At 61.4% G+C, this 115,343-nt stretch carries 85 protein-coding genes and 1 pseudogene (2 of these 86 cut by a window edge); 45 read left to right on the top strand and 41 right to left on the bottom strand.

The annotated features are described in order from the left end of the window. Both H0921_RS11960 and H0921_RS11955 read left to right on the top strand, forming a co-directional pair. On the top strand, window positions 1-644 hold the 3' portion of the coding sequence (locus H0921_RS11960) for a cation:proton antiporter (RefSeq protein ID WP_194538330.1). It extends 787 nt beyond the left edge of the window; the window shows 644 of its 1,431 coding nt (coding positions 788-1,431); the start codon falls outside the window, past its left edge; the stop codon is at window positions 642-644. Between the two features lie 140 nt (window positions 645-784). Then, the gene (locus H0921_RS11955) at window positions 785-1,126 is read left to right on the top strand and encodes a hypothetical protein (RefSeq protein WP_194538328.1); all 342 of its coding nucleotides are present in this window, start codon (window positions 785-787) and stop codon (window positions 1,124-1,126) included. Window positions 1,127-1,414: 288 nt separating this feature from the next. On the opposite strand, the gene rho is transcribed toward H0921_RS11955, so the two are convergent. Next, window positions 1,415-2,968 (bottom strand): transcription termination factor Rho, encoded by a 1,554-nt coding sequence (rho, locus tag H0921_RS11950; protein ID WP_194538326.1) that lies wholly within the window; start codon window positions 2,966-2,968, stop codon window positions 1,415-1,417. Window positions 2,969-3,884: 916 nt separating this feature from the next. Between rho and H0921_RS11945 the strand changes: the two genes are divergently transcribed. The 6 genes and pseudogenes from H0921_RS11945 (at window position 3,885) to H0921_RS11925 (ending at window position 13,316) form a co-directional block, all read left to right on the top strand. Then, the gene (locus H0921_RS11945) at window positions 3,885-6,317 is read left to right on the top strand and encodes a PSD1 and planctomycete cytochrome C domain-containing protein (protein WP_315851890.1); all 2,433 of its coding nucleotides are present in this window, start codon (window positions 3,885-3,887) and stop codon (window positions 6,315-6,317) included. Window positions 6,318-6,481: 164 nt separating this feature from the next. Then, window positions 6,482-7,963 carry a DUF1501 domain-containing protein gene (locus H0921_RS11940; protein WP_194538323.1) on the top strand — a complete coding sequence of 494 codons (1,482 nt, stop codon included), beginning with the start codon at window positions 6,482-6,484 and terminating at the stop codon, window positions 7,961-7,963. 416 nt (window positions 7,964-8,379) lie between these two features. After that, window positions 8,380-10,230, top strand: coding sequence for a TIGR03960 family B12-binding radical SAM protein (locus H0921_RS11935; protein ID WP_194538322.1), 1,851 nt, complete (start codon window positions 8,380-8,382; stop codon window positions 10,228-10,230). Between the two features lie 407 nt (window positions 10,231-10,637). After that, window positions 10,638-11,171, top strand: coding sequence for a PAS domain-containing protein (locus tag H0921_RS11930; protein ID WP_194538320.1), 534 nt, complete (start codon window positions 10,638-10,640; stop codon window positions 11,169-11,171). Window positions 11,172-11,192: 21 nt separating this feature from the next. Beyond that, a pseudogene (locus H0921_RS17925) lies at window positions 11,193-11,300 on the top strand (PAS domain S-box protein); the annotation flags it as partial. After that, window positions 11,298-13,316, top strand: coding sequence for a hybrid sensor histidine kinase/response regulator (locus tag H0921_RS11925; RefSeq protein WP_228499525.1), 2,019 nt, complete (start codon window positions 11,298-11,300; stop codon window positions 13,314-13,316). The pseudogene H0921_RS17925 and the gene H0921_RS11925, both read left to right, overlap by 3 nt. A 68-nt stretch (window positions 13,317-13,384) precedes the next feature. On the opposite strand, the gene treS is transcribed toward H0921_RS11925, so the two are convergent. The 10 genes from treS to rpmF all read right to left on the bottom strand — a co-directional run bounded on the left by treS (window position 13,385) and on the right by rpmF (window position 25,742). Continuing rightward, the gene (gene treS, locus H0921_RS11920) at window positions 13,385-16,759 is read right to left on the bottom strand and encodes a maltose alpha-D-glucosyltransferase (RefSeq protein WP_315851889.1); all 3,375 of its coding nucleotides are present in this window, start codon (window positions 16,757-16,759) and stop codon (window positions 13,385-13,387) included. Window positions 16,760-16,995: 236 nt separating this feature from the next. Continuing rightward, window positions 16,996-17,850: a hypothetical protein gene (locus H0921_RS11915; RefSeq protein ID WP_194538315.1), complete on the bottom strand. Its 855-nt coding sequence runs from the start codon at window positions 17,848-17,850 to the stop codon at window positions 16,996-16,998. Between the two features lie 48 nt (window positions 17,851-17,898). Further along, window positions 17,899-19,023 carry a Gfo/Idh/MocA family protein gene (locus H0921_RS11910; RefSeq protein WP_194538314.1) on the bottom strand — a complete coding sequence of 375 codons (1,125 nt, stop codon included), beginning with the start codon at window positions 19,021-19,023 and terminating at the stop codon, window positions 17,899-17,901. A gap of 87 nt (window positions 19,024-19,110) precedes the next feature. Then, on the bottom strand, window positions 19,111-20,049 hold the full coding sequence (gene ispH / locus H0921_RS11905) for a 4-hydroxy-3-methylbut-2-enyl diphosphate reductase (protein ID WP_194538313.1): 939 nt from the start codon (window positions 20,047-20,049) through the stop codon (window positions 19,111-19,113). 346 nt (window positions 20,050-20,395) lie between these two features. Then, window positions 20,396-20,725 (bottom strand): DUF6370 family protein, encoded by a 330-nt coding sequence (locus H0921_RS11900; RefSeq protein ID WP_194538311.1) that lies wholly within the window; start codon window positions 20,723-20,725, stop codon window positions 20,396-20,398. Between the two features lie 363 nt (window positions 20,726-21,088). Then, a complete protein-coding gene (fabF, locus tag H0921_RS11895; RefSeq protein WP_194538369.1) occupies window positions 21,089-22,339 on the bottom strand; it encodes a beta-ketoacyl-ACP synthase II in 1,251 nt (416 codons plus the stop codon). 5 nt (window positions 22,340-22,344) lie between these two features. After that, a complete protein-coding gene (acpP, locus tag H0921_RS11890) occupies window positions 22,345-22,632 on the bottom strand; it encodes an acyl carrier protein (RefSeq protein WP_315851888.1) in 288 nt (95 codons plus the stop codon). A gap of 712 nt (window positions 22,633-23,344) precedes the next feature. Next, window positions 23,345-24,244, bottom strand: a complete 900-nt coding sequence (gene fabD / locus H0921_RS11885) for an ACP S-malonyltransferase (protein ID WP_194538308.1) — start codon at window positions 24,242-24,244, stop codon at window positions 23,345-23,347. 283 nt (window positions 24,245-24,527) lie between these two features. Continuing rightward, entirely contained in the window at window positions 24,528-25,541 is a 1,014-nt protein-coding gene (gene plsX / locus H0921_RS11880) for a phosphate acyltransferase PlsX (RefSeq protein ID WP_194538306.1), read from the bottom strand. A 3-nt stretch (window positions 25,542-25,544) separates the two neighbouring features. Continuing rightward, the gene (rpmF, locus tag H0921_RS11875; RefSeq protein ID WP_194538305.1) at window positions 25,545-25,742 is read right to left on the bottom strand and encodes a 50S ribosomal protein L32; all 198 of its coding nucleotides are present in this window, start codon (window positions 25,740-25,742) and stop codon (window positions 25,545-25,547) included. A gap of 405 nt (window positions 25,743-26,147) precedes the next feature. On the opposite strand from rpmF, the gene H0921_RS11870 reads away from it, so the two are divergent. The 4 genes from H0921_RS11870 (at window position 26,148) to H0921_RS11855 (ending at window position 30,337) form a co-directional block, all read left to right on the top strand. After that, on the top strand, window positions 26,148-26,708 hold the full coding sequence (locus H0921_RS11870) for an HIT family protein (protein ID WP_194538303.1): 561 nt from the start codon (window positions 26,148-26,150) through the stop codon (window positions 26,706-26,708). Window positions 26,709-26,728: 20 nt separating this feature from the next. Beyond that, window positions 26,729-27,952: a deoxyguanosinetriphosphate triphosphohydrolase gene (locus tag H0921_RS11865; protein WP_228499495.1), complete on the top strand. Its 1,224-nt coding sequence runs from the start codon at window positions 26,729-26,731 to the stop codon at window positions 27,950-27,952. A gap of 266 nt (window positions 27,953-28,218) precedes the next feature. Beyond that, complete coding sequence (locus H0921_RS11860) at window positions 28,219-29,469, top strand: PIN/TRAM domain-containing protein (protein WP_194538301.1); 1,251 nt, start codon at window positions 28,219-28,221, stop codon at window positions 29,467-29,469. A gap of 82 nt (window positions 29,470-29,551) precedes the next feature. After that, the gene (locus tag H0921_RS11855; protein WP_194538299.1) at window positions 29,552-30,337 is read left to right on the top strand and encodes a tetratricopeptide repeat protein; all 786 of its coding nucleotides are present in this window, start codon (window positions 29,552-29,554) and stop codon (window positions 30,335-30,337) included. Between the two features lie 184 nt (window positions 30,338-30,521). On the opposite strand, the gene H0921_RS11850 is transcribed toward H0921_RS11855, so the two are convergent. The 10 genes from H0921_RS11850 to dnaE form a co-directional block, all read right to left on the bottom strand. Then, window positions 30,522-31,073 carry a hypothetical protein gene (locus H0921_RS11850; RefSeq protein WP_194538295.1) on the bottom strand — a complete coding sequence of 184 codons (552 nt, stop codon included), beginning with the start codon at window positions 31,071-31,073 and terminating at the stop codon, window positions 30,522-30,524. Window positions 31,074-31,414: 341 nt separating this feature from the next. Beyond that, window positions 31,415-31,906: a hypothetical protein gene (locus H0921_RS11845; RefSeq protein ID WP_194538294.1), complete on the bottom strand. Its 492-nt coding sequence runs from the start codon at window positions 31,904-31,906 to the stop codon at window positions 31,415-31,417. 192 nt (window positions 31,907-32,098) lie between these two features. Next, the gene (locus H0921_RS11840; protein ID WP_194538293.1) at window positions 32,099-32,566 is read right to left on the bottom strand and encodes a TIGR03067 domain-containing protein; all 468 of its coding nucleotides are present in this window, start codon (window positions 32,564-32,566) and stop codon (window positions 32,099-32,101) included. Between the two features lie 392 nt (window positions 32,567-32,958). Next, window positions 32,959-33,135: a hypothetical protein gene (locus H0921_RS11835; protein ID WP_194538292.1), complete on the bottom strand. Its 177-nt coding sequence runs from the start codon at window positions 33,133-33,135 to the stop codon at window positions 32,959-32,961. 90 nt (window positions 33,136-33,225) lie between these two features. Next, window positions 33,226-34,287, bottom strand: coding sequence for a WD40 repeat domain-containing protein (locus H0921_RS11830; protein ID WP_194538291.1), 1,062 nt, complete (start codon window positions 34,285-34,287; stop codon window positions 33,226-33,228). A gap of 23 nt (window positions 34,288-34,310) precedes the next feature. After that, complete coding sequence (locus H0921_RS11825; RefSeq protein ID WP_194538290.1) at window positions 34,311-35,756, bottom strand: hypothetical protein; 1,446 nt, start codon at window positions 35,754-35,756, stop codon at window positions 34,311-34,313. Window positions 35,757-35,835: 79 nt separating this feature from the next. After that, window positions 35,836-36,330 (bottom strand): hypothetical protein, encoded by a 495-nt coding sequence (locus tag H0921_RS11820; protein WP_194538289.1) that lies wholly within the window; start codon window positions 36,328-36,330, stop codon window positions 35,836-35,838. A gap of 56 nt (window positions 36,331-36,386) precedes the next feature. Next, a complete protein-coding gene (locus tag H0921_RS11815) occupies window positions 36,387-36,941 on the bottom strand; it encodes a hypothetical protein (RefSeq protein WP_194538288.1) in 555 nt (184 codons plus the stop codon). Between the two features lie 53 nt (window positions 36,942-36,994). Further along, window positions 36,995-39,115, bottom strand: coding sequence for a putative Ig domain-containing protein (locus H0921_RS11810; protein ID WP_194538287.1), 2,121 nt, complete (start codon window positions 39,113-39,115; stop codon window positions 36,995-36,997). A 506-nt stretch (window positions 39,116-39,621) separates the two neighbouring features. After that, window positions 39,622-43,185: a DNA polymerase III subunit alpha gene (dnaE, locus tag H0921_RS11805; protein WP_194538286.1), complete on the bottom strand. Its 3,564-nt coding sequence runs from the start codon at window positions 43,183-43,185 to the stop codon at window positions 39,622-39,624. A gap of 432 nt (window positions 43,186-43,617) precedes the next feature. On the opposite strand from dnaE, the gene H0921_RS11800 reads away from it, so the two are divergent. The 5 genes from H0921_RS11800 (at window position 43,618) to H0921_RS11780 (ending at window position 51,014) form a co-directional block, all read left to right on the top strand. Next, entirely contained in the window at window positions 43,618-45,048 is a 1,431-nt protein-coding gene (locus tag H0921_RS11800; protein WP_194538285.1) for a YncE family protein, read from the top strand. Window positions 45,049-45,110: 62 nt separating this feature from the next. Next, window positions 45,111-46,835 carry a CRTAC1 family protein gene (locus tag H0921_RS11795; RefSeq protein ID WP_194538284.1) on the top strand — a complete coding sequence of 575 codons (1,725 nt, stop codon included), beginning with the start codon at window positions 45,111-45,113 and terminating at the stop codon, window positions 46,833-46,835. A 469-nt stretch (window positions 46,836-47,304) separates the two neighbouring features. Further along, complete coding sequence (locus tag H0921_RS11790) at window positions 47,305-47,997, top strand: RNA polymerase sigma factor (protein ID WP_315851887.1); 693 nt, start codon at window positions 47,305-47,307, stop codon at window positions 47,995-47,997. Between the two features lie 105 nt (window positions 47,998-48,102). Beyond that, window positions 48,103-49,017 carry an H-X9-DG-CTERM domain-containing protein gene (locus tag H0921_RS11785; protein ID WP_194538282.1) on the top strand — a complete coding sequence of 305 codons (915 nt, stop codon included), beginning with the start codon at window positions 48,103-48,105 and terminating at the stop codon, window positions 49,015-49,017. 413 nt (window positions 49,018-49,430) lie between these two features. Then, the gene (locus tag H0921_RS11780; protein WP_228499516.1) at window positions 49,431-51,014 is read left to right on the top strand and encodes an HD domain-containing phosphohydrolase; all 1,584 of its coding nucleotides are present in this window, start codon (window positions 49,431-49,433) and stop codon (window positions 51,012-51,014) included. Between the two features lie 143 nt (window positions 51,015-51,157). Here H0921_RS11780 and H0921_RS11775 read toward each other — a convergent pair whose 3' ends face one another. The 3 genes from H0921_RS11775 to H0921_RS11765 form a co-directional block, all read right to left on the bottom strand. After that, window positions 51,158-52,057, bottom strand: a complete 900-nt coding sequence (locus H0921_RS11775) for an HAD family hydrolase (protein ID WP_194538280.1) — start codon at window positions 52,055-52,057, stop codon at window positions 51,158-51,160. 140 nt (window positions 52,058-52,197) lie between these two features. After that, the gene (locus H0921_RS11770) at window positions 52,198-52,620 is read right to left on the bottom strand and encodes an ATP-binding protein (RefSeq protein ID WP_194538279.1); all 423 of its coding nucleotides are present in this window, start codon (window positions 52,618-52,620) and stop codon (window positions 52,198-52,200) included. Window positions 52,621-52,721: 101 nt separating this feature from the next. Further along, complete coding sequence (locus H0921_RS11765; protein WP_194538278.1) at window positions 52,722-53,087, bottom strand: STAS domain-containing protein; 366 nt, start codon at window positions 53,085-53,087, stop codon at window positions 52,722-52,724. A 434-nt stretch (window positions 53,088-53,521) separates the two neighbouring features. On the opposite strand from H0921_RS11765, the gene H0921_RS11760 reads away from it, so the two are divergent. Both H0921_RS11760 and H0921_RS11755 read left to right on the top strand, forming a co-directional pair. Beyond that, window positions 53,522-55,276 carry a S41 family peptidase gene (locus H0921_RS11760; RefSeq protein WP_194538277.1) on the top strand — a complete coding sequence of 585 codons (1,755 nt, stop codon included), beginning with the start codon at window positions 53,522-53,524 and terminating at the stop codon, window positions 55,274-55,276. 231 nt (window positions 55,277-55,507) lie between these two features. After that, window positions 55,508-56,380, top strand: coding sequence for a fumarylacetoacetate hydrolase family protein (locus H0921_RS11755; RefSeq protein WP_194538276.1), 873 nt, complete (start codon window positions 55,508-55,510; stop codon window positions 56,378-56,380). Between the two features lie 50 nt (window positions 56,381-56,430). On the opposite strand, the gene H0921_RS11750 is transcribed toward H0921_RS11755, so the two are convergent. After that, on the bottom strand, window positions 56,431-57,321 hold the full coding sequence (locus H0921_RS11750; protein ID WP_194538275.1) for a hypothetical protein: 891 nt from the start codon (window positions 57,319-57,321) through the stop codon (window positions 56,431-56,433). Window positions 57,322-57,749: 428 nt separating this feature from the next. Here H0921_RS11750 and nagB point away from each other — a divergent pair, with 428 nt between their 5' ends. Beyond that, window positions 57,750-59,630, top strand: a complete 1,881-nt coding sequence (nagB, locus tag H0921_RS11745; protein WP_194538274.1) for a glucosamine-6-phosphate deaminase — start codon at window positions 57,750-57,752, stop codon at window positions 59,628-59,630. A 212-nt stretch (window positions 59,631-59,842) separates the two neighbouring features. Here nagB and H0921_RS11740 read toward each other — a convergent pair whose 3' ends face one another. Further along, window positions 59,843-60,208 (bottom strand): hypothetical protein, encoded by a 366-nt coding sequence (locus H0921_RS11740; RefSeq protein WP_194538273.1) that lies wholly within the window; start codon window positions 60,206-60,208, stop codon window positions 59,843-59,845. A gap of 401 nt (window positions 60,209-60,609) precedes the next feature. Here H0921_RS11740 and H0921_RS11735 point away from each other — a divergent pair, with 401 nt between their 5' ends. The 4 genes from H0921_RS11735 (at window position 60,610) to H0921_RS11720 (ending at window position 63,478) form a co-directional block, all read left to right on the top strand. Next, a complete protein-coding gene (locus H0921_RS11735) occupies window positions 60,610-60,969 on the top strand; it encodes a hypothetical protein (protein WP_194538272.1) in 360 nt (119 codons plus the stop codon). A 247-nt stretch (window positions 60,970-61,216) separates the two neighbouring features. After that, entirely contained in the window at window positions 61,217-61,786 is a 570-nt protein-coding gene (locus tag H0921_RS11730; RefSeq protein ID WP_228499488.1) for a hypothetical protein, read from the top strand. 47 nt (window positions 61,787-61,833) lie between these two features. Beyond that, window positions 61,834-62,865, top strand: coding sequence for a tRNA preQ1(34) S-adenosylmethionine ribosyltransferase-isomerase QueA (gene queA, locus H0921_RS11725; RefSeq protein ID WP_194538271.1), 1,032 nt, complete (start codon window positions 61,834-61,836; stop codon window positions 62,863-62,865). Between the two features lie 202 nt (window positions 62,866-63,067). Continuing rightward, window positions 63,068-63,478, top strand: a complete 411-nt coding sequence (locus H0921_RS11720; protein ID WP_228499486.1) for a metallopeptidase family protein — start codon at window positions 63,068-63,070, stop codon at window positions 63,476-63,478. Between the two features lie 48 nt (window positions 63,479-63,526). On the opposite strand, the gene H0921_RS11715 is transcribed toward H0921_RS11720, so the two are convergent. Next, on the bottom strand, window positions 63,527-64,915 hold the full coding sequence (locus H0921_RS11715) for an aspartate aminotransferase family protein (protein ID WP_194538270.1): 1,389 nt from the start codon (window positions 64,913-64,915) through the stop codon (window positions 63,527-63,529). A 145-nt stretch (window positions 64,916-65,060) separates the two neighbouring features. Here H0921_RS11715 and H0921_RS11710 point away from each other — a divergent pair, with 145 nt between their 5' ends. The 3 genes from H0921_RS11710 to H0921_RS11700 all read left to right on the top strand — a co-directional run bounded on the left by H0921_RS11710 (window position 65,061) and on the right by H0921_RS11700 (window position 69,301). Continuing rightward, window positions 65,061-66,581, top strand: coding sequence for an amidohydrolase family protein (locus H0921_RS11710; RefSeq protein WP_194538269.1), 1,521 nt, complete (start codon window positions 65,061-65,063; stop codon window positions 66,579-66,581). Window positions 66,582-66,754: 173 nt separating this feature from the next. Continuing rightward, window positions 66,755-67,642, top strand: coding sequence for a DUF1559 domain-containing protein (locus H0921_RS11705; protein ID WP_194538268.1), 888 nt, complete (start codon window positions 66,755-66,757; stop codon window positions 67,640-67,642). 279 nt (window positions 67,643-67,921) lie between these two features. Next, complete coding sequence (locus H0921_RS11700; RefSeq protein ID WP_228499483.1) at window positions 67,922-69,301, top strand: sulfatase-like hydrolase/transferase; 1,380 nt, start codon at window positions 67,922-67,924, stop codon at window positions 69,299-69,301. A gap of 140 nt (window positions 69,302-69,441) precedes the next feature. On the opposite strand, the gene H0921_RS11695 is transcribed toward H0921_RS11700, so the two are convergent. Beyond that, entirely contained in the window at window positions 69,442-73,974 is a 4,533-nt protein-coding gene (locus H0921_RS11695; protein ID WP_194538267.1) for a PVC-type heme-binding CxxCH protein, read from the bottom strand. A gap of 392 nt (window positions 73,975-74,366) precedes the next feature. Beyond that, window positions 74,367-77,186: a hypothetical protein gene (locus H0921_RS11690; RefSeq protein WP_194538266.1), complete on the bottom strand. Its 2,820-nt coding sequence runs from the start codon at window positions 77,184-77,186 to the stop codon at window positions 74,367-74,369. Between the two features lie 428 nt (window positions 77,187-77,614). Between H0921_RS11690 and topA the strand changes: the two genes are divergently transcribed. Then, the gene (gene topA / locus H0921_RS11685) at window positions 77,615-80,533 is read left to right on the top strand and encodes a type I DNA topoisomerase (protein ID WP_194538265.1); all 2,919 of its coding nucleotides are present in this window, start codon (window positions 77,615-77,617) and stop codon (window positions 80,531-80,533) included. 90 nt (window positions 80,534-80,623) lie between these two features. Here topA and H0921_RS11680 read toward each other — a convergent pair whose 3' ends face one another. Then, window positions 80,624-81,697: a DUF1559 family PulG-like putative transporter gene (locus tag H0921_RS11680; protein ID WP_194538264.1), complete on the bottom strand. Its 1,074-nt coding sequence runs from the start codon at window positions 81,695-81,697 to the stop codon at window positions 80,624-80,626. 175 nt (window positions 81,698-81,872) lie between these two features. Here H0921_RS11680 and H0921_RS11675 point away from each other — a divergent pair, with 175 nt between their 5' ends. Further along, window positions 81,873-82,091, top strand: coding sequence for a hypothetical protein (locus H0921_RS11675; protein WP_194538263.1), 219 nt, complete (start codon window positions 81,873-81,875; stop codon window positions 82,089-82,091). A gap of 938 nt (window positions 82,092-83,029) precedes the next feature. Here the strand turns inward: H0921_RS11675 and carA are convergent. Continuing rightward, complete coding sequence (gene carA / locus H0921_RS11670) at window positions 83,030-84,136, bottom strand: glutamine-hydrolyzing carbamoyl-phosphate synthase small subunit (RefSeq protein WP_194538262.1); 1,107 nt, start codon at window positions 84,134-84,136, stop codon at window positions 83,030-83,032. Between the two features lie 363 nt (window positions 84,137-84,499). On the opposite strand from carA, the gene H0921_RS11665 reads away from it, so the two are divergent. From H0921_RS11665 to H0921_RS11655, 3 genes are read left to right on the top strand one after another with little or no spacing between them, the layout of a single operon-like run. Further along, entirely contained in the window at window positions 84,500-85,210 is a 711-nt protein-coding gene (locus H0921_RS11665; protein ID WP_194538261.1) for a Gfo/Idh/MocA family protein, read from the top strand. A 3-nt stretch (window positions 85,211-85,213) separates the two neighbouring features. Further along, complete coding sequence (locus H0921_RS11660; RefSeq protein ID WP_194538260.1) at window positions 85,214-86,014, top strand: hypothetical protein; 801 nt, start codon at window positions 85,214-85,216, stop codon at window positions 86,012-86,014. A gap of 18 nt (window positions 86,015-86,032) precedes the next feature. After that, window positions 86,033-87,994 carry a hypothetical protein gene (locus H0921_RS11655; RefSeq protein WP_194538259.1) on the top strand — a complete coding sequence of 654 codons (1,962 nt, stop codon included), beginning with the start codon at window positions 86,033-86,035 and terminating at the stop codon, window positions 87,992-87,994. A 248-nt stretch (window positions 87,995-88,242) separates the two neighbouring features. On the opposite strand, the gene H0921_RS11650 is transcribed toward H0921_RS11655, so the two are convergent. The 3 genes from H0921_RS11650 to H0921_RS11640 all read right to left on the bottom strand — a co-directional run bounded on the left by H0921_RS11650 (window position 88,243) and on the right by H0921_RS11640 (window position 90,827). Continuing rightward, window positions 88,243-89,232: a hypothetical protein gene (locus H0921_RS11650; protein ID WP_194538258.1), complete on the bottom strand. Its 990-nt coding sequence runs from the start codon at window positions 89,230-89,232 to the stop codon at window positions 88,243-88,245. 512 nt (window positions 89,233-89,744) lie between these two features. Continuing rightward, complete coding sequence (gene tpx, locus H0921_RS11645; protein ID WP_194538257.1) at window positions 89,745-90,260, bottom strand: thiol peroxidase; 516 nt, start codon at window positions 90,258-90,260, stop codon at window positions 89,745-89,747. A gap of 141 nt (window positions 90,261-90,401) precedes the next feature. Continuing rightward, window positions 90,402-90,827: a DUF309 domain-containing protein gene (locus tag H0921_RS11640; RefSeq protein ID WP_194538256.1), complete on the bottom strand. Its 426-nt coding sequence runs from the start codon at window positions 90,825-90,827 to the stop codon at window positions 90,402-90,404. A 296-nt stretch (window positions 90,828-91,123) separates the two neighbouring features. Between H0921_RS11640 and H0921_RS11635 the strand changes: the two genes are divergently transcribed. After that, window positions 91,124-92,167, top strand: a complete 1,044-nt coding sequence (locus H0921_RS11635) for a type II secretion system F family protein (protein ID WP_194538255.1) — start codon at window positions 91,124-91,126, stop codon at window positions 92,165-92,167. 237 nt (window positions 92,168-92,404) lie between these two features. On the opposite strand, the gene H0921_RS11630 is transcribed toward H0921_RS11635, so the two are convergent. Both H0921_RS11630 and H0921_RS11625 read right to left on the bottom strand, forming a co-directional pair. Further along, window positions 92,405-93,232, bottom strand: coding sequence for a sugar phosphate isomerase/epimerase family protein (locus H0921_RS11630; RefSeq protein WP_194538254.1), 828 nt, complete (start codon window positions 93,230-93,232; stop codon window positions 92,405-92,407). A 233-nt stretch (window positions 93,233-93,465) separates the two neighbouring features. Continuing rightward, entirely contained in the window at window positions 93,466-94,329 is an 864-nt protein-coding gene (locus H0921_RS11625; protein ID WP_194538253.1) for a branched-chain amino acid aminotransferase, read from the bottom strand. A gap of 352 nt (window positions 94,330-94,681) precedes the next feature. Here H0921_RS11625 and H0921_RS11620 point away from each other — a divergent pair, with 352 nt between their 5' ends. Further along, entirely contained in the window at window positions 94,682-95,041 is a 360-nt protein-coding gene (locus H0921_RS11620) for a 2Fe-2S iron-sulfur cluster-binding protein (protein ID WP_194538252.1), read from the top strand. Window positions 95,042-95,236: 195 nt separating this feature from the next. Here H0921_RS11620 and H0921_RS11615 read toward each other — a convergent pair whose 3' ends face one another. From H0921_RS11615 to H0921_RS11605, 3 genes are all read right to left on the bottom strand, one after another. After that, window positions 95,237-96,535, bottom strand: a complete 1,299-nt coding sequence (locus H0921_RS11615) for a serine/threonine-protein kinase (protein ID WP_194538251.1) — start codon at window positions 96,533-96,535, stop codon at window positions 95,237-95,239. Between the two features lie 84 nt (window positions 96,536-96,619). Then, on the bottom strand, window positions 96,620-97,024 hold the full coding sequence (locus H0921_RS11610) for a VanZ family protein (RefSeq protein ID WP_194538250.1): 405 nt from the start codon (window positions 97,022-97,024) through the stop codon (window positions 96,620-96,622). A gap of 103 nt (window positions 97,025-97,127) precedes the next feature. After that, window positions 97,128-98,798 carry a hypothetical protein gene (locus H0921_RS11605; protein WP_194538249.1) on the bottom strand — a complete coding sequence of 557 codons (1,671 nt, stop codon included), beginning with the start codon at window positions 98,796-98,798 and terminating at the stop codon, window positions 97,128-97,130. Between the two features lie 90 nt (window positions 98,799-98,888). Here H0921_RS11605 and H0921_RS11600 point away from each other — a divergent pair, with 90 nt between their 5' ends. Together H0921_RS11600 and mutS are read left to right on the top strand one after the other, a co-directional pair. Next, window positions 98,889-99,170 (top strand): hypothetical protein, encoded by a 282-nt coding sequence (locus tag H0921_RS11600; protein ID WP_194538248.1) that lies wholly within the window; start codon window positions 98,889-98,891, stop codon window positions 99,168-99,170. A gap of 155 nt (window positions 99,171-99,325) precedes the next feature. Further along, on the top strand, window positions 99,326-101,992 hold the full coding sequence (gene mutS / locus H0921_RS11595; RefSeq protein WP_228499480.1) for a DNA mismatch repair protein MutS: 2,667 nt from the start codon (window positions 99,326-99,328) through the stop codon (window positions 101,990-101,992). 529 nt (window positions 101,993-102,521) lie between these two features. Here mutS and H0921_RS11590 read toward each other — a convergent pair. Together H0921_RS11590 and H0921_RS11585 are read right to left on the bottom strand one after the other, a co-directional pair. Continuing rightward, on the bottom strand, window positions 102,522-103,823 hold the full coding sequence (locus H0921_RS11590) for a Gfo/Idh/MocA family protein (protein WP_194538247.1): 1,302 nt from the start codon (window positions 103,821-103,823) through the stop codon (window positions 102,522-102,524). A 76-nt stretch (window positions 103,824-103,899) separates the two neighbouring features. Next, window positions 103,900-104,994 (bottom strand): formylglycine-generating enzyme family protein, encoded by a 1,095-nt coding sequence (locus H0921_RS11585; protein ID WP_194538246.1) that lies wholly within the window; start codon window positions 104,992-104,994, stop codon window positions 103,900-103,902. 72 nt (window positions 104,995-105,066) lie between these two features. On the opposite strand from H0921_RS11585, the gene H0921_RS11580 reads away from it, so the two are divergent. From H0921_RS11580 to H0921_RS11535, 9 genes are all read left to right on the top strand, one after another. Then, entirely contained in the window at window positions 105,067-106,263 is a 1,197-nt protein-coding gene (locus tag H0921_RS11580) for an FAD:protein FMN transferase (RefSeq protein ID WP_228499478.1), read from the top strand. 275 nt (window positions 106,264-106,538) lie between these two features. Beyond that, the gene (locus tag H0921_RS11575) at window positions 106,539-107,762 is read left to right on the top strand and encodes a Gfo/Idh/MocA family protein (RefSeq protein WP_194538245.1); all 1,224 of its coding nucleotides are present in this window, start codon (window positions 106,539-106,541) and stop codon (window positions 107,760-107,762) included. Window positions 107,763-107,878: 116 nt separating this feature from the next. Further along, window positions 107,879-109,051: an endonuclease/exonuclease/phosphatase family protein gene (locus H0921_RS11570; protein ID WP_194538244.1), complete on the top strand. Its 1,173-nt coding sequence runs from the start codon at window positions 107,879-107,881 to the stop codon at window positions 109,049-109,051. A 281-nt stretch (window positions 109,052-109,332) separates the two neighbouring features. Then, window positions 109,333-109,644, top strand: a complete 312-nt coding sequence (locus tag H0921_RS11565) for a twin-arginine translocase TatA/TatE family subunit (RefSeq protein ID WP_194538243.1) — start codon at window positions 109,333-109,335, stop codon at window positions 109,642-109,644. Between the two features lie 239 nt (window positions 109,645-109,883). Next, window positions 109,884-110,927 carry a hypothetical protein gene (locus tag H0921_RS11560; RefSeq protein ID WP_194538242.1) on the top strand — a complete coding sequence of 348 codons (1,044 nt, stop codon included), beginning with the start codon at window positions 109,884-109,886 and terminating at the stop codon, window positions 110,925-110,927. Between the two features lie 110 nt (window positions 110,928-111,037). Next, window positions 111,038-111,625, top strand: coding sequence for a hypothetical protein (locus H0921_RS11555; RefSeq protein ID WP_194538241.1), 588 nt, complete (start codon window positions 111,038-111,040; stop codon window positions 111,623-111,625). A 556-nt stretch (window positions 111,626-112,181) separates the two neighbouring features. Beyond that, window positions 112,182-112,856 carry a hypothetical protein gene (locus tag H0921_RS11550; RefSeq protein ID WP_194538240.1) on the top strand — a complete coding sequence of 225 codons (675 nt, stop codon included), beginning with the start codon at window positions 112,182-112,184 and terminating at the stop codon, window positions 112,854-112,856. Between the two features lie 111 nt (window positions 112,857-112,967). Beyond that, window positions 112,968-114,170, top strand: a complete 1,203-nt coding sequence (locus tag H0921_RS11540) for a Trx7/PDZ domain-containing (seleno)protein (protein ID WP_390622565.1) — start codon at window positions 112,968-112,970, stop codon at window positions 114,168-114,170. 198 nt (window positions 114,171-114,368) lie between these two features. Next, window positions 114,369-115,343: the start of an SMP-30/gluconolactonase/LRE family protein gene (locus H0921_RS11535; protein ID WP_194538237.1), read on the top strand. Its footprint extends 2,154 nt past the window's final position; only the first 975 of its 3,129 coding nucleotides appear in the window; its start codon is at window positions 114,369-114,371; its stop codon lies beyond the right edge, outside the window.

Here is a 115,343-nt window from a genome sequence, read left to right as displayed (position 1 = left end):
TGAGTCTGCCAGTTTGGACCGTACTGCTGCTTCTACTGTTGCTGAGCGCTTACACTGCGAGTGGGATGGGCATCCATGCTTGGTTTGGGGCGTTTGCGCTGGGGGTGGCTTTGGCCGGCGTGCCCGGCTTCCCAGCGGAAGCCGCTGCCCGTTTGCGCACCCTGACGCAAGGCTTTTTCCTGCCGATCTTTTTCGCTTATGCGGGGCTGCGAACCGATGTTTTCGTGATGCTGGATGTCTGGAGTGGGCCGGTGTGCCTGGGAGTGTTGGCCGCCGCCGCCCTGGTCAAGTGGGTTCCCTGTACCTTGGCCGCTCGCTGGCAGGGCTTATCCTGGCGTGAAGCCGCCCTCATGGGGTCGCTGATGAATACCCGCGGCCTGATGGGACTGGTTGTCGCCAGCATGGGGCGGGATGTCGGGGCGCTCTCCCCCGGTCTCTTCGCACTCCTCGTGCTCATGGCGGAGATCATGACCCTTTTGACGACTCCGCTCGTGCTCCTGCTGGCTCGCGGCACGGAATGGGAAGCCCCCCTGCGGACGTCGGGTTGGCTCCGGCCTCAATCCGTTCCAGCCGCGGCCACGAGCGTCTCCGCCTCCGAGGCGATCACCTCCGTCTCCGAGGTTCCCCCAATGATGAAAAAATGATGAAGACAGCAACTCACCCGTTTCCACTGCCATCGGATCGGGTTAGATAACACGGCAGGTCAGAAATTGACCACCCCGGAGACGGTTAGGTTTCCGCCTCCGGTTTGTCTGCCCCCCCCCTGTCCAAGGAGTTTGCGGCTATGCGTAAGTTGTTTCTGGCGACGGCGAGCGTGTTTCTGATGGCGGGTCTGGCGTATGCGGTGGATGTCATCGTCCTCCGCTACAATGCCGAAACCAAGGAAGTGGTCGTCAAGGAAGGGGACAAGGAGGTGACCTACAAGATCGCCGAGAACGTCAAGGTGATCCTCAAGGACAAAGAAGGAAACACCAAGGAGGGGTCGTTCAAAATCCTGGAAGGCCGTTTGAAGCTGGCCGGCAAAGGAAAAGCGGGCGGCCCGAAGCTGGATGTCACGGTCAAGGATGGGACGATCACCGAAGTGACGCTCCCCGCCTTCGGCAAGAAGGGGAAGGGAGGAAACTAGGGGAGGCGCCTCGGATCAGGCCATCCTGAAACGCGCATAGGTTAGTCCCCCTTCGGCTCGGTGCCCTTTGCACCGGGCCATTTCTTTTTCCCGTCCTCCTCTCTCTGATCTGGGGCCGTTCTGATTTTTCCCGAACGATAGGACGGAGATGGACGATAGGGCCGGTCGGGTTGCGTTCCCTGAGCCGGCCGGAAGCGTCAACTACTACGGGGGACTGCGAGGAGACAGCGATTGCCACCGGAGCCAAGGTCAGTTCTCCGGCGACCGGTGGAGGCGGAAGCAGGCCGGTCAGCCGAGATTCATCGAGAGAAGGAACTCGGCGTTAGACTTGGTTTTCTTGGCCCGGTTGACAAGGAGTTCCATAGCCTCCACGGGGTGCATGTCAGCAAGGACGCGGCGGAGGATGCGGATTTTCTCCAGTTCGTCGGGGTGGAGGAGGAGTTCTTCCTTGCGGGTGCCGGACCGATTGACATCGATGGCGGGATAGACCCGTTTTTCCACGAGGCGGCGGTCCAGGTGCAACTCCATGTTTCCGGTTCCTTTGAACTCCTCGAAGATGACTTCATCCATGCGGGAGCCGGTGTCGATGAGGGCGGTGGCCAGAATGGTCAGGCTGCCGCCTTCTTCGATGTTGCGAGCGGCACCGAAGAAGCGTTTCGGCTTCTGCATGGCGTTGGAGTCCAGACCGCCGGAGAGGAGTTTGCCTCCGGGTCCGGCTTCCGTGTTGTGGGCACGGGCCAAGCGGGTGATCGAGTCGAGCAGGATGACGACGTCCTGCTTCATTTCCACCATGCGCTTGGCTTTTTCGAGGACGATTTCCGAGACGTGGATATGTTCTTCGGCGGGTTCGTCGAAGGTGCTGGCCACCACCTCCGCATTAGTGCCTTGCACCATGCGTTGCATTTCGGTGACTTCCTCCGGCCGCTCATCCACGAGCAGGACGAAGACGTAGCATTCGGGGTGATTTTTCAGGATGGCATTGGCCATCTTGGAGAGCAGGATGGTTTTGCCGGTGCGGGGCGGAGCCACGATCAGGCCGCGCTGTCCTTTGCCGATCGGGGTGATGAGGTCCACGATGCGCATGGACAGCTCGTCGGGCGTGGTTTCCAGCCGCAGGCGCTGGTTGGGGTGGAGGGGGGTGAGGTCCTCAAAGTTGGTGAGGGTGGCGATCTCATCGGGGTTGCGACCATTGACCCGCTCGATCTGCATGATGGCGAAGTTGTCCTGGTTTTCGATGGGCAGGCGGATCGGCCCTTCGACGACCAGGCCGGTGCGCAGGCTCATGCGGCGGATCTGCGAGGGGGAAACGTAGATGTCCTCCGGGCTGGCGAGGTAGTTGTGGGCTTGAGAGCGGAGGAAGCCATAGCCGTCCGGGAGGACTTCCAAGGTGCCGGAACCGCGGACGATCTCGCCTCGTTCGATCTGCCGGCGGACGATGGCGACGATGAGCTGCGCCCGGTTCATACCGGAGTGCTCGTGGATGCCCTCTTTTTCCGCCAGTTTGAACAGTTGGGGCATGGGCATGCGGTAGAGGTCATCCAGGCGGCAGGGCACTCCGGAAGGGGCGCGGACGGGCCGCTCCAGGGAACGGGGTTCCGCCGGAATGCGGGCGTCGCTGGTGGGGCGGGCCTCAGCCGCCGACTCCGTCCGTGCTTCGGTTGCCGGAGTGGCAGGCGCTCCCAAGGCAGCCGGGGTCGGAGGCGGCGGGGCCGGCGCTGGAGTGCTCCCCGCCGGGGCGGACTCGCCCGCAGCGGCCGTCTTCCGAACTAAACGCCGTGCAGCAGCAGCACGCAAAAGAGAGGGGCGCGGTGGCGTCCCTTCGACGCCTTTGGCGTCGGGCATGATCAGACTCCTCATTCAGGTTGGGGTACCAAAAGACCTATCATCCAGGGATTGGTTATGATGACGGACACCGGTCCATCATCACTCTGGACGGGGGACTTCTCCCTTCCCTTCCCCCACAGGGAGGCTCGGGGAACCGCCCCCGAGTCCGACGTTGCTTGTCACGCGATCTCTCTGTTCTCACGGTCTTGGGCTTCCGAGGAACCGCCCCGGAACGGCTACTTGTGTGACTCCTGCCTCACCGTCGTGAGTTGGGCGGACCTGCTCAGGCCAAACGGAACAGGGCCTTTTCCCATCACTCCTCGTCCTGCACGCCACTTTGCCACAACTGCGGTGGGGAAGTCAAGATGCGTTACTCCCACAGGGGGACAACGCCAGAATGTGTTTGTGGGCGACTTTCCTTGTTCCAATCTTATCCCTCATCTCGGCCTGCGTCAAGCACATTTTCCTGGAACCCTGGAAAAAACTCGTCTCCTTCTCCTCATGGCTTCTCTTTCCTTTTCACACACGCGGGTATTTTTCTCGCAACTCCTTTCCCTTCTCCTTTACCTTGACCCATCCTCAACCTTTCATTCCGCAAGCGAGGGGCTGGCCAGAATGTTCCGGCCTCATACCGCGCTAGAAGGCGCAGCGAGAGGCGGAGTGATTCCGCGGTTCGCGTTTTCCATTCCTCCGGCTTCCAGGAAGCAACGGCATCGGCTATATATACAGTATCCGCCGAACGGCAAAGGCTCTCGGATCCGGCACGGTTGCCTCAGAGCCGGCCATTTATGTTCCCCCCTAGTATCGCAATCAGCGTATCCTCGACACACTGGTAAGACCGCGACGGGATCATCGAAGTCGCGGATCGACTCAAAGCGAGGCAGCTATGACAGCCCGACGGCTTCCGGTCAATCGCAGGTTCAGGAATGGCGTTGTGCTTGCGGCGGTCAGTTGGCTCCTGGCGGCAGGAGGCGGTCTTGGCCGAGCCGGCGGTGATCCGCCTGCCTCTTCCGCATCCGCCGCGGGCCGGACTTCTGGAGGGGCGGCGGTGGATTACATCCGTGATGTCCGTCCCATTCTGTCAAATAACTGTTTTGCCTGTCATGGTCCCGACGACAAGACACGCAAGGGCGGGTTGCGGCTAGACCTGCGGGACGAAGCCGTTGCGGTGCTCAGTCCGGGCAAGCCTCAGGAGAGCGAGTTGTTACGGCGGGTGAGCAGCTCGGAGGGGGACGAGGTGATGCCGCCGGTCAAAACGGGCCGGCGCCTCAGCCCGCGCGAGATCGACATCTTGCGGCAGTGGATTGCTCAAGGCGCCCCTTACGCTCCGCATTGGGCCTATCGCAAGCCGGTCCTGCCGCCCCTTCCCGCTGTCCAAGCCCCGCCGCACTTCCCGATTCGCAATCCGATTGACGCCTTCATCCTGTATCGCCTCCAACAGGAAGGTTTGACTCCCCAGCCGGAGGCGGACCGCTATGCCTTGGCCCGCCGGGTGGCCCTGGACCTGACGGGTCTGCCGCCGAGTGTGGAGGAGGCGGAGGCCTTCGTGCGTGATCCGGCCCCGGATGCTTACGAGCGGTACGTCGATCGCTTGCTGGCCAAGCCGGCCTATGGCGAACACTGGGCACGCTTTTGGCTCGACCTGGCCCGCTACGCCGACAGCGCCGGTTACGCCGATGATCCGCCCCGCACCATCTGGAAATACCGCGATTATGTGATCGCCAGTTTCAACGCCAACAAGCCCTTCGACCGCTTCACCCTGGAACAACTGGCCGGCGACCTGCTTTTGGAAGAGGAAGGTTATGTTCCCAAAGGCCAGCCGCTGAATCTGGACGAGGCCTGGCGCTTGCCTCCGCCGGCCCTGGAGATGCTGGTGGCCACCGCCTTCCACCGCAACACGATGACGAACAACGAAGGGGGGACCAACGACGAAGAGTTCCGTAATGTCGCCGTGGTGGATCGCGTCAATACGACCTTCACCGTCTGGATGGCGACGTCCATCGGCTGCGCTCAATGCCACACGCACAAGTATGACCCCATCAGTCAAAAGGAATACTTCCAGGTTTTCGCCTTTTTCAACAACACCGCTGATGCCGACCGTTCTGACGAAAGTCCAGTTCTGCCGTTCTGGACTGAGGAGTTGCTCCAGAAGAAGCGGAGCCTCCAGGAGCAGATCCGCAAGCTGGAGGAGCAGTTGCGCGGGAAGAAGCCGGACGAACTTCCCGCCGAGCGGCAACGCTTGGAAGCGCTCAAGAAGCAAGCCAACGCAATCCGGCCGGTGACCACGGTGCCGATCCTCCAGGAGTTGCAGGGTTCCCGGCGGCGGACCACGCGCATCCAGCATCGAGGTAATTTTCAGGACCTCGGCGAAGCGGTCAGCGAAGGGACACCGGCAGTGTTTCATCCCTTCTCCCCGCAGTGGCCCAAAAACCGCCTCGGTTTCGCTCGCTGGCTCCTTAGCCCCGACAACCCCCTGACGGCCCGCGTCATCGCCAATCGGTTCTGGGAGCAGATCTTTGGCGTGGGGATTGTCCGCACCAGCGAGGAGTTCGGTATCCAGGGAGAATTGCCGGTACATCCGGAGTTGCTGGACTGGCTGGCCCTGGAGTTGCAAAAGGACTGGAACATCAAGCGCTTCCTGAAGCTGCTGGTGACCTCCAGCACCTATCGCCAGGCAGTTCGGGTGACGCCGGAGTTGTATGAACGGGACCCGGACAATCGCCTGCTCGCCCGTGGACCACGGGTGCGCCTGACCGCGGAGATGGTGCGGGATCAGGCCCTCTTTGCCGCAGGACTGCTCAGCTCCAAGATGTTCGGGCCGTCGGTCAAGCCGCCCCAGCCAAACCTGGGCGTTACCGCTGCCTTCGGAGGACGTATCGATTGGGAAACCAGCACGGGAGAGGATCGCTACCGCCGCGGGGTATACACCACCTGGAGGCGGAGCAATCCCTATCCGTCCATGGTGATGTTCGATGCTCCCAACCGGGAAGTTTGCACCGTGCGCCGGGGACAGACAAATACGCCGTTGCAGGCGCTGGTCACTATGAATGATCCGGTGTATGTCGAAGCGGCCCAAGCTCTGGCCCGTCGGACAATTCAGGAAGGTGGGATTACTCCCCAAGCGAAGGCGGTTTATGCTTTCCGCCGCTGCCTCATTCGCCCGCCCACGGATGCGGAAGTGCAACGCCTGGTGACGCTGTACCAGCAGGCCCGTGAGGGTTTTGCTAAAGACCCCTCCCGTGCTGCCCGGCTGGCCACCGACCCCTTGGGACCTCTGCCGCCGGGGATCGATCCGGTGGAAGCCGCTGCCTGGACCACCGTGGCCAACGTCCTGCTCAACCTCGACGAGATGTTCCTCAAGCGTTGACTTGGGACGCGTTGCCGGCACAGCATCGAGAGACAGTGCGGATCGTTCCCCTGAAGAGAATGGACTCAGAGATGTGTCAGAGCATGTGCTCAGATGTGCCCGGCGAGTTGGGAGGAGCCTGAATCCCAGCAGCAAGATCAATATCCCCTGAAGGAGAAGCGACGATGCATCCGCGATGGGAACGCTTGCAATGGGTGACGCGGCGCCACTTTCTCGGCCAGGGTTCGCTCGGATTGGGAGCTTTGGCCCTGGCGGAGATCAGCGGGAGTTGGGGAGCCGCGGCGGAAACCGCTCGCTCGGTGGGGAGCGGAGCGTCACTGCCAGCAGTGCAACCTCTCTCCCCCAAGCCGCCGCATTTCCCGGCGAAAGCGAAACGGGTCATCTACTTGCACATGTCCGGTGCGCCGCCGCATCTGGACCTGCTCGACTACAAGCCGGAGTTGGTCAAATACGACGGCAAGGACTGCCCGGAGGAGTTTATCCGCGGCAAGCGCTTCGCTTTCACTTCCGGGATTCCCAAGCTGCTGGGGACACGGCAAACCTTCCGGCGGGCGGGCCGGGCCGGCATCTGGATGTCCGATGCCATTCGGCCGATGCACGCGATCGCCGATGAAGTGACCGTCATCAATTCGATGACGACGGACGAGTTCAATCACGCTCCGGCGGAGCTATTGCTTTTCACCGGTTTCGCGCGTCAGGGTCGCCCCAGCTTCGGGTCGTGGGTCTGCTATGGGTTGGGGAGCGAGTCCCAGAATCTGCCGGGGTTCGTGGTCCTCATTTCCAGCGGGACGCAACCGAGCGGCGGGCAGGGCTGCTGGGGCAGCGGCTTTCTTCCCAGTGTCTTCCAGGGGGTGCAATGCCGGAGCAAGGGGGAGCCGGTGCTGTATCTCTCCGACCCGCCCGGCATGGACCGGCAGACGCGCCGCTTGGGCCTGGATGCCCTGCGGGACCTCAACGCCTTGCAGCACGAAGAGCTGGGGCATCCGGAAACGGCCACCCGCATTGCCCAGTATGAGCTGGCCTTTCGCATGCAAATGGCGGCGACCGAAGCGATGGATATTTCGCGCGAGCCGGCCAAAGTCCTGGAAGCCTACGGTGCGGTGCCGGGATCGGGCAGCTTCGCCAACAACTGCCTGCTGGCGCGACGCCTGGCAGAGCGGGGCGTGCGCTTCATCCAGCTTTTCGATTGGGGTTGGGACTTCCACGGTACCAATCCCAACGAAGAAATCCGCGACGGCTTGATCCGCAAGGGGACCGTCACCGCCAAAGCGGTGGCCGCCCTCATCCGCGACCTCAAAGCCCGCGGCATGCTCGACGAGACCCTCGTCATCTGGGGTGGCGAATTCGGGCGGACGCCGTTCCGCGAAGGCCGCACGTCCCAAAGCGCCTTGCTGGGGCGGGACCACTACCCCGATTGCTTCTCCCTGCTCCTCTGCGGCGGGGGGATCAAAGCCGGCTATGTCCACGGGGCCAGTGATGATTTGGGATTCCGTGTCGCCCGCGATAAGGTCCACGTCCACGATCTGCAAGCTACCCTGCTGCACTGCCTGGGTCTGGACCATACCCGCCTGACGTTCCGCTTCCAGGGGCGCGATTACCGTCTCACCGATGTCCACGGCCACGTCGTGCGGGAGATTCTGGCTTAGAACACCCCGTGGCCTCTGATGACCCGTATACCCGCCGCTGGCGAGAGGGGGCGGGATTTTCGCCCCTAGCCGGTCGGAGAGGCCGCCGCCATATTCAAGGAAGCCGCCGCCTCGGATGCCATCTCTTCGTCCTATTCGCGGATGCTGCCATTCGATACCCCCGTGCCCAGTCCTGCTCGTGACCCGTCCGTGAGTTCGGGATAGAGTCGGGCTGCCTCCGCTTGTGAGTTTGGAATGAAAGAGAGGTGGGAGGCGTCCCTGCCGCTGCAATCCCTGCATGGTGGGAATTGTTATAATCTTCTGGGGAGATGCGGGAGGCATGCTCGTGACGGCATAGGCTGTCCTCGTCCCGGTATCCTACAGTGAGCTGGGGCGTGCCTGGGAGGAAGAGTCGGAGAAAGGAGTGGCCCAAGGATATGATCAACACTGCCTTGCGTGATGCGCTAGCGGCGATCCTGACCCGTGTGCAGACCCCCGCCCAGTACATCGGCGGCGAGCGCAACATCGTGGTCAAGGATCACCGCCAGGTCCGCGGCAAACTCTGCTTGGCCTTCCCGGATGCCTACAGCATCGGCATGAGCCATCATGGCTTGCAGGTCCTTTATTCCATCATGAACAACGATCCGCAATGGGCCTGCGAGCGGGTCTTCACTCCCTGGGTGGACTTCGAGGCGGAGTTGCGGCGCCACCGGCTGCCTCTCTATTCGCTGGAGACGTTCACGCCGCTGCGGGAATTCGACCTCATCGGCTTCAGCCTCCAATACGAGGTTTGCTACACGAACATCCTGACGATGTTGGACCTGGGAGGCATCCCCCATTTCAGCGAGCAGCGGAGTGTTTGCGATCCGCTGATCATTGCCGGCGGACCCGGCGCGCAGAACCCGGAAGTCCTCGCTCCCTTCATCGACCTGTTCGTCATCGGCGATGGCGAGGAGTCGTTGCCCTGGGTGATGGACCAGTGGATGACGCTCAAGGAACAGGCCCTGCGGGACGGCGATCTTTCCCATGCCCGGCGCTTAGAGATGTTGGCCAGCCTGGCTGTCCAAGCTAATTGGGTCTATGTTCCCGCCTTCTACGAATTTGACTACCATGCGGACGGCACGATCGCCGCCTTCCACCGCCTCCGCTCCGATGTGCCGCTGGAGATCGTCAGCTTCGTCAATAGCCGCGATCTGGACGACATTCCCTTGCCCACTCGCCCGGTGGTACCTTTCGTCCAGACGCCCCACGACCGCATTGCCATCGAGATCATGCGAGGATGCCCTCACCAGTGCCGCTTCTGTCAATCGACGGTCATCAAGCGGCCCTTGCGGGTGCGCAGTGTCGAAACGATCGTCCAGGCCGCCTTGGAAAGCTATCGCAACACCGGCCTCAACGAGATCAGCCTCCTGTCGCTTTCCAGCAGCGATTATCCCTACTTCGAGGAACTGGTCCAGCGCATGCACGAGGTTTTCGCCCCCTTGGGCGTCAATGTGTCGCTCCCCAGTTTGCGGGTCAACCACCAACTGCGGCATGTGCCTCGGCTGATGAAAGGGTGGCGGCAGGCCGGCCTGACTCTGGCTCCCGAAGTGGCCCGCGATGACATGCGGGAACAAATCCGCAAGAAGATCAAGAACGAAGACCTGATCGAAGGCTGTCGGGCGGCCTTCCGCGAAGGCATCCAACACGTCAAGCTCTACTTCCTCTGCGGTTTGCCGGGGGAAAGGACGGTGGACCTGCACGGCATTGTCGAACTGGCGGAAACCATCAGTGCCATCGGCAAGGAAGTAACGGGCCGGTACAAGGAAGTGACGGCCAGCGTGTCGAACTTCGTTCCCAAACCGCATACGCCGTACCAATGGAACGGGATGCAATCCCGTGAGTATTTTCTCTGGGTCGGGGAGTATCTCCGCCGTCGCAAGCGCAATCGCTTTGTCACTATCAAGCAGCATGACATCGAAACCAGCCTGCTGGAAGGGATTCTCACACGGGGGGATCGCCGGATTGCTCCTGCCCTGTACAAGGCTTGGCAGCGGGGCGCCCGCTTCGATGGCTGGCGCGAATGCTTCCGCCCCCATCTCTGGCACCAGACCTTCGCCGACTTGGGGATCGATGTCGAATTCTACCGTTCGCGGCCCCGGCCTCTGACCGAACGGCTTCCCTGGGACCATATCCAGGTCAAAAAAGGGCGGGCTTACCTGCAAAAGGAACAGGAGCGGAGCGTGCTGCAATTGCAAGTGCTCGCCCAGGCTGTCGCTCCCAATTCCTCCCCTTCCTGCGGCGGCTGATCTCCCCTCGGCTGGCTCGTGCCGGAAAGCAGCGCCTGCCCAAAACCCGTGCGTTGGGCCGGGATCGCCTTCAGGGGCCGGTTTTCCCAGACCGGCTTTTCCAGACCGGTTTTCCTCCCCAAGGCGTCCCCTTTCCCTAAGTGGAATGGGTTCCGCAAGGTTTTCCCTTTAATCTTCTGGTCCCGCATGAAAATATGGCGGAGCGAAGACCAGCTCGCTGGGGATGTGCTATGCTTGTGCAGTGTCACGGATACGCCGTCCCTGGGGATGGCCGTGACGTCAGGCTAACGGCAAAAAGTCAAGCAATCCTGCCATGCCGCCCTGTTCCACGATTGGCGATGCCGTGGCATGTCATCGGGACAGTGGATCTGCTGGTGCGATGGGCTAACGTTGTTCAGGGAGGGGGGATGGATTCTGTCTGGATAGTGGCGGTCTGCGGAGTGTCCGCTTTCCTCCTCTTGCGGCAAGGTTTGCGGCGCGGGGGAAGCGAAGGCGACTTCCTGCGAGTCGCGGGTGGTGCGATCGGTGTGGTAGGGTTGTGGTGGCTGGCTGCGCGCCATCTTCGCGGCGATGGAAGATGGCTGGTGCACGCGGTGCTCTTCCTGATCGCGTTGGGGTTGTGCGGTGCCCTGGTCCGGCTGGGGTGGCGGGAGTGGCGCCGGCGCGTCCGCCAAGTGCAAACCGACGATCTGCGCCGCCTGCGGTTGTTAGCCCACTCTCTAGCCGCTTCATGCGATGGTGTCATGGTCGCAGAAGGCGGGCGCACGCCGGGAGCACCCCTGCGCATCGTCTACTCCAACCCTGCCTTTGATCGCTTGATGGGCTATGCGGAAAGTGAAGCGGTGGGGATGAGTCCCAGCGTTTTGGCTGACGAAGAGGAACCGACGGCTCTGGAGGCGGTGCGCCACGCCCTGCGGGGAACGGAAATGACCCGCCTGTAAGTTCCCAGCCGCCGTAAGGATGGCAGCCGCATCTGGACGGAATGGCAAATTGTGCCAGTGGCCAATGAGCAGGGGGAGTTCACCCACACCGTCGCTATCATTCGCGACACCACGCAGCGTCGGCAGATGGAGCAGGAATTGCGGGAAAGCGAGGCCCGCTTCCGCAGCCTGTTTGAACATGCTGCCGATGCGATCGTCCTGCTCGATAGCCAAGGCCAGGTTGTGGATGCCAACCCGCGCGCCTGCCAGAACTTCGGCTACAGCCGGGAACAATTCCGCGGCCGCCATTTTTCCCACCTGGAGATCGGCTGCTTACGCTCAGAAGCCGCCGATGACAACAGCTTGACCAGCGAGTGCTTTTACCGGCGCCAGGACGGAACCGTCTTCCCGGCGGAAGTGCGCTATGCCTGGATTGAGTCCAACGGCCGGCGCCTGCGCATGGCTCTCATCCGCGATGTGACCCGCCGCCGTCAGGCCGAACAGGCCCTGCGGGAACGCGAGGAGTTGCTCCGCAACATCCTGTCCGCCATTCCCTGCGGCGTATTCTGGAAGGACCGCCAGCTCCGCTACCGGGGCTGTAATGAACAGGTCGCCCACGATCACGGCTTCCGCGACCCCGCCGAGTTGATCGGCAAGGATGACTACCAGATCGCCGCTTCGCGTTCCGAGGCGGACTTCTTTCGTTCCTGCGATCAGCAAGTGCTGAGTACCGGCCAGCCGCTCATGCATGTCGAGGAAAACCTCACGCGCCGCGATGGCACCCTGCGCACTCTGCTGACCAGCAAAGTGCCCTGGCGCGACGCTCACGGCCAGATCGTCGGCGTCATCGGCGTCTATCAGGACATCACCGAACGCAAGCGTCTGGAACAGCAACTGCTCCAGGCCCAGAAGATGGAGGCAATCGGCCGGCTCGCCGGCGGGATCGCCCATGACTTCAACAATCTGCTGACCATCATCCGCGGGAACGCCGATCTGCTCCGTTCGCAATTCGGCGACAGTGCGGACGCGGCTCTGGAGTACCTGGACGATTTGCGCCTGGCCGCCGATCGGGCCGCGGCCCTGGTCCGTCAGCTCCTCATGTTCAGCCGCCAGTCCAGCGGCCAAGTGGAAATTGTGGATGTCAACAGTGTCATTCGCGGTCTGGCCAGCATGCTCGATCGCCTCTTGGGAGAGCGCATCCGGCTGGTAGTCGATTTGTCGGCGGAACCCGCGACAGTCTTGGCCGACTATAGCCACTTGGAACAGGTCATCATGAATCTGGCGGTCAATGCCCGCGATGCCATGCCGGATGGAGGGGTACTGACCCTGAGCACGCGCTTGCTGCCATCCGCGGACATCGAGGGGCCGCAGCGCTGGGTCCAATTGCGCGTCAGCGACACCGGAGTCGGCATGGACGACGCCGTCAAGGAACGCATCTTTGAGCCATTCTTTACGACGAAAGGACCGGACAAAGGGACAGGATTGGGTCTGACCACCGCCTTTGGCATTGTTCAGCGGTTAGGCGGCCAGATTCACGTCGATACCGCGCCAGGATGCGGAACGACGTTTACCCTGACCTTACCCTGGGCGAAAGGACAGACGGTCCAGGAGAGCCGTACTCCGCTGCCGCCGGCCCTGGTCCGCCAACATCCCCGCCAAAGTGGGCGGCTGCTCCTGGTCGAAGATGAGGATTCGCTCCGCAAACTTGCCCGTCTGACTCTGGAGAATCAGGGATACGAAGTGCTGGAAGCTCCCGATGGCGAGGCGGCCTTGCACCAGATCGAAATGCAGACCGAGAAGGGGTTCGACGTTTTGGTCACCGACTTGGTCATGCCCGGTATGGATGGCCAGGAATTGGCCGAACGCTTGCTCTGCCGCTATCCCCGCTTGGCCATCGTGTTTATGTCTGGCTATGTTCCTGAGGAAGTTCAGCTCGATACTTTCACCGATGCCGTCTTCTTGCCCAAACCGTTCACTCCCTCCGACCTATCCCGTGCGGTCTTGACGGCGCGTCAGCGTGCCGCAGAGTCTGTACCGCCCCGGACTGAGGCAGTCCTGCCCTCCTCCGAGGGCTGTGGCATGAACCCTCACGGCAGTCCGCCTTTGGAACGAGCGGGCCCTCGTGCAGAAAAACCAGACTCCACTCTCCCCGCCGTTCCGCCGTGACAGTAACGCCCCGAAGAATGGCTGCTCGTGAAGCAGGCCGACAACAAAGAGTAGTGGCTCCCGGAGATTCACTTCCCAGGTTCCGGCCAACGCAACACGCAGAGCAAGCCGTGGCAGGCGGTGGTCAGCTTCGCTCCTTCCCAGCCGTCGAGTGCCTGCTGCAGCTCATTCAAAGCATTGTCCAGATAGAAAGCTTCGAGCAAGACCCGCCATTGGAGCAGATTCGCAGGCACGAAGGGGGCGTCGCCAGCGGTTTGCCGGTAGGCGCGGAGGAAGAGGGCCGCCATCCACTGCTGCCAGTAGTCGCACCAGGGTTCCAGGCGTTGGCGATCGTCGGGGCGGACCGTGGCTTGTCCTCCGGAAGAGCCGCCGTTATGCTCGACGAGGGCGGTCTGGACCGCTTGATGGAAGGAATAGAGCATGCGAGCCACATCCCGCACCAGGGAGCGCTTGATGCGGCGATCGCTGATGGTCCGCCGTGGGTCCCCTTCAAAATCGACGAACACGAAATCCTTGCCCGTGGCGAGAATCTGGCCCAGGTGAAGATCGCCATGGCAGCGGTAACGCTGGACCTGTAATGGGGTGCTCGCCACCAGTTGCAAGCGAGCCAGCAAGGCATTTTGCGATTGCAACACCTCTTGGAGGAGATGCCGATCCGCTTCCGGCAGGCTGTTTTCCTTGTCAGTATTCGCCAGGAAGCGTTGCAGCCCCTGGAGTCGGCGCCGTGCTTCCGTCCGCAGGGACTGGTAAATCGAGCGTTGATACAACGGCGTGTACGGTTCGCCGCGGAAGGCGGGGTCCTCTTCTTCACTCGCCAGAACGAGGTGCAGCTCAGCGACTCGTTGTCCGAGCAGCCGGACCGAATCGAGAAAAGGTCCCGCGGCTTCCACTAGCAGGGCCGGTAGGTCCGCCTCGTCCGACAACTCAACAATGGAACGCATCAGTCGGGGCGGGGGCTGTTCCACCCCGCCAGAGGTCAGCACCCAGTCCAGGTAATGGCCCACGGCATTGAGGACGTACTGCCAAGCTGTGCCCTGACTGGGCACGTAGGCATGCAGGACGGCTAAAGTCAGGGGTTCGCTCTTGGGCCGGCGGTATTCCAAAGCGCCCAGGACAGGTGGGACGTGAGGAAAGCCGCGTTCGGTTAGAAACCGTCCCACTTCCCATTCGGGATTGATCCCCTCGTCCAAGCGGCGGAAGACCTTGAGGAAGGCCCGCTCGCCATATTGGATGACTGTGTTATGCTGATCCGCTCGGCTCTGGATCGGCGGGGGCGCCGCCGCTGGATAGGCAGCGATGGAGGGCAACGCGATGCCGGCGATCTTGCCGGTCCCGCCGGTCAGACTTTGCTGCTCCCGGATCAGGGGCCATAGCGCCGCCGTGAAGTGGGGGTCCCAGAGGGCGTCATAAACTACCGCATTTTCATCCCCCTGGAGCACGGCCACGACGGCATGAGGCAGTTCTTCCAGTACCTGAGACATCTCGGAACCCGAGGCGGTCACCAAGGGAAGGAGATATTGTTCCGGTTCGCCTTCCAGGTAGCGCACCTCCACTACGCAGCCGAAGATGGTGCGGTCTTGCAGGGTGAGGGTGATCACGTCCAGGATGGCGGCTTCATTGATTGAGCGCCGCCGGCCTGTGAACCACCGCCGTTGGGCCAGAAAATCAGGCAGGATGGCTTCCAAGGATTGCCGTTGCCGCCCGCGGATGAAGCGGTCCCAGTTGCCGCGCACTGGAATTTCCGGGAAGCGCGTCGGCAAGCTACTCAACCCCAAGGTCGCCGGGCGGCGGGGTTGCAGGCTAAACCAGACGAAGCCGTGCGGACCGAGCATCACCGGATAGGGCATCTTGCTGATCACCGGGAACTCCACCCGGCCGAACATCTCCACCGGCACCAGCCCGGCGTAGGCTTCCAGATGCAATTCCGTATGCTGGGTGAAGCGGGAGAGATTGGCGACCACCAGAATCGTCTCCTCGCCGTAACGGCGGAGGTAGGCGAGAATCTTGGGATTTTCCGGAAACAGAAACTCCATGCTGCCCCGGCCAAACGCCTTGTGCCGCTTGCGCAGATCGATGATCCGCTTCATCCACCAGAGCAAGGAATTGGGATTATTCTGTTGGGCTTCCACGTTGACCGCTTCGTAGTGATACTCCGGGTCGATGATCACCGGCAGGTAGAGCTTCTGAGGGTTGGCCTTGCTGAATCCGGCATTGCGATCGCCGCTCCACTGCATCGGGGTGCGCACGGCATTGCGGTCGCCCAGGTAGATGTTGTCGCCCATGCCGATCTCGTCGCCGTAATAAAGGACCGGCGTGCCCGGCAGGGACATTAGCAGCCCGACCATCAGTTCGATCCGGCGGCGGTTATTCCCCAAGAGCGGAGCCAAGCGCCGGCGGATCCCCAAATTGATCCGCGCTTGGGCGTCCCGTGCGTAGGCACGGTACATGTAATCCCGCTCTTCGTCGGTTACCATCTCCAATGTCAATTCGTCATGATTGCGCAGGAACAGGCACCATTGGCAGTTTTCCGGAATCGGGGGGGTCTGTTGCAAAATGTCCACGATGGGAAAACGGTCTTCCGTCCGGATGGCCATGAACATCCGCGGCATCAAGGGGAAGTGGAAGGCGGTGTGGCATTCATCTCCCTCGCCGAAGTAGGCCACCGCATCTTCAGGCCACTGATTCGCCTCCGCCAGGAACATCTTGTTGCGAAACTTGCTGTCCACATGTTTGCGCAAAGCCTTGAGAAAAGCGTGCGTCTCCGGCAGGTTCTCGCAACTGGTTCCTTCTCGCTCGTAGAGATAGGGGATGGCGTCGAGCCGCATCCCATCCACGCCCAGCTCGAACCAGAAATCCACGATCGGGAAGATCGCTTCCCAGACCGCCGGGTTGTCGTAATTCAGGTCCGGCTGATGGGAATAGAAGCGGTGCCAGTAGTAGGCCTTGGCCACGGGATCGTAGGCCCAATTCGATGTCTCAAAGTCCTTGAAGATGATCCGGGCTTGTTTGTATTTTTCCGGAGTGTCGCTCCAGACGTAGAAATCCCGCTCCACACTCCCTTTGGGAGCACGGCGCGCCCGCTGGAACCACGGGTGCTGATCGGATGTGTGGTTGATGACTAGCTCCGTAATGACCCGGATACCCCGGCGGTGAGCTTCCCGTAGCAGGTCCTTGAAATCCTCCAAGGTGCCGTACATCGGATGCACCGACATGTAGTCTGAGATGTCGTAACCATCATCTTTGAGGGGGGAAGGATAAAACGGCAGCAGCCAGAGGGCGTTGATTCCCAAATCCTGGAGATAATCGAGTTTCTCGATCATGCCCCGGAAATCGCCGACCCCGTCGCCGATGGAATCCCGGAACGATTTGACCGGGGCTTCGTAAATGATCGCATCTTTGTACCACAGCGGATCGTCCGGCAAAGGTGCAAAATGATCGGGCACGGCCATCCTCGCCTGGAAGATAGGATCAATCCCTTCCGAACACAGGCATTGCGCATTCCGCAGTCTTCCTCAGGAGCGTGATACACGGTATTCCAACTGCGTCAAGAAGTGCGTGGGCCAACCAGAGTAACCGGGTGTCGGCCAGCCAGTTGAATCGCCTAGCGGGATTGCTCCGGCTTGTTCTTCCCACCTTATCCCTCTCCCGTGGTCTCTTGGATGAAACTTGGCCGGCGGCATTACCACAGGCGCGAGATCAGAACGGCGGCGATGGTGCAGAGCAGCAGATAGAAAGCCAAGCGGAGGGTTTCGTCGGGCGTGCGGCGGTGGAGCAACTGCCGCAGGGCGGTCCGATCCCCGCTTTCCACGGCGATCTGGAGATTCAACTCGTAGCTGCCGGCAGGATAATTCCGGACGGCTTCTTCGTTGAGCAGATCATAGCAGGGCTGCTCCCCGCGAGCCGCTGTTTCGGCAGCAAGCTGTTGGGGCGGCGCCACCCGAAAATGGAAACGCAACTCATCACTGAAGGCAAAAGTGGCCGGCCAGAGGTCCACCCGACTGCGTTGGGGCAACAGCGACCACAAACCGCGCACCAGGGCCTCATCCGGTGCGGAACGCGCGACGACCACACGATTGCCATCGACGAGGGCTTGCGTGGCGCCGAGCAGCAAAGGGCCGTCGCCTTCGCGCAGGATGGCATCCAATTGTTCCAGGGTTCGTTCCGCTAGGGGTTCGGCAGGCCAGGCCAGGGTGGGCAAACTGCCGCGCAGGCTCCAGTCGCTGGGGAATCGATCCGCAATGGCAAAGGGGTCCCCCAGGTGGCGGTACAACTGCCGGTGCAGGACCAGAAAATGGAAGCCCAGGCGTTCTCCGGCTCCCGGCACATCGGCGACTCGGACCACGCAAACGTGGTGCTTGCCGAAGGGGCAGGCAAAGTGGGCCAGAGGGCAGGCCACGCCCGCTGGTCGCTCTCCAAAGAGCACGGCGAGTCGCTCTCCCTCGGCCGTGTCGAATCCCGGCGATGCTGCTGCCACTCGGACACCCCGGCTGTCCGCCAGCAGATACGCTTGTTCGATTTCCAGGGACAGATTCATACCTGCTCTCGATGGACTGCGCCTTCCCACTGGCCCGAGGGATGGGGGTCATTTCGGGGTGAGAATCTCTCGCAGAGCCACGGCGCGATGCTCCGTGCTTGATCGGTAAACCGCTGTGCAGAGGGCAATCGTTTCGAGGTTGTCGCGCCCGGAGATTTCCGGTTCCGTTCCCTGTTCCAGGGCGACCAGCAGTTGGGCCATTGTGCCGATGAAAGCCTCCGGAAACCAGGCTTGTTCCCAGCGTGGCCGAAACCAGTAATTCCCTTGCCGTCGCGTGCAGAACTCCAGGGTGCTGGGTTCGTGGGCGGGATATTTGGGCCAGCCAATCGTCCCTTGAGCGACTCCGTCGGTACCTTCGATGCGCCAGCGGATCGCATGATCAGGGGCGGCCCCCTCCGCCCGGCCCGGACCAGCCCAGACATCATCCCAGGCGGCGGCTCGCGGTCCAGCATCGTACTCCAGGATGTACAGATTGATGCCATCACGATGAGGGAAGCGAGTTCGCGGATCGGGGCGGGTCGAAGCCAGAACACGATCCGGTGTTCCCAACCAGTAGCGAAACGTGTCGAGATGGTGAATACTCATCACGAAGGTCGTCAGACTCGGCAGGTGCTGGGCCCAGGGCATCCAGTGAGGCACGGCGCGCATGTCGATGGTGGCGAGGACGATCTCTCCTAGCCAGCCGCGGGCGATCAAGTCTTTCGCCGCTCGCACCGACTGATCGAAACGCATGTTCTGATTGACGGCCAGTGTGATGCCGGCAGCGGCGCACCGTTGGACCAGGTCCTGAGCGTCGGCCAGGCTCAGGGCGAGCGGTTTTTGGGCCAGAATGCCGCGCAAGCGTCCCCGTCCCGCCTCGACGGCCTGCCGGATGATCTCTGGCTGCACATCCGGCGGTACCGCAATGTCCAGCACCTCCAGGCGCGGATCGTGGAGCAAGTCGCTGATCTGCTCGTGAACGGTTGGGATGCCAAAGCGCTGAGCAACCGCCGCGGCAGACTCCGTACGCCGGGAGGCGATCGCCAGGGGTTGCCATCCCGCCTGCTGATACGCCACGAGGTGGCAGTCCCGCATGATGAATCCGGCCCCGATGCAACCGATCCGCCAGTCCGACCGCCGGGGCAATTCCGGCAGATAACGCAGGGCCAATTCGGAGCACAACGTCTGGGTCATGGCGTGTCCCCCGGCTGTTCGAGAGCATCCATGTCCGAGAGCCTGCGGCTTGCTTGCTTCGGTCCCGCTGGCCTCTCCCGATTCCCTTCAGGAGGCGGTGGTGAGCACGCGCAATTCCCGCGGCAGGGGAAAACTGACATGCTCTTCACGGACCGTGCGATTTTCGACCTTGGCACCGAAGCGGGAGCGCAAGTAGGCCACGCAGTCCTGGACATTTTCTTCCGGCGCGCTGGCCCCTGCGGTGATCAGGACCGTATCCTCAGGCCGGAACCAGTCCGGTTGCAATTCCGTCACGCGATCGATCAGATACGCCGGTTTCCCCAAGGCGCGGGCCAGTTCCGCCAGGCGCTGGCTGTTCGAGCTGTTCTGGCTGCCCAGAACCAGCACCACATCTGCCTCATGGGCCAATTCCCGCACCGCTTCCTGCCGATTCTGCGTCGCATAGCAAATATCGTCCTTGTTCGGACCCACAATCTGCGGATAACGCTGCTTGAGGGCGTCGATGATCACCTTGGCTTCGTCCACGCTCAGAGTCGTTTGCGTCAGGTAGGCCAGGCGGGCCTCTGGAGGAAAGGGCAAAGCCTGGACATCCTCGAGATCCTCAACCAGGACGATATGGTCCGGCACTTCGCCCATCGTTCCGACGACTTCGTCATGTCCGGCGTGGCCGATCAGAATGATGGTGTAACCTTCCCGTGCAAAACGGATGGCTTCAAGGTGGACCTTGGTGACCAGGGGGCAGGTGGCATCAATGGCCAGGAGCCGCCGGGCTGCCGCTTGCCGCCGGACTTCGGGGGCGACGCCATGCGCGCTAAACAGGAGCACCGCTCCCTCCGGGACCTCGGCCACATCATTGACAAAAACCACTCCCTGCGCCCGGAACCGCTCCACGATCGGGCGATTGTGCACAATCTCGTGATAGACGTAAATCGGCGGGCCAAAGCGGCGCAACGCCTCCTCCAAGGTGGCTATGGCCATGTTGACGCCCGCGCAGAAGCCGCGGGGATTCGCCAGAATGATCTTCATTGCCCAGGCACCTCCTCTGCCGCTATGCTACGCCCTGACCCTTCTCTTTGCCAACCGCAAGCTTCGGCGAGGCCATCACCGCGGGATTGGTCATGACTCAGGTTCCCCGAGGCGGAATGCCCCTTGGCTCTACTGCTCCTGGACCTTTTACCCGCTACAATTTTTCTCCTCCCGCCGCTGAAGATTCACCAGAGCACAGGTCAAGCCGAGCAGGTGCGCCCAGTATTCCCTCGTCCTTGTGCGATATTTCCCTCGTCCTTATGCGAAGTAAATAATGCGAAACGCCGCCCGAACCATCCGAGCGGCGTTGGCAGGATAGCCAGATCTGCCTGCTGGTCCAACCGGCTTACTTCTGCACTTCCACCTTAGGCGCCTCGATATAGCGCTTGTTGTTCTTCTCGACAACTTTTCCGGTTACGGTCGCCGGCTTGTCTTCCGTGCACACAGCACCATGATACGGCTCCTTGCCTCCCTTGTCGACCAGGTAGTACTTGATCTCTTTGCCGTCCTGCTTGACGATCAGGGCGTGACCGCAGGCCTTGGTTTCCTTCAAGGCACACTTGGTGCAGGTGAGGGTTCCCTTGAGGGTCTTCGTCTCGGCTTTGTCATCGGCTAGAACGTGGCTGACGCCGAGCAAACCGACGATGCACACACCCATTAGCAATACCCGTAACATGGCCACTCTCCTTCTTGGGGGTCGTGGAAACACCGCTGGTCTATTACCGCGGCAAGTTATACATTAGCCACTCTCATCGCCAAAAGCAAATCAATTCTGCAACATTCTCCTGTGGATCAATGTTTTCGGAAGGTGAGATGTCTCAAGCAGTTTTCCTGGGAGATTTCAAGCTGACCAGATTCCTGAAAAAGTATTCGGGAGGAGATATGGCGTATTGACTGCTGGGCATTCTCGCCCCTTCGACCGGTTGGTATTGTCAGATTCCGGGAGGAGGAAGCAGGAGGAATTCGCTGAGGGCGAGCAGCGGCGGCGGATTGGATCACTAGCTGGAAGTCACTGGTGGCCAGAGAAAGGTAACGGTGCTCAGACAGCTCCCAGGGCGAGGCAGCAGTTATGGCCGCCGAAGCCGAAACTGTTCGACAACACCTTTTTGACTCGGACTTCGCGAGCGACGTTGGGAATGTAGTCGAGATCGCAGCCGCATTCGATGTCCGGGCGATGGAGATTGATGGTGGGATGGAGCACGCCGTGGCGGATACTCAGGGCACAAGCTACCGCTTCTGCGCCTCCGCTGGCCCCCAGGAGATGGCCGATCATGCTCTTGGTGCTGGAGATCATCAGTTTGCGGGCATGATCGCCAAAGACGATCTTGATAGCTTTGGTTTCGGCCACATCCCCCAGCGGAGTGCTAGTTCCGTGGGCATTGATGTACTGAACCTCGTCGGGATTCCAGCCGGCGTCGCGGATGGCGGCCCGCATGGCTTCGGCTGCCCCCAAGCCTTCTTCATGCGGTTGGGTGATGTGGTAGGCGTCCGCGGTGTTCCCTATGCCGCAGATTTCGGCGTAGATATTGGCGTTGCGCGCCTTGGCATGTTCGTATTCTTCCAGGACCAGGATACCGGCGCCTTCGCTCAGGACGAAGCCATCGCGGTCTTTATCGAAGGGGCGGCTAGCACCGGCGGGGTCCTCGTTGCGTTCCGAGAGTGCCCGGCAGGCGATGAAGCCGGCCAAACCCATGGGGGTGACCGCCGCTTCGCTTCCACCCGTGATCATGACGTCGGCATAGCCGCAACGGATGGCAGTACAGGCGTCCGCGATGGCATGAGCTGCGGAGGAGCAGGCGGTCGAGACGGTAGTATTCGGCCCACGCAGCCCGTAACGGATGGAGATGTTCCCCGCGGCGGAATTGACGATCATTTTCGGGATCACGAACGGATTGACGCGGGTCGGCCCCTTCGAGAGTAACGTTTCGTGCCCGAGTTCAAATTCTTTGAGGCCGCCGATGCCGCTGCCGAGGATGCAGCCGCAGCGAAAAGGGTCCTCCCGCCCGAAATCGATGCCGCTGTCCCGGATCGCTTCCTCGGCTGCGACGAGGGCAAACTGGGTGAAGCGGTCCACCTTCCGGACGGACACCTTGTCAAAATAGGCTTCCGGGTTGAAATTCTTGACTTCGCCCCCAAATTTGACCTTGAATTGACTGGTGTCGAAGCTGGTGAGCAGGGCGATACCGCTTTGGCCATTGACCAGCCCACGCCAATACTCTTCACAGGACAACCCCAGGGGATTGACCGTGCCTAAACCTGTAATCACGACCCGACGCCGCGGTGTAGCCATCACGTCTATTGTTCCTGGTTTTTCCGTTCTTCGAGTTTGCCTATGATGTAATCAATCACATCGCCCACGGTGCGGATTTTTTCCGCATCCGTATCAGGGATTTGGATGTCAAATTCGTCTTCCAGCTCCATGATAAATTCCACGACATCGAGGGAATCCGCACCGATGTCATCCGCGCCGGCCTGACCACCTCCCTGGAATGTGGTGCTGCGTTTGATATTGTCTTTAGGGGTATTGAAATGCTCGCTGATCAGTTCAATCACGCGCGTTTCGATGGCCTGCTTGTCGATCACGTTACAACCCTCCGGGTGGCTGCCGTTGTCCATTTTCAGTCCCCGCCGGCGCCTCAGGAAACTCAGGGCGCAAATCGTGGCTTTTCCCACCTTCTGGTCCGATAGCGGCAGACTCTGCTATGCCACACCAACCCTTCGCCCAAAATGTAGCGATCCAGGCGGGGTGTGGAAAGGCATTCTTAGCCAACAGGCCAATTTTCCGCAACCTCATCCCCGCATCTGTCCCGTACGAACTCCTGAATCCCAAACTGCAAGCGAGCAGGACCTGGCTTTGGGGCTTTGCTCCATCGGGCTGCGCCGCCTGTCCGCCTTTTACTTCCCGTAGCAAACCGCTGGAAGCGAGGGGTGCAGACGCTTACGGTTCCAAGGACTACCTGCCCCGCAAAACCTGTTGTCCCATAAAGCTCTGCATGAGAAAGTCTAGCTACCCGCTGCCTCAGCAAATCTTAAGCTCTGCCGCCCTCAATATCTGCATCATATCAACCCCGGCAGACGGGTACAACCAGGGCTGCCGGAGCTGCTGCTGCATGGTCCGTCACCTCACGCGGGGCCCCCCCCCCTGCTCGGATCACAGGGGCTTGGCGTTACTGGCTCAGATGCGATCCGACGCTGCGCGCGTCACACCTCTCCGGCCCAGGCTTATCGAGTTTGACCGTCGAGATTTCACTCCCGGCATGTCACAATTCCTCCTGGTAGCGAGCCGGTATTTTTTTCACGCCGCGATGTTGATGATCTCGGCCTTGCGGTGGATGCGTTTGAGCAAGCCAGCGAGGACCCGCCCTGGCCCGATTTCATAGAAGCGTTCGACACCCGCTTCCAGCAGTGCGCGGATAGTTTCCTCCCAGCGGACCGGCGCTGTCAATTGCTGGACGAGCAGCTTCTGGATTTCCGCTGGGTCCGTGTGGGGGCGGGCATCGACATTGGACCAGACGGGGAAGCGGGGTTTGTGCCAGGCGGCCTGGTTCAAAGCCTGGGCGAGGCAGGGCTGGGCTGATTGCATCAGGGGAGTGTGGAAGGCTCCGGCGACCGCCAAGCGGACCGTGCGGATGCCCCGTGTTTGTGCGAGCTGCTCCAGGCGTTCTACCGCTGCCAAGCTGCCGGAGGCGACGAGATTCCCCGGACACAGATAATTGGCGATTTGCAGGACATCCGGACCACGAGCTTCGGCGATCAACTCTTCGACCTCATTGGCCTGCAAGCCGAGGATGCTGAGCATACCGGAGGGGGCGGCTTCCGCAGCGGCCTGCATGGCTCGTCCGCGTTCTTGCACCAGGCGCAAACCGTCCGCAAAGCTCCACACGCCCGCCACGGTGCAGGCGGTGTACTCTCCCAGACTCAAACCAGCCACGGCGGCCACCGCTGCCTCGTTTGCTTCCTGCCGCCATTGCTCATACGCCGCCAAGCTGGCCACGTAAATGGCTGGCTGGCTGACATCCGTGGCATTGAGGCGCTCCGCCGGTCCTTCCCGGCACAATCGCAGCAGGTCATAACCTAGGACTTCCCGCGCCTGCTCGAACAGGGCGCGAGCCGCGGCCGACTGCTGCACCAATTCCCCCGCCATACCGACGTACTGCGCTCCTTGGCCAGGAAAAAGCAAAGCTGCTTGCACCATCGCCCGTTACTCCCTCCATGTCTGGACGACCTTTTGTCCAGGGTGTATCACCGATACTCGATTCAACCCCTGCAAAGCAATCCGTTCTGGGTGGGTTCCGCTGGTATTCAGGGAGGTGCCTCTCCCATTTTTCCCCTTTCTCCTCCCAATTTTCCCAGGGTTAGGTGGTGTGGCTGCTAGGCCGTGAGCCGGGTCAGGGAGAGGAGAAGGATGCGCCTGGCGATCCTTTTATCCGGAGGAGAGGACCGACCGGGGGAAGTGGAAGGGAAACCGAGGCTAAAGGCTATTCTTCCCCGTCGGGGGGCAACTGTTCCAGGGCTGCTACCAAACTGGCATTGAGCCGGAGCTGGACAAATCGGGCCGCCGCCCGCAAAGCGTTGGCAATGGCCACATCACTGGAGGCGCCGTGGCAGATGAGGCAAACTCCGTCGATTCCCAGCAAAGGGGCACCGCCGAACGTGCTGTAGTGGTATCGCCCGATGAGGTCGCGCCAGGCCAAGGCCGCCTGCTCCTTCTCTCCTTGCAAGGATTCCACGAGGCGTTCCCGGACCACATTCATAAGGAACTCGAAGACTCCCTCGCTGAGTTTGAGGACCACATTGCCGGTGAAGCCGTCTGTGACGATCACATCGGCCACGCCGCGGGGAATGTCCCGTCCTTCGACATTGCCCACGAACTGATCGCGCAGCGGTCCCTGCCGCAGTAGCTCGTAGCTTTTCTGGACCAGCTCATGCCCCTTTCCCTCTTCCTCCCCGACGTTCATCAGGCCGACGGCGGGGCGGGACACTCCGAGCAATTCCTGGGCAAATACGCTGCCCATGATGGCGTATTCCAGGAGGTGGCGCGGCTTGGGGAAGACGTTGGCTCCGACATCGATCACCACCGAGTGGCCGCGCGCATTGGGCATCACGGCGGCGATGCCGGGACGGTGGACGCAGGGCAGGAAGCGGCGGGTTTTCAAGCCACCGGCGACCACAGCTCCCGTGTTGCCCGCGCTGACGAGGCCATCGACCTTATGTTCCGCCAGCAATTGCCAACAGCGGAAGATGGAAGCGTCCGGTTTGCGGCGAAGGGCCTCGGTGGGTTTGTCCTTCATTCCGACTACGTCCGAGGTGTGGACGATTTCCAGACGCTGGGCGGGTACGCCGTCTTGCGCCGCTAGCAAGGGTTCCAACTGGGCCTGATCGCCGACCAGGACCACCGTCAGGTCGGGTACAGTCTGCAACGCCCGGACTGCTCCTGCTACATTCGGAGCAGCCCCGAAGTCGCCACCGGCTGCGTCAAGCGCGATGCGCATAGGTTACTTCCGCGTCGTCTCTTCCGCCGCCATGGGGATGGCCGTCCGGCCTTGGTAGTAGCCACAATGAGGGCAGGCCCGATGGGACAGCACCGGCTCGTTGCACTGGGGACAGTACTGCACCTGCACCGGACGAACGCCATCATGGCTGCGGCGATGATTCCGGCGGGAACGCGAGGTACGGCGCTTGGGTACGGCCATGATCAGTTCCTCCGAACAATCCACGGCAAGATTCCCGGCGGACGCCATCCGGAATCCCAGCGGTCCTGGCACCCCTGGCCCACCGGAGGCTCATTATCTTGCTGCTCCACCGGATAAGGCGGTCATCCTAGGAACCGCACCCGCTTGGGTCAAGCCGCCGCACCTTCTCTCCCGTTTCGTCCCTAGGTATAGGACGAGCTATTTCCCTCTTCTCGCCGCCGGTTCTGTTGAGGAATCTGGGAGGATTTCGTGAACCAGCCTGCTTCCTCTATCTTCCCCCCTGGGTCGCTCTTGGCTTGTCCCCTCGTATTCCTGGCCCGAACCCTGTTTAGGAATTCCTCAACATCGATTATTGTAATCCTGTGGCTATAGGATTCTCTAGCTCTCAGATGGAAGGAGATCGTCGTGGATCGTCTCTGGGCACCCTGGCGCCTGGCTTATGTGGCCGCCCCGAAGCCTCCCTCCTCGGCCACTGACGAGGACTGCTTCATCTGCCGTGCTATTGCCAGTAGCAATCGGGCGGAGGAGCGGGCGCACTGGCTGGTCCATCGGTCCTCTCATAGTGTCGTGATTCTGAATCGTTTTCCTTATAACAATGGACATCTCCTCATTTGTCCCCAACAGCACAAAGGAACATTGGACCTTCTCAGCGATAGTGAATTGCTGGATCTGCAACATTTGCTCTGTCGCTTTATGGCCATCATCCAGAAGCGGATGCGGCCCGATGGTTACAACATTGGCTTGAATTTGGGCCGGGCGGCGGGAGCGGGAGTGCCAGGACACCTCCATTGGCATCTGGTGCCCCGCTGGCATGGCGATACCAACTTCATGCCGGTCCTGGCGGACACCCGTGTCCTCGTACAATCTCTCGACGCTCTTTATGATTTGCTAGTGGAAGAACTCGGTGCCTCTCCGACGACGGGGGGGCACTCTCTGGCAGGGGTTCAGAGTGCCGACAATCGCTGAGTATCGGAGCCGGAATGGACATGAGCACGGCCCCCCTTTCCGCGAACGACTGGCTGGAATTCGAGGAGTCCTGGCTGGCACCCTATGCCATGCGCTGCCGGGCATCGCGCGGCCGGCGCTACCCCGAACCCTCGCACCCCTTCCGCACACTCTACCAGCGGGATCGGGAACGCATCGTCCACTGCACCGCCTTCCGCCGTATGACGGGAAAAACCCAGGTCCTGGTCGCCAGTGTCAACGATCATCACCGCACCCGCCTGACACATACCCTGGAAGTCGCTCAGATTGCCCGGACTGTCGCCCGCCGCCTGCGCCTCAACGAAGACCTGACCGAAGCGATTGCCTTAGCGCATGACATCGGCCATCCACCGTTCGGCCATGCGGGGGAACACGCCCTCAATCATTGCTTGCAGCATCTGGGCGGCTTCAATCATAACCTCTTCGGCCTGCGCCGGGTCGATGAGCTGGAGGAGCGGTATCCGGACTTCCCTGGCCTGAACCTCTCGTTTGAGGTGCGCGAGGCGTTCGTCCAGCACTGCGGCCGGCTGGAGGCGCCGGAATGCGCCGAGTTCCGCGATTGCGGCCGGCCCTTGCTCGAAGCCCAGGTGGTCGATGTCGTCGATGCTATCGCCTACGATACCCACGATATCGACGACGCTTTAGGCTTGGGCTTCCTCACTTTGGACGAGCTACGCCAGGTTCCCTTCTGGGCGGAGGCGGTGGAACGGGTCCACCAGCATCACCCGGGATTGAGCGGTCCACCTCTGCGGACGGCCGTCATCCGCGAACTGCTCGCGTGGCAGGTCACCGATCTGCTCGAAGAGACGACCCGGCGGCTGGAACAGTACAACATCCGCTCCCTCGACGACGTCCGCAACGCTCCGGTGCCCCTCGTGGGGTTCACACCCCAACTCGCCAAGTACAAAGCCGAATGGGAACGCTTCCTCCACAACCGTGTCTACACCCATCACAGCGTCCTGCGGATGACGCACAATGGTCAGCGAATTTTGGAAGCTCTCTTCCACGAGTATGTGCGGCATCCGGAACTGCTGCCGGAGAAGCATTTCCGCCGCTGGAGCGGAGCGGCCGAACGCCGGGGACCGCCTCCCCCCTCCTGGATTACCCACCATCGCCGGCCCATCCCGCAATTGGAGCGGGTGGTCGCCGACTATCTCGCCGGCATGACCGATCGCTTCGCCCAGATGGAATACCGCCGCCTCTTTCTCCCCACGGTGGAGGTGTGACGCCCGCCTCCATTTTCCCACGGCTTCCGTTTGTAGACGGCGCCGCCTCGACCACGGGGTTGACCGCACTTTTCGGCCGTCTAGCGATCTGCTCCCGACGCATTCGGATACACTCACCCTGTTACACTCTGTTACAATGGGAAGCTGGTATAATCGGGAGAGACTTCGGGGACTGAAGCTTGGGTCCGCGAGGAGTCAGACAGCGGAATCTATAAAACAACCTGACACCAGGTGGCTTGAATTTCACCCTCGATGCGAGTTGCCCTATGTTACTTCCCCTGCTTCGCATTACCTTTGGGATTTTGGTCGTCGGCCTGACGGCGTATGCCGCCAGCCTGTTCATTGAGCGTGAGCAGACCGGAGTGGCCTTGCTGGTTAGCGCGGTCACTTTGGGTGCCGGAGCGCTGGTCCTCATCACCGATCTGCGGGAGAAACAGAAGAAGATCACCACGATATCGGCCATTTATTTCGGCCTGCTTTTGGGCCTGCTTGTGGGTTGGCTGATTTCTATCGCCACGGCTCCGCTGCTTGAATTTGCCTTTCCTAACGAGCGGCGCATGGTTCAAATTGGCCAGGTTTTTATCACCGTCATCAGTTGCTATATTGCGATTTCTACTCTGTTGCAGACCAAGGACGAATTTCGCTTCATTATCCCCTATGTCGAATTTTCCAAGCAGGTGAAGGGAGGCCGGCCACTGGTGCTCGATACCAGTGTCATCATCGACGGCCGCATTGCCGATATTTGCGATACGCGGTTGATCGACACCAAGCTGATCGTGCCGCGGTTTGTGTTGCAGGAGTTGCAAGCCATTGCCGACAGTTCGGACCGCCTCAAGCGTAATCGGGGGCGGCGCGGATTGGATATCCTCAAGCGCTTGCAGACCAATCCGAAGATCGAACTGGAAATGCACGACGGCAATGTCCCTGAGTTGCGCACGGGGGAGCGGATCCGTGTGGATGAGCGCCTGGTGATCTTGGCCAAGGCCCTCAACGCCCGCGTGGTCACCAACGATTTCAACCTCAACAAGATCGCCCAGTTACAAGGGGTGGATGTCATCAATCTCAATGAACTGGCCAACGCCCTGAAAACGGTCGCCTTGCCAGGGGAAACGATGACGGTCCGGGTGGTCAAGCCGGGCGATCAGATTGGCCAAGGAGTCGGCTACCTGGATGACGGAACGATGGTCGTAGTGGAGCAGGGGAGGCCCTATATCGGTCAGGAAACGACCATTGTGGTCACCAGCGTGCTGCAAACGCCCGCAGGGCGGATGATTTTTGGCCGCCCCGATCAGCGGCTCAGCGGCACCACCACGCCTTACCCCGGCGGCGGCTCCAGCGGCAGCAGCACTAGCAATACCCGGAGCGGTGACTCCACGGCCAGCCATGTGAGCCTGGGGAATAAGGGGGGGGAAGCCGCTTCGGGAGGAACAGGCAGTGGCACGCCTGCCAGCTTGGGCCACAAACCCGGCGATTCGCGCACGGGCGAACCGCCCCGCTCTCCGGACGAGAGCCGCTGATCGGCCCGTTTCTTGCGGCGAGAGGCGGGGCTGGCCGGTTCCGTCCGGGATAATGTCCGGCATAACGGTGAGTTTCGCAGATATGCCCCGCATGCTTCTGATCTTCCCCCTCGTGGGGATTCCACTGATTCCGCTGGTGGTGCCGCAGGGCGTGTTCTCGACCCTGCACGCCCAGAGTGCACCGCCCGGCAGTCCCAAATCTCCGGATAAATCCGCTAACGACGGGAAGCCTCCTCCTCCGGCGTCTGATGTGGAACTCGTCGAGCGCCTCCATGCCGCCCGTAAAGAGTACGAAAACAGCCTCAAGGCCCTTTACGAACACTATGCCCGTGTCGGCGACCGGCAGCGCTGGAAATGGGTCGAAGAGGAACTTCTCGGTTACCACCTGCTCTTCAAGCCGTCGTACAACTTGGATGTCAAGGATGTGCCACCGGCGACGTTGAAGGCGGAGGTCAACATCCCCGCGGCCAACGAATTGTACCGGGCGGCGATGGAGTACAAGGGGAAAGGCTTCGGCACGGAATACATCCTCAATCAACGCCGCGCCGAAATCCTCCTCCGCGAAATCCTGGAAAAATACCCCAACTCCGACAAAATCGCGGACGTGGCCTATCAACTCGGCGATATCTATGAAAGCCGGGCCTTCCGCCAGTATGATCGTGCCGCCCGCTACTTTGAACGCGCCTATCAGTGGATGAAAGGAGGCCGGACCGACGCCCGCCTTCGCGCTGCCATCCTCTACGACCGCTATCTCAACGATCGCACCAAGGCCATCGAACTGTACCGGGAACACATTGCCCACGACACCGATCCGGACCGCATCCGCCAGGCCGAACGCCGCCTCGCCGAACTGACCGGAAAGAAGTGAAGACGGCTGCCCCCGTTGCGATACATCCTCCTTGTGCTAAAGGTGGTGTTAGTCTCCCTGGAATTGAACGTGCTGCCGAACCGATTGCCCGGCGCATGTTGGTTCCAGGGATTGCGAATGATGATGCGCCAAAATAATAGTTACTTCCCTTGTTATTCCCCCGGCGTTCGGTTCCTCGATCACCTCATTTGTTCTTCGGCCTCAGCTCGATCTCCAGGACATTCGACTCGACCCGAAGCAGCGGGGCTTTTTCGTCGTCGGGATCGCGGTACTCAAACACGGCTTTTTTCTGGTAAATGCCGGGCTTTGGTCGTGGGTTAGCCGTGGACGAAAAAGCGCCAGTTACCTTGTATCCCAGAGATTTTCCGGGTTCCACGAGCTGCGGCAGCCTTTCAATGCCGAGATCCGAAAGATGACTATTCGCCTTCAGTCCTTCACTCCAATCCTCGCCTGGGTTTCGGAAGAAATAGGTAATGTAATCACGCAAGCCGTTGCTTCCCTTATAGACAATGGTAATCGGCTTGTCGGAGACATTTTTCAACTCGCAGGAAAACTCAACTACCTCGTCGTAGTCCACGACCTTCTTGGAAGATGATATTCGCAGTTCGAGCATTTTCTTACCCTCAGGCGGCGGGGCCTTGTGATCTTGAGGTTGCGTGGCCGCTGCTAGCGGTACGCTCAGGCCAACCGCGTAACAACAGAACAGCAACACGCCCCAGGCATACCACCGAGTCATATCACATCCCTCCTTTCGCCATTTTTGGTTTCTTTTTTCGGGTGTCACCTCAACTTGTTATCCTACTTGTTTTTCTGGTAGAGTTTCTTGAGGTCGTAATTCTCCTCGTTAAAAACATATTTTGCCCCTGCATTTCCTCGGACAGAATTTGTACATTTGTATACTTAACACTTTTTGCAACTCCGCGGCGCGGGGTGAGCCAGGCGGCGAGAAACCATTCAACAAATCTGGCGACTGGCCGCCATTCAGGCTTCCATCGGAATTTGGAGAAAGCAGTCTTGCCGGATCATTTTGTATACCTCGAGTTTCTTCCTGGATGGCGCGCCTTTTTTTGTCGCTGATCATTGGGCGACGAGTGTCATGGTGATTTCCGGCGAGATGCTGCGAATGTTGCCATCGTCGAACACTGCCTTGATTCGATAATCGCCGGCCTTTTTTCGTTTCTCCTCTGGGGTCATGGCAAAAAGACACACTGTAAAGCGATAGCTTTCACCAGGGCGAAGCGTTAGAGTTTGCATCGGTTTTGGAGTGGATGGTGAAAATATCCCACCGTATTTCGTCTCCGAATCCGAAATCTTTTCGCCATCCGGGCTGCGTACCTCGATGTCGAGGTGTTCAAAAGGATGCGTATTAGAGGTGATCCGAATGTCCTCCTTGCCTGTATTCTTGAGTTCGACGGCGGCATTCGGGACTTCCCCAATCCTGATTTTTCTTTCCGCAACGATGAATCGGCATTCCAAGGCGGACTCCTTTTTCTTCTGCTGCATAGGCGAGGCATCCTGTGAATGAAAATGGCAACTTAGCAAAATCGCAAACAAGAAAGTCCCATTCATAATTGGTTCCTCCCGCTATTGGGTGCCTGTGGCACCCCTAGTGAAGACGATATATAACTTTGCGTAGAATCATCGTCGTTGGTACACGGTGAAGTTCTTCCCGAACGAGCAAAAAGCGGACGCATCTTATTTCACACGAAATGATGGCTGCGTATGATATGAGATGCGTCCCATTTCCGCCTCATTCCGCCTCTACTTCACCCGCTTGAGCGTGAGTACCTTCTGCCGCGAACCCTCTCCGCCGTTGAAGTCCTTGGGGCGTTCTGCGCTGGGATCATATCGCCAGCTTATAGTCAGCGTATCGCCATCCAGCCGATAGATTCCAAAAATCACCAACGAGCCGAAAGGATGGTCGGAATCCCTGCACGTAGTATCAATCGTGCGAGGTTTTTGCTTCGCGTCCACCTTGAAGGTGGTGTCGAAAATGACCTCGCCACCGCTATCTAGAGAAATCAGCTTTTTGCCCTTGAAGACGAGCCTCCGAGTGGGCAAGGCCTTGATTTCCTCTTCGTCGTAGGGATCACCCTCTAAGCTGAGTGCTACGATCTCCCACGTACCCTCTAACTCGGTCTTTTCATCCCGACCTTCCTGGGCGGCGCTCACCCAAACGCCGAGGAGGGCAACCAGCGCGCTGCCGATGCAAAAGAGCGACCGTCTCATGCTCACCTCCTATCGTCGCGTCACGATGTAATGGCCATAGGCGAATACGGTATTCTCACCCGTCCCGCTCCTGACCCGGATGATGTAACCCACCGGCTCACCACGGGGATTGATTCGGCCGAAAATAGGGTAGTCCTTTCGCAGCTAGTGAAGGTGGCCCGGCCGTTGGCATCTGTGATGAGATTCCCTGGATTCACAACCCTGCCGTTCTGGAGGATGTCAACGTCGTCACCATTGAAATCTACCCTCAATTGAGCGTTCGCGTCGAAACCCCGTATCACAGTAACCTCAATCAAGGTTCCCTCGGCACCGGAACCAGAGCCTGGTCTAATCGAAATGACTCCACGCGGCCGACGAGGTTGTGCCTGGGCTTGCGGCTGGAGTTGCAATGCTCATGTTTGCTCTGCCGCGGGCGGGCCCCCAATCCGCACTGCCAGCGCCGGTCCTCCCGGCAGCAAGGCCAGCGCCGTTTGGTAGGCGTCCCAAGCCTGGGTCTCGGCGGCTTGCCACGCCGCAAACGCGTTCGTCACCTCCTGCTCATGCTGGGCCGCGATGCTCGCCTGCGTCATCGTCGCTGGAGCGTCGCCATCGACCCGAAGCTACTTTGCGAAGAGTCATAGGCTCCAAGTTTACTCGACTATGGTGGCCAGGTCGGGTTGCTATTCTTTTTCTCTCCGTTTCTCGATTTCCTCTTCCAAGTCCCACAGCATCATGCGGCCGTCCTTGGTGAAGGTCAGCGCTGTTTTGCCGTCGGGGGAGAATTGCACATTGCCGTAGCCCGGCATACGCTTGAGAACTTTTCCTTCGGGCAAAGAGTAAACCACTGTCTGGCCGTGAAACCCCGTTGTCATGATCTTGTCTCCCTTCGGACTGACCGTCAGAACGTGGATCCGGTTCACGGCTTTGAGGTCGATGGTGCGTTTGACCTTGGCTGTCGCAATATCGAGTTCGTAAACGGGACCGCGCGGTTCGGAATAGAAAATCGTTCTCCCATCTGAACCCAGCGCGAAGCTCCTCAAAGCAATCGGATACGGCAGTGGAAATTGTTTTGGTCCCACGCGTTCCAACGATGTACCCATGATTACGAAGTCCAGCGATGGGTAACGCCACAGGGAAAAGGCATCAATGTCACACACGATCAAACGATCGGTCGGTTTGCTAAACAGAATGTCGCTTATTGAGTCGGGAACATAATGGTCCCGGACAGAAACACTCTTGACTAACTTTCCGCTTGCTAGTTCCCACACTGCGAGTTCTTGACTTGTGCTAGCCGTTATGGCGAATTTCCCATCTGGGGTCAGGGCAAAGCAGCATACCCAATACCGGTCCTCTCCGAATGTGCGAATTTCTTTAGCAGTCTGCGTATCCCACATGATCAACGGCAGTCCCTGGCCGCACGCAAAAACGTGCTTTCCATCGGGAGCGAATGCTACCTGTTCAAAATATTGGTTCGATGTTTCATTCGAATAACGATATTCACGAATTACCTTGCCCGATGCAACATCCCAAAGTCTCAGAACCTGATCATACGGCGGTCCAAGCTTGCTGTCAGGGCGAAACCCTCGTGCGAGAATCATCTTTCCGTCAGGAGAAAAAGCGGCTGGCGTCCACTGGTTGATGCCCGCATCCCCGATAATCTTACGCGGAGATTGAGCTTCGACTTGGTAATATGTGAGCGCAATCACCATTCCAACGACGACAATAATGGCTGGGCGTTTCATGAATCGAATCCTCCCTATTCCTATCACCGGGTTCGATAACGGTAGAACTCGCCAAGCCCAAGATACGGATCCGAAAACCGCGGATCGCCAAGTCGATCAAAGTAATACAGGTACTCTTCTATGTCCCTGGCTTGCGGCACTTTCGTTGGTGTCGCGTAGGGCCTCTGGCTCCAAGGTGTTGCTGGATAGGCCCGAGGCAGCAAATCACGCCAGGGATCGAACAACAGGATCTTGCGATCAACAGCGTCATTTTCTGGGGTGCTCAGTTGCACCGTATGCCCGCTCGGCTTGATAATGATGAAATTGTGTTGATATCCCATGTGATTCGCCTGTCCCCACTCAAATTGTAGGTATCTGTTAGCGGGATGTTGGGGACCCCGGCTAGTGATTACAGCCGTAATCCATGCCCGCATGGCCCCGGCCCAATCGGCGCACCAAGGGGCACTGAACCGGTTCTGCCACCAGTGTCGACTATCGAGTGACGGCTTCGCGCCGGGATGCGTGCGAAGAAACAGGTCGACCATGCGGATCAGATCATCCGCCGTGCGATTCATGGCATTAGCGATATCGCGCCGGTCTTCCTCGGTCCACTGTCGCCCGGACGGTGGGTTGTTCACGACCATGTTGTAAAAGCTATCGACCAAGTGTTGTTTGAGGTGAATCAGATTCACCCGCAGGTGGATGCGAGCCAGCTGCGCCGGCGTTGCGATGCCACCGAATACGAGACCGCCCTCGAACAAACCCGTTGCAGCTCGATCGCGACCGATCTGAATCCATCGCGGTGCCGGGTCATTCGGCCTCAGCACGGGGATGGTTTCCAATCGGAACGTCGTATCGAGAGCGGCAATTGCATCCTGAACAACATCACGTCGTTGTTCTGCGGTGATATTCAGACCACCGTCCCTGGCGCTTCTGCGCGGCCGAGTGAGCCAAAACTCACGGGTGCCGTATTCCGGTTCGGGCTGTGGCTGACCGATGAACAGCGGCCAGAGAGGCAGAACCAAGCGCGGCCCCAAGGCCAACATTTGCGGCGGATTGGTGGGCGGGGCCGGGATCTCGACTGCCGCCGGCGACGTTACAATCCGCTCGGTCAACGGCGGTGTCCCCGGCAGCGAGGCCATCGCTGTCGTGTAGGCATCCCAGGCGGTAGCCTCGGCGGCTTGCCAGGCGGCTACCGCACTCGTCACCTCCTCCTCGTACTGGGCCTCGATGCTCGCCTCCGTCGTCGCCAACTCGGATTCGATGGCTGCGACGCCGTTCACGTAATCCTGCCAGGCGGCGGTCTCGGTAGCGAGGAGTTGATCGTCGGCGGCTTGCTTAGCGGCCAGGTACACGGACCACGCTTCCGCCTCGGCCTCGTCCCATTCCGCGTTGACCGGAGCGATGGCGGTCTGGTATTCGGCGAATGCGGCGTCCTGAGCCGCGACCAACTCGGCCGCGGCATTGGCCGCACCGGCGTTCCGGACCACCGCGTCTGCTGGATCGAAAATTGTTATCCGCCTGCTAAGCGCGAGTTCCTCGTTGAGGGCGTGCCCTTCTCCTCACCGCTCATTCGGCGACGAGTGTCAGGGTGATTTCCGACGAGACGCTGCGAATGTTGCCATCGTCGAACACCGCCTTGATTCGGTAATCGCCGGGGCTTTTTCGTTTCTCCTCCGGCGTTGTGGCAAAAAGACTCACTGTAAAACGATAACTCTCGCCTGGGCGAAGCGTTAGAGTTTGCATCGGTTTTGGAGTGGATGGTGAAAATATCCCACCGTATTTCGTTTCCGAATCCGAAATCTTTTCCCCATCCGGGCTGCATACCTCGATGTCGAGGTGTTCAAAAGGATGCGTATTATAGGTGATCCGAATGTCCTCCTTGCCTGTATTCTTGAGTTCGACGGCAGTATTCGTAGGCACTTCGCCAATTTTGATTTTCCTTTGCGCAACAATGAGTCGGCATTCCAAGGCGGACTCCTTTTTCTTCTGCTGCATAGGAGAGGCATCCTGTGAATGAGAATAGCAACCTAGCAAAATCGCAAACAAGAAAGTCCCATTCATGATTGGTTCCTCCCGCTATTGGGTGCGCAGTGGCACACATAGTCAAGACGATCACCTCATTTGTTCTTCGGCCTCAGTTCGATCTCCAGGACATTCGACTCGACCCGAAGCAGCGGCGCTTTTTCGTCGTCGGGATCGCGGTACTCAAACACCGCTTTATACTGGTAAATCCCAGGCTTACGTCGCGGGTTTTCCCTGGACGAAGCGTGAACACCGCGTTCCTTGTATCCCAGAGATTTTCCGGGTTCCAGGAGCTGCGGCCGCCTTTCAATGCCAAGATCCGAAAGATGAATGTTCGCTTTTTGTCCTTCATTCCAATCCTTGCCTGGTTCCCGCGCAAAATAGGTAATGTAATCGCGCAACCCGTTGCTTCCCTTATAGACAATGGTAATCGGCTTGTCGGAGATATTCTTCAACTCGCAGGAAAACTCAACTACCTCGTCGTAGTCCACGACCTTCTTGGAAGATGATATTCGCAGTTCGAGCATTTTCTTACCCTCAGGCGGCGCCGCCTTCTTATCTTTCTCCTGTGCGGCCGCTGAAACCGGCACGCTCAAGCCGACCGCAAAACAACAGAACAGCAATACACCGCGGGCATACCAACGAGTCATGTCCATCCCTCCTTTCGCATTTGTCGCCCTCAGACACAGCGAGTGCAGCACACTCACCGCGCCCGATAGACACGGAAGTTGAGGCCGTAGCCCCGTCGTGGATCTTGGCCGGGGAACAGCGGGCCATTACAAAGGGCGTCGAGCGTCATTGCGTCCTGGAACGGGGTGTTGCCATTCTTGGTTCGCAACGTTGTGCGCATGGGATCCAACCGTCCATCGGTAATCACCACGTCTTTCAAGACGGCAGAATGGATGGTTTTGTCACCATCGTACCACACCACGATATCACCCGCGCGGGCCTTCGCAGCGGGAATTTCTTCGTAACCGGCTCGAAGGATCGCCGGAACGTCTGGATTGTTGATAATGAAAGGTCCACCGGGAGCGTTCCACCCTCCGAAGGTATATCCGTGACAGTTGTAGTCCAGTCGCCCTGGCGGGTCGCTGGGACTGAGAGGGCGATAGACCGGAATCGTGTCACCGCCGCGAATGGTGACAGTGTAACGCCGTACATCGCCAAATTGAGTTCCTCTCAGAACCACGTCGGTGGGACGCGCAGTTCGCCAGTCAACCAACGGCCCACGCTCTGTTTGAACGGCCACCACCGGTCCCAGTCGGTCTCCCACTTGACAGCAGACAAACGGCTCTGCCGCCGGTGGGCCTGCCACCCGCACCGCCAACGCCGGTGCGTCCGGTATCGCCGCCAGCGCCGTCTGGTAGGCGTCCCAAGCCTGGGTCTCGGCAGCTTGCCACGCGGCTACCGCGCTTGTCACCTCCTCCTCGTACTGGGCCGCGATGCTCGCCACCGTCGTCGCCAACTCGGATTCGATGGCTGCGACGCCGTTCACGTAATCCTGCCAGGCGGCGGTCTCGGTAGCGAGGAGTTGATCGTCGGCGGCTTGCTTAGCGGCCAGGTACACGGACCACGCTTCCGCCTCGGCCTCGTCCCATTCCGCGTTGACCGGAGCGATGGCGGTCTGGTATTCGGCGAATGCGGCGTCCTGAGCCGCGACCAACTCGGCCTGAGCATTGGCCGCGCCTGCGTCCCGTGACGCCTGGGCGGCAGCGTAGGCGTCGTCACGCTGCGCCGTCGCTGTGAGTATGGCTGCGTCGAGCGCGGCCTGAGCATCGTTGTACTCCTGTTCCAGCTGGCTGTTCTGCGGGTCGGCTTGCCAGGCGGCATAGGCATCATCCCGCGCTTGTTGATAGGGCGCAAGGTATGCGGCATATGCCTCATCGGCCGCGGCGATGGCGGCCTGGTAGTTGGCGTCCAGGGCGGAAATCGCGGCATCGTAGGCGGCCTGCGCGTTGGCCAGGGCAGCTTCATACGCCGCCCGCGCATCGGCCGTCGCGCTCTCCCAGGCAGCGTCGGCATCGGCCAGCGCGGCGTTGTAAGCCGACTCGGCGGCCGCAATCGCCGCGTCATACACCGCCTGCGCCGAGGTCACGGTGGTTAGATATTCCGCATACAGAGCGTCCGCCTGCGACTGCGCCTGCTGTCGCGCGGCTGCTATCGCCGCATCGCGGTTGGCGATGGCAGCCAGGTAAGCGGCATTCGCGTCGGCCACGGCGGCCAGGTAGTCGGCGTAAAGCTCCGCCGGAGTGCGGTAGATCGTCCAGGCAAAAGACTGCACCGTGTAGCTACTGCCGTCGCTGACGCTTATGTTCACCTGATACGTTCCCGGCACGGCATCGCCAGCGATCGTGCCGCTGATCAACCCCGTGGATGCGTCGATGCTCAGACCGGCTGGCAGGCCATCAGCGGCGAAGGTGAGCGTGTCGCCGTCGACGTCGGTCGCGCTGATTTGCAGTGAGATCGAATCGCCGCGCAGGGAATGTTGATCGCTGACGCTCGTAACGAGTGGCGCGCTGTTGACGACGATTGTGCCGGTGGACACCGGCAGGCCGGGGTCGCTGCCGTCGTATGGCGTCACCTCGACCTCGATGTAGTCGCCCCTGTCGCCGTGGCCCGCGATGCTCAGGTCGAGCGTGTCGGTGGTGGCGGAGGTGTTGCTTGTCGTCTGGACGACGTTGCCGTTGACCTTCCAGACATAGGTAAAGGTGATCGGGTCGTTGTCGGGATCGGTCGCGGCCACCTGGACGGTCGCGAGGTCGTTGGTTTTCAGGGACGACGGCGTCAAGAACGTGCCGCTGATGAGCGGGGCGCTGTTGGGCACGACGCGGTCCTCCAGCAGTTCGACGGCTAGGCGCGTGCTTCGCGGCCCCCGACGCGCCGGCGATGGTCGCCGGCTACACGGATGCGCGGTCAGTACGCAGCGCCCCCCCCGCGTAAAATTCCGCTCAATGTCATGCGAACCCAGGCGAACGGTCTGAACATGTGCGACTCCTTTTCTGGATGTGTCATCCTTTTGATATGATTCAACTAACATTTAACCTACCAATGCCGAGCGCGGGCTGTCAACACAATTTTTCAAGAATTTCGCCGGAGATTTTTTCACGGTTAAGGGCGAACTTGCTGAACGGTCGAGTCGATGCTCCGAGGAAACGGGTGCAACCAAGTTCTCTGGGGGTTCCCTGCCGGGCCGCTCTGCTAATCTGGGGAAACACCTCGCGGGTTCAGTCCCCACCCCCAGAGAATCTAGTTACACCTAGCCGACGGTGATGGTGCAGCTAGTCTGCTGTTCCTGAAGACGCCGTCTGTCTACCCCTCGCTGAAGATGATTTACCGGGAGAAGACCACGGTACCTTTGCCCAGGATCATTTCGACTTCCTCGATGGGCAGTTGAGCTGGGTCGATCCGATACTGCTCGCCGAGGCGGAGATGGGCTTGTTTACCCCAGGGGTCGCGGATCACGAGATAGACGGGGCATGGTCCGCGATACCGCTGGAGGACGAGGCGCAAGCCGTCCAGTTTGCGCAGGATTTCTGGGTCGTCGGCGTAGGGCATCCGCAGCACGAGGCTTTTCGTGTATTCCCGGCGGGCTTCGTCGAGGGTGAGAATGCGTTTGATTTGGAAGTCCGGTTCCGCCCGCTCCGGCGCCTGATTCAGGACTCCTTCAAAGAGATAAACGGCGTCGGGGACGACGAGGTCGCGGTAGCGGGCGTATTCGTCGGACCAGAGCACGCAACGCACGCTGCCGGTGAAGTCTTCGATCCGGAAGGTGGCATACTTGCGGCCGGCATTGCGCCCTCGATTGGCGGTGCGCACGGCAAGGTCCACGATCATGCCAGCTACGCGGGCTTCGGTGCCGGCCTTGGCTTTGAACAAGTCGGCACACTCGTGACTGCGGAAGCGCTGCATTTGCTCTTCGTACTGGGCAAGCGGATGGCTGGACATGTAAAAGTCCAGGGCTTCCTTCTCGAACTTGAGTTTGTCGGTTTCCGTCCATTCGGGTACATCGGGCAATTCCTCCGAGGCGTGGACGGTTCCCAGATGTTTCTCGGCGGAGCCGTTGGTGGTTGCCGCGGGAGCGGGGGAGTCGAGTAGCAGATCGATGAGGCTTTTCTGCCCGCGGCGGCGATCGGCGGCCTTCTCCTCCGCTGCCTGATACGCCCGTTCCAATGCGGCAAAGAGAGCGGCCCGCCGGCCGAAGGCATCGAAGGCCCCCGCCTTGATCAAGCGCTCCACTGCCGAGCGCGGCACGATGCGCCGGTCCACCCGTTCGCAAAAGTCGAATAGGCCGCGGAATTTGCCCCCCTTCTCCCGGACTTGGACGATCTCCTCCGCTGCCCCCCGGCCTAAGCCCTTGATCGCCGTCAAGCCGAAAATGATCTCCTCCCCTTCGACATCGAAATCAGCCCGGCCGCGATTAATATCCGGCGGCAACACTTTCAGTCCCATGCGGCGGGCTTCCGCGATGTGGTCCACCAGTATATCCCGCTTGTTGCCATCGTCGATTTCCGAAGACAGGAGGGCCGCCATGAATTCGGCCGGATAGTAGCACTTCAAATAGGCGGTCTGGTACGAAACCAAGGCATACGCAGCGCTGTGGGATTTGTTGAACCCGTATTTGCCGAACTCTTCGATCAAGGAGAAGATGCGGGCGGCTTGCTCCTCGGACAGGCCCTTTTGCACGGCTCCGCGGATGAACTCCCCCCGCCGGGCCTCGATCACTTCCTTATTCTTCTTGCTGATGGCCTTGATGCAGGCGTAGGCTTTGGACAACTCGATGCCACCCAGGCGGTTGAGCAGCCGCATGATCTGCTCTTGATAAACCATGACGCCGTAGGTTTCGCCGAGAATCTCCTCCATGACCGGATGGAGATAGGTCGGTTGTTTCCGCCCATGTTTGCATTCGATGTATTCATCGACGAGTCCACCTTCGAGCGGGCCGGGGCGGTACAGAGCGGTGGAGGCGATGATGTCGCGGATGTTGTCCGGCTTCATCCGCTTGAGCAGCTCGCGAATCCCTTCCGATTCGAACTGGAACACGCCCTTCGCTTCGCCCCGCTGGAGCATCTGATACACCTTGGGATCGTTGAGCGGAATGTCATACGGGTTGATATCGATTTTTTTGGTTCGCTTGATCAGGCGGATGGTGTTATCGATGAGCGTGAGGGTCCGCAGGCCGAGGAAGTCCATTTTCAGCATGCCGACCTTTTCCAGGACGGTCATTTCCCATTGCGTGGTCACCGCGATGTCACCAGCCTCGGCGGCATCGGTTTCCTCGCCCTCGGTCCGCCGGACGACGCGCTGGACGGGCACATAGTTGATGATCGGTCCATTCGCGATGACCACCCCGGCGGCATGCGTGCCGACGTTGCGATTGATCCCTTCCAGTTTCAGGGCGATATCCACCAGTTGTTTCACTTGGGGATCGGAATCGTATTCCCGGCGGAAGTCGGGGCTTTCCAGGGCCTCGCTCAGGCTCGCCGTGATGGCTCCGCGCGTGGGCACCAACTGGCAGAGTTGATTGACCCGTTCCAGGGGCACTCCCAGCACTCGCCCCACGTCCTTGAGCGCAGCCTTGGCGGCCAGTGTGCCGAACGTGCCGATCTGAGCGACTGACTCCGCTCCGTATTTTCGCTTGACGTACTCGATGACCTGTTCCCGCCGGTCCTGACAGAAGTCAATGTCGATATCCGGGGCTTCGCTGCGGTTGGGGTCGAGGAAACGCTCGAAGAGCAGGTCGTATCCCAGAGGATCGACATGGCTCAGATAGAGCACATAACTGACGATAGCCCCACAGGCCGAACCGCGCGCCGAGCAGGGGATTCCCTGCTCCCGCGCATAGCGAACGAAGTCCCAGACGATGAGGAAGTAACCGGCAAAGCCCATGCGGCAGATGATGTTCAACTCGTGTTCCAGGCGTTGCTGGGCAGCCGAAGGCGGTGGGTCGCCATAGCGCTGCCGCAGGCCGGCTTCGCAGAGTTCGCGCAGATACTGCTCCGGTGTCTTTTGCTCTGGCGGCGTGAAAACAGGGAAGTGCCTCTTGCCGAAGTCCAGTTGAATATCGACTTGATCGGCAATCTCTTGGCTGCGGGCCACGGCCTCTTCCAGTCCGGGGAAGAGTTGGTACATCTCCTCCGGACTGCGCACATAATAGGGGCTGCGGAAGCGGCCCTCCGGATACTGGCGGCGGCGGGGATCGTGGGTACGGCGCGTGTTGATGCAGAAGAGCACGTCATGCGCGAGGGCATCCTCGGCGCATAGATAATGGGCGTCGGCGGTTGCCACGGTGGGAATCCCCAGCCGGCGGGCGATGTCTAACGCGGCTTCTGTGCAGCGATCCTGTAACTCCAGGCCGTTGTTTTGCAACTCAATGTAATAGTCCTCGCCAAACAGTTTACGGAACCAGGCGGCCAGTTTCTCCGCTTCGTCCAGCTTTTCCTGGAGGATGTACTGGTTGAACGCCCCCGCCAGGCATCCGCTCAGGCAGATGATCCCTTCGTGGTATTCCGCCAGCAGCTCCCGATCGATGCGGGGGTGGTAATAGAATCCCTCCAGGAACGCCAGACTGGATAGCTTGATGAGGTTGCGGAAGCCGGTCGTATTTTTGGCCAGCAAGGTCAGGTGGGTGGCGGCGCCCATTTCGCTGCGCGCGCTGCGATCCGTGCGGCTTCCCGGTGCCAGATAGGCTTCGTAGCCGATGATCGGATTGATCCCGGCCTTGCGGCATTCCAGGTAGAACTCGATGGCCCCGTAAAGGTTGCCGTGGTCTGTGATCGCGCAGGCGTTCATACCCAATTGTTTGACCCGTTCCACGAGCGGCGGAATGCGATTGAAGCCGTCGAGCAGGCTGTAATGCGTATGTAGGTGCAAATGGACAAAGGACCGGCCGGCCATGATTTCCTCCCGACCCTCTCGGACCTTCCTCGGATCTTCCCGGTTTCCTCCCGGCTGGGGTCACCCTCTCGCTCCGATGGTCAAATTCCTCCAAAAGATACTCAGGATTCCCGTCAAGGTGAGGGGGTTTTCCATACTCCATCGCGCTCCTGACATTGGCGCGTTATACCCTTCGGCTCCGATGGGGGGAATGTCATTCGGCGAGGGGGGAGTCGTTCCCCCGGCCGTGAGGACCGAATCGTGCCAATGCTAGCGGTGATGCCGATGCGAGGAGATAACGGGGATTCAGGTCACTGTGTCCAGAATCATTTTCCTGTTGGTGGGGCGGCTATAAAATGCAGTAATTTTTTGGCCCTTTTGCGGGGCGCAAGTTGTGTCAGGTGTGTTAAGAATATACCGCCTTGCTGCCGTGTCCTGTTAGGAGACCCATCGATGCTGTCCCGCCTGCTAGTGTTAGGTGTGCTGGCCGCTGCTGTGACGGGGGTTGCCGTGGGGAGCGTGCTGCGGGAGGCCCAGGGTTTGCCCGGCGTGAGGGGTCTAGCTGCTGTGACGAGTCCCGCTCTAGGGTCTCTGCCGGTCGTCGCGCAGAAGAAAAAGGGGGTGCCGGGAATCAGCTTTCCGCCCCGCCTGCCGCAGGATCAGACGGTGGCGGTCGACACGAGTGAGGAGTTTCTCCAGGCGCCTCCGGGTTTGGCGAAGGAGGTGCGGATTGCACGCACGCCGCCGACGGTCGAGTTCCTGTACTTCCCCGGCCAGACCTATGAGGGCAAACCCTGGTCGAACTGGGGCGATAGCCTCTGCGCTCAGGGGAAGTATTACGCTTCGATAGGCGATCATCTGGCTCCCCAGGGGAATGCCTTTGTTTATGAGTACGATCCGGAAAAGCGACAATTCCGCTTGCTGGTCGATGTGCGACAGCTTCTCAAACTGCCGGAAGGCCACTATACGCCGGGGAAAATCCACAGCCGCCTCGATCTGGGCAGCGACGGCTGGCTTTATTTCTCCACGCATCGTGGCTCGACGCAGGTGACGAACGACACCTACCACTACAAGGGCGATTGGATCCTTCGCGTGCAGCCGGCGACTGGGCAGGCCGAGGTTGTTGTCCAGGGACCAGTTCCCAAGCACTGTATTCCCTGTAGTGTTCTGGACCCAAAGCGGATGATCTTTTATGGGGGAACCGTAGCCGGGGCTGCCCAACAGGAGAAGGACATCCGCTTCTTCGCTTACGATGTCCGGCAGCGCAAGCTGATTTATTCTGGGCCCCATGGGCCTTCGCGCGCCATGATCTGGGCTAGTTCTACCGGGCGGGTTTACTACAATCCTGATGGCGATCCGCAAACCGTGGTGCGTTGGGACCCGGACAAGGGGACAGCGCCGGAAAAGATCGCCGCGGCCTTCGGCATCCGGGCGGCTACCCAGGAAACGCCGCAAGGGTATGTCTATGCGGTCTCCCAAGGACAAAAAGGACACCAGGCCCAGTTGTATGCCTTGGACACCCGGACGGAGCAGGTCGAGGCGCTCGGTTCTGCCGCCGTCGCCAGCCAACAGTACATCACCTCGCTCGATGCAGATCCCACAGGACGTTACCTCTACTACATTCCCGGCGCTCACGGCAGCAGCGATGCCGATGGCACGCCGATTGTCCAATTCGACACCCGCACGCGGCAGAAGAAAGTGATTGCTTTCCTGCATCCGTTCTATCAGCGCAAGTATGGCGTGAGTCTGCGGGGCACCTACAGTTCCGCCATCGATGAGAAAGGCGAGAAGCTGTACATCACCTGGAACGCCAGTCGGGGCAGCCGGGCATGGGATTGCTGTGCTTTGACGGTCGTTCACATTCCGCCGAGCGAACGTCCCTAGGCCAGCTGCGCCGCGGTTATGCAGCCGCTGCCCGCCGGCGTCCCGCAGCGAGGAGGTCCGCCATGCGAATGCCTCTCACTTTCGTGGTCTGGCTCCTGCTTCTCTTTTTGGCCCTGCCGGTTCTGACCTTAACGGGGGAGTCTTCTGCGGGAATTGAGGAAAAAACTCCTTTCATCTTTGAGGATGTGGCGGAGAGCGCGGGTTTGTGGCCCGCTTTGCAGGGGATTCGGGGGCACGGGGCGGCGTGGGGCGATGTCAACGGCGATGGCTGGCTCGATCTGATCGTCGGCACCTTTGGCGGGCGCCCCGGCGACAAACCCAACCTGCTCTTCCTGAACCACAAGGGCCGCTTCCGCCTGGATGAACAGCCCGTCCTGCGCCTGGTCAATCGGGCCACGGGCATGGTATTCGCCGATCTGGACAATGACGGGGATCTCGATCTGTACATCGGCAGTATGCCCCAACCGAAGAACAAGCTCCGGGGATGTAGCCTGTTCCGCAATGACGGCGGGGGGAAGTTCACGGACATCTCGGCGGGCAACGGGGCCTGCCCGCTGGCGTTTGGAGGCCGCAGTGTCGCCGTGCTTGATTACGACGGGGACGGATTACTGGACCTGCTCGTCGGCGAAGATCCGATCCGCGGATACAACGGCTCGACGACACGGAGTACCCGGCTGTTCCGCAACCGGGGGCAGCTTCAGTTTGAAGATGCCACCCAAGCCGCCGGCATTCCTGCGGATATCCCTGGCTACGGCGTCGTGGCCGCTGACTTCAACAATGACACCTGGCCGGACATCTTCATTGCGGCCAACAGTGGCGGCAACCGGCTCTTGCTCAATGATGGCCGGGGCAAGTTTCGCGCCGCGGACTCCCAGGTCTTCCAGGCAGGCTGGCCCGATGCCGGAGGAGCCGGGGGCGACAACATGATCTGTGGCGTCTGTGCCGGTGATGTCAATCGCGATGGACTCTTAGACCTCTACCTCGGCCAGCATTATGCCCACCCCTGGGTCGAACCGGTCGCCAATCGCTTGTATTTGCACCGCGGCCTCCGCCACGGCCTGCCAAGCTTTGAAGATGTCACGACCAAAGCGGGTCTGGTCCCTCTGCCGCTGAAGGCTCCCCATGTCGAGATCCAGGACTTCGATAATGACGGCTGGCCAGACTTGTACGCCAGTCTGGTCACGTTTGCCGACCAGCGTTCGCATCCTTTGATCTATAAGGGCCTAGGTATTCGCGGTGGAGGTGATGTTCGTGGCGATGAGGTCCCTTCCTTCCGGCAGTACGCCCTGGGGGTCAACGATTTTCCCACTCCTCAGGATCGGCAAGTGCGTAATTCCGCTGCCTTCTTCGCCCGCATCCTCCGGGAGAAGAAGATCATCTACATGCCCGCCGGCCCTGTGGCGGACTTTGACAACGATGGCCGCTTGGACCTGTTCCTGCCCAACTGGTGGGCGGAAGCTCCCTCCTTGCTCCTGCGCAACGCCACGCCGGGGGGGCACTGGCTCCAAGTGCAGTGTGACTTCCCCAAGGGACCGGTCAATCGCCAAGGGATTGGCTGCCGCATCTATGTCTACCCCGCCGGCAAACTGGGACAGGCGGACGCCATGCTCGGTTGCCGGGAAATCGCTGTCGGCTTCGGATATGCTTCCGGCCAACCCGCGCTCGCCCATTTTGGCCTCGGCTCGCAGGAAAAGGTGGACCTCGAAATCCTCTTGCCGCATGGCCAGGGTACCCTGACACGCCGGAATGTGCCCACCGATCAACGCCTCGTAGTGCGGCCGGAGTAGGCCATTGGCCCGCGGAAAAGTGGGCCTCTGATCGTCAATCACGTGATCTCTTGATGGTCCTCTGCGTCTCCCGCTTTCCTGACTCCTGACCCGGCGGGACCGCTGGGTTGGACCCCTGGACGGGATGTCTGCACATGTTGGAGGGGGGAGAGAGGCAAAGTCTTGCGCTCCCCAGGATACTTTTCCTCTTTAGAATGAGTCTGAGGGTGAGTTCTGAAGGAACGATCGACAAGAGTTTTCCGATTGGCTCAGGGAACCGCGGCTGGATAGAAGACGAGCTTGAGCGCAGATAAAGGCGGACTTGAGCGAGAGAAGCTATGGGTTTGATTCCTGACATGGAAGAGACGGGAAAGATGGCCTAACAAAGATCGGGCTGGAAGGAAGAACAGTCCGCCAGAGTTGAGGAAAACGGATTGGACTGAGCGAACCCTGGCGGCTCCCTGAGCGTAGCCATGTGTGGAGAGTGGGAGTGGGGGCGATTGTGCAATCGGCACCGTCGGATGAAGAATTGTTGTTGCGCCTGCAACGCGGCGAGCCGGCCGCGCTGGACTTGCTGGTGCGCCGTTATGAGCGGGAATTGTTCGGGTATCTCTGCCGCTATCTCAACGACGATGAGCTGGCGGAGGATGTGTTTCAGAACACCTTCTTGCAAGTGTTTCTGAAGATCGACCAGTATGAGCCGGGCCGGGCGGCGCGCCCCTGGCTTTACGCCATCGCCACCCACCAGGCGATCGATGCCTTGCGGCGGTTGCAGCGGCGGCGAGATCGCGCCGGGCTGTGGGAGGAACGAATGGGAGACGACGAAGCGGCGGTCTGCGGCTGGGACCTGGTCGCCGCCGACGAGACGGACGGACCGTTGGACCTTTTGGAGCGCGCGGAGCAGCGGACTTTAGTCCGCCAAGCGGTGGCAAACCTGCCCCCCCTCCTGCGGAGTGTCGTGTTGCTGGTGTATTTCCAAGGCTTGAAGTACCACGAAGCTGCCGAGGTGCTCGGCATTCCCATCGGCACGGTGAAATCCCGCTTGCATGCGGCCTTGAAGAAACTCCTCGAGGCCTGCTCGGCTTTTGATGCGCCCCGGCACTCGGCCCAGCAGCCGGCGGACCCGCTGAGGGTGCCCTGGCCGCGCCCCCGCTCCGCTGCTGCCGCCTCTTCCCCCTTGTGAAAGGCTTTCCCCTTGTGCGGCTCGGAGGGCACAAAGAACAAGGCCTCGCCGCCACGCCATTGTAGGGTAACTGCAAGCATCGCCCGTGGAAACTGCGATACATTTATGCGTGACGAAGTTCTGCTGGATTACCTGTTGCACCAACTCTCCGAGGCGGAGGCTCGGCAGTTGGAAGCTCGTTTGCAGGCGGATGGCGCCTTGGCTGCACGCCTGGAACGTCTGCGGCGCAAGCTCCAGCCTCTGGAACGAGAGCGCCAGCGCCTTGTCCTTCCGCGCCAGGGACTGGCAGAGCGGACCTTGGCACGCCTTCAGGACCTCTGGCCGCACCCCTCCCGCACTTTGCCACGAGCACCGCGGACCTTGCCCGATTGGCGCATCACAGGCGGGCGCTTCCGGCCCGATATCCTCGTGGCCGGCTGCATTCTGATCCTGGCTAGCGGTCTGTTCCTGTCTGCTGTGGGCAAGTTGCGCGCCCGCCATGACTGGCTCGCCTGCCAGAACACGCTTCGCCTCTCCTACGTCCAGCAGAATGCCCATGGGTCGAGCGTTCCCTCTCTGGCGGCCTTTAGCCCGCTGGCGGAACCCTCGCTTCCTTACGCCTCCTGGCCCTCTGCGGAGGCCGTCTCCTCCTGCCTGCCTGTGGTTTTTTGTTCTCTGACCGCCAGTCCGGAAAATACTTCCTTCCCGCTTCAGCCGGTCGTTATTCACTCCGCGGACATTTCCTCGATTTACGTATCATACTGGACCATGGCCGGACGCCCTGACCAGAGGGACGCTGTCCGCCGGCTCTCTCCCCTTTACGGCCAGCCCCTTGAAGATTGGTATGCTCCCCGCCCATGTCCTGCCGGGGTCTCGAATCCGAGAAGTGGGTCCTCTCCCTACATCGGCCATCCCTACGGTTGCAACATTCTTTACGCCGACGGCCATGTCCAATCCTCAAACTTCCCTTGCTGGCTGATCGGAAAAAGTGTGACCGGCCTCGCCCCCTCCAAAACCGTCTCCTTTCATTCCGCTGACTGACATCCTGGTGTCGGTCACTTCGACCCTAGGCATCTCGCTCTTCATTGTCCTTGCGGAAGCAGAACACAGACCTTCGGCCAGGGACTGAGACACCCTTGAACGGAAACCCAGCATGCCGGGCGATTCTCTGATGAAGGGTGCCGCCCTCCTCGGACGCATTCCAACGGCGCGCCTAGGCTTCGCTGGGACGAAGAAATTGTGGAGAGGGAAGAATTGGCTGGAGAAATTCGCAAAATAGTTGCACGAGTATCCCCCTCTCCCTTTTCATACTTTACAATTGTGGTCAGAAAGAGCACAAGACTATGTTATGCTTAGGAATGTAAACTCCCAGCGGCGGTGGATGAGCCGGCAGATGGAGCCTATCCGCGGCGCGAGCTGGGAGGGAGGTTGAGGAGCGGCGTCCCGTGAAGCGGATGATCCGCCTGCGCGGCATCAGTGGCGCATTCAAAGGCAAGGTGTGGGAGTCAGACTCCCTCCTGCGCGTGGGGCGTTTGGCCTCTCTGGAAGTGGTTTTGGAGGACAGTTCCGTCAGCCGCCGCCATGCGGAGATTCGTCATGGCCCAGAAGGGTGGTATATCCGGGACCTGGAAAGCACGAATGGGACCTACGTCAACGGTGCGCGTATCGGCGCCCTGGAGCATCCCTTGCGCTGCCGGGATATTCTCCAGTTCGGCAAAGTCGCTGTACTGGTGGAACAGAGCGATGACGTTCCGGAAATTCCCTCCTCCAATCAGCACATACTGGCCACGACGCCCTCCACTTATGAAGAAGGTATCCGCCGCCTGGCCTTTGACCGCAATCAGATGCCCCGTCCCGGCGAACAATTGATCGCTCTATTACGGGCCGGCCATCACTTCGTGCATGCCCATGATCCGGATGAATTGTATCAGGCGATCCTCAACGATGCGGTCAGCGTCCTGGCCGCCCAACGGGGTGCGATCATTCTCGCGGAAGGGGATACGGCCGAGCCACGCTGGCGAACCGCGGCGGTCGCTCACGGCAACAACACCGCTAGTCATCATCACTTCTACTCCAAGAAACTGGCGCAGCGGTGTTACGCCGCGGGTGTCTCTTTGCTGTACAGCACCTTTACCTCTTTAGACAGCGATACGCGCTTGGGTCAAAGCATCGCGGAAGGGGCGATGGGCAGTGTCATGTGCGTGCTGCTCCGCACGCCGCGCCGCCGCCTGGGTGTCTTGCATCTCGACCGCGGGCTGGAACAGCACCCGTTTACGGAAGATGACCTTCACCTGGCCGACGCCCTGGCAGCCCACGTCTCGGCGACCCTCGAAAGCGCTCTGCTATTGCACCAGCAGCGCGAACTTTTCCTCAAAACCATCACCACCTTGGCTCAGGCCGTCGAACTCCGCGATGATTACACCGGCGGGCATACCCAGCGCGTGACCCGCTACGCCTTGCTCCTGGCCGAACGCCTGGGGCTGGATCGCGAGCAGACCGACATCATCCGCCTCGGCAGCCCCTTGCATGACATCGGCAAAATTGGGATCGACGACGCCATCCTGCGCAAGCCCGGCAAACTCACCCCCGAAGAATACGCTCTGATGAAGGAGCACACCACCAAAGGGGCGGAAATCCTCAGCAACATCCCAGAAATGGCGCCCATCATCCCGATCGTTCGCAACCATCACGAACGCTGGGATGGTACTGGCTATCCGGACCGCCTCGCCGGCACAGATATTCCCTATCTGGCCCGGATCGTCGCTGTGGCGGATGCCTTCGATGCCATTACCTCGCCCCGACCCTATCACACCTATCACCAGTGCCGCTCGTCCGCCTGGGCCTTCTGTGAACTGGAACGCCAGGCCGGCCGCCAATTCGACCCCGATTGCGTCGCCGCCTTCTTGGACATCCGCGACGTCATCCACAAAGTCATGCAGGAAATGATGCCGAATATGGAATGGGATGACCAAGCCGGCATTGTTACCCTCAACGAACCGATCGTCAGCGAAGAGATCCTCGCCGACCCGCGCTACTAGTGTCCCCGGCGAGGCTGCATCACACCTGTCCACTTCGGAGCAGAAAAGGATTGCAACCGGCTCGCTTCCCCCTATTCCGAATAGGCCCGCTTGTGGCAAACACTGTTCGTGCTCGACCGTCGGCTGACGCTCCCGCCGCTCTGTCAGTCCAGGGATAAGGCCAGATAATCGGACAGGATGAGGTCCGCACCCGCCGCCAGCAAGCGCTGGCATTTGTCGGACACGGTGGGATCATCCGAAGCGGCCAAGGCAGTCATGGTGGCTGGGGTGCTCGACGGTAGTGTGGGAGTTGCGATTTCCGAGACCTCGGAGGTGGCTAGCCCGATCGCTGTACCACCCACACGCTTGACTTCCCGTGTTTCCACAACCCCATCGCCGAAGCCGATCAACTCTTCCCCGCGCAAATCATGGTTGCGGAGAAGGTGGTCAATAATCTGCCCTTTGGCAAAGGACAAATCCTCTCCTTGGGGAGCAAAGATGCCGTGGGGAAAAAATGGCCGCAGGCCGAGCAGGTCCGCCTCCGCACGAACCTGATCGTATTCCGTGCCGCTGGCTAAGAACAGCCTCAAGCCGCGCCGTTGCAGAGCAGCAAGCATTTCACGCGCCCCCGGTACGATCCACTGCGGGGGCGCTGTCTCGCCTCGCCGGAGGGAATCATAGCGGCGCTGGACCAGTTGTCTCAGGCGGTACTGGTAGGTGGCCGCGCATTCCGAAGGGTCCAATTCGCTTCCGCCGCGCTCCTGAACCATTTGGACGAAAACGTGCATCTGGCGTAACGGGGGCATGCCGTTGGTCGAGAGCACCAGGTGGAGCAATTGCTGGCGTGTCTGCTCCGGTTCGTCTTTCGGTAATCCCGCCGCTTGCCAGTACTCTTCGAGCACTTGCACCATGACCTGAGGCCAACCGGCCCGCAAGCGGGAAAGGGTGCCATCGAAGTCGAAGAGCGCCGCTTGGTATTTCCCGCGACGTAACGCCTGGCGGAGCTGCTCCAGTCGCTCCGGAGGATGAAAGCTCGAAGGGGATGAAGTGGGGGGAAAAGTCATGCCTTGCCCCGATGCTTCGCTGCGGTTCAGGGTGCCTTCCGAAAGCGGGGTCTTTACGTGGACTCGTTGTGTTCTTCTCTTCTACCGGTTAGGTTATTCTCTTCCCCTGGCGGGGATAGGTCGTGATGAGGGGGATGCTGTCAGGAGGAAGGTTGGCTGTCGGCCCGTACCTTGATCATGCGGACTCGGTTGCCTGGAGGAGCATACTCGACGTGAGTCATGAAGCCGCGCATCAGAAGCAGGCCTCGGCCGCAGGGACGCTCGAGGTTTTCTGGGTCCGTTGGGTCGGGAACATCGTCGGGATTGAAACCGGGGCCTTCGTCAGCGATGTGAATCTCGAATTGGCGGTCATTGACGGCGAAGCGGACATGGACTTTCTTGTCTGGGTCCATCTGATTGCCGTGTTTGATCGCATTGACCAGCGCTTCCTCTAACGCCAACTTGATGGCAAAAATGTCGTGCTCCGAATAGCCCCACTTTTGCAGGACTTGCTCGACCAGCGATTGGATCCGTCGAGCTTCAGAGAGATCACTCGGTATGATCAATTCATGCTGAGCGCTCATAAGCAATTGGCCGCTCATAGAATGCGCCTGTGAAGGACATCGTGCCCTTGACTCATGATCTTCGGTATCGGATCCATCACCCTTAGATTAGCATATTTTTTTCAGAATGACTGTAGTCCTGCCTGTTCATCCGGCACAATGGTCAGGATACGATCCAGTTTGGTAATCTTGAAGACCTCCAGGATGTCTTTGGCAATGTTGCACAGGACCAGCTTTCCTTGCACGGCCTGCAACTTCCGGTGCAGCGTGATCAGTTTCCCCAAAGCTGCACTGGACATGAACTCCACATTTCCGAAATTGAGCAGCAATTTGCGCCGGCCCAACTCATCCACCAGGCGGAACAAGTCGTCGCCGATCATCTGAATATTTTGCTCATCCAATATCTTTTTATCCACGAAGTTGACAACGGCGATATCTCCGATGTCTTCGACTTCCAGCCGGCGCCGGCGGGTAGATTCCGTAGCCATAACGATGCACCTCAGTCGCACTAGAGCCTTAGGCATCCCCGGCGGATACCCGTCGATGTCACACCTGCCAGGGTTTCACCCCCGTTTTCCTTACCGGTTCCTTTTCCCCCTCGTTGGAGCGGCATTATGCCCGCATCAAAATGCATCTTTGTACCTATCGCCCTTTCTGTCAAGATGATCCGGGGCAATTTTACGGTCTTTGGGAAGAACGGGGGGGATCGTATTTGCGGAAGCTCCTTTTTTGCCCGCCGCCAAAGTGTTGGTGGTACCAAGTTACCCACTCGGTCGCCTGGGGTGATTTTCCTAGGGGCTATTTGCCAGAGTCGAATTATTCTCGTGGATGCCTTGCGGAAGTCATACCCATGCGCCAAAGTAGAGGTGGAGATGTTCGAGGGGCGCTTCCAGCGAGAGGGTAGAAGGTGTCGCCAAGCGGCATGTTCGGGCGGGGAGAGACGCACCGGCTCCTAGGGTTGGGGATTATTGGGGTGCTGCTGGCAGGGACGATGGGTGTCGTCCCCCTAGCGTCGGCCTTGCCGCCCGCAGGGGCTGGAGATCCCCCAAAGGCCGGAGCTGGCCAAACTGCCTCCGCGGCGAAGCCGGTGGATGACCAGCAGGTCCGCATGCTGGCCGAAGCCCTGGATCGGGCCGCCATGATGGTCCGGGCCAATTTGTACCAGCGTGTCGAAGAGAAAGTGCTGATCGCCGGGGCCATTCGCCAGTGGTACCAGGCGATCGATGCGCCGTTGCCGGAGAGAATCGTTCAGCAACTGGACCGCCTGCCCAATACTCCCCGCGATCGCGTGCACCTGCTTATGGAGATTCGCCGCCAGCTTCGGGATCATCCCCGGCTGCGGGGGACGCAATCCTTGCTGGTGGGGTTGCAGGGATTCACCCAAGCGACGGAAGGGCACTGTAGCGTCACGTGGCGGCGTTCCGGAGTGATGCAAGCCTTTTCCGTAGAGCTGGATTTCGGCGTGGGACTGGAACTGGAGGGTTGGACAGGTTCGCGCTGGACAGCGTACCAGTGGGAGCGGGCCTTGGCCCTGCGGCGCTATCCCCCTGTCGGTTACATCGGTGACGTGCCCGCTCCGGAACAACTTTCCGCTCCGATCCATTATCCCTGGCGGGTTCGGCGTGTGATCCCTGGCAGTCCGGCGCACTTCGCAGGTATTCAGAAGGGAGATGTGATTACGCATTATCGCGGCATAGCATTGACGCCGGAGAATGTCTCCCGCCTCTTCCAGGAATGGGCTTATGCTCCAATGACCTTCGATCCAGTCACAGGCCGGCCATTGTCACCCGCGTGTCATCTGACGATTCAGCGGGGCCGCCAGCGGATCGAACTACGGATCGCGGCTCAGGAGCAGTATCAGGCGGAATGTGTCTATGGGGTCCGGCGTGATGGGGACGGGAGTTGGGATTGGTGGCTCGATCGCCCGGAACGGATCGGTTACGTTCGTTTGGGGCCGCTGGAATTGCACGCTCCCTTGCAACTGCGGGCCGCGCTCGAGGAATTGCAGCAGCAGCGTTGCCGGGGTCTGATCCTGGACCTCCGCTGGTGTCCGGGAGGATATGTGCAAAGCGCCATCGAGGTCGCCAGCTTGTTCCTACCGGCGAACACATTGCTGGCTCGGATGGAATATCCCCAAGTCCGCGTCGGCCCGCCGGCATCTGCCGAGCTGCGGGAATTGCGCACACTTCCTCACCCGCCCCTTTGCCCGCAACTGCCTCTGGTGGTGTTGATAGGGCCGGAAACTTTGGGGGGCGGAGAGATGATCGCCGCCGCCTTGCGAGATCACAACCGCTGCTGGCTCGCAGGACAGCGCAGCGCGGGCCGGGCCGCTTTGCAAACGCTCATCGGCTTGGACGTAGCAGAATTGCAACTGCGTGTCAGCACCGGCCTCATGTTCCGGCCCAACGGCCAACCCCGCCACCGCTATCCCGACAGTCAGCCCGCTGACGCCTGGGGACTGCGTCCGGACCCCGGTTGGGAAATCCCGCTGGAGGCCGCCGCCCGCCTGGAACTTTTCCGCCAGCTTGAGAGCTTCACCCTCCGCCTTCCCTCCAGCCGGGAGGCTTCGCCGCTCGATGATCCCCGCAGCGATTCCGTTCGCTACACCACCCTGCAATTGCTCCGCAAGCACCTGGAGAAACTCTCTTCTCCCGCCCCCTCTTCTCGCGGCCCGTGAAGCGGCCATCCGAGCGGCTGTCCGGACTGGCATCCCCCGCTGACCGGGCGGATTCCTCCTCATCAGGATGGGATGCGAAACCCTGCGGATGTGCCGCTACCTCCGGATATATCACCCCTCGGCCTGCGGGAGATTTTCCCTCGTTCCGCCTCGCCGTTTTGCGAGCCATCCATTGAATACACCCCGTGATGCTCAAGCCGTAGTTTTCCGATGGTCTGATGGGAGAAAGTGATGAGACTGGCGACGATCCAGACCCCGCAGGGTCCGCGCGCCGCGGTCGAGCGCAGCGATGGATACTATGTGGACCTGCATGCGAGCGAGCCGGGCTTGCCGGATAATGTGAAAGCTCTGCTAGCGGCTTCGACGGCCATTCGCCGACTGGCTGCGGAAGTGGCCGCCGCGCCGTCGGCCGTCGCTTACCCGCCGCAGAGCGTCCGGCTGCTGCCGCCGATTCCTGATCCGGGGAAAATCCTCTGCATTGGCCTGAACTATCGGGATCATGCCCGCGAGGGAGGCAAGGCGATCCCGGAGGAACCGGTCCTCTTCGGAAAGTTCCGCAACACTCTGATCGCGCACGGCGACCCGATTCGCCTGCCGAAAGTGGCCCGAAAAGTGGACTACGAGGCGGAACTGGTGATTGTCATTGGCAAGACGGGCAAACACATTCCCAACGATGCGCGGGCGTACGACTATGTCGGCGGCTACACCTGCGGCCATGATGTCAGTGCGCGAGATTGGCAATTTCGAGGCGAAGAGAAGCAGTGGATCATCGGCAAGACCTTCGACACCTTCGCTCCTGTTGGTCCGGTGCTGGTGACCAGCGATGAGATTCCGGATCCGCACCATCTGCAAATCCGCCTCCGCCGCAATGGCGTCACTTTGCAGGATTCCAACACTCGCGAGTTTATCTTCGGCGTGCCGCATCTGCTGTCTTACTTGTCCCAGGTGATGACCCTGGAGCCGGGCGATTTGATCTTCACCGGAACGCCTCCCGGAGTGGGCATCGCACGCCAGCCGCCGATTTTGCTCCAGCCGGGCGACATTGTGGAAGTGGAGATCGAAAAGATCGGCATCCTGCGGAATCCCTGCGTGGCGGAGAGTTGACCGGCAGCCCCGGCGTGCCTGCCCCGTTGGCAGGGTTCGCGCCCCAGCTCTCAGCGCGGCAACCGCTGCTCCTCGTAACTGCTGCGATAGAGATAACGGCTGCCGGGGCCGAGGTGGTCCCGAAGCTCTCGTTCAATGCGCAAGCGGGCGCCCTGGTACTGCCCGGCGGCAACGTCAAAGTCTACCTCCCCTTCCCACATGAAGGGAAACACCGCAGCTTGTTCCGCGAGCGGCGGTTCCTCGGTCCAGCGGGTGGACAGACCCACCGTCCAGAGGTTCCCCTGTCGGCGGAGCAGGGTGTATTTCTGCTCCAGAGTGTAGCTGTCCCCCACTCCCAGGGGCGGATCGATTTTCACGCGGGCTTGCCGCTGCCAGCTCCGGCCGGCTTCCCATCCCTCCTCCGGCAGAATGAGGCGGAAAGGCAACTCGACCTCCAGGCGCTGAGCTGAGCCGCTGCGGACCTCGGTCACTGCGAGCAGGCGGCCTCGACCATCCAGCCGCACAGTCACCAGCCCTTTGTTCAGAAAGGCGGCCATCTCCTTGGCATGTTCCGGCTGGGCCGAGTCTCGGATCAACGGCTCTTCCTCGCCTCGACGGAGTTCCGAACGCAGGGACAGGATGCGCATCTGCAAGGTGGCTATGCCCATCGCATCGACCGCTTGCACTGTCCACTCGCGTGTCAGTTGCAAGTCACTCGTTGTCTGGCGGGTCTGTTTCTGCTGCCGTTCGTCCACAAACGTCTCCTGGACGGTGGTGCGCTGCCGGAGTTGATAAGTCAGGACCAGACCCGTTGTCCAGCGGAAGCGGGGCACCCCTTCTGGAGCGGTTCCTGCCGCCGCGGAACAGAGCGCCACTCCCACCGCCCAAACGGCGATCCCCCGCCGCACGCCCGCTATTGCTCTTCGACCTCGTTCGGGTACTTTCCATTCTCGTCGGGGCATGGCGAAACGCTCCCAGTTTGGCTTTCCGTTTTGTTTTTCAGTCTGTCCTGTGTGCCAGTTGGTCCTTCCCGTTTGGCTTTCCGTTACGCTGCCGCCTTCCCACTCCGTGAAGAGACGGTCCGCAGAACCAACAGCCATATCACCTGCCGTGGGAGGCGCCAAGAGCGAGCCGGCCTCGCTCTCTCCCCGAGTGCAACCAGATTTTCTGGGAGTTCCCTGCCGGGCAGCTCTGCTAGTCTGGGGAAACACCTCGCGGGTTCAGCCCCCACCCCCAGAGAATCTAGTTACACCCTCTCCCCTTCGGCAGTTCCCACGGAGCTTACTCTCTCCCCTTCCACCGTTCCAAATGCTAGAACACCTATTCCATCGACCCGAAGGCAGGCAGAGCCGCGGATTCTCGTCTGTCCTCGACTCAGGAATGGCATGGTATGACTGGTTTGCATTCGCTAGCCCACACGCGGGTCCCGACAGTGTTGTTTCCAACGGCAGCGGCAGCCGCCCGGTATGTGGCGCGGGAAATTGACAAGCTGATCCGCGCCCGCAATGCCGCCGGGAAATCCACAGTCTTAGGACTGGCTACAGGCAGCACACCCGTGGGACTTTACCGCGAATTGATCCGCCTGCATCAGGAGGAAGGGCTGGACTTCTCGCGAGTCATCACCTTCAATCTGGACGAATACTATCCGATGCCCAAGGAGGACCCGCACTCCTACTTCCGCTGGATGCATGAGACATTTTTTCATCACGTCAACATTCCGTGGGAAAACATCCACATTCCGGATGGAACGCTGGCCAAGGAGGAGATCGACGCTTTCTGCGCAGAATACGAACGGAAGATCAAGGCCGCCGGCGGGATTGATATTCAAATCCTGGGGATTGGCCGCACGGGGCACATCGGTTTCAATGAACCGGGCAGCCCGCGGAATAGCCGAACTCGCTTGGTCACCCTGGATAGCATTACCCGCCGCGATGCCGCTCCGGGTTTCTTCGGTGAGGAAAACGTGCCGCACCACGCCATCACTATGGGCGTGGCGACGATTCTCGAAGCCCGGCGTATTTTCCTCATGGCCTTTGGGGAACACAAAGCCTCGATCGTGTACAAAGCGGTGGAACAACCGCCTACCGAGGCGATCTCCGCGAGCTTTCTCCAGGAGCATCCGGATGCCACCGTGGTGCTGGACCCGGCGGCGGCAGCCGAGTTGACCGCCATCAAACGCCCCTGGGAGGTCGGCCCCTGCCACTGGACGCCGGAATTGGTCCGCAAAGCAGTGGTCCACCTGGCGCTGACCGTCAAAAAGGGACTGCTGCAATTGGATGATGAGGACTTCCGCGAACACCATCTCTACGAATTGCTGCGCGAACAAGGACCGGCGGAGAAGATCGGCGAGGCCGTTTTCCATGATCGCATGTCCACCATTACGCCCTATCCGGCTGGCCGGTCCGCCCCGCAGACCATTCTCGTGTTTTCACCCCACCCCGATGATGATGTCATCTCCATGGGCGGGACGCTCATTCGGCTGGTGGAGCAAGGACATCAGGTGCACGTCGCTTACATGACCAGCGGCAATATCGCCGTGTATGATCACGATGCGCGCCGTTTCGTCGATTTTGTCCACGAATTCCTCACGCATTTCGGCAGTGCGGCAGAACAGGCCCGTGCCGCGGATGTCAAGCAGCGGGTGTACCACTTTCTCGATGCAAAGAAGCCGGGACAGCCCGACAATGACGACGTGCTGACCATCAAGGCTCTCATTCGCGCCACGGAGGCCCGCGCTGCTGCCTTGGCCTGCGGCATTCCGCCGGAAAACCTCAGCTTTCTCAACCTGCGGTTCTACCGAACGGGGCGGATCACCAAGGACCCCATCCATCCCCAGGACATCGATGATCTGGTCGCTCTGGTGCAGCGCCTCCAGCCGAAGCAGATTTATATGGCCGGGGAGCTTTCCGACCCGCACGGAACCCACCGCCTCTGTGCCGAGGCCATCTTCGCCGCTCTCCGTCGGCTTCAGGAGCAGCAGGGGCAGCTCCCCTGCCAGGTCTGGCTCTATAAAGGGGCGTGGGAAGAATGGGAACCCCACGAAATCGAAATGGCCGTGCCTCTTAGCCCCGATATCTTGGAACGGAAGAAGCAGGCCATCTTCCGCCACCAATCCCAGAAGGATCGGGCGATGTTCCCCGGTGGGTCCGACCGCCGGGAGTTCTGGCAGCGGGCCGAAGAACGCAATCGCAACACCGCCCGCATCTACGACGCCCTGGGACTTCCCGAATACTTCGCCCTCGAAGCCTTCGTCCAGTGGAAGGGGCCGTGAGGTTCGGCGGGCAGGCGGGCGGGAAAGGATGCTAACGCCGGCTGGACAGACGACTCAGAATTCACACCAACTACTTCTGGGGAGAACATTTTTCCCAACCGTCGCAGAAAAGCGCCAAAAACAAGGCCCGGCGCCAGAAGCCGGACCCCAAGCCGAGAGTGTTGAGGCTTCCGCGGCCAAGTACCGCACAGCCCCGATCCAGCGCGGGAGTTTCAGTTCTTCTTGCGGCCAAACGCAGTGATGGTGACTTCCGTGATCACACCGTCCTTGACGGTGATGTCGGCTTTGCCGCCTCCGAAGCGGCCGCCGCCTTTACCGCCCCCTTTGCCACCGAATTTGCCACCGGCGAACTTCAGCCGCCGCTCCCAATCCGCAAAGGTGCCCTCCTTGGTGTTGCCCTCCTTGTCCTTGAGGATCACCTTGACATTCTCGGCGATCTTGTAGGTCGCCTCCTTGTCCCCTTCCTTGACAGTCACTTCCTTGGTTTCGGCGTTGTAGCGGATGACGATCACGTCCACCGCATACGCCAGACCCGCCATCAGAAACACGCTTGCCGTTGCGAGAAACAGCTTACGCATGACTCGATACCCTCCTCTGATTGTGGGATAGCAGGGGGGCGGTCAACACCGTGTTGACCCGCTGCTTTTATCGCCGTGTCGCGGAGACTCGCTCCTGCGATCACTCACAGGTTTAACCCCAGGCTTCACACCTGGACACCACCGTGTTTCGACTTCTCATTCCTCTTTCAGAAATCAGGTTGGTTTTCCGTGGATATCCGGTTCAGACTGAGACGGGTTGAGGTTTTGTCCGATTGATACCGCTGGAAATCGAGATTCCTCTTGGCAAGGAGAGGCGCGGGGTGGTATGAACTGTCCCCTGAAGCAGCAGTTTCCGCTGTCTTTATCCGGCAGGGTTGAGGAGAATCAGGCGAAGCTGGGGGAGGCGGACTATGGAGGCATGGAGAGGGTGGTCATCTACGATGTGGAAAGCAGCCGGGGTGGGAGCTATTCTGGCGGCAGTTGGCGGCGGGTATCTTTGGGTCCTCTTGAGGCCGGAGGCTGGACAGAAAATGCCGACCGCCGTGCCGTCTCCGCAGGCGTCCGGGAACTCCGGAAGTGCCGCGGTGCAACTCCCGTCGCAGGCCGCTGCCGTCGGCCAGGGACAGGAACAGGACGTGGTCACACTCGTCCCTTTGGATGCCTTGATCGAGGACGAGGGTCGAGCGACGAGTTCATCCTCCGCTTTTGTACCCTTCGAAACGGAGGGATCGTCCTTTCCGCCCGTGAATTTTGGGGAGGGAGCCGCCGCTCCTCCGCGCATTCCCCTTGCCCAGGACTGATGACCAGCGGCCCCTGTGATGGCGGTGATAGCTTGCTCTTCCCAGTTCTTGCGGGTCTTCGTCATTCTCTAGGGGGAGCCAACGTCCTGATCGTGTCGAATGGCCCTTTCCTCGGCTTTCCTGTCACTGACTGATAGAATGAGCTTGGTTACAAGGGGAATGGCTCATGGGCGCCGCGAAGGGCAGTGCTGGGAGTGCTGCCTGTCGCTGGTGGATTCACGGGACGAAAACGCAGGAGGAGAATCTCATGATGCGGTTCGTCGGAGTGGTAGCCGGGGTATTGGTGATCGGGACGGCGCTCTCAGGCCAAGAGCGCAAGGGGGTGACGGTCGAGTTGGCCGGGTGTAAAGCAGTGACACCGGCGGATTGGCGGGAAGAACCTCTGCCTCCAAAGTCCCTGCGGATGATGCAGTTCAAGTTGGCTAAAGCCGAAGGTGACCCTGAAGATGCCGAACTGGCGCTGTTCGTTTTGCGCGGCGGCGGGGCGGTGGAGGCGAACCTGAAGCGTCAGGAGGCCAAGTTCGAGATTCCGCCGGGGGTCAAGCGCGAGGAGGCCATCCAGGTGGAAAAATTCTCCTTTGGCGGCAAATACGACGCCTACTTGCAGGACATCCGCGGGATTTACCTCAAGAAGTTTCCGCCTTTCGCCCCGGATGCCAAGATCACCCGCGTCCCGGATTACCGACAGTTGTACGTCATCTTTGAGGTTCAGGAAAACGGCAGCACCATCGTGTACTCCATGACGCTCCTGGGACCGGCCAAAACGGTGGAAAAACACAAAAAGGCCTTCGTGGAATGGGTGAAAAGCTTCAAATAGGCGACATCCCCCAGAGCCGGGAGCTTATCGACGTCTTCAGAGCGGCTATGCCCTTTTTCGACTATGAGCTACCGGAGCATTTGATAGCGCAGTATCCCGCCCAGCGGCGCGATGACTCCCGGCTTCTTGTTCTGCGCCGGCGGAGCGAGAGCATCGAGCATCGGATTTTCCGCGAGCTGCCCGAATTGCTCCAAGCTGGCGATCTGCTGGTACTCAATGATACGAAGGTGATCCCGGCCCGGTTGATCGGCCGGCGAGCGGATACAGGCGGGCGATGGGAAGCGCTGTTTCTGCAAACCCAGGGGCATCTCTGGGAAATGCTGGCCAAGACTGGCGGCCATCCCGGCCGGGGTACACGCTTCATCACCGACAGCGGCTTGACCCTGATCTTGCAAGGTCGCACGCCGGACCACCACTGGCTCATGGAACCCCAGGAAGCAGGCAGTCCCTGGGAATTGCTCGAACGGCACGGCCATGTGCCTCTGCCGCCCTACATCCGCCAAGGCCGGGATGAACCGGCGGACCGGGAACGCTACCAGACGGTCTTTGCCACACAAGCAGGATCGGTGGCGGCTCCCACCGCCGGGCTGCATTTCACGGAGGAATTGCTCCAGACACTGACTGCTGCCGGAGTCAACCTCGCCCGCGTCACCTTGCACGTGGGCCTGGGAACCTTCGCTCCCATCAAGAGTCAAGACCCGCGGCAGCATACCATCCACCGCGAATGGTGCCAGGTGACAGCGGAAACAGTCGCGGCAATCCAGGCTGCACGGCAACGCGGCGGGCGAGTGGTGGCGGTCGGGACCACGACAGTCCGGACTCTGGAGACAGCAGCCCGCCAGGGTCAAACCCAGCTCCTGGCCCCCTTCACCGGGGAGACCGACTTGTACATCTACCCGCCCTTCGAGTTTCGGATTGTGGACGCCCTCATCACCAATTTCCACCTGCCGCGGACGACTTTGCTCCTCTTGGTGAGCGCCTTTGTCAATAACGATGAACTGCTGAAACAGGCCTACGAGCAAGCCATCGCTCGCGAATACCGCTTCTATAGCTACGGCGACGCTATGCTGATCCTTTGAGATCGGATGAGACCGAGGTTGAATCGGGCGGGCGAATAAAAAGTGGGGGGCCGATCCCACCGGTGCGAGGGGATACGATGGTTAGGAGGTGATGGATTGGATCAGTGATGATGGGGATCAGTGATGATGGAGGTTGGATCTGGCAGAAGCGGGCCGGCTGGAGTCGGAAAAGGGCGGGAAGGGAACCATGAGGCGAATGTCGATGAAGAAGTTTTGTGCGATTGTCCGGGAGACAGTGCGGAGCTTGCCCGCGGAGATCCGGCAGCATTTGCGGAACATTGTCATCGATGTGGAAGAGGAACCCAGCGAAGAGTTTCTCCGGGAGGCAGGTTTCACTGAGGAGGAGATCGCCGCGGGTGAGACGCTCTACGGCTACTTTCAACCCCTGGAAGGAGTAGCGGCGGCCGATATGCTCGAACATCCCAGCCGGATCATCATCTTCAAGCGGCCGCTGGAGGAGGATTTTCCCGATCCCGATCAGCTCCGTATCGAAATCCGCAAGACCGTCATCCACGAGATCGCCCATCATTTCGGCTGGACGGACCGCGATTTGGAGCGATTTGACAACAATCCAGACCCTTTCAAGGAAAAAGGTCAAAATCCGGAGGAATAGCATTGTGACAAAATTATGTCACGATGCGAAAACAACGTATTTGACAAATTAAGAGTGAGATGAGGCAGGGGGAGCGGTTAGGAGGGCAGGGGGGAGTTCGTCCAGCGCTCGGTTGAAGGCTTCCACCGTGGCATCGATCACTTCGTCCGAATGTTGGCAGGAGGTCATGCCTCCCAGTCCCCACCAGTCCACGCCGTGGAGGAGCATGGCCTGGCGCAGGGCGGAGATGAGGCGGGGGTCCTTAGGGCCGTCCAAAGCCTGAACATCGCCTTGGCAGGGGATGAAGGCGTCGCAATCGCCGTGGTGTTCTGGGGGTCGGGGGCCGTGGTAGTGGGGCAGAATCTTGACCATCGAGAAATCGCCGTAGGCGATCCAGGGAATCTGACGGGCCGCGAAGAGTTGATTGAGGCGGTTGCGCAATCGCCGGGCTGCGGCATTGGCGCGCTGGCAAGGCGTGCCGTCGGCGATCAGTTGCAGAGCCGTGATCCCGGCGGCGGCAGAGAGCGGATTGGCGTTGTAGGTGCCGGGATGGCGGATGCGCTTTTTGCCTGGACGGTGTTCCAGCCAGGCGAGGATGTCGGCCCGGCCCGCAACACAGCCTCCAGGCAAACCGCCCGCCAGGATTTTCGCCAAGGTCGTCAAGTCGGGCTGGACCTGGTAGTACCCCTGCGCTCCGCCGGGCGAGACCCGGAAGCCCGTGATGACCTCATCGAAAATCAGCACGCGCTGCCAACGGGTGCAGATCTCCCGCAAGCCCCGGAGGAATTCGCCGCGGATCGGGACAGTACCCCAATGCCCGCCGGTCGGCTCGAGAATGACCGCCCCGATGTCCTCATCGCGCCTCAGCGTGTCCTCGACACGATTGAGATCATGGGGAGGAACAACCACGGCGAGCTGCGCGATCGCCTCCGGCACTCCCGGTACGGAGAGGTCCTCATAAGGCGGATCCGCTCCGGGCGTGACCAGGTCATGCCACCCGTGGAAATGCCCTTGGAAGCGTAGGAATTTGGCTTTGCCGGTATGGAGTCGGGCCAGGCGTAGGGCCAGCAGAGTGGCTTCGGTGCCGCTGCTGGTGAAGCGCAGGCGTTCGGCAGACGGGATGAGCTTTTGCACCCACTGGGCCCAGGCAATTTCCAGCTCGTGGCAGGCGCCGGGATGCGTCCCACGCGCCATCTGTTCCTGCACGGCCCGGACGATCGGCTCTGGACAATGCCCCAGCAGATGGGCGCCGTGGCCGACGAAATAGTCGATGAGGCGCTGGCCATCAACGGCCCACTTGTAAGGCCCGCGCGCATGCGAGACATAAATGGGGAAGGGGTCCAGGCGGCGGGTTTCGTGGGTGACTCCATTGGGAAAGAGCCGGGCCGCTTGGGCGAAAAGGGCGCGCGAACGAGGAAAGGCCGCAGCAAAACGTTCCGAAAGCGTCGCTGGCATCATGGGACTGGCTCCGGTCGCGCTTGGATGGTGGACAACGCTGGCGAAGAATAGTGTAGCCAGTGGGAGGACTGCTGGGCCGGGGGATCCCCCCAGGTTCCGCTTCCCAGCGGACACGGCAGGAGATGACTTCCAGCAGGAGGCGATCATGCTTACATTTCGGCAGGTACCGCGTCTCGCCCAGGTGATATTAGTCGTCCTGGCTAGCCTCGGAGGGTCTCTCACCCTCCTCAAGGGAGGCCAGAAAGGCGCGTCTCCCTCCCAAGAGAAAGCAGAATACACGGCCATCGTTGGCGTGACGGTGCTGGATGCTGTAGCGGCCCTGCCTCGACCCGACCACACCGTGCTAATCCGCGGCGATCGCATTGTGGCAGTCGAGCCGGCTGCGGAAGCGAAGATACCGCCGCGGACGCAGGTCATCGATGGCCGGGGCAAGTATCTGATCCCCGGTTTGTGGGATATGCACGCCCACGTTGAGGCGGAAGGCTTCCTCCTGCTTTATGTCGGCTACGGGGTGACCGGGGTGCGGCACATGTACAGCGGCTCGCCATTGCTCCCGCCGGTGGCGCGCTGGGGCCAGGAGGCTGCCGCCGGCCAACGCATCGGACCGCGAATCATCGCCACGACCAAAGTGATCGACGGCCTCAATGGCGATAAAGCCACGGTGGCCCACAGCACCATCGTAGCGGCCACGCCGGAACAAGGCCGGGCGGCGGTGCGGCAGGTCCGGGCCAACGGTGATGCCTTCGTCAAAGTCTATCCCTTCCTCCTGCCAGAGGTGTATGACGCCATTCTGGACGAGGCCCAGCGCGGTCCGCAGCCCTTGCCGGTCGTGGGGCATGTTCCGCACCTGGTCGGTGCCGCTGCTGCCTCGGACAAAGGACAGAAATCCCTGGAACATGCCCACGGTATCTTCCTGGCCTGCTCTCAGGACGAGGCGAAACTGCGCAAGGAAATCGCTGGCCTGATCCGGGCCGGCGCTCTGGCCGATGACACCCTCAATGCCACCAGCGGCTGGCGCTTCGAGGTCAAAGCCCTCGACAGCTACGATGCGAAGAAAGCGGCAGCTCTGTTCCGCAAATTCGTCGCCAACGGCACCTGGGTCGTACCCACGCTGGTCTGCCGGCGAAACTGGGCGAGCTTGCACGACGAAAACTTCCTCAACGATCCCCGTAAGGCCTACCTCCCGCTGACGGTGCGCACGACGTGGTTCCACACGGTCAAGGCCGGGCGAGTTCGCTTCCCCCTCTTCGGCAACATCGAGCTGTCTCCCCAGGACATCGAGAACATGAAGCGGCTCTACGCCGGCCATTTACGCTTGGTCCGCGCGATGCATGAGGCGGGTGTCAAGATGATGGCGGGGACGGATTCCCCTGTGCCGTATTGCTTTCCCGGCTCCGGCTTGCTCGATGAATTGGAGTTGCTCGTCCAAGCGGGTCTATCCCCACGGGAAGCCCTGGCAATGGCGACGATCCGACCCGCCGAGTTCCTGGATCGCCTCGCCGACTTCGGCTCGATCGCACGTGGCAAATACGCCGACCTCGTCCTGCTGTCAGCCAATCCCCTCACCGACATCCGCAACATTCGCAAAATCGAGGGGGTTTTCGTCGCTGGCCGGTACTACGACCGCGAAACGGTCCGCATCCTCGCCACGGGACGCAAACCGTAAGAACCCCTCGAACCCATCGACACTGCAAGAACCCATCGGCCCATATCGACACCGCTCCGCCAAACCCGCTCCTGCCCCTTTCCCCTGCCCTGGAAAAAAAGAGTGGACATCTGGTTTTACTTGGTTTACAATTAGGGTTATCATAGTATCACCTTCATCGACGGATGTGGGACATGGTTGCTCTTATGCGACGCGGTTTCACTCTCATTGAATTGCTGGTGGTGATAGCGATCATCGCGATTCTGATTGGCTTGTTGCTGCCCGCGGTCCAAAAGGTGCGGGAGGCGGCTTCCCGGCTGCAATGCAAGAACAATCTCAAACAGATTGGTTTGGCGCTGCACAATTATCACGACCGTTTCGGGATGCTGCCGCCGGGGTATCAGAGTGCAGTTCCCTCCGTACTGGCCTCGGCGGAGGATGAAGCGGGTCCGGGATGGGGATGGGCGGCGTTTTTGCTGGCGGACCTGGAGCAGGAGAATCTCCGCCGGCAGATCAATTTCAATGCCCCGATAGCAGCCCCGATGCATGATGCGGTTCGCACGCAAAGTTTGAAGGTGTTCCTCTGTCCTTCGGACAGTTCAATCGGGGTCTTCACTACGTCAGGCGCAGTCATGAATCTGGCCCACGGGAATTACATCGGCGTGTTCGGCACCAACGAGCTAGAGGATGAGGTCGGGCGGGGCAACGGCACATTTTACCGCAACAGCCGGGTGCGCTTCGGGGATATGACCGATGGCCTGAGCAATACGTATATCGTCGGGGAGCGCAGCAGCGACATTGCTTTGTCCACGTGGGTCGGGGCGCCGCCGGGAGTGGAGGTTCCTTACCGCCGGGACCCCAGCCAGCATGAACACCATCCGGTGCTGGTGCTCGGCCGGGGGGATCATGAACCGAACAGCCCCTCCGCTCACATCGAGGACTTTTACAGCCGCCATCCGATGGGTCTGAACTGCCTGTTTGCCGACGGTTCCGTGCACAGCATCAACAATTCCATCAGCCTGCCGGTGTGGTACGCCATCCAGACGCGCAACGGCGGAGAAGTCTTTACTCCTGATTGGTGAGCAGATTCCAGCGCCGACGGAGGGCACAAGCTACCCCGGACACGACCGATTGGATACGATTGGTCCCTCAGACCCGCGATTCCCCCTCCTCCGGCTCCGTCGGGTTCTCGACTTGCCACCGCATTTGTGAACCGCTTTCCTCCCGCGGAATCGGTTATTCCTCAAGCGAGAAGCCGAGCCAAAATTTCCTTTCCCTGTCACTGTTGGTTCAGGCATAATGGTGGACGTTGGTCAAGTGGCCGCCTTTCTTCAGCCTGTGGAGACCAGAGGGAGGAAGCGATGCTGCGCTGGTGGATGATCCTGGCGGGGAGCCTGGCCTGGGGGACAAGCGGAGTGGCAGCGGAGACCCGGCCCAACGTGGTCATTTTCCTGGCAGATGATTTGGGATGGGGGGACCTGGGGTGTTACGGCCATCCCGCCATGCATACGCCTCATCTCGATGCTTTTGCCAAGCAAGGGGTGCGTTTGACCCAGTGTTACGCCGCTAGCGCCGTCTGCTCCCCGTCGCGTTCCGCGATTCTGACGGGGCGGACGCCGTACCGCAATGGCGTTTTCACCTGGATTCAGCAAGGCTCGGAAGTGCACTTGCGCAGCAGTGAGCTAGCCCTGCCGAAACTGTTGCGTGAGCACGGCTACGACACTTGCCATGTGGGGAAGTGGCATCTCAATGGTAAGTTCAACAATCCGGCCCATCCCCAGCCGAACGATCATGGGTACAACTGGTGGCTGGCGACTCAGAACAATGCGGCACCGAGCCATCACAACCCCAACAATTTCGTGCGCAATGGCAAGCCGGTGGGGCCGTGGGAAGGCTACTCGGCGATCCTGGTTGTGGAGGAGGCGATCCGCTGGCTGCGAGAACACCGCGACCGATCCAAACCGTTCTTCCTGGCGGTATGGACCCATGAGCCGCATCTTCCCATCGCGACGGACCCGCAGTTCCAGAAGCCTTACGAACGTTTTTCCGATCCAGAAATTCGCCAACATCACGGCAATGTTACCCAAATGGATCATGCCTTCGGGATGCTGATGCAAGCTCTGGAGCAACTCAAGTTAGCGGATAACACGTTTGTATTCTTCACCTCGGATAATGGGCCGGAAGGGACCGGGATCAAGGGCCTGCCCCGTGGTTCCGTCGGAGGCTTGCGCGGGCGAAAGCGTGCTCTGTATGAAGGGGGCATCCGCGTTCCAGGCATAGCACGCTGGCCGGGACATATTCCACCCAACACCACCTGCGATGTCCCCGTGATCGGCTCCGATTTGTTCCCGACTGTCCTGCGGCTAGCGGGCGTGCAACCTCCCAAGGACCGGGTGCTCGACGGCGTGGATATCCTGCCTGTGCTGACCGGAAAAGCCACGGCGGTGGAGCGGCCGATCCCGCTCTATTGGCGGCTGGACATGGCTCCCTACGATCTGCATTTGGCCCTGCGCCGCGGCGACTGGAAACTGCTCGCCTCGCGCGACTTCCAGAAATTTGAGCTGTACAACCTCAAAAACGACCCCGGGGAAACCACAAATCTGCGAGACAAGGAGCCGAAAATCTTCCAGGAATTGCGCGAAGAACTTGCCCGGATCAATGCCCAGGTCGAGGCGGAAGGGCCGGACTGGTGGAAGCGCCTCAGCCCCAATGGCGGCCTCCCGCCTCTCAAAAAGAAGTGAAGCCCTGCTTCGGAAGAAGTCCAACCCTTCTCCGGCTCCGCTAGCAGTTTCGTGAAGGGCTAAACGTTCCCCGCTAACTGTTAGGGATAGGCAGGGGAATAAAGGTTCCCCCCTGGGTGTTGGGGATGGACAACCGGGGCTTAAGGTCCGCCGACGACTTCGTAATGGACGGCGGCTCCCTCCGGTTTTGTGACCGTGACGCGGATGGCGCCGGGCGGTTCGCGCGAAAGGTCTAGTCGCAAAGTGAGTCGGTGTCGGCCCGCTGTCAGGCGAACCGGAGTATTCCCCTGCATGTTCAGGGTCCGGCCATCGATCCACGCCCGTTGCACCGGTCCTTCGATGCGGAAGAGAAGCGGGCCATTGTTGGCCAATTCCACTTCTCCTTGGGCATAGACGATGTTGGGACTGCCCGGACGGCGGAGTTCTTCTAGGGGCAGATGGCCGGAAACGGTGGCATACGCCGCTTCCCACGCCGCGGGATCGGCGGCGAGCACAAGTCGCTGGAAGACGGCATCGCTGGGGACATCGCGGAGCAGGGCGGGGTCGCGCGGCCGGAGAATGCGCCAGCGTTGCACGGTCGGCGTGGTAGAGACAGCGTAAGGGCCAGGCCGGCCCAACTCCGCCAGGAAGCGGCACAGATCGAGCAGTTCCTGATGCGTCAGGAAGCGGGTGAGGCCTTCGGGCATCAGAGAGCGGCCCTCGCGTTCCGATTCGATGTCCTTGACCGGAATGGTCAGGAGCTTGCCGGTCGCATCGCGGAGCAGGACCCGCTGGTCATCCCGACTTACGACAATGCCGGTGATGACCGTTTCCTCCACGGTGGTGATGATGCGGGTGGTGTATTGTTCCTTGATAGCCGCATTGGGATCGAGAACGGAGGCCACGACGTAGTCCACGGGTGAGGAACCTCCCAGGGCGGTCAGTTCCGGTCCGACATTGCCGCCGGCCCTTTGCAAAGCGTGGCATTTGAAGCAACCGAGGTCCGCTCGGCGGAAGAGTCGCTCTCCGCGGGCCGGGTCGCCTTTCGCCAGCACTTCAGCGGCCAGTTCTTTGATTTGCGCCGGGGTGGGAGGCTTGAATTCGCCGCTGAGTCCTGCCGCTTTGCTCAGCACGTCGGTCAGCTCGCGGTCCGAGCGGCCAGCGGTGTAGAGATAGCGCAGCAGCAGTTTGGCGGCATCGGTGACAGGGGGCGTGCGCTGGAGGGCCGCGGCCAGTTTTTCCGGCCCGCCCTTGCGGGTGAGGAACGCATCGAGAAGGGGGGCAGCATCGTCCGTATCGGCGACGTGTTGCAGGGCTGCCGCCGCGAGGTTCGCCGCACCGTCCAGATCGTGGCGGACCAGGGCAGCCAACGCTGTGCAGCGCAAGCGCAAGGGCTGGGCATTCTGCCCCAAGCGGCGCAACACCGTTAGCGAGTCGGCATCCCCCGCACGGCCTAGGGCTTCCACCGCCGCCAAGCGTACGGGCAAGGGTTGGGTTGATTCCTCCGCCAGGGTACGGATCGCCACGATGGCAATCTTCCAGGCTCCGGCCAGCCGTACCGCGGCGGCACGCAGTTCCAGGTCCGTGGCACGGAGCAAGGGGGACAAATCCCCGGGGGTTTGAGGCTGGACGCCGCGGGTCATGGCCGCATCGTACAACCCCTCCAAAGCCAGGCGGCGCAAGGCCGGCGGTTGCTGGGCGTCCGCCACAATGGTATTCCAGATGACCTGCAAATCGGCGGCGGTTCCCTGGCGGCAGACGGTTTCCACATAAGCCGCTCGGCGTTCCGGAGGTACTTTGCCAGTTGCTAACATCTTGGCCAGGACCGTGGCGATCCCTCCGCCGCCTCCGCTCACCCCCAGGTCGAGTTCCAAGGCGCGGAGGGTTTCCCGGAAGACGAAGCGGATGTATGGGTCGTCGGGATGGGCTAGCACATCCGCGAGAATGGGCAGGGCTTCCGCACCGGGGAAGAAGCTCAGGGAGCGCACGGCTTCCAGGCGGACGCGGGGATGCGGATCGTTGATGGCGGCGCGGAGCCAATCCAGAGCTTGCGGCAGGCGATCCCGCCAGGCAGTCAGGACCCGCACCGCAGCGGCACGTGCCCGGAACTCCGGCGAATGCAGCACCTCTTGTAATAACTCCGGATTGACCACATTATGCCACTGATGGACCCAGAGCGCCTCCAGGCGGGCATGTTCGTAATTGGGGTCCTTCTTGTCCAAACGGGCGAGCCATTTCTGGAGTGCCGCCAGTACAGCCGCCGTCTCCCGGCTGCCCAGCTCAATCCGCACCCGATAGCGAACGCGGTCCTCCGGGTGCTGGAGCAAGGCCACGAGATGGTCGATCGGCTCGCCGGCTATGCGGGGGGAGTTGGACAAAGGCCGGCCGTGGTAGGTGACCCGATAGACCCGCCCGTGGCTCCGATCCCGGCTGGGGTCCCGCAGATTGTGTTGCATGTGGCCGATGATCGGATTGTGCCAGTCGAGGAAGTACAGGGCGCCATCCGGGCCGACTTTGGCATCGACCGGCCGGAAGTTCGGATCGCTGCTGGAGAGGATCGGTTCCAGTTCCTGTCCCTTGAAGCTGGCGCCGTCGTCGCTGAGGCGATAGCGGAGCAGCCCCTGGAAACCGATGCAGTTGGTGACGATCAGATTCCCCTCGAATTCCGGGGGGAAATGCTGGCTGGAGAGCAGCTCCATCCCGCCGGAGGGGCGAGTCCGCTGCTGGTACACCTGGGGCGGGCGGGCGTGCTTGTGCGGGAAGGGGAGATAACCGCTGAAGAGGGTGGCGTGATACGGCTGCGCCCCCGTTCCGTCGATGACAATGTCCTGTCCCCAGCGATCAAAAACATGCCCGTGGGGATTAGCAAAGGCGAAGGAAATATAGACTTCAAACTTGTGGGTGCGGGGTTCGTATCGGAACACGGCGGCATTGGCCGAACGCTTCGGAGGTCCGTAGGGGTCTTCCACCTGCGTGTGATGGAATGTGCCTTCCTGGAAATACAAGGCTCCGCCGGGATCGTAGACGAAGCTGTTGGCTGTGTGGTGGGTATCTGCCGTATCCAGACCGTGGAGGATGCGTTCATAGACATCCGCCTTGCCGTCTCCGTCGGTATCCTTGAGGAACATCAGGTCCGGGGCTTGGGCCACGATGACGCCGCCGTTGTAGAACTCGAAGCCGGTAGGATTCTGCAAGCGATCGGCAAAGACGGTGCATCGATCCGCCTTGCCGTCCCCGTTGGTGTCTTCCAGGATCAGCAACTTATCGTTGTATGGTTCGCCCGGCTTCCAGTGGGGGTAGAGCGGCCAGACGGCGACCCAGAGCCGGCCTTGCGGATCAAAGGCCATCTGCACGGGATTGACCAACTCCGGGAACATTTTTTCATCAGCGAAGAGTTGGACTTTCAATCCTTTGCCGATGGTCATCTTGCCGATGGCTTCTTCGCCCGAAAGGAAAACATGTTTGCCGCCGGGAAGGGGGCCGGGCTTATTCGTAATGACGGGAACAAATGGCGGCAGGTTGCTGTCATCGGGTTGGGCCGTGCGCCCTTGGGCCGCCTCCCAGATGACTTTGTCCCGGTTGTGGGTCATGATGTCGAGGATTTCCAGCTCGCGCTGAATCACTTCGTAATTGGTCTGCCCGTTGACGAATTTGAGGAAAGCCCGTCCGCCATAGGTGGAATAACCGTCCGTGACGCGGTAGCGCTGGAACCAGTGGAAGGCTTTGTCCTGGACAGCGGGCCGGATGCGGGCCAGCAGGGCTTCCTCCGGTGGCGTGTAGGGTTGATTCGGCGGTGTGAAGAGGGCGGCGTCGATGATCTCCGCCAGTTTGCGATGGCCTTCTTCAGTCAGATGGATGCCGTTGATGGTCAGCGGGCGTTTGACTTGAGCATACAGAGCCAGTGTCGGAGTGAACAGATCGATGCACGGGACCTTGTGGCGGGCGGCCACTTCCTGCATGGCTTGGGTGTACTGCTGGAGCTGGCGGTTGCGCCGCACGACGGCTTCACCAGTGGGCAGATGCGGGGAGCGGTGGTCCTCCACCGCGATCGGGGAAAACAGGACCACGCGGGGAGCGCTTCGGCCATTGTACTTTTGGGCCAGCGTGTGCCGCAGCCATTGCTCCAGATCGTTTTGGAACTTGTTCAATCCTTTTTCGCCGGCCCAGGACTCGTTCGCGCCGAAAAAGGCGAAAATCACATCGGCCCGCGTCTGCGTCAACTCGAAGCGGTTGGCCCGAACCACCTTGGGGTCCGCAATCGCCTTGGGATTCGGAATCGGAGCCGAACCGTAAAGCCATTGATCCGGGGTGCCGAAGTCTTGCGAGCGCAGGCGGAGGGTGATCTCATCGCCGGAAAAGCCCAGGTTGCGGATGATGAGATTATGCTGCGGATGGCGGGCGTAGAGGAAGGTTTCCAGCCAGCCGTCATGTTGCAAGCGGTCCGCGAGGGTGTTGCCGATGATGCAGATGTGGTCCCCTTTTTCCAGGCGGAAGGGGAGCAGGGCGGCTGGAGGTTGGGGTTGAGCAGCAGCTAGGGTTTGGGAGCCGGTTGGGGGAACAGCCGGGGTTTGGGACCCCGCTTTGGACACAGACCCGCCCAAGCGGAACCCCGCTGCCAGGATGACCATCACCGCAGCCAGCCAGCTTCCCCGTCGCCACCATGTGCGCTGGCTCGCCATCGTGTTGCGTGCCATAGAAATGGTTCTCCGCCACTTCCGAGGATGAATGGGAACTTTTCAGGGGGGATCATTTGGTGTTTTTGTAACAAGGCTGAGGACGGCGGCCAACCGTTGCAGCAAAAAAACAGCCGTTCTCCCTCGGCCATAACTCGCCTCGCCGGTCCCTGAGTGGGTACCACTCCCCCTGCTCACCTCAGGCAAAAGTTGGCCACCCTGAGTCGGCCGCTTTGTTCCTGGGTTCGCTGGGGTGGACAACTCTTGAGGTTGTGTTTCCGGGAAAAAGAAAAGGAAGCCACACGGTCGGGATGCGGGCTGACCTTGCCGGCCGGCATCTGGGTGGACCGTGGGTTGAGGTTGCGGGGCGCCCCCAGGTATCCGTAGCGGCTTGGCGGGGAGAGAAAGGAAGGTCAAGTATCCTCCCGGCGGCGCTCGGACTCGTCAAGCTTCTTCTTCTGCTCTTCCGTCTCCTCATAACGGAACTCGCGCTTGAGCAGAGCGAGGACGGATTCCACGGTTCGCTCTCGCATCTGGAGCTGGAAACTATTGAGGACCATGTTGCGGTTGGGGTCGTTGAACGGGGCGCGGAGGATAGCATTTTCAAACTCGAGACGGGTTTTGACATCCCGCTGGAGGATGGTCACAACGTAGAAGTGGTCGCGGGGTTCGTCGTGGAGGAGGAAGACCGTCTTGGGCGGTTCGGTCCGCTTATCGAGGAGCGCCTGGGCCATCTCGCGGGCAGGATATTTGACGTTTTCGCTGGGGACGATGCGGAAGGGATGCAAGGGTTGCGGCACAGTCGGAATGAGGGGGAAGAGGGGCTGGGCGGTGGGGTTGGTGACGGTCGAAAGAGGAGCGACGCCTTCGATGAGGAAAGGCCGGATGCGGTCGCGGGCTTGCGGGTCGGCAAAGCGGGCAGCAAACTCGAGGCGTGCATCATCGACGACGTATTTGAGCGTCGCGGGCTGGCTTTGGGGGTTGTTGCGGATGGCCTGGGCGAGCGCTTCCGCTTGCTGCTGCGCGAGCCGGCGGGCTTGTTGCCGCTTCCATTCGGCCAGGACCATCGGCCGGGCTTCCGTGTAGGTGAGCGTGCGGCTGGGCCATTCTTCCACGCGCCAGACGATCCATTGCACTGTGCCTTCGGGACTGGTCTGGCGCCGGAAGGGGTCCAAGCGCTCTTCGGGATAGTATGTCGGCAGATAAAGGGTATTGAGGGCTTCGCGCCGGGCAGTGTCGCGCCAGAAGAAGGAGCGGCCAAAGGGGATGTAGGTGGTCCCGCCGTGGCTGCGGGCCGCTTGACGCACCGCTTCCCGTTGAGCGACCACCAGCGGGGCCAGTTCCGGATCGTCTTCCAGGTTCCATTCATGGCGTGGTTCGCGATTGCCGCGCAGGGTCAGCCCCCGGCGGGTCACAAACTCCTGGATGTACTTTTCCACCTCAGCGATTTTGTCTTTTTGCGACGGTCGGAGCCGCCCGTCATTCGAGAGCTTGCGGACTTCATCGATGAACTTCTGGACATCACCGACGAGAATGGTCGGCGCACCGGGGACAGCAGTGGGGGAATCGCCGAAGGCCAAGCGGCGGGCTGTCTCGCGGATCAACTGCTGGGACAATTGCTGCCGGACGGCTTCGAGGGGCAGGGGGCGGGGGATCGCTTGCTGGAACGCGGCATCGGCTGCTGCAAGTTGGGGTAAAAGGGAGGGAGTGGGGAGCATGCTCAGCACCACCGGCACACTGCCCCGGATGCGATGCCGCAGCTCGTAAGCGACCGGCGGGCCTATGCTCAGGGTGACGCTGACGCCGGGATGGCCCCAGGCGGTGGATTGTCCCGCGACCGCGGCCAGGACCGCAGCGGCCGTGGCAGGACGTGCCACCATTGACTCGGACAGCCGCTCGACACTCAAACCGGGCGATTGATAGCGGAACAACGTGGTATCTCGCTGCTCCCGTTCGTAGCGGGCGTAGGCTTGCTGGAGAAGCAATTCACCTCCCAGCGACGGCCCTATCGCCCCGGCCACCCATGCCGGAGAGATACCCGGCAAAGGTACCGTCAAAGCCGAACCAACTTTTGCCTGTTCCTCCGCTTGCCGCAGCAATTGTTCCGCTGCCTGCCGGTAGTACGGCTCCTCGCCGCTGACCCCGAAGTACGCCAGGCGGATGCGCCGAGGTTCCTTGAACCCCGGTGTCTCGCGCGTCGGATTGTAATCGTTGTTCTTGTACTGCTCGAAGAGCCGGCGCAGCTCATCCTCCGTGGGCGATTGGGTCACCTGGTCGAGAAAATTCGCCACGGGAACGGGAATTGCCGCCATCGTAGTGGCGCTGCACTGATCGCGGTAATGCGTGAACAATTCGTAGGCAATGGGGAAAGCCGGGAAGCCGGTGCCCAGTTCCTGGGACATCTGGGGGCTGAGCGAACCCAACAGCGCCGTTTGGGCCAGACGCACCCGAAACTCCTCCCCGATGGCATCCAGGCAGCGCTCCATCTGGAAGCCTTCCATCTGCTGCTGGAGCAGCTTGCGCACTTGTACATCCGAGCGGAAATAGCCGTAAAACTCATCCTGGATCAAGCGGGCCACATCGGCGCGCGTCAGGCGGATGCCCAATTGATCCGCTTTCTTCTGCCAGAGCAGGAATTCGATCAGGTCCCGGCTGTTGCGGTTGGGAACGTTCGTGAAGTAATGATCTCCGCTGCCGCTGAGCATCAAGGACAGGGCGGCGATCTTGGCGCGGGCCGCTTCCTTGTCCTCCGCGCGGGCCTCCGGCAGAGACAGAATCCGCGCTGTGTTCGCCTTCATCCGCTCCAGCAGTTGCGGCACTTGAACCGCCAGCTCCGGATTGCTCGCAAAAAACCGGAGGAATCCTTCCTCCTGGGCCACCTGCTGGAGAATGTTGCGGGCTTCCGGACTGAGTTTGCCGCTCAATTCGCTGACCACGCCGTTGAGGGTGAGCATGGTCTGCTGGGCGGCCAGACTCATGAAGCGGTTGGCCATCACCCGTTGCCGGTTCAGCTCCCGCAGTTGGCCGTCGTACACCTTGCGGCCGTCAATGGTGCAGAGGTGCTCCCCTTTCTTGCCCGCCTGCCGTCCCAGCCACTGCGGCAACCAGTCGAAGAAGTCCGCCCCCCCTCCCAGGCCGCTGGAGAGTGTGAACATGATCATGATGAAGACGGTCAAAATGGCGAAGAGCGTCTTCTGGTTCCGCCGGAAAAAATTGAAGGGATTGTAAGCCATTGCGATTCCCCAAGTTGTATATGGCCGCACCCTGCCAAACCCGTCGCTTTTCCCGCGAGGGGGGTTGACAGGTGTTATATCGTCCTATTAGGGAAATTGGGCATCGATTGCCCTGCCGGTTCGATTGTACGGAATTTGCCGGCGCCAACAACCGCAAACTCTGTCCAGGTGGGCGTTACTCTGGGGACATGCCGCGGGGCAGAGGCGGAGGTCCCGCAAGCCAGAAGGGACAACGCCGGCAGGGATGGACAAACCCAAAGCGGATGAGGGGACCAAAAGGAGCGAAGCATACCCAGCCTCGACCGGCGAGAGGCAAGCCGAGATTGTCTCGATCGGTTGATACAATTGGGGAACCGGCTACCGTTTGAGACATCGAGGTAGCGCTTTTGGACACCGAAGGACCGTTTCTTCCGAGGAGATAAGACACCGTGGCTCGAGCACGCACGAAGCGTACCGCGGAGGAGAATGTGGCGGATGCAACCCCATCCCCGGAATCGGCGGCGGTGACCACCCGCCGGCGAAGCCGCCGCAACGCGGACCCTGCGGAGCAATCCCAAGGCAACGGGAGTGGGGCTGGCGGGTACGATCTGGTCGTAGTCGAATCGCCGGCCAAGGCCCGCACCCTGGCCAAATACCTGGGACCGGGTTACCGCGTGGTAGCCAGTTACGGCCATGTACGGGACTTGGACACCCGCAAGCGCAAAGGCGAAGAGGTGGCCGGTATCCGCATTGCCGACGGCTGGAAGTTACGCTACGTCGTCGATGCCAAAGGGGATGACGAAGACCGTCGCGGCCGGCGGAAATCCGCCCAGGAGATTCTGGAAGAGATTCGCAATGCCGCCAGCGGGGCGCGCCGCATCTTCCTCGCCAGCGACCCCGATCGCGAAGGCGAATCGATCGCCTGGCACATCGCCGATGAATTGCAACTGCCCCCGGAGCGCACCTTCCGCATCCGCTTCAACGAGATCAGCAAAGCCGCGGTGCAGCAAGCCCTGAGCCATCCGGAACGCATCAACAGCAACCTCGTGGCCGCTCAGGAAGCCCGCCGCGCCTTGGATCGCGTCGTCGGCTTTCCCCTGTCCAATCTGCTCGGCAAAAAAGTGGCCGCGCGCTTGAGTGCCGGGCGGGTTCAGTCCGTGGCTGTCCGCCTCATCGTCGAACGGGAACGGGAAATCGAGGCCTTCCGCAGCGAGGAGTACTGGAAAATCACCGCCCTGCTCGCGCCGCAAGGAAGTGCCATCTCCTGGTCGGGCAGCTCCCAGGGCAGCAAAATCTACGCCCGAAAAAAGGGGGATGCCGACAGCGCCGCAGAGAGCGACGACAACGCGGTGGTGGACACGGAAGCGGAGGACAAAGCGGACAACGGCACGGCCGCTTCCAAGCGCACGGGTTTGCCCGCACCGCCGCCGGGGGCTTTCTTCGCCGAGTTGGTCCGCTGGAATGAGGCCGAGGTGCGTCTGCGGAGCGAGGCCGACGCCGATCAGCTCCTGGCTGCCTTGCAGCCGGCTGCCTTCACCGTCGTCAAAGTCGAACAGAAGGAGCGTCTCGACCGGCCGCCTCCCCCGTTCATCACCAGTACCTTGCAGCAGCAGGCGAATATCCGCCTGGGGTTTTCCACCAGCCGCACAATGCAAGCCGCCCAGCGCCTCTACGAGGGGGTGGAACTGCGCGGCTTAGGCCCCACCGCCCTCATTACCTACATGCGGACCGACAGCACCCGCGTGTCTCAGGAGGCCCTTCAGGCCGTCCGCCAGTACATCGCCCAGGAGTCCCAGCTTGGACCGCAATACCTGCCGGAATCTCCCAATCTCTTCGCCTCGGCCAAGGCCGCCCAGGAAGCCCACGAGGCCATCCGTCCCATCGATGTTACCCTCACGCCGCAGAAAGCCCAGCAACTGGGCCTCAGCGGGGATTTGTTCAAACTGTACGACTTGATTTGGCGCCGCTTTGTGGCCAGCCAGTGCAAGCCGGCTGTGGTGGCGGTCACCACCGTCGATGTCGCGGCAGGCGCCGGTTTATTCCGCGCCTCGGGGCGGGTCATCCGCTTCGACGGTTATCGCCGGGTTCTGCCTCCCGTCGGCAAACAGGAAGATGCGGACTTGCCTCCCCTCCAGGACGGCCAAACTTTGCAACGCCTGGAGCTGTACGCCACGCAGCACTTCACCCAGCCTCCGCCGCGCTACACCGAAGCCTCGCTGGTCAAGGCCCTGGAAAAAGAAGGGATCGGCCGGCCCAGCACCTATGCCACCATCATCTCGACCATTCAGAAGCGCGGCTACGTCACCCAGCAGCGGGGACGCTTCTACGCTACCGAAATCGGCAAACTCGTGACCGATAAACTCGTCCATCACTTTCCCCGCATCATGGATGTCAAATTCACCAGCCACTTCGAGGAAGAACTCGACGACATCGAAACGGGCAAATGCCAGTACCAGCAGGTCTTGGACGAGTTCTGGGGGCCGTTCTCGGAGGAGTTGAAAAAGGCCGACCAGGAGATGGAGCCGGCGCGCACCCTGACCGATGAACCCTGTCCCAAGTGCGGCCGCCCGCTGGAAAAACGCTATTCCCCGAAAACCGGCAGCTACTTCCTCGGTTGCAGCGGCTGGAAGGACAAAGACAATCCGTGCCAGTACAAGCGCGGCAGCGATGGCCAGGAGCAGGAAGGCCCCACCACGACGGACATTCCGTGTCCGGCGTGCGGCCAGCCGATGGTGCGCAAGTCCGGCCGTTTCGGCGTCTTCTTCACCTGCTCGGCGGCGCCCCAATGCCCGACCACCATGAACCTGGGACCGGATGGACAGCCGGTCGTCACCACCCTGCCTTCGTCCACACCCTGCCCGCGCTGCGGCCAGCAGAAACTGCTCCTCAAGGCGAGCAAAACCGGCAAAAAATATCTCCAGTGCCCCGATAGCAAGTGCCGCTTCCGTGCCGATGCTGACGAACACGGCCAGCCCGTCCGCCCGCCGGAAACCGGCATCACCTGCGACAAGTGCGGCAGCCCGATGGTGGTCAAAGTGGCCTGGCGCGGCCCCTTCCTCGCTTGCAGCGCCTATCCCAAATGCCGCAATGCCAGGTCCCTTACCGCCGAATTGCGGGAAAAACTCCAGCACCTTCTCCCGCCGCCACGGGAGAAGAAAGCCGCCGCGGCCTCCGTGCCCAATGTCCCCATCTCCGAGACCTGCCCGGAGTGCGGCGCGCCGATGAAGCTCATGAAGTCCCGCTTCGGCCCCGGGTATTACCTCGGCTGTTCCAAGTATCCCAAGTGCAAGGGCAAGGCCAAGGTTTCCCCGGAGCTACAGACCCAAATCGATGCCGCCATGCAACAGCAGCAGTCGACTCCCACCTGATTGCCCGGAACATGGCCGGCCGCTTGGGCAACCCCCTTACGGCCAGATGGAGGGTTGGGTCCGAATTCCGTTGGTTTTACCACAGGCCATTCAGTTGTCAGGAATGACTTCGCCGCCGTTGCGGGTGGCATAAGCCCGCCAGGCGTCCAGGCTAATCGAGTCGCGGATGAAGCGCACGCTGCCATCGCAGAAGCAGATGTTTACGCCGCCGGGATGGTTGCTCCGCGCTCCAAAAATACCGTAACCGCAGATCTGAGCATCGGGGATGTTACTGTTGGGCGGCAGGTAGTGCTGGTAGGCGGTGTAATATTCACGTCCGCTGATCCAGCCCGCACCCCGTTGGCCGCTCCAGCCGCGATTGAGAGGACTCGACAGTGACATCGAGTAGTAAGCGTTCGGATCATAGGGAACGACGTAGCCAGCCGTGAGGCCGGGAATTCGTGGAGGCACGGACGGGTCGATCCACAAGCAAGTGATGTTGAACATCGTCCGCTTCCGTTCATTGTCATTGGTGGGGGCGGGAGCCTGCTGGGCCTGAACCCCCAGAAGGGACTCGCCAAAAGCGGCGGTGTTGCTCGTCCCATCCCGGAGGTCCGTGAGGCGGACGCGGGAGTTGACCCAGGCGATGCCATCCGTCGGTAAGCGAGAGTCGTAAAGGGTGCCCAAGGCCGTCCCGATATTCACGTGGTAGTTGGTCCCGGCATATGTGAAGTCTCTTCCCGTCGCCCCACCCCGCGTTCCTGAGCGGACGGTAAAGGTGTCCGGACTGCCGTCACTGGGGCAGCGGAACAGCGGCAATACAGTCTGCGCCGGTTCGATAAACTGCGGACGCAAGTCTCCGGGACAGCAGCCGATCGTCAAAGAAACATCGAAGGAAAGCATGTTTCGCAGATTCTCCTGCTCTACATACGGAAGCAGACGGGCCTGAATCGAGAAGTTCCCTGCATTACTCCCTTCCAAACTGTTGAAGGCAGGCAACACCTGGTGCGCACTCTCATAGTTATGAAGCGCTAGACCGAGTTGCTTGAGGTTGTTCTGACACTTCAGACGAGCTGCTGCCTCGCGGACTTTCTGCACAGCGGGGAGCAACAGTCCAATCAAGATAGCAATGACGGCAATCACTACCAGCAATTCAATAAGAGTAAAACCTTTGGTCGTTTTCATAGGTCTATCTCCATATAAATAGATCAACATAGTGATATACTATCATAAACATTCAATAATTATACAAAACATTTCTAGCTAAACTATGATCAACTTTGTGCCACTACAGCTTTGGGAAGCCAAGAACATTTCCTCGGCTCAACCCGCTGAGAGTAGCAATTCAACTCATGGGAGAATGCGGGAATATCCGCGGCACGCCCTGGTGGCCAAGGTGGCTGAGCAGAGTCAGACCGGACGGAATCGACACAAAGGAATACCGTCGAGTCCCGGTCTTGCTCTCCCCCTACTACCACCGCCCCGTGAGGTGGACACGAGGGATCAAATCTGGACCTACAAGACGATCCGCGGCAATGACAAAGGAAGCCAGAATCGCGGCGGAGGAGTGGGCGGCTGAGAGGTCAGAGAGATGGTTTGATCCGAATGCGGAACGATAGAGCCGTCGGGTTTGACTTCTGGCGGTGCAATTGCCGTCAGATGAGATACGAGGGCGGGGTCGAGCTGAAAAAGGCCCCCCAGGAGTTTACCGCTACACTTCTGAGCAAAGATTCCCAAGACCCAGCGCATGCGAGGCGTGTTGCCAACCCCTTGGGCTTCCTTCTGTTCGCAGCATTTCGTTGGAGTTTGACTCCGGCAGTGGGGACAGTCAGAGGCCGATTGGGAATTGCCTGCTCGTGTCTCATCATGAGGGGTCCATTTCTCGCCACAGCACGACATCGCCGCTTCGCTGACTTCGCAGCATTCCCTCAGTGCTTTCTGAGATGGGGCCGAAGCAGATTCGATCTCGGAGCAACAAGGTTTGGCCGTGAGCGTAGCTGCGGGTGATTTGGGGGCCTTGACCAACTGGTAGACATGTTCCGGCGGCTCGATACCGTTCGCTTCCGCCCAAGCCAGCTTTTCTTCGAGAGTGAAGCAACAGCAGTCGCCGCTCCAGCATTGCTCGGAACTGAGGCAGCCGCAAGGGCGCGATTGGCAGGGATAGGGGACGCCGTCGGTCGGCTTTCTCAAGCCTGAAGCCGGCAGGGGAAACCCGAAGGTAGCCATCAGGTGGCTGACTAAGGTCAGCGTCACGATGACATGGCGTAGGCAAAGATGAGGAATGTGCCAGGAGCCAATTCGCATTACCGAACTCGCTCATCCTCAAAAGCGCCCATTTTACTCCGTGGGATTGTAGGGGACGATGTCAGTCTCGGCCACTTGGCCTCGGCTGGGTGCTAAGCTCGAGAATGGGCGTGATGCATCCTTCGAGAATTTCGGATTGAGGAGTAATTGGATGCCAGATCGAGGGGTCAAACTGAGGTCGAAGTAGGTTTTTGGGAGTCAAGGAAACCGAGGTTATCCCATGAGGCGGCGGAACTCCTCGAACAGGTAGCTGGAGTCGTGGGGTCCCGCGGAGGCTTCGGGGTGATATTGCACACTCAACAGCGGCAGGCGCTTGTGGCGGATGCCTTCGAGGGTGCGGTCGTTCAGATTGACGTGGGTGATGTCGACATCGCTGGGCAGGGTACGGGGATCGACGGCGAAGCCATGATTTTGCGTCGTGATCTCGACATGGCCGGTGCGTTCGTTGCGGACGGGGTGGTTCGCTCCGCGGTGGCCGAACTTGAGCTTGAAGGTTTTGGCTCCCAGCGCCAGGCAGAGGAGTTGATGCCCCAGGCAGATGCCGAACATCGGGCGCTTGCCCACGAGCTGGCGGATGGTGTCGATGGCGTAAGTGACGGCGGCGGGATCGCCGGGACCGTTGGACAGGAAGATACCGTCGGGATGGAGGCGGAGGATCTCTTCGGCGGAAAAGGTGGCGGGAACAACTGTCACCCGGCAGCCGACTTGGGTGAGCAAGCGGAGGATGTTCCACTTCATGCCGTAGTCGATAGCGACGACATGTTTTTCTGGAGGCCGAGGGGGCAGAATGTGGCGGGCGAGCAAACCGGGGCGTTCCTGCCAGGTGTAGGGTTCCCGCGGTGTCACGGCTCGGACCAGGTCCTGGCCTGCCATCGGGGGTAAGGCGCGGGCTTTGGCCACCAGGGATTGGTCATCGAGGTCTTGGCACGAAATCACGCCGTTCATGGCTCCCCGCAGCCGCAGCCGCCGGACCAAGGCGCGGGTGTCGATGCCGGCGATTCCCACCACCCCCGCTGTCTTGAGGTAGGTATCCAGATCGCTCTGGCTGCGGTAATTGCTCGGAGTGGCTGTCAGGTCCCGCACGACGAAACCGGCCACCTGCACGCGGGCCGACTCCCGGTCCTCCGCATTGACCCCGTAATTGCCGATGTGGGGATACGTCATGGTGACGATCTGACCTGCGTAAGAGGGATCGGTCAGAATCTCCTGGTATCCCATCATCGAGGTGTTGAAGACGACTTCGCCACCGGCTTCGCCGGGAGCGCCGAAGGCTTCGCCGGTGTAGATGGTCCCATCTTCTAGCGCCAGTTTCGCCTGCATGGATCGATCAACTCGTGAATCAGGGCCTCGAACTGTTACGCGATCCGCTCCTGCACGGTTCCGTTCGCTACCGCTTCCGTTCGCCGTCGGATATTTCCCACGCTCTATGGTAGGGAAAAAAACTCTGGCGGGGAGCGAATCGGTCCAGGCGATGTTGCAAAGGTTCCAAAAATCGTAAGATGGAGGAGAGGTGCAGGATGAAAGATTCGGAATCCGGAGGGAAGTGGAGGTGGCCGGTGCGGCGCGGAAGGGCAAGGGGATTGCGGGGGAAGGCCGAGCGTTTGGCCGGCGCGGCTGAGAGATGGGATTGGGGGAAGTGCCAGGAGAAACGGAACTGGGAGATGCGTGAGGGGGCCAGGTGACATGAATGGCGCAGTAGATCGGCGGGCATTTTTGGGATCGGCGGCGGTCTTATCGCTGTCGGCAGCCGGTTACAATCGGACGCTAGGGGCCAACGAGCGGTTGGGGGTGGCGTTTGTGGGCTGCGGCGGGCGTGCTCAGGCGCATATGGATGTGATCCAGCGTTTGGGTGCGTCCGGGGAAGCGGTGTCCGCCGTGGCCGTCTGCGATGTGTGGGATGGGCATGAGGAAGAATATACCACCACGTTCGGGGGGAAGTTGAGCCAGCGGCGGTATGCCCAGGGTTTGTATCCGGCGGCTCGTAAGTGCGGTTTGGACCCGGCCGACCGTCGGCACGTCACCAAGGATTACCGGCGCGTGCTGGAATTGCGGGAAGTGGATGTGGTGTGCATCGCCACGCCGGATCACTGGCATGCCCGCATGACCTTGGACGCCTTGGCCGCGGGCAAGGATGTGTTCGTGGAGCGCCCCATGACGCGCACTGCTGCGGAGGCAGCGGCGGTGTGGACGGCCTGGCGGCAATCTCAGCGTGTGGTCGTGGTCGGCGTGCAGAACCTGGCCGATCCCATCTGGGGACAAGCCTGGGACTATCTCCGGAGCGGGCAGTTGGGCCACGTGGTGCAAGGCCAGACCGGGGCTTTCCGCAACGACATCCGCGGGCAATGGCGGTTCTACCGTCTCGTGGAGTCGATGAATACCCGCACCATCGACTGAAACATGTTTCTGGGGCATCGTTTTGAGGTGGCCGGTCAGCCGCTCGGACCATCCCCCCGCCAGTTGCCGTTCGATCGGGCCACATTTGCCCAGTGGCGCTGCCGGCATGAATTGAGCGGCGGTCCGCTCAGCGAGTTGCTTTATGCCCCGGTGGCGCGGATGCTGGCGGCGATGGGCGTGCGCTTTCCCGCACGCGTGCAGGCGTCTGGTGGGATCTACCTGGAATACGACGGCCGGACCGTGCCGGATGTCGCCACTCTTGTAGCAGACTTTGAGGAAGGGTGCCAGCTCTTGGCTACCGCCACTACCTTGAGCAACTACCCGCTGGAAGAGGTGGTCCGCTGCCGCTTGGGGACCCTGAAGTTCCTCCGCGGCGCGCTGCACATCTTCCGGGACGATCCTTGCCGGGGCACCCGCTATCCCGCCCGGCTGGAATCGCCCCTGACCCCCCAGGAGCAGCTCAGCATCACGCCGCCGCCGAACGAAACGGAAGCCTTGTGGCGGCACTTTTTGAGCTGCGTGCGGGCGCGTCGGCAGAATACCTGGTGCTCGCCGGACCTGGGGGCGGCAGCCGCGGTGCTGGTGGCTCTGGCGGAACAAAGTCTTCAGCAAGGTACGGCTCTGGGCTGGGACGTTTCGCAGATGCAAGCCGTGCCCGTCGATGTGCAGTGGCTGGCCCGCTGGCGGCAGCGCAGCCTCCAACGGGGCCAACCTTCCCACATTCTCGGCTGGCAGGGCGGCGACCAGGGCTGCACTCTGCAACCGCCGGATTATCAACGTCTGGCCGCTCCACCCTCCGGGTGATTCGCAGGTGGCTCGCCAATGGCAGCCTCGAATCCACACAGGGAGTTGATGGAACTGCTGGTGCAATGGGCAGCGTGGCCCGCTGCGGCCCGGTCCCGCTCGCTGGATGTCGCAGTCCGCCTGCTGGCTGATGAACGGATCGCCTGGAATGTCCGCCGGCAGGCAGCCGCCCGGTTGCTCCGGCTGGTTCCGGACCGCCGGCGCTATGTCCGTCCCCTGGTGCGAGCGCTGACGCGGGGTCTGCCGCGGCGCCAGGTCTGGGAATGCCTGCGCTGGCTGCAAGAGGAGGTGCCCCGCTGCGAAGCCCTGGACCGCTGCGTGGCCCGCTGGGAGCGCCGACGCCGCTGGCGCTGCCCCCGCTGCCCCCTACGCCTTCCCTTGGCCGATTTCGCCCGACATCTCTGGTCCGACCACGGCCTGATCATTGACGCCGCTCACCGCCGCGTCTGCTCCCCGCGCCATCTGCTCCTCGATCTGTGGAAGCGCTGGCGGCAAACCCGGAACCCGCAGTGGCTGGACCAAGCGTGGTTCTGGGGAGGCGAAGCCGCCCTGCGCGAGTGGCTCCGGCGCACCTCTGCCAGTCTTGAGGATTTGCGGCCCCTACTCCAGCAGGCTGCCCAGGAGCACTGCGGCCTGTGCCCAGTGTGCTTGTCCCCTGTGCCCGCCTCGGCTCCGTCCCCGTGGCCGCCGTTGACTCTGACTCCCCGGCGGTTATCCACCTTCGGCTGGTCGGTGGACTACCATCCGGGACCCTGGTGGGAAATCGTGACGATTCAGACGCCGCAACGGCGAAGCCTGGTCCGCTTCCGGCCCTCCTCCCGCCTTGGGGCGTGTCTGGCTGCTCTGGGTGCCGCGGGATTGCTGCTCAGTGTCCTGCCTTCTTCCGCTGGGATGGCTGTCCTGCCGGTGGTCTGCGGCCTTATCTATGGCCTGGTCCGCTACTTGCTCCGCTCCCCTGTTCCGCCGGAAGATCGGCTCATTGATGCGGCCTGGCAATATCTGGTGCCGGAACTCGCCTGGCAGCAGCCGGATCATCTCCGCTTTTTGATCCGATTATGCCAGACGAGCCTGGGCAAAGGCGATCCCGCGAAACGGCGCGCCGTGCTCCAGCACATCCTCCATCATCTCCAGGATCAATCCGTGGAGGGGGAGAGCGAATGGTGGCACTTGCGGGGCGTAGCACAGTGGCTGGAGTGGTGCGATGCTCTCCCGGCGGGAATCGATCGGAGTATGCTCCTCGTGAGTTTGCTGTCCCCAGCATTTCGGGGGGAAGTACCCTGGACGTATGCCGAGGCGGTGGCGGCGGCGTATCTGGCCCAGCCCGTGGAATATGGAAGCCTGCTCCGTGTGCAAGTGCTGTTGTGTCAAGAGGCGTTCTCCTCTGGCTGGACACCGGCGGACTTGCAGCTCCTCTGCCTGGCCCTGCCGGCTTTGAACCAGGTGCTCACACCCTCTGGACCCCAGCAATGGCAGTACCTGTACGGTCTGTTTCAGATGAAATTCATTCCGGCCTGGTCTTCCGGCATCGTGAATGTTTTTGAGTGTGCCCAGCGCTGGCCCCATTTGACAGGGCGCTGGCTGGCTGCCTTCCCGGATCTGCTCTGGGTCGAACGGTGGGACCCGGCTCATGAAGCCGTCTTGGGGCCGATCCTGATCACCGCGCGCGGCGTCAGCCTGGCGGGCTACTTCAGTCTCAATCCTGAGGCCGACATCCGCTTGATTGCCCAGGGCAACGGCCTGGTGTTTGACGATCAAGTGGTATACACCTCCCGGCCTTTACCTGCCGATCTGCCCCAACGGCTCCGCGATTGGCTGGGAGTTCTCGATGACTTTCTCCGCCGCCTCCCCGCTGTTTCTCCCGAAGCATCCGAGGGACCTCGCCGTTTGCTCGCCGCTGCCGCCCGCTCGTGCCGCCATTGCCGCACCTCGGCCATCATTTCCCCCGGAGGCATTGGCCGCAGGCTTGCCTCTGCACCATGACCATGCGGGAACCTGAAACAACCCTTCGGAACCGAATCACATCGCACATATTGCGGCGGCGATTGGGGATTTGAATTGACACCACTCACCTGGCGATTGAGGTTATACTTCGAGTCTGGCAAAAAAAAGAAGCCACCTTCTGCGGGTGGTTCCGGGCATTGGGTCGGCAAGTGGTGCGATCGGCTTGGGCGGTAGCCCAGCGTGAATGGGGGTAAGATGATGCAGGGAGGTTCTACCGCCGGGAGGATTCAACGGCTGACGACTTTGTATTCGACGAGGTCGCGGTCGCCAGCCAGAGTGATCTGCTTGTGATAGACTGCGCGTCCATCTTCGCCGCCGAGGTAGAGGTACCACCGGCCGACGGGCAGAGAAGTATCGAACTCGCCATAGGCGTTAGCGGTGACGTAGTGGCGCTGCTGGAGGTTGTCCGCGTTGACGAAGACCAGTCGCGCCCCGCTGCGCGGCGTGATCTGATCCTTGAGGACGACTTCTCCGCGCACGGTGACGGTGGGGCTGGAGTTTCGCGGCAGGCTGGCGGTGCGTTCGGGGCGGACTTGGCCGGACGTGCCGGGCCGCGGGTAGGACATACCCGGCTGGGTGGGAACATTGGGGGGCGGGATTTTATCCGTGCCGCTGCCGCCCGGCGGCATGACACTGGGTACCTGGTCCCGAATTTCCTGGACGCTGGGGGCGGCGGGAGGAATCGCAGCCGGAGGAGCCGGGACCAGCGGCGCCCCATACGACACGCTGGTGGGAGGATAGTAGTAGCTCACCACCGGCTGCTGCACCGTGACCGGGCGATAACTGGTGACCGGCACCAGGGCTGTGCGCTCCACGTAGCTGGTCACCGTGTTGCATTGGCTCCGCAAGCGGTATGAAGTGGTCGGCTGGCACACCCGGATCGGACAACCGGTGCAAGGATCGTAATAGGTCGTGTAACGGTACTCCGTAACCGGTTCGTAGTAGTAGGAGGTCACATTCCGGGTGACCGGCTCGTAATAGGTGGTCCGGACATATTCCGTCACCGGTTGATAGTAGGTGCGCTGGATGTAACTGACGCGGACCTCCGGCTGGGGGCACGGCGGAGGTGGACAGGGGGGAGCAAAGCTGACCCGTGGTCGATCACAGCCGAAACAACACACCTGGAACACGTTGTCCCAACCGGCGCGCGCCAGGTCCGCAGTACCGGCCATCACGGCCGCGCTCAGGACGAAAAGAGGCACCACTGGTCGGCTCATGGCTATCACCCTTCACCATGGAGGAAACCTGCTGAGATCACCTCACTTCTTTAGACTAATCCGTACTCGTGGCAGGTGAAAGTTTTTTTGGCTGCCGCATAACCGCCCCAACTGTCCCTGCGCGTTACAGGCCGTATATTCGCTGCATTCGGCGCCCTTTCGCTATCTTTCGGCCTATTGCCGGCGGTGGAAGACGGCCTGCCGCGGAGCGAATCCGCTCGGCGTTCCGCCTCCGCCGTCTTTGTCCCGCGATGGTCTGAGTCTTCCTGATTGAGCCGTGGCGTCCGGAAGACCCAGTCGAAAGATCCGCCTGATCCCCCACCAGTATGGACGGGTGGGAACGAGCGGAAGCGGAAACGGTTGGCCAGCGGCCAGGGCGAGAAACCTCTCGGGCGACAGCCTTCTAAGACTGCGGTGGCTCTCTCAGGCGGCAGCCTTCTAAGACTGCGGTGGCTCTCTCAGGCGGCAGTCTTTTGGGACCGCGGTGGCCTTTTGCGACCGTGGTTTCTTTCTCAGGCGGCAGCCTTTTTCAGGGCTTCCAAGGCGGCGTCGTAATTCGGATGATTGGTGATCTCGGAGACATACTCGGCGTAGGTGATGGTACCATTGCGATCGACGACGAATACGGCCCGCGCCAGCAACGGCAGCGGCAGCCCACTGCTGATGAGCACGCCCCAGTTTTTGCCGAAGGAGTGATTGTGCACGTCGGAGAGGGTTTGCATTGTCGTGATCTTTTCCGCGGAGCAGAAGCGGCCTTGGGCAAATGGCAGGTCGAGGCTGACGGTGTAGCACGCCACCGCATCCCCCAGGTCCCGAATGGCCTCCTCAAACTTCTTCGTTTGGGCACTGCAAACGGCGGTGTCCAGGGACGGCACCACACTGAAAAGGCGGGCCTTCGCCGGAGTGTTGGCCAGGGTCACCACCTCCAGTCCCTTCAGACAAGTGAAGTCCGGGGCCTTGTCCCCCGCTTTGAGTTCCGGTCCTTCCAGTGTGACAGGGTTCCCCTTGAAGGTGACGCTCCGAGCCATGGTTTGTTCTCCTTTCTCGCAAGGAATACAAGGAACAGTCTCGCTTCCTGTGGACCAGCCTCGCTTCCCACAGCCTCGCTCCCCGCCGGGTTGCACCGTTGGGGACGGGTTGCACCGTTGGGGAAGAGAGTTAGGGATAGCCTATCGCCCCTCGGCATCTGTGACAGGGGGAAACCGAGGCCGGCCTCCGCCAATTCCGCCCGCCGGCTGGCCGCCAGCGGCCCAACAGCTCTGCAACCACGGCTCTGACTCCCGCAGCAGGGTCTCCAAATCGTAGCCGCCGTAGGCCGGGCGGTACGGTTCGAGCAAGCGCCGGGCGGAGTGATACAGCCGCTCCGAGCCGCTACGATTTCCCCGCTCGGCATGGAGAAGCGCCACGGCTAACTGGATCAACCCCTTGTAAAAGGCTCGGGCCTCGCCGGACGCCTCACGCCACAATTCCTCCCACACTTCGTGAGCCTCGAAATACTCCCCGGCCTGGAACAGCTCGACGCCGCGGCGGAATAAGTCCCTCGGTTCCACCGGACGGTCCCCGGAATCGAATGCGAACGGCGGCAAAAACACCATCTGCTCTCATCCTAAGGCGGCCCCCCAATAAGAGGAGCGGTTCATCCCAAGTGGCGGAGGGCTGGCAGGGGTCTGTTTCCCCGCCGAGGGAGGGCAGCGGGAACTCCCGGAGAAGTGTCCGTTGTGATATGATCGTAGCCAGAGGCGGCGGAATGCGGGGAGAGGGAGCCAGAGTCGCTGGAGGGGAGTTAGGGGCTTCGAGAGGGAGCCACGGTCGTCGGATAGGAGCCGGGGTTGCCGGGTGGGAGCCAGGATCGGCAGGTGGGAACCAGGAGAGCGGGGGTAAGGGGGAGGCGATGATCTTTTCCAGTGCGCGGTGTCCGGTAGGGGCGCTGGTGATGTGGTGCCGGGTTTTGCGGCACGGTTTGGCCGCGGGGCTGGATCCCGTGAAGCTCTTCCGCCAGCAAAGCCGATCGGGACCGGCCGTGTTGCGGCCCGTGGCTGCCGCCCTCGCCCAGCGCCTGGAACAAGGGGAGAGCCTGGGCGATGCCCTGGCCGATTATCTGGATTGCTTCCCCCCTCTGTTTGTGGAATTGATCCGCGTCGGGGAAAGGACGGGACACCTGGAAGAAACCTTCCAGGTGCTGGAGGAGTACTACGATCAGGTCCAGTCCATCCAGCGGCAGTTCCGCTCCGCCATGACGTATCCGGTGCTGATGTATCTGGCGGCGGTGGGGGTCATCACCCTGCTGATTTTGATCCTGGGATACCTGGGCGGGCAAGGGCAGGCCGTCACCACGGACCCGTTGGGATTGGGGCTGTCGGGAATCTCCGGCGCGATGATGTTTGTGGCCGTGGCCTTGGGTCTGCCGGTGGCTTTGCTGGTAGGGCTCAAACTCCTGGCGAACAAGGTCCGCTGGCAAAGTCAGCTTGAGGCCTTCCTATTGGGGCTGCCGGGGTGGGGACCGGCTTTCCTGCTCCTGGCGCTCCAGCGGTGCGCCGTGGCTTTGCGCATGGGGTATCAAGCGGGCTTGAGCGTGCCCAAGGTCGTGCGGCATGCTCTGGAGGCGGCCAGCAATGCGGCTTTCACCCGCGGTCAAAGCCGGGCGGTGGCTGTGGTCAAAAAGGGCGGCTCGCTAACCGAAGCCCTGCGAGCTTCGGGCGCCCCCTTTCCCGACGAGTTCTACGAATACGTCCAGTTGGGGGAACAGACGGGCAATTTGCCGGAGGTCATGGAACGGCTGTCCCCCAACTACGCTGAGGAAGCGGCCCGCCGCTTGCGCTCCGCGGCCACCGCTACCGCCTGGGCCATCTACGCTCTGATTGCCCTGATGATCATCCTGGCAATTTTCCGGATCGCTTCGATCTATCTCAACGCTCTGGGGCAAGCCGCCGGCTGACTCCCACTGCGGCGGAAGTGTGACGGAATCATCACTGGCTAGGGAGTTACTGGTTAGGGACGTGGTTGCCGATCATCACGCGTCGGAACGCTGCGGCTAGAAGTCTCGACTTGGGACGTGGCCGAAACAGGGGTTGGCGTTCTCCGTGCTTTCCTCCGTGACGCCTCCCTGTCAGCAGCGGCTCTGGCGGAAGCCGAGGGATAGGGAGCGGAATCTCCCGCCTGGCAGGGCCTATTTCTATCCAGCGGCGGGTGAGCCGACCCATTGGCGGAAGGCCGTGATGGCCTGGCGAGCGGCTGACTCAGCATCCGGCAGCGGGAGCACCTCCGCCGACAGATAGCCGTCGTAGCCAATATCGCGCAGCGCCTGGATGATCGGGGGAAAGTTCGTGTGTCCCCAACCGGCGGCCCGACGGTTAGAATCGCTGAAATGCACATGGCCCAGTAGCGGTCCGGCCCGCCGCAACGCCCCCGGCAGGTCGCTTTCCTCGATGTTCATGTGAAACAGATCGGCCAGCAGACGCACCTGGCGCAGACCAGCTCCCTGGATGAATGTCGCCGCGTCGGCAAGCGTATGGATCAGATTCGACTCGTAACGGTTGAGGGGTTCGTACAGCAGGGTAACGCCTAAGGCCTCGGCATGCTCGTCCAGTTGGAATAGGGCGTGCCCCAGATAGCGCAGCGCCGTGGCTTGGTTCAGCCCGCCGCTGGCTTTGCCCTGCATGGCCCCGATGATGATCGGCGCCGAAAACGCGGCGGCCAAGTCCATCATCCGCCGGGCGTAATCTACCGCCTGGGAGCGGATGCTTTCCTCACTGCTGGTGAAGCTCAACTGATGGCGGAACCAGCCGGCTCCTGTGCCCACCGCGGCCAGGCTCAATTGGCAGTCGTCGAGCACCTGGCGGAGTTCCTCGGCCTCCACCGCCTCGGGGTCTTCCGGGAACAGTTCGATGGCGTGGAAGCCGAGTGCTGCCGCACGTTGACAGGCCTGGACCAGATCGCCAGTGAAAACGAACGGTCCCTGGCGGACCTCCGGAATCAACGACACAGTGACCGCTGCCCGCATGATAACACCCTCAGAAAGGTCTGGGTGGGCCGGGGGATGGCCGCCAAGGGCTGGGCCGCGCCGGCGGTGGGGACGGCACTTGCGTTCCCGCAACGTTCTGGTTCTATGGCCTCCCGGCTTCCTCCTCCCAGGAAGCGGGAGCGGAAGCGAAGCCGCCGGAGCGAGTCATTTCTCCGCTGCTAGCCGCCGCTGAGGTTGGTTCGGCGGGACCGCGGGGGAGTGATCCACAGGGATCAAGCGCGGACCAGAGCCGCGTAATCCTCCTGAAGCATCTGGGTGATCGGCCCGATGGGATACTCGTGCTGATCGACAGCGGCGACCGGTTGGACTTCAACCGCGGTACCGGTGAGGAACACTTCGCTCGCGCGGGCTAGCTCTTCAGGCCACATTTCCCGTTCGACGACCTTGAGGCCACGCCGCCGGGCCAGGTCCATCACGGTCTGACGCGTGATGCCGTTGAGGATGGTTTCCGGCGTGGGAGTGTGCAATTCTCCGTTGATGACTAGGAAGAGGTTGGCGCCCGTCGCTTCCGAAAGCCGGCCTTTGTAGTCGAGCATGAGGGCGTCCTGGAAACCGGCGGCGAGGGCCTCGTCCTTGGCCAGGGTGCAGATGATGTACAATCCCGCCGCTTTGCTGCCTGCCGGGGCTGACTCCGGACTGGGACGCTTCCAGCGGGCGGTCATCAGGCGGATTGCCTTCTGCTCGTAATACGCACCCCACGGGAAGGCGGCGATCATGGTATGCACCTTGGTCCCCACGGCGGATACGCCGATCGTTTCCGCCCCGCGCCAGGCCAGGGGACGCACATACCCCGCTTGCAGCCGGTTTTCCGCCACCACCCGCCGCGTGGCCGCGTCCAGCTCCTCGACCGAATACGGCACCTCATAGGCCAACATTCGGGCGGACCGATGCAAACGCTGCGAATGCTCCGTCAGCTTGAACACCTTGCCGTTGTAAATGCGCGCCCCCTCGAACACCGCGTTCCCATAATGCAAACTGTGCACCAGTACGTGCACCTTGGCTTCCCGCCAGGGCACTAACTGCCCGTTGAACCAGATCACCCCATCCCGGTCGTCCATCGGCATGAGCGCTGCCATACTTCCCTCCCAATTCCAACCCAAAGGCCCTTTGGCTACAGTGTAGCATCCGGCGGGTCAAACTACCATTGATCCCCGCTAGCACAATGGAAGCAAGGCTGCCGGACTGCGGCGCTGCCCCAGACCGGATAGTGCCAGGACTGTGTCTGTCCCATCCAGAGCGGACGCGGCCTACAATGATCTCAGATGCCAAGCGAGGCTGACTGGACCATAAGCCAGGCGGCGCACGTGATAGCCTGACGCTCATCGGCGGGCATTCTCATTCGGCGGACGCCCTTGCTCATTCGGCGGACAACCTTAGGAGGAGGAAGCAGCGCTCCGCCAACTATCGGTCGAAGGAAGGAGGAATCCTATGCCGCGTTTGACGGTGGAAGGAGTCGGCACGTTTGATGTTCCTGCGGGAAAACGTCTGGTCTTGGCTCTGATCGATGAGGCGGGAGTGGACCAGTTGCATGCCTGCGGGGGGAATGCGCGCTGTACCACCTGCCGCGTGGAGTTCGTCGCCGGGGAACCGGAACAGATGACCGAGGCGGAAAAGAAGGTGCTCGCCGAGCGCGGCTTGCAAGGCGTCCGCCTGAGTTGTCAAATCCTCTGTGATCACGACATGACCGTCCGCTGCATCAGCCGTCTCGCGGGAAGCGGACGGACGCATCCCGGCCCTCGCCCCGCCGATGCCATCACTCCGCCGCCCGTCTGGGTGAGTAAGTCCTAGGACGGAAAAGTCCCAAAACGGACAGGGAGCATGGTTCTGCCTTGCATTTGCGACTACGTTGTTGGCTGGAGAACGAACGCCGGTCTAGGGTGGGGCCTGCCGCCCCGCCTGGGCTTTGGTGTGAGCGACTTGTGAGCGATTCTCCAGGGACAGGTGTCGCGGCCAGGATGCCAGCAGCAAAAGGTGCAGCCCTTCCTAGGGTGTGGGCAAGGGGGAAGGCTGGCTGCTGCCCGCCGGGAGAGTCGGAGGGGCGGGGGCTGGCCGGTTCCAGGGAAGCAGGCCGCTTTGCCTGACCAGAATCGCCGCCAGAATCAGAGCGGCGATGGTGCCCAGAATGGACCAGAAAGCGGAGGGAATCGGGCTGCTCGATCGAGAAGCTGTGGGCCCGCCGCTTTGAAGCGCAGGAAAGATACGCAGCAATTCCTCGGCGAGCATCGTCGCGTTGGGATAGCGTTCCTCCGGCGATTTCCGCAGGCAGCGCTGCACCACGCTTTCCACTTCCCCTGGGATATCGCCGCGCAACTCACGCAACGGCGGTGGGGGCATGAAACGGACCCGGTCCAATGTATCCAGGAGGGTATCCCCCTGAAGCGGCACGCGCCCCGTGAGCAATTCAAACAGGATCACGCCGAGCGCATAGACATCACTGGGGGGACCGACCCGGCGATTGTCCCCTGCCGCTTGCTCCGGCGCCATGTATTGCGGGGTGCCCAGGATGGCTCCGCTAGCTGTCTGCAACGAATGCTCCAACTGCTTCGCCAGCCCGAAGTCGGCAATTTTGGGCACGCCATTGACGATGAGGATATTCCCCGGCTTGAGGTCGCGGTGGGTGATGCCGACTTGGTGGGCCGCTCCCACGGCGCGGGCCAGGGTGTACACCAGCCGGATGGCTCCCACCACGGACAGGCGCTGGCCTGCCAGCCATTGCTGCAACGTCCCTTCCCCCGCATACTCCATCGCCAAATAGGTCAGTCCCTCATGCTCCCCGATGTCGTACACCTGGATGACATTCGGATGCTGAATGCGCGCGATGGCCAGGGCCTCGTGGCGAAACCGTGCCAGGTCCAACTCGCTCGCGTAGACTCCCTCCCGCAGCACCTTCAAAGCCACCAGGCGGTCCAGCTTCGTCTGCCGGGCCTTGTACACAATCGCCATGCCGCCGCGCCCCAACTCGCCGAGCAGCTCATAGCCGGGAATCGAAGGCAACGGACGGCTCGAAGAAGACCGCACGCCGGAACCCCGTTCGGCGGAGTCCCCCGCCGGCCTCGCCGCCACCCCCACCGTGCTGACCGTTCCCTCGCGATCCTGCGGCAACGGCAGCGTCTCCTGCTGGCTGATCCGCGAGGCCTCGGGCGCTTCCGCCTCAGCGCCGCTTCCCTTTCCCAGCATCGTCTGCTCGGCACTCTGGGAACGGTTCTCTTCCTTCTCCGCTCCGGGATGAGCCGGCGGCTCCGGCGAGGATGGCGATGGCTTGCGGCTGTCCGAAGACTGCATAATGCACCAGTATAATCCGTCGCTTGACCCAAGGAAAGCACTTTTGGTCGGAGCGGAGAAGTTAGAAGTTGAGAAGTCAGATAGTCAGGTCTCACTGAGAGCGGTCCCGCGACATCCCTGGCGTGTTCGGCGGCACCATTCACTCAGGAATAGGCCGGCGGCCACGCCGCCGCCGTCGATGAGCACATCCCGGAGCGAACCGTGGCGGTTGGGGACCCACGTCTGGATCAGCTCGGTCAGGCCGGCGTGGAGCAGCAGCAAGCCAGCGACGCCCCAGCGCCAGCGGGACCTCAGTCCCCCCGTTCCGAGTAGGAAGAGGATGAAATACATGCCAAAGTGCACGGCCTTGGAAAGCCAGAATCGCCAGTCCGCAGGCAGTTCCTGTTCCAGCGCCGCCGGGACGGGATTCGGTTCCACCAGCTTCCACGTCCAAACAATGAGCAGTGCAACAAACCCAGCGCAGAGCCAAGGCCGTAGTCTCATCGGCATGAAGATACCGCAGGGCCGAGTTCAGCGGCAAGACGAGCCTGGAGGTATCGGAGGCTTCTGGCACGCCCTGCTTTGCGGCTTTTGGCACGCCCTGCTTTGCGGCTCAGGGTTTCAGGCGGGGACGCCAGCGGACCACCAGATCGTCCGCCTCCCGCTCGTTGGGGTCATCGAGGTAGCTACGGGCGGCATCATCCCGGCCATTCGGTCCCACGCTATAAACCAGGACCATTTCGGGACTGACCTGGTACACCAGCGGCTGATTGCGGAAGCGGTCCAGCGGCACCTCCGGCAGGTACTTCCCTGCTAGTTCCTGCAATTGCCGGGGATAGCGCCCCTGCTCGCAGCGATACAGCTCCAACGCGATTGCCGCTTGCAGCAACTCCCCGCATTGCTTGCGCCGCAAATGGGTCTTATGGAATTTGGGCAGAAAATCGCTGGACATGAAGAAAAGGGTCATTCCCGCGTAGCGTCCTGTCATTTCCTGCAATCGCCAGGCGCGGGCTGCATCTTGGCCTTCCTCCTTCTTCCAGGCTGCGATTTCCCGCTCGATCTCGCGCCCTAGCTCTTCCAGGACCTTGGGGTCTGGCCTCAACGCTTCCAGGGCCGTGGGATCGTAAGGCTTGTTCCCGTGCTGCCGCAGGTAATCCCCCCAACGCAGATAGCGCGTGATGAGCTCCCGTTGAAGGGTCACCCATCCCTCCACCGTAATCGGGACCTCTTCGAGTTGCCGGGGCAGAGGCGGAAAGGGCCGATTGAACGATGCCTGCATCCCCTTGATCGCTTCGGCGTAGTTTTTGGGGGCTTTGTGTTGGAGATGATCGAGCACTGCGGCCATTTCGACGATCACGCCGCGATGGGTGATCCAGTCCGGCTCCGGGAGTGCTCGGAGTTGCCGCAGGCATTCCGCGAGTTGCCGGGGGGGCAGGGCGGCATGCTCCAGAAACGCCTTGGTGGTCTTGAAGAGAATGCCGGTTTCCAATGCTACGCCTACCAACCCTTCGATGATCCACATGCCCTGGGCGAGATGCCGGCTGAGCCGGTAGGCGGTCAGAATGTCCTGCCACGCCCCGGCTGTATCGCCGTTGCCGAGCTTGTTCATCGCCCGCAAGGAGAAAGCCAGGGCCGCCTCCCGCAACGCCTGGATATGGGGAAGCAGATTATCCCGCAAGGAGATGGTCGTGCCATCGTCGCACAATTTGTAAGCGGGGTTGAAGTAATGCGGTCGTTCGGCGGCGTGGCGGAGGTGTTCCAGGGCCTTCTCGTTCCTCCGGAGCCAGTCAGCCAGTTCCGGCGCTTCCTTGTCCTTCCAGGGGATCGCCGCCAGCAAAAAGAGTTGGTCGTAAAGTTGCTCCGTTGCTCTTTCCGGCAGGCGGAGGACTTCCCCGGCGTAGCGGTACAACTTGATGAAATCCTCCTTGCTTCCTGCGGGACGGGGGCAGCCCAGATACTCGAAGTATTCCGCGGGTAGGGAGCTTCCTCCTTCCGGAGTCGGCCCCAGCGCTTGCCAGATGAGCACGATGGCGTTGGTTTGTGGCGTCACGGACCGGCCCAACAGAGCATTGACCGCGGCGGCATAATCGAATGAGCCTTCCTGATCGATCCATTCGGCCACGGGGTCCGGTCGCGGCGGCGGAGCGACTTCCGCGGAAGGAACCGCTTGGCTCCCCGCGCTTCCCAAACTGGCGAACAGCCCCAAAACGCCCACAAAAAGCAGACTCAGCACCAAAAATGGCCGTTGGCCGAGCGTGGTGCACTTCCAGATCATGCGGGACATGGACCAAACTCCTGTCTGTCAGATACAAGAAATGCCGATGGCTGCGCTGCGGAGTCGATCTTCTGCTCCGTCGAAGTGCGGCTCTGTGTCATGGCCTTGGCACTCGGCTATGCAGAAACCCTCAATCGAGCCGCCGCCACATTGGCTCCATTTTACCGCAAGTTGAAGCGCTTCGCCAAGCAAATTCCCGCCCGCCGCCGAACTGCCGAAGCGCTGAACCTGATCGGAGGGGAGAGTAATCGTTTGGGCAAGCGCACGACAATCGGGGGCGAATGCTTCGGAATTGAGTCTCCCGAAGCGAGCCGTGGTGTAAGGGATGAACAGCGGCTGCGAATCCTCTGCGCTGGAGGGGCACGCCGTCTGCCGGAATAATCGCTGGGATACGCAACGTCCCTTTCCCAAGGGGGTGGAGAATGGGGATAATAGGCATAGCCAAGATGTGCCGATGGCCGATGGAAGCCACGTAGGAACAGGAAATAAGGGGGCCGATTGTACGGAGAGTGAGGGCGGATTCGACTGGCTGAACTATGGAACCATCCACGGTCAAGAGCTGTTCTGCTGGCGGGGAAGGTGCGGGCCGGTCTGCCCCGGCGCGTCCCTTGACGCCCATGATGCAGCAGTATCACGAGGCCAAGGCACGCCATCCCGACGCGGTGCTGTTTTTCCGCAATGGCGATTTTTACGAATTGTTCGAGGATGACGCCTATCTGGGGCACAAGGTTCTGGGTCTGACCCTGACCCGCCGCGATAAAGAGATTCCCATGGCCGGGGTGCCTGTCAACCATCTGGAGCGCTACCTGGGGCAACTGCTCAAGGCGGGCTACCGGGTAGCGGTGTGCGAGCAGATGGAGGAGGCCGACCCGAAGAAAAAGCTGATTCCCCGCGCGGTGACCCAGGTGGTTACTCCCGGCACCATCACCGACGAAGGCTTGCTCGATCCGCGCACGCCGAATCATCTGGCCGCGGTGGTTGGCGGCGGGACGCCCCAGGCGCCGCTCTACGGCCTGGCTTGGGTCGAACTGACCACGGGTACCTTCGCGGCGTTGGACCTGCCCCCTTGTCGCCTGGCCGACGAATTGGGCCGGATCGCTGCGGCGGAAATTCTCTTTCCCGAATCGCTGGCTGAGGCCGTGCTGTCCCTGCCGGCTCCGGTCCTACCCCTGAGCCGCACCGCCCGCCCGGATTGGCAGTTCGCCCCGACCACTGCCTTGGCCGCGCTCAAGGAGCATTTCCGCGTGGCGACCTGTGCCGGCTTTGGCTTTGCCGACGACCAGCCCTGCTTGCGCGCCGCCGGCGCTTTGCTCCTATACCTGCGCGACACGCTCAAAGCCAACCTCCGCCAGTTGGGCCGGCTTCAGCCGTACCGTCCCGAAGAACGTCTGCTCCTCGATGAAGTCACCCGCCGCAGCTTGGAACTGACCCGTACCTTGCGGGACAATCAGCGCCACGGCTCGCTCCTGGCCGCCATCGACCGGACCCTCACTCCGATGGGGGCACGCTATCTCCACGATCAGCTTCTCGCCCCTCTGACCGACGCCCCGGCGATCGAAGACCGCCTCGATGCCGTCGAGGAATGGGTGCAGGATTCTCCCGGCCGACGGCAGCTCCGCGAAGCCCTCGCCCGCTGTGCCGACCTGCAACGTCTTACCAGCCGCATCGCCACCCTGCGCGCCACACCCCGTGATTTGGCCGCCATCGCCCGCACCCTCCGCCTGCTCCCCGACATCCAACCCTTGCTGGAAAACCGCCGCTCGGACCTGCTCCAGCGCTGCCGCCGTCAGCTCGATCTGTGCGCCGATCTGCGCCAGCGGCTCGAAAGCGCCCTGGTGGAGGAACCGCCCCTCTCCGCCAAGGAAGGCGGCCTGATCCGCCCCGGATTTTCCCCGGAACTCGACGAACTACGCCAGCTCAGCCGCGAAGGCAAAAACTGGATCGCCCGCTACCAGGCCCAGGAGATCGCCCGCACCGGCATTAGCAGCCTCAAGGTGGGGTACAATCAGGTCTTCGGTTACTACATCGAGATCACGCACGCCAACGCTTCCCGCGTCCCGCCGGACTACATCCGCAAGGGCACCCTGAAAAATGCCGAGCGCTACATCACCCCGGCCCTCAAGGAATACGAGGAAAAGGTGCTGACGGCGGAAGAGAAGGCCCGCGCTCTGGAAGCCCAACTATTCTCCGCCTTGCGGGAAGAGGCGGCCCAGTACATTCCCCGCCTGCAACAGACCGCGGAAACTCTGGCCCTGTTGGACTTCCTCGCGGCCCTGGCGGAACTGGCGGTCGAGCGCAATTACGTCCGGCCGGCCATCGTCGCCGAACCCATCTTGGATATCCGCGACGGGCGGCACCCCGTCCTGGAACAAACCCTTCCCCCTGGAACGTTTGTGCCCAACGATGTCCGTTGTGATGCCGAGCACGGCACCTTCTGGCTCATCACCGGCCCGAATATGAGCGGCAAAAGCACCTTCATCCGCCAGGTCGCTTTGCTGACCCTGCTCGCCCATATCGGCAGCTTTTTGCCGGCCCGCTCCGCCCGCATCGGCTTGACCGACCGCATTTTCACCCGCGTCGGAGCCAGCGATGAACTGAGCCGGGGCTACTCCACCTTCATGGTCGAAATGACCGAAGCGGCCAACATCCTCAACAACGCCACGCCGGCCAGCCTGGTCATCCTCGATGAGATTGGCCGCGGCACCAGCACCTACGACGGCATCTCCCTGGCCTGGGCCATTACGGAGCACCTCCACGACGCCATCGGCTGCCGCACTCTCTTCGCCACGCATTACCACGAACTGGCGCAACTGGCCCACACTCTGCCCCGACTGCGCAATTACAACGTCCTGGTCCGGGAAACCGACCGCGACGTCATCTTCCTCCATCGCATCGCCCCAGGACACGCCGACAAGAGCTACGGCATCCATGTCGCCCGCTTGGCCGGAGTGCCGGAACCGGTCCTCCAGCGTGCCGCAGAGGTGCTCCGCACCCTGGAATCCCGCCATGAGTTGCCCGCTCCTCAGCGCCGCCCCGCCGCCTCGATCGACCCGCCGGAAGGACCCCCGCGCCGCAAACACAAACTCAAACCTCTCGCCCCCACCGTCCCCCTCTTGTTCCCAGAAGCCGACCCGTCCGCGGAGCGGGAATCCCCCCCGCCTTCCGCCCCTGTACCATTCGCTTCGGACACTCCGTCCCCCTGATTTGCAACTGTGACGTATATATGACAATCCGTGTATAGCATATTGCATCATAATAATCGAAATCCTAATGAAACACGACTCTATTGGGAAGAAATAGGAGCTGGTTTAAGATGGAGGTTATGGCGCTGTGGGAGTTGGAAGGGCGGTATCTTTGGGTCTCAACTCGTGGGACTCAATTCACCGCTCAATCACCCCAGAGGAAGCAATTCGCGGGAAGACGGATACTCTATGCATGTGACAAAGCCGATTTGCACCGGTATGTCGCAGAGTGAATAACATATCGTTTCATTGCATCGATATGCCGCAGAGTGAATGGTGTGTCGATTGTGTGATGGATATGAAATGGTAGATGTGAAGAAATCCTATCCGAAGAGATAAGGCAACACACAGAAAACTTATCCCCTATTAACATGAAGGCGGCTGTGGAGGTGGGTCACAGCCGCCGTGGAGTTTTGAGGTTGGCTGGGGATGGCTGAGGCCGCCGGTCTGTAGGCAAGCCCCCTGGTTCTCACGGAGTTGTCAGGGGCCGTCAGCTTCGTGCCTTGGGGGGGAGCTTCCAGCCGCCGGGGACAGGAGCCGGTGAGACGGGCAGGCTCATGTCCATCGTCAGGTTCTTGGGGAAGTAGTCCTCATCGGCGGCCAAGGCGTCCTCCCAGCGGAGATTGCGACAGGCGTAGGCAGCATTGCGGCCCAGGATGGCGGTGAAGGTGGCATCGGTGACCGCCTGGAGTTCGTTGAGCGGTTTGCCCGTGGCGATGCTGGTGAGCAGGTCGATGTGCTCCTGCACGTAGGGGCTGATGTCGTCGTCAGCCACGCGCTTGCCGTTGATCTGGTATTGGTCAACCCGGCAACGGCCCTTGCTCCCGAAGACGGTTTCGGAGACGTCGGATTCGCCCGGCGTGTGGCGGCAGAAGGAATACATGCGGACGCCGTTTTTGTATTCGTACTCGACGGCGAAGTGATCCCAGATGTTGCCGACGTCTTTGGGATCACCAGCGGGACGGACCGTGCGGCCGCCCATGCCTACCGCCCGGATGGGATGATCGTTGAGCACCCAGTTGATCACGTCGAGGTTGTGGACATGCTGCTCGACGATATGGTCGCCACAGGTCCAGAGGAAGTGGTACCAGTTGTAAATCTGGTAGGCGGCGTCGGGCTGGCCGGGACGGCGATTGCGGAACCAGATGCCGGTGCCGTTCCAGGAGCAGCGGGCGGCGACGATGTCCCCGATGGCGCCGTCATGCAAACGGCGGATGGTTTCGATGTAACCTTTCTGGTGGCGGCGCTGCGTGCCGGCGACCACGGAGAGCTTCTGGGTGTTCGCCTTTTCGACGAGGGAGTAGCAGAGGCGGGCGCCGGCGGCATCGACGGCTACGGGCTTTTCGGTGAAGACGTGCTTGCCCGCGGCGAGGGCGGCGGCCAGGTGCTGGGGTCGGAAACCGGGCGGTGTGGCCAGAAGCACGATGTCCACGCCGGCGTTGATCACTTTCTGATAGGCGTCCAAGCCGTGGAAGGCGGTGTCTGGCGTTACCTTGATCTGCGCCCGGTAAGGGGCGAAGTTTTTGCTATTGGCGAAGTCGCGGAGGATGCGGTCGGTTTGCTCCTTGAAGGCGTCGCCGACGGCGACAATTTCGACCGCCGGGTTGTTCTTGAGTCGGGCCGAGGCTTCGAGGATGTCGCGAACCGCCCCTGTGCCTCGACCGCCGCAGCCGATCAAGCCGACACGCAGGGGCTGGCCATTGGCGGCGTAGAGACCCGCCGTGGTGCTGGCCAAGGTCAGACCGGCGACAGCACTGCTTTGCAGGAAGGTGCGACGAGTCGGTTCTGTCATGGGAAAGGCTCCTGTGGGAGTAGGACGAAGGATCATCCCTTCCTCAGTCCGCCTGAGGGAGGGGCCGGGGCCACGCTCATTCCGACCGTTTAACCACGCGGGGTTTGAGGTCGAGCAATTCCGGTTGTTCCTGTTCGGGTAAGACGACGCGGAAGCCGATGACGTCCATTTTCGTCAGCCACCAGATGCTCCGGGGTTCCTGGGGGTCGTGTTTCTGCCAGCTTTCCTCAGAGACCCGGCGGGCCGCACTGCGGCACCGTTCGGCTTTATCGGCCCAGGAACCGCCGCGGACCACATGGGACCACTTTTTGTCCGTCGGGGGTATCACCGGGCAGAGGTTCAAGGGTAGCTTAGCACGCCGGGCATACGCCTGGGGGTCGTATTGGTCCAGGGTCCATTCCCAGACATTGCCGTAGAGGTCATGCAAGCCGAAGGGGTTGGGTTTGCGGGTGCCGACTTTATGGGTACACCCTTTGGGCTTGTCCGGGTAGTCGGGATCGGGGGAATTGTCGGCATACCAGGCGTACTCGCCCAGTTGGCTGGCATCGCGGCCGAAGAACCAGGGCAGATCGCCTTTGCCCGCGCGGGCGGCGTATTCCCACTCGGCCTCGGTGGGCAGGCGGTAGGGCTTGCCCGTTTTGCGCCGGAGCCATTCGCAATACACCATCGCCGCGTGATGCGTCATGCAGATGACGGGATGCCCTTCGCGGCCATGTCCGTAGGTTTCATCGACGAAGGTGTTCGTGGGCCGGGTGACCTCTCCCACAGGCAGTCGGGCCGCCCGTTCATCATCGGCTTTGAGGAAATCCTCGTCGTACCAGAAGGCGTCCCACTGTTCCCAGGTCACCTCGCATTTTTGCATCCAGAAGTTGCCCACTTTGGCCCGATACTGCGGTCCCTCATTGTCCTGCCGTCCGGGTTCATCCGGGGGACTGCCGATGGTCACCTCTCCGCCGGGGACGAAGACCATCTCGAATTCGGCTTGCAACTGCTGTTTCTGCCCGCCGATGACCCGGTAGCTCTGGACACGTTCGACAAAGTTTTTGCGTTCCAGCTTGACCTTATAAATCGAGTGGTCGTAGGGCGGCGGGGCTTCCCGCGCTCGGCTGGCACTGAGTAAGACTGCGAGCAGTCCCAGCGCGGCGGCTCCGATCCCTACAATACTACGCATCACCATCATGAACTCCCGTTGTCTAAACCGTGGGGGTTGTCCACCCGTTCCGCCGGCGGAGGGGGATTCGCCATGCGGTTGACCACTCTAGGGTTTCTGGTTCCGTGGACTGTGCTGATCTGTATTCAGTGTAGCAATTGGGGGATCGAAGTGTCAGCCGTTTGGACGGCAGAAGCCAGAGTTGGTCCGGCGGGGGCGGGAGAGGAAAGCGGGCCGGTGGTAGGAAGCGGCGGTGAGCCGACGGCGGACCTAGACCAAGAAACGGCAGAGATCCCGCTCGCCGTGGCGCCAGTACCGCGGCTGTGGCAGCGCTTCAGTTTCGACTCCCAGCACATGGGGACGACGTTCCGGATCATCCTCTATGCCACGGAGGAGGAGGTGGCGCGCCGGGCCGCTCAGGCCGCCTTCAACCGCATTGCCGCTCTGGACGAGATCATGAGCGATTACAAATCCACGAGCGAGCTGATGCGGCTGTGCCAGGCCTTTGCCACGGAGGTGGGGCCGCCGGTGCGCGTCAGCGACGATCTGTTTACCGTTCTGACGGCGGCGGAGCGCTTGTCCCGCCGGTCGGAGGGGGCCTTCGATGTCACAGTCGGCCCGCTGTCACTGCTGTGGCGCCATGCCCGTCGAACGCAGGAGTTGCCCGCGCCGCAGGAACTGGCGGCGGCCCGTGCCAAGGTCGGCTACGACAAAGTCCGGCTCGATCCGGTGCGCCAGACGGTGCAACTGACCGTGCCAGGGATGCGCCTGGACCTGGGGGGAATTGCCAAGGGATACGCGGCGGATCAAGCCTTACAACTGTTGCGGGAGGAATATGGACTATCCCGTGCTCTGGTGGCGGCCTGGGGGGACATCGCCTGCGGAGACCCGCCGCCGACGGAAACGGCTTGGCGCGTCCAGATCGCCCCCATCGCCGCTGCGCACAAACCTCGCTTCCTGAATCTGAGTCAGGCGGCCGTTTCCACCAGCGGGGACCTGGAACAATTCGTGGTCATCGGCGGCGTGCGCTACTCCCACGTCCTGGACCCGCGCACCGGCATGGGACTCACCGGACGGCGCAGTGTCACCGTGATCGCACCGCGCGGCATCGATGCCGACAGCCTGACCAAAGCCGTCAGCGTCCTGCCGGTGGAACAGGCCCTGCGTTTGATCGCCGAGACACCGGGGGCGGCGGCCTACATCGCCCTGCTCGACGAAGCCACGGGAGAAGTCCGCGAGATTGCCTCCCCGCGCTTCGCCCAATTTCTGGCAGAACCGGATAAGAAGTGACGCCGAGACCGCAAGCCGTTCGTGATGGCGAGCTGCTCGCGCCCCTTGTTCCCGGTCGTCGCTTTCTTCCCAAAGCAGCCCCTTGTTCCCAACCGGAGCCTTGTTCCCAGTCGCCGCCTTGTTCCTAACGGTGGGGTGGGGAATCTGGCCCAATTAGATATTGAGGTGGGGAGAATCCGACCTACACCGGCTAGCCTGGGAGTGGGGCCGTCGGGTATGCTTATGTTCAGAATGGTCTCCTTCCCTTTTCCTCGTGCGATACGGAGGAAAGTCCCATGAATCGGCGGGAAGCACTCTCGGCGACGGCGGCGGCGGTGGTGGCAGGGGAACCGCTGGCGCGGCTGCTGGCGGTGGAATCCTCGCGCGGCTTCTATGCCAATGATCAATTGCAGATCGGCCTGATCGGGGTTGGTGGCCGCTGCCGGCATCTCGTCCGCTCGTTCCCGGCATTGCCCAATGTGCGGATCACCGCCGTCTGCGATGTCTGGGATGCCGCCCTGGACGCGGGCCGGAAGCTGGCCGATCCCAAGGCTCTGGCTACCCGCCGCCATGAGGAGTTGCTCGCGCGCAAAGATGTCGATGCCGTGCTCATCTGCACCCCGGACCACTGGCACGTCCCGCTGACTATCGCCGCCTGCGAGGCCGGCAAGGATGTCTATGTCGAAAAACCGCTGACCCACAAGCCGGAGGAAGGCCCCGCGGTCATCGCCGCTCAGAACAAGTATCGCCGCAAAGTCCAAGTCGGCACCCAGCACCGCAGCATGACCCACCTGATCGAAGCCCGCCGCCTGCTCCGCGAAGGGATCATTGGCACCGTCCACAAAGTCCAGTGCACTTGGAACCGCAACGCGCCCCGTGCCCAACGCTACAAGGACACCCTCGATCCCCGCACCGTCGATTGGAAGCGGTTCCTCGGCAACGCCCCCGATCAGCCCTTCGACCCTTACAAGTTCCGCCAATGGCGCTGGTTCTGGGACTTCGGCGGCGGCCTCTTCACCGACCTCATGGTCCACTGGATCGACACCGTGGACTGGTTCCTCGATGTGGGCGAACCGGCGGAAGCGGTCAGCATCGGCGACTACTTCTCCGCTCAGGGGGTCTGGGAAACGCCCGATACGGTGCAAACCCTCCTGCGCTACCCCCACAAGCAGCTCCAGGTCCACTTCGAGGGGACCTTCAGCAGCAACCGCCTCGGCTCCATGTGCGAATTCCGCGGCACGGAAGGCACCTTGTACGTGGACCGCGGACGCTACGAAATCATCCCCGATCGCGGCAAAAATCGGCCCGAACCCCGACAGGTGATCCTCGGCGCCGGACCCAAAGGACTCGACTTCTACGACAAACCCGACGGCGAGTTGCTCCACCTGACCCAGTGGATCGAATGCATCCGGGACCGGAGCAAGTCCCCGGCCTGCCCCGCAGAAGCGGGCGTGCGAGCGGCGGCGGCGGCCCACAAAGCCAACCGCGCCTTGCCCATGTTCCCCAAAAAGGCCCGGTGAAAGACTTAGAAGGCCTGCGCTAGCAAACCGGCGGGGAAACTTCCCACCTTCGGACGCGATGAAGCGGTTCCTCCCTCAGCGGTCCCGAACCGCCGCATGACACGGCAGCCCTGACGATGAAACAACGCTTTGACCGCCGCTATGAACGATCCTGGACGTATCTGATGCGCTCCTTCCAGAGTCTGCCGCCGACGGCGCAGATGGTGGTGCTGCTGGTGCTGCTCGTAGGGCTGCTCATCGCCTACCTGCTGGGTTCGCGGCCTTCCGCTTCTCCCGATGGCCCCGGCCCGGCATCCCAAGGCGGCACGGCCACCGGCGACATTCTCCTCTGCCTGTGGAACTTCGAGAACCTCTTCGATGATCAGGATGACGCCCGCCGGCCCGTCGATGAAGAATACGACAACTGGTTCGCCCGCCAGCCCGACGTCCGCCAGCTCAAGTATCAGCGCCTCGCCGAGGTCTTGCTCCGCTTCGGCGGGGGTCGCGGGCCGGACATCATCGCCGGCAATGAAGTGGAAAGCCGGCGCGCAGCGGAGCTGCTCCGCGACGAACTCAACCGCCGCCTCCCCCCCGAGGCCCCGCCGTATGAACACATCGCCATGCTGGAGCTGCGGGATGCGGGCCGGCACATCGCGCCCTGCCTGATTTCCCGCTTTCCCCTGCGCCAGGCGCAACTTCTGGGCCGCCGCCAGCGCATCCTGGAAGTCATCGCCACCGCCAACGGCCACGACCTGGTGGTCATCAATTCCCATTGGACCTCGCAACTGTCCGACAAAGGGGATGATCCCCAGCGGGGCCGCGGTGCTTACGCCTCCACCATCGCCCAGCGCTGCCGCCACTGGTTCCAGCAGCAGCCTCGGATCGATCTCCTCCTCTGCGGCGACTTCAATACCACTCCCGATGATCCCCTTCTGGAACAGCAGCTTGGCGTCCTCCCCTATCCGCCTCCCCAGACTGATGCGGACACTCCCCGCCTCGTGGGGTTGCTCCGGGGCAAAGCTCCAGACGCCTTCGGCACGCATTTTTTCACCGGCCGCCTGGCGGATGGGCGGCACTTCTCCGGCCCCCTGATCTACGATCAGATCGTCGTCTCCACGGGACTGCTGGACACTCTGGCGTGGTCCTGCCTGCCGGAAACGCTGCAAGTGCCAGCGGACGGCCTGATCCGCCCCGGCAGCCGCGGGCGCCGCCCCTGGCGCTTCGGCTCCCCCGGCGATGATCCCTTCGGCCGCGGCTACAGCGACCACCTTCCTGTCCTCCTCACCCTCCGCGTGCAACCGCCGCCCTGATTTCGACCTGTCGGTTCTATCCTGGCCTCCGCCTCCTCGGTTCGCCGGTAACGGTTGGCCCGCGTTGCCCTCGCCTGCTGGGTGTAGCCGCTTTTCTGCCGCCGCTGCTATTCCCCTTGCCTGGGAGACCTTCGGCCCTATATAGTACCTGTGGCGATGTAAGGTACTCGTGGCGATTGTGCCTATCTTCAGGCGAGCACGCCAGACACACCACGTGGTTGGGGTTACCTTCAACCTCCTCCCGCAGACCACACCACCCTTTCCTTCCACGAGGAGGAGCAATGTCCACACCAACGCTCTTGGCCTTTTTCAATCTGGGCGGACCGGAAATCCTGCTCTTGATCATCCTGGGGATTCTGCTGTTCGGCCGCAAACTGCCGGAAGTGGCCCGTTCCCTCGGCAAAGCGACCGTCGAGTTCAAGCGAGGCATGCGCGGCCTGGAGGAAGAGATCAGTGAGACGCCGCAACCGCGCGGGGCGATCGAACCGGAACCAGTCAAGCCGCCGCAGCGGGTCACCCCCACGGCATCCAAGCCGACCTTCGACGATGCCCCGGCCCAACCCCCGACACCCTCCGTCCCCCCGCAGGTTTGATCCCCGCAGGTCTGATGCCGCTCACCTTCCAGGACTACGACTGCCCCTCTAGCTCCGCCGTCTTCTGCCGCCGAAGACCGAGGACCTCGACTATCGGCCTCGGCACGGTCGAGTCTTGAAAACTCCCCATTCCCTGCTCACAATGGGAATTCAAGCATCGCGCGGGGGTGGATTGGCCCACCGACAACTTCAGCCGTTACGAGCTGCCCCCAGCCATTTCTCTCGGGGAGAAGCCGACGATGATCAGGGCTTTCGCAATAGCGGTATGTTCGTGCGCTTGGGCCGGCTGGGCCGGCGCTGGAGAGAAGTCAGGAGAGCCGCCAAAAGCCACGACGCTTTCGGACCCCACAATTCGCTATGTGGTGCCCAAAAAGCCTTATGTGGTCCTGCGGCGGGGGCCGATCGAAGCGGTGATCGTCGACCACCGCGCCGTCGATGACGACGTACTGCCAGGCCATCAGGCCGGTTACAGCGGCCTGGCCAAGCTGACCCATACCCAGCGTAAGGATAATCTCTTCGTGCCGACTTATGCGGGCCTGAACTTCGAGCATATCATCGATGGCACGGCCCATCAGGATCGGGATCGGCTGTTTGAACCCCGCCGTTGGCCGATGGAACTCCGCCAGATCCATCCCCATATTGTGGAGCTGTACCAATCCCCCACTCCCACCTATGGTGTGGAAAGCTGCCAGCGGTTCGAGCTGCTCGACGACGGTGCCTTGCAATTGACCATCGAAGTCATCCCTCACAAAAAGGCCTTTCGCTTCGGCTACCTGGGGCTGTTTTGGGCCAGTTACATCCACCAGCCAGAAAACGGCGGGATTCACTTCCTCGGTTGGCCCAGCCGCTTGCTCCCACAAAACGGAGGGAAACCTCCGGCAGCCCCCGCCCAATGGATCCACAGCGTCAGCCCCGCGCATGGGAAATGGGCCACCCACTTGAGTGCGGAAGACCGCCGCGAGTTTCCCCGTCAGGAGCCATTCCCGCTGACGTTGGTCTTCAACCTGTCGGATTACCGCTATGCCGAGCCGTGGTACTTCGGTGTCAGCCACGGTATGGCCTTAGCCTTCGTGTTCCGCAAGGAGGATCAAGTCCGCTTCTCCCAATCTCCCTCCGGCGGCGGCAAAGGAAACCCTGCCTGGGATTTCCAGTTTCTGATACCCGATGTCCAGATCAAAAAGCGGTATCAGTTTGTCCTGCGGATCGTCTATCTGCCCTACGAATCGCCGCAACAGGTCCAAGCCGCCGTCGCCCGCCACCTCCGCGACCTGAATCCACGCTGATCCTCCCCACGGACTGGAGGATGACAAAATGGCGTCGCTCCCTTGAACCGTCGCTTTGGTAAAATTGAGAATAAAAAACCAAACCAACGGCTGAAAGAAGAGATCACACCATGCGCACGTTCGGGATGGTCATCCTGGGGTTGGGAATCGTCCTGCTGATCATGAGCATTTTCCCGGTGGCGAATGCCGAGACGGGGCGTGCTCTCCTGGGTTGGCTCGCCTGTATGGCTTTGGTGCCGCTGCCGATGATCGTGTTGGGCATCCTGCTCATCCGCCGGGCCGAGGATCGAACCAGGGCGCAGGCAGCCGCAGCGGAGACCGCCCTGGCAGAGCCTGGAACGCCGCCGACTCCAGCGTCGACGGGCATCCCGACCCCTGCCCCTGCGGATCCGGTCCGAGGTCTTCTGGCCCGTATCCAGATGTTTGATTTGAACCAGTTGAACTGGGTCGGCTGGCTTCTCTTCTTCGGAACATTGGGCTTTTTGAGGCTGATCATCTTCGTCGCCAGCGCCTTCCTGGACATGCAAAATTGGAGCCGGGGACAAAAGCGCTTCGCGGGCTTGCTTATGTTTCTGCTAACGGTTGGTTTTTTCGTCGCTGGGCAGCAATTGCTCCGCCTCCTGGGCATCTCGATCTTCCGCCGGACCTCCGAAGGCCAGACTCCGGCGACTCCGGAAGAAAAAAATGACCCGATTTGACTTTCCCATGTCAACGGAACATATTTATAGATAAGCATTTCCGGCGGCGGGAGAGAAAAAAAGGGAAAAATTTTTCCGCATCCGATTTGACTTCTGGAAATTTATGGTGCATATGTTCAGTAAAGGCGGGAAGCCGAGGTCGCGCAGTGGAGCGGACCGGCGAAACCGCCCACGGGCGGGGTTTCCCAGAGGTCAAAACCCCCCGACGAAAGGTTCGGGTGACAACTCCCAGGATTTCCAATTTCCAGAAGGAGGTGGGTCATGAGGGCAGCAGTGAAGGGGACGGCCAAGGCGAACGGTTCGGGGGCTGGACAGGTTCCTGAGACGGGCCGTGTGAGCCAGGAAACGCGAAGGACTGCCTCCGCCTGCCGCTGTGGACAAAAAAGACAAAAGAAAGGGGCGGGGGAATGGCCGGGCAAGGGATGCCTGTGTAACAACAGGGTAAAGAGCCAGAACTCTGCCGTAACAAGCGGGGTTTCCAGCAATGAGGGCGAAAAAGTTTTCCGTCGTGCCGGTCATGACCGGTGGGCGGAGGGATCCCCAAGGAGAAGTTGCCATGCGAGGTACGACAATGCCGATGGTCGGTTTGGGTCTGCTGCTCGGATGGCTGAGCGTCGCTGCGACCGCCGCTGCGGTGCAGGAACCCAAGGAGCCGAAAGAGGGACAGCGGAAAGGGACCGTTGTGGGTGTGGTCACGGCGAAGGGCGAGAATTGGATCGAGGTCAAGGCGGACGGGGAGGAGAAGGCCCGGCGGTATGTTCCCCACTGGCGTGGCGGTGCACCGGCTCAGGGCGGGGGGCCGGACAAGGCCATGGTGGCCCAGATTCGGGCGACACCGGTGGGAAGCCGGGTGCGCCTGGAATGGGAATTCGAGGAGCGTCCGAGGGTCGTGAAACTGGAGCTGCTCAAGAAAGCCGGGGAGCAACCCAAGGACAAGTCGAAGGAGCACGGCGTCAGCGAGCTGCAACGCTCCGGGACGGTCACGGGAGTGCTCCGTTCCAAGAAGGAGCAGGGCAAGAATGTCGTCCTGGAAGTCCAGGCGCCCGGCGAGGAAAAGGCTCGCTCCTACTTCGTCCAGTTCGACCCCAAAGTGCAGGGGCCGATCCCGGAAGTGCTGCAAGCAGTCCGGGCAGCGCCGGTCGGCTCCCAGGTCCATCTGGAATGGGCGGCCACGGGTCATGGCCCCGCGATCGTCCGCTTCCAGGTCCTGCGCACGGGCGAGAGGAAGTAAGCCCTCGCGGACAAACGTCGGAGAAGCTTCGGGAACCGGGCGCGGCAGGAAAGGTTCCCGGAGATGGTGTGTTCCTGGGTTCAATGCGAAGTGTTCGGAGTGGTAAGCATCATGATGGCGATGAGCTGGCTGTGGATCGGCGTGTTAGCTTCAAGCGGAGCGTCCAATGTGCAGAAGCTGGACCCAGCCCGGTACGGCTGGTTTTCGGATTACGAGGCGGCCCGGGCCGAAGCCCGCCGGAGCGGCAAGCCGATCTTCCTGGTGTTCCGTTGCGAGCCGTGACTGGACTGCGCGGAGTTCGACGCACAGGTGGTGCGTCTGCCGAAAGAGATTCGGGATGTGGCGGAGCGGTTCATTCGCGTGCGTCTGATCAAGATTGCCGGGATGGACCTGCGGCGCTTCGAGTTCGACTATGATGTGACCTGGTACGCCTTTTTCCTCAACGCGGATGAGACGATCTATGGCCGCTATGGGGGGCGTGACGCCTCCGATAGTGAGGGGCGCTTGTCCCTGGCGGGCTTGCGCTATGCCCTGGAACGGGCGCTGGAGAAGCACCAGCAGCCGCCCCCCGCTGTGCGGCTGAGCGGTCCTCCCGTGCGGCCCGAGGACTATCCCGCCGCCCGCCGCCATCGCGGCTGCATCCACTGCCATAATGTCAACGAGTTCCGCCGCGCTGCGGAACAGGCCGCCGGCACGTGGGACCGGGACAGCATTTGGTCCTATCCCTTGCCGGAGAATATCGGGATCGTGTTGCACAAGGACCAAGGCGATTTGGTCCAGGCGGTACAACCTCGCTCGCCGGCAGCCGAGGCCGGCTTGCAAGCGGGGGATCGCCTCGTGCAGCTCAACGGTTATTCCGTTGCCTCCTTCGCCGATGCCTCCTATGCCCTGCACAAAGCCCCGAAGCAGGGAAGCATCCCGGTGATCTGGAAGCGAGGCGAGCGGCAGTTCTCCGCGACGCTCAAACTGCCCCCCGGCTGGCGGAAAACCAACATCACGTGGCGCCCCTCGCTGCTAGACATCCTTCCCTCGCTCCCCGTGGTCGGCGATGATCTGACGCCGGAGGAAAAGAGAGCCTTGGGACTACCCGCCAATCAAGCCGCTCTGCGACAACAGCAGCGGGTGCATGAAAGTCTCGAACGGATCGGGCTGCGGGGAGGCGATATTCTCATCGGCATCGACGGCCAAACCTTCCAGGGAGGCGGAGAGCTGTTGCTGGCCCACGTGCGACGCAATTACCTCGTGGGGGATACGATCACCCTGAATATCCTGCGCAACGGCCAACGTCTCCATTTGCGCTACACCTTGAAATAGTTCCGTCTCCGAACTGCACACGCCCTTGATGGGACCGCTTGGGCTGCAAGAACGGAGGCCAGCGGCGGAGGCTGGACCTTGCCTCTTGCCGGCTGCGCTTGTCGGACGCACACTGGAGATGCCGGACGGCTTGCGGGACATGGAGGGTGATTCGCGGGGCGACTTTCCCTCATCTGGTTTTGCCACGGAGGATGGATCATGCGATACGGCAACAGTCGGCGGATGCGGAAACAATTCCAGCGATTGCCCGCTGCGTGGCTGGCCATCGGCCTGGCGTGGATCGGCGGGATGGCCTTGGGTTGGCAGCAGCCAGTACCTTCTGGACAGGAACAACCGAAAAGCCCTGGGACGGCAGCAGTGGGCGCTCCAGGAGCCAGTAACAAGCAGTATCAGGCCTTTGTCCTGCGCGAGGCGGCAGAGAAACGGAGCCAGGATCGGGTCCCTACAACCCGTGCGGAATGGGAGAAGCAAGCGGCCGAGATACGCCGGCGGCTCTACGAGGCGTGGGGTGGGGCCGCCTGTTTTGTGACGCCGCCTTGTCCCCTGGAACCGCAGCAGCACGGCGAGCCGCTCCGGCGGGAAGGTTACACCGTGGAAAAGATCAGCTTCCAAACTCGCCCCGGCGTGCGGATGACCGCCAACCTGTACATTCCCGACGCCGCCCGGAAGAAACCTGCACCGGCGATCCTGATGGTCCACGGACATTGGCGGCTGGCCAAGCAGGAGCCCACGGTTCAGATGCGGTGTATCGGTGCTGCCAAGTTGGGCTTTGTGGTGCTATGTGTGGACGCCTTCGGTGCTGGCGAACGCGGCATCGGCACGGCGCTGGGCGAATACCACGGCGAGATGACGGCGGCGACCCTTCTGCCCTCCGGCCTGACCCTCTGCGGTTTGCAGGTGTATGAGAACATGCGCGCCGTCGATTATCTGGAAACTCGCCCGGAGGTGGATAAATCCCGCATCGGCATCACCGGAGCCAGTGGCGGGGGAAACCAAACGATGTATGCCGCGGCGTGGGACACCCGCTTGCGCTGTGCGGTGCCGGTCTGCTCCGTGGGAAACTACCAGGCTTACCTTCACACCGCCTGCTGCATGTGCGAAGTGGTGCCAGGAGCCTTAAGCTGGACCGAAGAATGGGCTGTGCTGGCCTTGATCGCACCGCGACCGCTCATG

Origin of the sequence: Thermogemmata fonticola (genome assembly GCF_013694095.1) — a bacterium.
Classification (GTDB): Bacteria; Planctomycetota; Planctomycetia; order Gemmatales; family Gemmataceae; genus Thermogemmata; species Thermogemmata fonticola.
This window is presented reverse-complemented; position numbering and strand designations above follow the sequence as displayed.

Coding starts and splice junctions, on each gene's coding strand:
- H0921_RS11955 (WP_194538328.1), top strand. CDS start 785: ATGCGTAAGTTGTTTCTGGCGACGGCGAGCGTGTTTCTGATGGCGGGT.
- rho (WP_194538326.1), bottom strand. CDS start 2,968: ATGCCCGACGCCAAAGGCGTCGAAGGGACGCCACCGCGCCCCTCTCTT.
- H0921_RS11940 (WP_194538323.1), top strand. CDS start 6,482: ATGCATCCGCGATGGGAACGCTTGCAATGGGTGACGCGGCGCCACTTT.
- H0921_RS11935 (WP_194538322.1), top strand. CDS start 8,380: ATGATCAACACTGCCTTGCGTGATGCGCTAGCGGCGATCCTGACCCGT.
- H0921_RS11930 (WP_194538320.1), top strand. CDS start 10,638: ATGGATTCTGTCTGGATAGTGGCGGTCTGCGGAGTGTCCGCTTTCCTC.
- H0921_RS11925 (WP_228499525.1), top strand. CDS start 11,298: ATGGAGCAGGAATTGCGGGAAAGCGAGGCCCGCTTCCGCAGCCTGTTT.
- H0921_RS11915 (WP_194538315.1), bottom strand. CDS start 17,850: ATGAATCTGTCCCTGGAAATCGAACAAGCGTATCTGCTGGCGGACAGC.
- H0921_RS11910 (WP_194538314.1), bottom strand. CDS start 19,023: ATGACCCAGACGTTGTGCTCCGAATTGGCCCTGCGTTATCTGCCGGAA.
- ispH (WP_194538313.1), bottom strand. CDS start 20,049: ATGAAGATCATTCTGGCGAATCCCCGCGGCTTCTGCGCGGGCGTCAAC.
- H0921_RS11900 (WP_194538311.1), bottom strand. CDS start 20,725: ATGTTACGGGTATTGCTAATGGGTGTGTGCATCGTCGGTTTGCTCGGC.
- fabF (WP_194538369.1), bottom strand. CDS start 22,339: ATGGCTACACCGCGGCGTCGGGTCGTGATTACAGGTTTAGGCACGGTC.
- fabD (WP_194538308.1), bottom strand. CDS start 24,244: ATGGTGCAAGCAGCTTTGCTTTTTCCTGGCCAAGGAGCGCAGTACGTC.
- plsX (WP_194538306.1), bottom strand. CDS start 25,541: ATGCGCATCGCGCTTGACGCAGCCGGTGGCGACTTCGGGGCTGCTCCG.
- rpmF (WP_194538305.1), bottom strand. CDS start 25,742: ATGGCCGTACCCAAGCGCCGTACCTCGCGTTCCCGCCGGAATCATCGC.
- H0921_RS11865 (WP_228499495.1), top strand. CDS start 26,729: ATGAGCACGGCCCCCCTTTCCGCGAACGACTGGCTGGAATTCGAGGAG.
- H0921_RS11860 (WP_194538301.1), top strand. CDS start 28,219: ATGTTACTTCCCCTGCTTCGCATTACCTTTGGGATTTTGGTCGTCGGC.
- H0921_RS11855 (WP_194538299.1), top strand. CDS start 29,552: ATGCCCCGCATGCTTCTGATCTTCCCCCTCGTGGGGATTCCACTGATT.
- H0921_RS11850 (WP_194538295.1), bottom strand. CDS start 31,073: ATGACTCGGTGGTATGCCTGGGGCGTGTTGCTGTTCTGTTGTTACGCG.
- H0921_RS11845 (WP_194538294.1), bottom strand. CDS start 31,906: ATGAATGGGACTTTCTTGTTTGCGATTTTGCTAAGTTGCCATTTTCAT.
- H0921_RS11840 (WP_194538293.1), bottom strand. CDS start 32,566: ATGAGACGGTCGCTCTTTTGCATCGGCAGCGCGCTGGTTGCCCTCCTC.
- H0921_RS11835 (WP_194538292.1), bottom strand. CDS start 33,135: ATGACGCAGGCGAGCATCGCGGCCCAGCATGAGCAGGAGGTGACGAAC.
- H0921_RS11830 (WP_194538291.1), bottom strand. CDS start 34,287: ATGAAACGCCCAGCCATTATTGTCGTCGTTGGAATGGTGATTGCGCTC.
- H0921_RS11820 (WP_194538289.1), bottom strand. CDS start 36,330: ATGAATGGGACTTTCTTGTTTGCGATTTTGCTAGGTTGCTATTCTCAT.
- H0921_RS11815 (WP_194538288.1), bottom strand. CDS start 36,941: ATGACTCGTTGGTATGCCCGCGGTGTATTGCTGTTCTGTTGTTTTGCG.
- dnaE (WP_194538286.1), bottom strand. CDS start 43,185: ATGGCCGGCCGGTCCTTTGTCCATTTGCACCTACATACGCATTACAGC.
- H0921_RS11800 (WP_194538285.1), top strand. CDS start 43,618: ATGCTGTCCCGCCTGCTAGTGTTAGGTGTGCTGGCCGCTGCTGTGACG.
- H0921_RS11795 (WP_194538284.1), top strand. CDS start 45,111: ATGCGAATGCCTCTCACTTTCGTGGTCTGGCTCCTGCTTCTCTTTTTG.
- H0921_RS11785 (WP_194538282.1), top strand. CDS start 48,103: ATGCGTGACGAAGTTCTGCTGGATTACCTGTTGCACCAACTCTCCGAG.
- H0921_RS11780 (WP_228499516.1), top strand. CDS start 49,431: ATGATCCGCCTGCGCGGCATCAGTGGCGCATTCAAAGGCAAGGTGTGG.
- H0921_RS11775 (WP_194538280.1), bottom strand. CDS start 52,057: ATGACTTTTCCCCCCACTTCATCCCCTTCGAGCTTTCATCCTCCGGAG.
- H0921_RS11770 (WP_194538279.1), bottom strand. CDS start 52,620: ATGAGCGCTCAGCATGAATTGATCATACCGAGTGATCTCTCTGAAGCT.
- H0921_RS11765 (WP_194538278.1), bottom strand. CDS start 53,087: ATGGCTACGGAATCTACCCGCCGGCGCCGGCTGGAAGTCGAAGACATC.
- H0921_RS11760 (WP_194538277.1), top strand. CDS start 53,522: ATGTTCGGGCGGGGAGAGACGCACCGGCTCCTAGGGTTGGGGATTATT.
- H0921_RS11755 (WP_194538276.1), top strand. CDS start 55,508: ATGAGACTGGCGACGATCCAGACCCCGCAGGGTCCGCGCGCCGCGGTC.
- H0921_RS11750 (WP_194538275.1), bottom strand. CDS start 57,321: ATGCCCCGACGAGAATGGAAAGTACCCGAACGAGGTCGAAGAGCAATA.
- nagB (WP_194538274.1), top strand. CDS start 57,750: ATGACTGGTTTGCATTCGCTAGCCCACACGCGGGTCCCGACAGTGTTG.
- H0921_RS11740 (WP_194538273.1), bottom strand. CDS start 60,208: ATGCGTAAGCTGTTTCTCGCAACGGCAAGCGTGTTTCTGATGGCGGGT.
- H0921_RS11735 (WP_194538272.1), top strand. CDS start 60,610: ATGTGGAAAGCAGCCGGGGTGGGAGCTATTCTGGCGGCAGTTGGCGGC.
- H0921_RS11730 (WP_228499488.1), top strand. CDS start 61,217: ATGATGCGGTTCGTCGGAGTGGTAGCCGGGGTATTGGTGATCGGGACG.
- queA (WP_194538271.1), top strand. CDS start 61,834: ATGCCCTTTTTCGACTATGAGCTACCGGAGCATTTGATAGCGCAGTAT.
- H0921_RS11720 (WP_228499486.1), top strand. CDS start 63,068: ATGAAGAAGTTTTGTGCGATTGTCCGGGAGACAGTGCGGAGCTTGCCC.
- H0921_RS11715 (WP_194538270.1), bottom strand. CDS start 64,915: ATGATGCCAGCGACGCTTTCGGAACGTTTTGCTGCGGCCTTTCCTCGT.
- H0921_RS11710 (WP_194538269.1), top strand. CDS start 65,061: ATGCTTACATTTCGGCAGGTACCGCGTCTCGCCCAGGTGATATTAGTC.
- H0921_RS11705 (WP_194538268.1), top strand. CDS start 66,755: ATGGTTGCTCTTATGCGACGCGGTTTCACTCTCATTGAATTGCTGGTG.
- H0921_RS11700 (WP_228499483.1), top strand. CDS start 67,922: ATGCTGCGCTGGTGGATGATCCTGGCGGGGAGCCTGGCCTGGGGGACA.
- H0921_RS11695 (WP_194538267.1), bottom strand. CDS start 73,974: ATGGCACGCAACACGATGGCGAGCCAGCGCACATGGTGGCGACGGGGA.
- H0921_RS11690 (WP_194538266.1), bottom strand. CDS start 77,186: ATGGCTTACAATCCCTTCAATTTTTTCCGGCGGAACCAGAAGACGCTC.
- H0921_RS11680 (WP_194538264.1), bottom strand. CDS start 81,697: ATGAAAACGACCAAAGGTTTTACTCTTATTGAATTGCTGGTAGTGATT.
- H0921_RS11675 (WP_194538263.1), top strand. CDS start 81,873: ATGCGGGAATATCCGCGGCACGCCCTGGTGGCCAAGGTGGCTGAGCAG.
- carA (WP_194538262.1), bottom strand. CDS start 84,136: ATGCAGGCGAAACTGGCGCTAGAAGATGGGACCATCTACACCGGCGAA.
- H0921_RS11665 (WP_194538261.1), top strand. CDS start 84,500: ATGAATGGCGCAGTAGATCGGCGGGCATTTTTGGGATCGGCGGCGGTC.
- H0921_RS11660 (WP_194538260.1), top strand. CDS start 85,214: ATGTTTCTGGGGCATCGTTTTGAGGTGGCCGGTCAGCCGCTCGGACCA.
- H0921_RS11655 (WP_194538259.1), top strand. CDS start 86,033: ATGGCAGCCTCGAATCCACACAGGGAGTTGATGGAACTGCTGGTGCAA.
- H0921_RS11650 (WP_194538258.1), bottom strand. CDS start 89,232: ATGAGCCGACCAGTGGTGCCTCTTTTCGTCCTGAGCGCGGCCGTGATG.
- tpx (WP_194538257.1), bottom strand. CDS start 90,260: ATGGCTCGGAGCGTCACCTTCAAGGGGAACCCTGTCACACTGGAAGGA.
- H0921_RS11640 (WP_194538256.1), bottom strand. CDS start 90,827: ATGGTGTTTTTGCCGCCGTTCGCATTCGATTCCGGGGACCGTCCGGTG.
- H0921_RS11635 (WP_194538255.1), top strand. CDS start 91,124: ATGATCTTTTCCAGTGCGCGGTGTCCGGTAGGGGCGCTGGTGATGTGG.
- H0921_RS11630 (WP_194538254.1), bottom strand. CDS start 93,232: ATGCGGGCAGCGGTCACTGTGTCGTTGATTCCGGAGGTCCGCCAGGGA.
- H0921_RS11625 (WP_194538253.1), bottom strand. CDS start 94,329: ATGGCAGCGCTCATGCCGATGGACGACCGGGATGGGGTGATCTGGTTC.
- H0921_RS11620 (WP_194538252.1), top strand. CDS start 94,682: ATGCCGCGTTTGACGGTGGAAGGAGTCGGCACGTTTGATGTTCCTGCG.
- H0921_RS11615 (WP_194538251.1), bottom strand. CDS start 96,535: ATGCAGTCTTCGGACAGCCGCAAGCCATCGCCATCCTCGCCGGAGCCG.
- H0921_RS11610 (WP_194538250.1), bottom strand. CDS start 97,024: ATGCCGATGAGACTACGGCCTTGGCTCTGCGCTGGGTTTGTTGCACTG.
- H0921_RS11605 (WP_194538249.1), bottom strand. CDS start 98,798: ATGTCCCGCATGATCTGGAAGTGCACCACGCTCGGCCAACGGCCATTT.
- H0921_RS11600 (WP_194538248.1), top strand. CDS start 98,889: ATGGCCTTGGCACTCGGCTATGCAGAAACCCTCAATCGAGCCGCCGCC.
- mutS (WP_228499480.1), top strand. CDS start 99,326: ATGGAACCATCCACGGTCAAGAGCTGTTCTGCTGGCGGGGAAGGTGCG.
- H0921_RS11590 (WP_194538247.1), bottom strand. CDS start 103,823: ATGACAGAACCGACTCGTCGCACCTTCCTGCAAAGCAGTGCTGTCGCC.
- H0921_RS11585 (WP_194538246.1), bottom strand. CDS start 104,994: ATGCGTAGTATTGTAGGGATCGGAGCCGCCGCGCTGGGACTGCTCGCA.
- H0921_RS11580 (WP_228499478.1), top strand. CDS start 105,067: ATGCGGTTGACCACTCTAGGGTTTCTGGTTCCGTGGACTGTGCTGATC.
- H0921_RS11575 (WP_194538245.1), top strand. CDS start 106,539: ATGAATCGGCGGGAAGCACTCTCGGCGACGGCGGCGGCGGTGGTGGCA.
- H0921_RS11570 (WP_194538244.1), top strand. CDS start 107,879: ATGAAACAACGCTTTGACCGCCGCTATGAACGATCCTGGACGTATCTG.
- H0921_RS11565 (WP_194538243.1), top strand. CDS start 109,333: ATGTCCACACCAACGCTCTTGGCCTTTTTCAATCTGGGCGGACCGGAA.
- H0921_RS11560 (WP_194538242.1), top strand. CDS start 109,884: ATGATCAGGGCTTTCGCAATAGCGGTATGTTCGTGCGCTTGGGCCGGC.
- H0921_RS11555 (WP_194538241.1), top strand. CDS start 111,038: ATGCGCACGTTCGGGATGGTCATCCTGGGGTTGGGAATCGTCCTGCTG.
- H0921_RS11550 (WP_194538240.1), top strand. CDS start 112,182: ATGCGAGGTACGACAATGCCGATGGTCGGTTTGGGTCTGCTGCTCGGA.